The following is a 115,343-nucleotide window of genomic DNA, read 5'->3' as shown; positions in this document are numbered from 1 at the left end:
ATCTCGTGCCCGACGCTGGCCGGTGACCTGTGGGATCTCGCCGATCGCTTTCAGACCGAGCTGGACGCGCTGCTGCGGCGTTGCTGACCCGGCGGTTAGGGGGCCGCGGGATGCGGGAAACCTATCGCCCGGCAGGCGACGACGGAAGGACGGCATGTGAGCTCGACGAAGGGTGGCGCTCGGCTGGGCACCCGGTTCGGGCCCTATGAGCTGCAGTCGCTGATCGGCGTCGGGGGCATGGGCGAGGTGTACCGCGCCTACGACACCGAGCGGGAACGCATGGTCGCGATCAAGCTGCTGCGACCGGAGATGGCCGCCGACCCGAGCTTTCAGCATCGGTTCCGCCGAGAGTCCCGGGTCGCCGCGCGGCTGCAGGAACCGCACGTCATCCCGGTGCACAACTTCGGTGAGATCGACGGCGTGCTCTACATCGACATGCGGTTGGTGGAGGGCGTCAGCCTCAAGGAGGTGCTGCGCCGCGACGGTCCGCTGCCGCCGGCGCGGGCGGTGGCGATCCTGCGCCAGGTGGCCGCGGCGCTGGACGACGCGCACGCCAACGGCCTGGTGCACCGCGACATCAAACCCGAGAACGTGCTGCTGACCGCTGACGACTTCTGCTACCTGGTCGACTTCGGCATCGCGCACGGCGGCGGCGAGGCCTCGGTGACGTCGACCGGCCTGGTGGTCGGGTCCAGCGCGTACATGGCGCCGGAGCGCTTCAGCGGGGAGCGTGGCGGCCCGGCCTCGGACATCTACTCGCTGGCGTGTCTGCTCTACGAGGCGCTGACCGGCCGGGCGCCCTATGACGCCGGCGATCTGCGGCAGGTGATGAGCGCCCACATGTTCTCCCCGCCGCCGCGGCCGAGCATCATGCGCCGTGGGGTGCCCCGCACCTTCGACGACGTCGTCGCACGCGGGATGGCGAAGACCCCGGATGCCCGCTATCCGTCGGCCGGCGAGCTGGCGCGGGCGGCGTCCGCGGCGGTGTCCGCCCCGGCGGCCCCGGCTCCCGCTCCGTCACCGCCGGCTGAGCCGCCGCGGTCGACACGGCAGTTCTCCCGGGTGTATCCCAACCCGGCGGAGACCGGGTACGCGCCGTATCCGCCGGCGCCCACCCCGCCGCCGGCCCCGCGGCCGGCGCGGCGCTTCGGCCCGGGCCAGGTCGGCTTGATCGTCACCACGGTGGCCCTGCTGGCCGCGGCGTTGGTGCTGGCGCTGGTGCTGGTGTTCAGCAGCGGGGACACCGGTTCCTCGACAGCGCGATCGCCCCTGGCTCCGGCACCGACGTCGGATACGCCGACGTCCTCGTCACCGACGACCTCCCGCCCCGGTGACGGCGAGGGCATCTCCGGGGTGTCGGGCACCGATTCGCAGGGCTTCGTGGGCCACACCGCCCGCTGCGACTCCTCCAGCGAGCCGGCGGCCGCGATCCGGACATCGCTGTCGCTGGCGATCATCTGCGAGACCTCCGACGGCGACTACTACTACCGCGGCGAGCGGCTGCGCGACGGCGCCAACATTCGGCTGGAGAACGCGCGCCGCTCCGGCGACGGCTTCGTCGCCGTGAACCCCGACGACGGCGCGCGCTACGACGTACAGCCCGACCAGCTGACGATCTCGAGCCGCGGCAGCGTGGATTCCGCCGAGCCGGCGCTGGAGTACGGCCCGAGCTAGTCGGTTCTCGTTGAGTCTGCGCTGACGGTGCGGTTCGCTTCGCAAGTTGCCACCCTGGACGCAGTCTCGATCCGGCGGTCGCGATGATGCGATGATGGCTGCTGTCGAAGGCAGAGGAGTCTGAGGATGGCGTTCGAACGAATCGACGAGCTTCTCCACAACGCGACCGCCGGCGGGGCGCTGCACGGTGTCGCCGCCACGGTGGTCGACCGCGACGGCGTGCTGTACCAGGGTGCCGCGGGAGATGCCAAGCCCGACAGCATGTTCCGTAACGCGTCGATGACCAAGGCCGTCGCGACCACCGCGGCGCTGCAGCTCGTCGAACAGGGACGTATCGACCTGGATGCGCCCGTCGCGTCGATCGTGCCCGAGTTCGGGGAGCTGCAGGTGCTCGAGCGCTTCGAGGGCCGCGAGCCGGTGCTGCGGGCCCCCAGGACCCAGGCCACGGTCCGGCATCTGATGAACCACACCGCCGGCTGCGGCTACCACTTCCTCAACGAGAAGCTCTACGCCTACTGCAACGAGAAGGACTTCCCGCATCCGCTGTCGGGCGTCAAGCAGAGCCTCAGCGCGCCGCTGGTGCACGACCCCGGCACGGTGTGGGAATACGGCGTCAGCACCGACTGGCTCGGCATGGTCGTCGAGGCGGTCAGCGGCCAGACGCTGGCCGACTACCTCGCCGAGCACATTTACCGCCCACTGGGCATGACCGACTCGACGTTCGACCCGAGCGACGAGCAGCGCGCCCGCTTGCTGCCCATCCGGTTCCGGGCGCCCGACGGCAGCCTGGTGCCCACCGACCTGGACCTGCCGGCCCAGCCGGAGTGGGACGCCGCCGGCCACGGGTCCTACGGGACGGTGGCCGACTACGGCCGGTTCGTGCGGGCCTGGCTCAACGGCGGCGAGCTCGACGGGGCGCGCATCCTCAAGCAGGAGACGGTCGAGCTGGCGCTGCGTGATCACCTCGACGGGGCGCCGCTGCCGAAGGGGATGGAGCCGACCATCCCCGAGCTGGCCCGTCCGGTCGAGCTGCTCGACGTGCCGCAGGGCTGGGGCCTGGGCTTCCACCTGTACCTGGTCGACCTGCCCGGCATGCGCAGCGCCGGCTCGGCCGACTGGTCGGGACTGTTCAACAGTTTCTTCTGGATCGACCGCAAGGCGGGCATCGGCGCGGTGATCGCGACGCAGCTGCTGCCGTTCTTCGACGACAAGATGGTCGCGACGATCCTGGGCTTCGAAGCGGCGGTCTACGCCGAACTCGCCTCGGCCTGAGTCCCGGCGGCGCGCGCGGCATGACGTCGCCGTGACGCCGAGGATCTGGAAAAGAGCCGCCAGATGTCGAATCGCTACGCTGGCGTCAGTGCGCTGCGCGCCGACGTGTGCAAGAACAGCGCGAGCGATGAGTTGAGGATCGAACAGTCATGCGGGCCGACAGAGCGCAACCACAGGTCATTGCCGCGACCGCGCCGGCCGAACCCCCGAGATCCCGCCGTCGACGGCGTCTGTTGGCCGTCCTCGCCACACCGTTGGTGTTGCTGATCGGCGCCTACCTCGGTGACCTGCTGTACAGCAAAGACAGGGTGGTCCGGGGAGTGACCGCTGCAGGCGTGCCCATCGGCGGTCTGACGCTGCGCGACGCGGAGCAACGGTTGCGCGCCGAGGTCACCCCGCGAACAACCCAACCCATCCCCGTCACCGCCGGCGCCGAGCGCAGCACCATCGACCCGACGTCGGCCGGTCTGTCCGTCGACTGGCACGCCACCGTCGACGCCGCCGGCGACCAACCCCTGAACCCGTTCACCCGCCTCTCATCGTTCTTCACCTCGCGGGAGATCGGCGTCGTGTCCACCGCCGACGACGAGGCACTCACCGCCGCCCTCGGGCAACTGGGGGCCGACGTCGCCCAGGATCCGGTCGAGGGCACCGTGCGCTTCGAGGGTCGCGAACCCGTCGCGATGCCTCCGGAGGCCGGCCGCCGGCTCGACATCGACGCCGCCGCCGAACTCCTCAAGCGCGACTGGGCCACCGGCGGCACAGTGGATCTGCCCGTCGTGGAATTGGATACCCGCACAACGGCGTCCGACGTCGAGGCTGCCATCGACGACATCGCCGCGCCGGCGGTCTCTGCGCCGGTGGTCATCAACGGTGACGACGACACCCGGGCGATCATCGACGAGGACGTCATCGCTGCAGCACTGTCGTTCGACGTCGAGGACGGCGACATCGTGGCGACCGTCGACGAGACCGTCATCGCCGACGTGGCCAGGCCCCAGCTCGCCGGGTCCGAGACACCTCGGCGCGACGCGACCATCGACTTCGCGGTGTCCCCGCCGGTGAAGGTGCCGTCACAGGACGGCCGTCGCATCGACTATGACCAGACCCTCGCCGACCTGATGGACGTGCTGACCGACACCACCGATCGCGAGCTCGCGGCCGTGTATGTGGACGAGCCCGCGACGTTCACCACCGCCGACATCGAGGCGCTCGGTCCCGTCCAGGTCATCGGCGAATTCCAGACGTCGGGCTTTGCCGGTGACTCGGGTGTCAACATCAAACGCGCCGCGGGCGCCATCGACGGCCTCGTCGTCGCGCCCGGCGAGACGTTCAGCCTCAACGGCGCCACCAACCCGCGCACCGCCGCCAACGGCTATGTCGAGGCCGGCATCATCCTGAACGGCAGGCCGGACAGCGGCGTCGGGGGAGGCGTGTCCCAGGTGGCCACCACGCTGTTCAACGCGGCGTACTTCGCCGGCATGGAACTCGTCGAGCATCAGGAGCACAGCTACTACATCAGCCGCTATCCGGCGGGCCGGGAGGCCACCGTCTTCGGCGACGCCATCGACGTCAAGTTCCGCAACGACGGACCGACCCCGGTGCAGATCCGGACCACCTGGACATCGTCGTCGATCACGGTCGAGGTGGTGGGGATCAAACGCTACGAGGTGACGTCGGCGCAGAGTGCGCGGTCGGCGCCGACGAGCCCCAGGACGATCACCATCCCGGAAGGGGAGTCGTGCAGCGCCAGCAGCGGCGCACCGGGATTCACCATCACCGACACCCGCACCCTGCGCGACATCGCCACGGGCGAGACTCGCCGAGAGTCCCACACGGTGCGTTATGACCCGATTCCCAAGGTGGTGTGCGGAGGTTGACGGTCTTTTCCGCGTGTTTCGCCGCGTTCAGCCAGCGACAGGACTAGAGAAGAGCTGTGACGACCCCGAACACCCGAAGCCTGGACGAGATCCGCGGCGCGCTCGAGCACTGTTACTCCGCGATGGAGACACTGTGCGCCGACCTCAGCGACGACGAATGGCAGACGCAGTCCCTGTGCCCGGACTGGGATGTCCGCGGCGTGGTCGACCACGTCGTCAGCATCGAGGCCGTGATGGCCGGCTGGTTGCCCGAGGACGACACCACGCTGCCGCCGTTCGAGCGGGCGGCGGAGTTCTTCGCCGACACCAGCCCGTACGTGGAGAAGATGCGCGCGGTCTTCGACCGCCGCCGCCGTGACCTGGCCGCCCTGTCCAGCGAGGACCTCGACCGGCCGTCCTGGATGCCCGTCGGGCCGGGCACCTACGGCCGGTTCCTGCAGATCCGCGTCTTCGACATCTGGGTGCACGAACGCGACATCACCACCCCGCTGGGCCGCGCGACCGACGACACCGGTGTCCCGGCGGAGATGGCGCTGGCCCAGGTGGAGAACTCGATCGGCTACATCGTCGGGAAGAAGGTCGGCCTGCCCGAGGGCAAGAGCCTCACATTCGACCTCACCGGACCGATCGTCCGTCAGCTCCACGTCGCCGTCGACGGCCGGGCCAAGCGGGTCGACCACCTCGACAACCCCGACGTGACGGTGACGACCGACTCGACGACGTTCATCCAACTCGCCTGCGGGCGCATCGATCCGCAGGCGCAGATCGACTCCGGCGCGATCCGCTGGCAGGGCGACGACGAGCTGGGTGACCGCGCCGCCCGCAACCTGAGGTTCACGATGTGACCGAGCACCCGACCGCCGTCGACTTCCACTTCGACGTCATGTGCCCGTTCGCGTATCAGACGTCGCGGTGGATCCGCGCGGTGCGCGAGCGGACCGGTCTGGAGGTGAACTGGCGGTTCTTCAGCCTCGAGGAGATCAACCGGCAGGAGGGCAAGAAGCACCCGTGGGAGCGGGAGTGGTCCTACGGCTGGTCGATGATGCGCATCGGCGCGCTGCTGCGCCGGCAGTCGATGGCCGACGTCGACGCGTGGTACGAGCGCGCGGCGCGGGCGCTGCACGTCGACGGGCACAAGCCGCACGAAAAGGCCGTCGCCCGACACCTTTTGGCGGAGCTCGGCTTCGACCCGGGGCTGGTCGACGCGGCGATCGCCGACCCGACGACCGGCGACGAGGTGATGGCCGACCATCAGCGCGTCGTCGACGCCGGCGGCTACGGGGTACCGACGCTGTTCTTCCCCGACGGCCAGTGCCTGTTCGGCCCGGTGCTCATCGACCCGCCGACCGGGGACGCGGCGGTGCGGCTGTGGGACGCCGTCGTCGCGTGGACGGAGTTCCCGCATCTCTACGAGTTGCAGCGGCCCAAGATGCCCGCCGACGGGCAGGCGATCACCGAGACGTTGCGGCCGTACCTGGAGGCCAGGGACTGGGTGTCGATCAACCGGGGCAAGGTCATCAGCTTCGACCCGCCGCAGTGAGGTGACTTCGGTCCACCGTTTCGCCTGGGAGCGCTGGGGGTAGCCGTGTCCGGTGTTGCGGCAGGGCGGGCCATGAGCTTCAAGGGCGCGGTGAACCGGGCCACCGACAGCCGCACCGTGGAATGGATCGCCCGCGCCGGCTACCCCGTCAGCGGGCTGTTGCACGTGCTGATCGCCTACATCATCCTGCAGATCGCGTTCGGGTCGACGGGCGACGCCGACCAGACCGGCGCGCTGGCGACGCTGGCCGCCCAGCCCGGCGGGGAGGCCTCGCTGTGGGTCGTCGCGTTCGGACTGGTGGCGTTGGCCCTGTGGCGGCTGGCCGAGACGGTGCTGGGCCTGCACCCCGGGGAGCACAGCTTCGCGCACATGCGCGAGTCTCCACTGATCAACCGGCTCAAAGCGTTTGGCCTGGCTCTGCTCTATCTAGGGCTGGCCTTCGCCGCCGTTCAGTTCGCGCTGGGGGTGGGCCGGCAGGGCAGTGAGCGGGCCGAAGGCCTCAGCGCGCGGTTGATGCAATCCGACGGCGGGCAGGCCGTCCTGGTGGCTGTCGGCTTGGCCATCGCCGGGTTCGGCGGCTACTTCGTCTACAAGGGGGCGTCGAAGAAGTTCCTCGAGGATCTGACCGTGCCCGGTGGCCCGTTGATCACGGTGCTGGGCATGTGCGGGCATGTCGCGGAGGGTTTGGTGTTGTTCGCGGCGGGGACTTCGGTGATCGGCGCAACGTTCCTGCACGACCCGACGCGGGCGACCGGGCTCGACGCCGCGGTGGAGGCGATCGGTGACGCGCAGTTCGGGCAGACGATGCTGGTGGCCGCCGCGGCGGGGTTCGCGGCCTACGGTCTGTACAGCTTTGCGTTGACGCGTTTTTCGCGGATGTGACTCAGCACGGGGCCTTGATCTCGAACGGCATCGACCGGGAGCCGCCCGGGGTGGTGCCGTCGTTGCCGACGACGGTGCCGGTGATGGTGTAGACGTTGTGGTCGTTGACGGTGACCTCGATGTCGCCGGTGTCGCGGTCGGCGACGCCGTGGTGGCCCTCGATGCCCTGCATGCTGACGCTGGTGACGCGCGGTTGCAGACCGCCCAGCTCGACGAACGCCCGCGCTTGGCCCTCGTTGCCGGTCGCGTCGATGGTCATCAGCCACTGCGTCTGCGTGCACTGCACCGACCGGGTGGACTCCTGGCGGCCGTCGATGCGCAGGAACCCGGACTGGGCGGGCGGCTCGGTCGACGCGGTGCCGGTCAGGCCGCAGCCCGCGGTCAGGGCGGCGGCGGCGACGGTCAGCACGAGCGGTTTTCTCATAGGTGGGCCCTCAGGTAGGTGAGTACTTCGTCGGCGGTGGCGAAACCGCCGAGGTGGCTTTCGGCATGGCGCAGGACGAGTTCGGCGCTGGGCAGCCGATCGACGGCGGCCTGGGCCTCGGCCAGCGGCACGATGTTGTCGGCGTCGCCGTGCCACCAGCGCACCGGCGCGGACACGTCGGCGAGCCGGAAACCCCAGTCGCGCCCGAACAGCCGGGCGTCGTCGACGATCGCCTGGAAGCGGCCCTTGGCCACCAGCACCAGATCGTCGATGAACATCCCTTCCATCTCCGGGTCGTGCAGCACCCGGCGGTCTCCTTCGGGGACCACGCCGGCGTAGGCCCGGCAGGCGAAGTGCGCCAACGGAATCAGCGGCATGATCACGAGATTGGCGCTCTGGGCCAGGGGCTGGCGCAGCATGTGCAGCAGTGGGGCGAAACGGCGGGCCAGGTCGACCGCACCGGTGGCCAGCGCGTCGGGCCCGACCGACGGGACGACACCGCCGAGCACCGCGACAGCTTTGACCCGGGTTTTCAGTGGCGGGACCGCGGCGCAGGCCAGCGCGTAAGGCCCGCCGCCGGACAGCCCGGCCACCGCCAGCTCTTCGGCGCCGAGCGCGTCGGCGACGTGGGACACGTCGTGGGCCCAGTCGGCGATCGAGGTGTACGGGTGCGGGTCGGACAACCCGCTGCCGGGCCGCCCGACGACCACCACCCGCAGCCCGAGCTTCTCGGCCGCGCGCCGCCCGCACAGCGGGAATTGGCGCCGCCCGCCCGGGGTGCCGTGGAACCACAGCACGGCGTCACCGGCCGGGTCGCCGAATTCGGCGAAGCCCAGTCGGCGTCCAGAGGGCAGATAGAAGCGGCCCTCGGCCCGTGGCTTTTCGGTCCGGGGGACGCGAATCGGATGACGCATCGGGTTGGCCACTGCGACGAATGTAGGGCGGCGGTGGTCGGCGGCGCAGGAAATTGGTGCACGGACCGGATGAATCTCGCCGAACTCACACAGTCGGCGCAGGCCGATATCGACCGGATAGCAGCGGAACACCCGAACTGGGCTGCGGGGCCGCCCGTCTCACCGAACCCCAACCCGCCGGCCGCCTACCGGGAATGGCGTGGCCGCCTGGATGCGGCCAGGCATCAGCTCGACGGGTTGGCCACCGTGCAGGCCGAGTTGCAGTCCAACGACGGCACACCGCGCCTGCTCGGCCTGCTCGACGATCAGGGGCGCGCAGCAGTGTCGATCGGCAATCCCGATACTGCCTCCCACAGCGCCACTTTCGTTCCGGGAACGGGGCAGGACCTGGTGCGCATGCCGTACAGCACCGAGGATGCCGAGGCGATGTTTCAGGCGGCTTTGCGGGCAAACCAAGACCTCGCGCCGGAGGATCTTTCCGTCACGACCTGGATGGGCTACGACCGGCCGATGGACCTGTTCGATGCGGCCTCACCGGATTTCGCGCGGGGTGGTGGCGCCGACTTGGCGGCTTTCCAGGAGGGGATGCGCGTTACCCACGAGGGTGGACAGTCAGTCAACACGGTCATCGGTCACAGCTACGGTTCCACCTTGGTCGGGGCTGCCGCGTCCGGTGGCAACGAACTCGAGGTCGACAACGTCATCGCCGTCGGCAGCCCCGGCATGCTGGTGGACCAGGCCGCGGATCTCGGCCTCGGTGCGGGCGCCGACGTGTACGCGACCCGCGCCCGCTTCGACCCGATCAACCTGGCGACCGGCTTCACGCTCGGTTCGAGCCCCACCACGGATGGCTTCGGCGCCATCCAGCTGCAGGCAGCGGCTGGGCCGAACACCGGACCGCCCATTCTGGATCTGCCCTCCATCGCCGCGCACAGCAGCTACTGGGATCAGGGCAATCCCGCGCTGCGCAACATGGGCGCCATCATCGGCGGAATGCCGCCGCCCCACATCGTGCCTCCGGGAGGATGATCGGTTGTGATGCGAACCATCCGACGTAGACCTCGTCCGACGAATGCCCTCGTGGCGGCCGCGCTTCTCGTCGTCGTCGTGAGTGCGTGCAGTGGCGACCAGGGTGACATTGGGCCGCCGACCCCCACAGGCGCCACCGACATTGGAGGACCTTCGATGACGTCCGCTCCGCCGCCTCCTCCCGGTTGGGAACTCGAACCGCTGATCCCGACAAGTCAACAGCAAGCCCAAGATACGGTGATCGGCTACCTGACCCGGACGGTCGAGGCGTTGCCCGCGGGCACCCGGCTCGACGCCACGCGGTATCGGGTGGGCAACGGCAATCGTTCGTGCGATGACCTGCCCACCGGGTCGGACAAGCCCGAGATGATGTTCACCGATGTGCGGCAGGTGCTGCTGCCCGAGGGTGCGGACGCTGCCGGGGTCATCAGTGAGGTCGGCGATATCTGGCGGAGCTGGGGCTGGCACGTGTTCGAACGCGATGATTTTCCTCGCCCCAACCAGTTCGGCTACGGCCCCGATGGATACCGGCTGCAGATCGAATCCTCCACCCCGCCCGGTCATCCGCCGACGATCAGCGGTATCTCACCATGCTTCCCCGGAAGCGTGGCCTCCGATGACGTCGCGGTCCCGACCGTGATTCCGTCGACGTAATCCTGAGCAGCGACCCGGCACGTTCCGCGCTGGACAACCGTCACGCCGGCGGCGGTGGAGGTAATGGCGGCGGTGCAGGTGGCGGCGGCGGTGCAGGTGGCGGTGGTGGCGGGGGAGGCGGTGCCGCCCACGGCAGCACGATGGGCGGCAGACCGGGAATCTGGATGACGTTGGCCGGTGGCGGCGGGGGCGGGGGCGCGTCGGGTGGTGGCGGTGGGGGCGCCTCGCTGGGCGGCGGCGGTTGGTACACCGGCGCCGGGGCGATCCCGGTGCTGGTGAGGATCGTGACGATCGACCCGGGAATCGTGCGTCCGCGTGGCGTGGTGCCGATGACCGCGCCCCGCGGGGACCCGCTGTTCACCGCGGTCGGTTCCGGGGCGACCTGAAAACCGGCGTCGGCCAACTTCTTCCGGGCCGCGTCGAGTTTCATGCCGGCCACGCCGGGCACCTCGCTGCCGGGGCCGCCGTCGACGTAGCGCGGATCGGTCGGCGGCATGGTGATCGGGCCGAAGTCCTCGGCGATCGGGTCCATCGCCAGATACCAGGTGCGGGCGGGTTCGGTGCCGCCGTAGACGTTGCCGCTCCCGCATTTGCGCAGCGGGTAGGAGCACAGACCCGTCGGGGTCGGCGAGTCGTCGAAGACGTAGTTCGCGGCGGCGTAGCGGTTGGTGAAGCCGAGGAAGCCCGACGACCGGTGCGACTCGGTGGTGCCGGTCTTGCCCGCCATCGGCAGATCCCAGCCGACCGAGCCCGCCGCGCCGGTGGCGGTGCCACCCGTGTGGTCCTTGCCCAGCGCATTGGCCAGCGTGTTGGCCAGGCCCTCGGGCACGACCTGCTCGCAGGCCTGGGTCTGCAGCTCCACCTCGGCGCCGTGCCGGTCGAACACCGCGTCGATCGGGTTGGGCGGGCACCACATGCCGCCTGAGGCCAGCGTCGCGCCGACATTGGACAGTTCAAGCGGGTTGAGCTCGAGCGGGCCCAGCGTGAAGGACCCGAGGTTCTGCCGCTTGACGAAGTCGGCGAGGCTCTCGTTGGACTCGGGGTCGTAGTCGCGGGCGGTGCCCGGTTCGGCGTAGGACCGCAGCCCCAACCGGACCGCCATATCGACCGCGCGCGGCACCCCGATCTGGGCGATCAGCTTCGCGAACGCGGTGTTGGGCGACTTGGCCAGCGCATCGGTGACGTTCATCTGGCCGGCGAACCCGGCCACGTTGCGCACGCACCAGGTCTTGGGTGGACAGCCCGGGTCGGCGCTGTCGCCCAGCCCGGTGGCCCGGAAGGTCTGGGGCACGTCGAGGGTGGCGTTGATGCCCAGGCCCATCTCCAGCGCGGCGGCGGTGGTGAAGATCTTGAAGATGGAGCCGGCGCCGTCGCCGACGAGGGAGAACGGCTGCGGCTGCACGGTCTGGCCGGCGGCCAGGTCTAGCCCGTAGGTGCGGTTGTCGGCCATCGCGACGACGTCGTGGCGGTCCTTGCCGGGGGTGATCACGCTCATCACGCTGGCCACGCCGACGGCGGTCGGGTCGGCCAGTTCGTCGACGGCGCTCTTGACGCTGCGCTGCACCTTCGGGTCCAGGGTGGTGCGGATCAGGTAGCCGTTGCGGGCGACGTCCTGCTTGCTCAGCCCGGCGCGGGCCAGAAACTGCAGCGCGTAGTCGCAGAAGAACGCGCGGTCGCGCGCGGCGATGCAGCCCTGCGGCAGCGGGTCGGGCCGGGGCAGCACGCCCAGCGGTTTGGCCTTGGCGGCGCGCAGTTCGTCGGCCTGGGCGGGCAGGTTCGCGATCATGGTGTTCAGCACCAGGTTTCGCCGTTGCAGCGCCGCGTCGGGGTTGGTGTAGGGGTCAAGCGAGGTGGGGGAGCGCACCATGCCGGCCAGCAGGGCGGCCTGCTGCCAGTTGAGGTCGGCGGCGTTGACGCCGAAGTAGGTGCGCGCGGCGTCCTGCACTCCGTAGGCGCCGTTGCCGAACGACACCAAGTTCAGGTAACGGGCCAGGATCTCCGATTTGGGCAGCGCGGCGTTCAGCGCCAGGGCCGCCCGGATCTCACGCAGCTTGCGGGCCGGGCTGATCTCCACGGCGGCGCGGCGCTCGGCGTTGGTCTGCGCGGTGACCAGCAGGTTGAAGTTCTTGGCGTACTGCTGCTCGATGGTGGACCCGCCGCGGGTGGACAGGTCGCCGCGCAGGTATCCGGTCAGGCCGGTCAGGGTGCCCTGCCAGTCGACGCCGTTGTGTTCGGTGAAGCGTTTGTCCTCGATCGCGACGATGGCCAGCTTGATGGTGTTGGCGATCCGGTGGCTGGGGACCTCCCAGCGGCGCTGCTCGTAGAGCCACGCGATCGGGGTGCCCTCGGCGTCCACCATGGTCGAGACCAGCGGCGCTTCGCCTTCGATGAGCTGCGTGGATTCCGCGCTGGCAGAGTCGGATACGCCCATCAGCGTGGCTCCGACGCCGCCGACGAACGGGAACATCAGCGCAGCGACGAGCAGCCCGGCCAGCAGACAACACCCTGCCAGCTGGGCGACGACGACCCCTGGAGCCCGACCCCTGCCGCGCATGGCGCCAGCTTAGGGGCGGCGCGCGGGGCCGCGGGCTGGATCGGACGGAGGGCCCAAACCGATATTGACGCGCTGGTCGTAGATCCGTGAACCGCATCCGGAGGGCCGGTGCGCACGGTAAGCAGGAAGCCGTGGCTGCGGGGGACTGCGTGGGTCGGGTCGGTGGGTTGGCGGTCGCTCTGGGGATCGGGGCGGCGATTCTGGCGGGGGCCGGCGCGGCGCTCGCCGACGACGGGGGCTCGTCGGTGTCGTCGGCGAGGTCGTCGCAGACCTCGGAGTCCGGGTCGCCGCGGGCCGAGCGGGCGACCGGGGAGCGGCGGGACGCGCGGCGGGGAACCGAGCGGGAGAAGGCCGACGTCACCGAGGTCGATGTCGCGGCTGCCGAGCCTGGGGTCGTCGACGTTCTCGAGGAAGTCGTACCCGTCGCCGAGGAGGGGTCGGAGGACGAGGCCGAGCCTGTCGCGGCTCCGGTCTCGACCGTCGTGGCTGGGGATGACGTCGGCGCCGACGGCGAGGAGCCCGCGCAGGCCGCGGTGGCGCTCAGCGCGCTTGCGACGGCGCGGGTCCGAACGGATGAGGAGACGGCGGCCGGCCCGCAGGTGACGACCAGCCTAGCCGCCGATGACTATGAACTCCCGACCGACGTGCAGGTGCGCGAGATAACCGCGCCGCTGCAGTGGCTGCAGATGGTGCCGGTGGTCGGGCGATTCGTGATGACGCCGATCGTGCAGCTGCTCCACGCCACCCCGTTCCTGTCGGAGATCCTGCATCCGCTGTTCGGGTTCCCGATCGACCACGCCGCCGCGCCCGGTTCGCCCCGGGCGCGCAGTTACAAGGTGACGTCGTTCGACGGCGCCGAGATCTACGTGCACTTCATGCCGGCCAAGGGGCTGCAGGCGGGCGAGGCGGCACCGACGGTGCTCAACGGTCCCGGCGTGGGGTTGCCGGGGGCGACGTCGTTGAACAATCGGCTCGACAGTTTCCTGCCCTACGACGTGGTCGGGGTGGGGCGGCTGCGCGAAGAGGGTTACAACGTGGTGAGCTGGGATCCGCGCGGGGAGTGGAACTCCGGGGGCCGGATGCAGTTGCAGTCGCCGGACTTCGAGGGCCGCGACATCTCGCACATCATCAGCTGGCTGTCCACGCTGGACGCGGTGCAGACGGTCGACGGGGACCCCAAGATCGGGATGGTGGGGGTGTCCTACGGCGGCGGGGTGCAGTTCTCCGCCGCGATCGCCGACCGCCGCATCGGCGCAATCGTGCCGACCATCGCGTGGAACAGCCTGGTGGACGCGATTTTTCCGCGGCAGGCTGTGAGCAGCGTGTGGGGCACGTTCCTGAGCGCACTGCTCACTATCACCGGGGCGCGACCCAACGAGCGGGTGCTGCCGGCGGTGATCGGTGCGGTGCTCACCGGCGAGGCCAGCCAGTCCGACATCGACCTGTTCAACAGCCTCAACTTCGCCGACCGGCTCGACGAGATCACCGCGCCGACCCTGTTGATGCAGGGCACCGTCGACACGCTGGTGCCGCTGGCCCACGCCGACCTCAACGCCACGGCGCTGATCGCGGCGGGCACCACGACGAAGGTGGTGTGGTTCTGCGGCGGGCATGGTGCGTGCCTGAGCAGCCGCAACGACGGGCAGGTGGTGTGGCGCGAGACGATGGAGTGGCTGGACCGCTACGTCAAGGGCGACGAAAGTGTTGATCCAGGACCGCAATTCGAGTGGGTCGACCAGCGCGGTGACTGGTATTCCTCGGACACCTACCCGGTGAGCACCGGCGAATCGGTCACGGCTGTGTCGACGCGCACCCGCAGGATCGGATATATCCCGCTGCTGGGTGGCTCGGGACCGAACCCGTGGGTCATCACCCGCGGTCTGGTGCCCGCGATCATGGGGTTGGCGTCGGGTGCGCCGGCGCTGAACGCGGTGAACCTGCGCGTGCCCGACGCCACCGAGTTCACCCACCTGATCGGCGCGCCGGAGCTGACGCTGACCTACTCGGGCACCGGCAACGCCGAGCATGTCTACGCCCAGCTGGTCGACAACCGCACCGGCCTGGTGCTGGGCAACCAGGTAACGCCGATTCCCGTTGTGCTGGATGGAGAATCCCGCACGGTGACGTTCTCGATGGAGCACATCGCGCACACCCTGCGGCCCGGCGAGTCGCTGACGCTGCAGCTGGTGACCTCGGCGTTCCAATTCGTGAACTTCTACTCCTGGGGGACGGTCAGCGTGGAGGGAATGTCGCTGGAGCTGCCGACGCTGGCGGCGGCGCAGGTGGTGGGGGTAGCGGCGTGAAAAGGCTAGACCGTGCGGTTCCAGGGGCAGTAGGTCATGTGGGCAGTAGGTCATTCACGCGATCGCCACGTAGACCGCAGCGCAATCCCAATCGAACGACGGGTTGTTAGACCGAACGATTTCCCGACACAGACCATGCACATAGCGGACGGTGCTAATAGGGCTGGTGTAGACGCTCCCTACCTTTTCCAGGCGAATCGAGAGAATCTTATAAAGCGGCGCGGCACTGGGCGACGCGGTCGTCCTGACGGCAATCAACATGCCGCGAAAGACGCCTTCGAGATACCGTGACTTTGTGGGTTCACCGGGGGAGGCTCCATGCCGTCGTTGATCGCGTGGCTTGACGCGTCGAGTGAGGATCAGCGCCGGATGCGCGAGATCGTCAACTTATTCAGCGAGCGTGAAAGTCGCGACGAGCTCGGCATTGGCCAAGTTCGCGACGCCCTGAGCGACTTGCTATGGCCGGGAACGTCGACGCTGTTCACGCGCGCGCGCTACTTCCTCCTTATACCGTGGTGCTTCCGCACCGCAGCCAAAGCGCGCAACGACGTCGATAAGGCGACGGCGGCCGCTGACTACAACGAACGTCGCTTGATTCGCGGACTACTCGACGCAGGCGAGAAGGACGGAGTGATTGGCGCGAACGTTGGTTTTGCGCTGAAGAACCTGCCGTCCACTCTGTATTGGGGCGCCATGGGGACCCACGGCGTCCTCAGCGATCCCGCTCTCAGCAGGGCTGACGCAATCATGGCCGAAATCGATCGCGCACACCCGCGCCGGACGGCCGCGGACTTCGATGACGAGGTCGCTAACAGCTGGCACACCGGCGCCTTCCATGCCACGCTGCCCACTGTTCCGAGCGGGTTTCCAGCCGAGGTGCCGGGCGGGTTCGCCATGCCCCAGAGTGAAGCGGCATGGCTGCGCGACCGGATGCTCTCGAGCTCGCCTGGCACCATGCTGGAGTACGCCCTGGAGCACCGTCCCGATACCGGCAGTGAAGTGCCATGGGAGGATTCGGTGCTCACCGGTGCCTCCGGGGAGCGTGCGCAGGTGCTCGACGACGCTCGGCGCTTCTCCATCCTCATGAACAGTGCGGCACTCGTTTACAACCTACTATTGGCGGAGGCATACGAGGACGAGGGGTTCGACCGGGTCGACAATCCGGTCGACCGGTATCGCCAGCGGATCGAGGAGTGGGCTGAGCAACCGAGCCTTAGCCAAGACATCCACACCTGGAATCGAGATGCGTTCTGGCGCCGAGTCCTCGAACAGAATCCCGGCGTCAACCTCCGATCACGTCGTTTCATCGACACCTGGCTCGATCTACTCAGTACCGCGAACCTAGCTGGCCTCGCAACCAACGACAGCGTGCGGTCCTTCATCTACCGACGCGAGCGCGAGCACAAGCGAGCACAAGCAAGGCTGTCGAACAAACGGCTGCTGCAAGCGTGGCTAGGAGCATCTGGAAGTAACCGACTCGTTTACCGGTGGACACAGCTGCGCCCCGTGATACAGGACATCCACGATGGATTGGAGCGCGCGAGTGCTTGAACCAGACGGCCGCGCCGCGCTCACCGAGCAGCTACGACCACCAAGTGGATTTCAGCTTGCGCACGCGGTGGCAACCACTTTTAGCCTCGACCTGACCACCGCCTTGTCGGTGCCACTTGCCTTCGCGGCGCACCGGGTCCATGAGAGTCGCGACCCGATTGCGATTCTCGACGCAGTACGTCGCGCGGCGGACAAGATCGACGTCTTCGCCCAAGCCGGCCAGATCTTCGAACCTCGCACGCCCTCTGACCTATTTGCACTTCTCGAACCGATGATCCACCCCGCCAGCGCGCCACGCCCGACGATGCTGTTCCATCCGAAAGTCTGGATCCTTGAGTATGCCGATGGGGATGCGCGAAGCTACCGACTTCTCTGCGCCAGCCGCAATCTCACCAACGACCGTAGCTGGGACCTGGTGGTGCGGCTCGACGGCTTCGCCGGCGACGAACCCGCAGAACAGAGCACGCCGCTCGCAGCGTTCGTGCGGGCGCTTCCTGAAATGTCCGTGCAGAAACTACCCGATCACAGGGCAGCTCGAATCGATGAGCTGGCGGCCGCGGTCGCCAGGGTCGAGTGGGAACGTCCTAGCGATGTTCGATCGATGCAGTTCCACCCCTTTGGGGTTCCCGAGATTACAGCCAAGCCGCTCCGCGAGCTATTCGAGGGAACGCGCCACGGAATTATCTCACCGTTTCTCAGCGACGAAGGTATCCGCCGGATCCTTCCGCAGCGGTCAGAATCAGTGATCATTTTGGCGCTTCGCGAACAACTCGATCGGCTCGACAGCGCGACGCTAGAACGCGTCGAGGCTTTGATTCTCGACGATGCAGCCAATGACGACGCGGAAACTGAAGGGGGGCAAGCGGAGGCGGAACTGGCGACGACGCCGCGGGCCGAATCTCTGGTCGGCCTGCACGCGAAGGCGTATGTCGTTGATCGGCAGAGTGGGGCGCATCTGTTCGTCGGTTCGGCGAACGCCACTGAGGCTGCGTTCGGCGGCAACGTAGAAATGCTTGTCGAGTTCGAAGGCCCGTACACCAAGCTCGGTGTGCTCGCCCTGCTCGGCGAGGCCTCACCACTACGGGCGCTGACCATTCCATTCGAGCCGGTGGGTAGCGCCGAGGTTTCGGAAGACGAACTGGCAGACCACAAGCTCGAGCAGGCGCTACGAGTACTGGCGGCGCGCCGGTACTTCGCCCAGGTCGAGGCAGGGGAGGGCGCATCGGCCGAAACCGGCTACTTCATGAGACTTTCCGCCGAAGGCCCCTTAAGCATCCCGGAGGGTATGAGTGCCCGGGTCACTCTATTGACACGTCCGGCCAACACCGCGATGGTCCCCGGTGTGTCTGTCGTGTTCGAGCGCTTAGCGTTGACCGACATCACGCCGTTCATCGTCATCCGAGTTACCGATCCGCGCGGCACTACCGCCTCGACGGTAGTCACGGCTTTGCTTGAAGGCGACGTTCCCGGCCGCCAAGACGCGGTGATCGCCCGACAGTTGGAGGATCGGGCCGCTTTCCTGAAACTTCTAGCGCTTCTGCTGGCCCTTGAAGGGGGAGATAGACTTTTCAACTTCGATTCGGCGGGTGGGTTCGGCGTCGAGTGGACGGAGGATAGCAGTGGCATTTTTGAGACGCTCGTACGAGCTATTGGCGTCGAACACGGCGGCCTGGCCGATCTTCGGCGAATCATCCAACATGTGAAGGCCGCGGAAACCCGTCGTCCCGAGGGGGCGCCGCCGGTGCTGCCGGACGGGTTCGATGAACTGTGGGAATCCGTATGGTCTGCCTACTCGACACTGTCGGCGGCACGATGAACCGGCCCGAGGTCGAACGGATACTACGCGGACTCAAGGGGTTCCAGCGCGATGCAGTGGAGCACGTCACTGACCGGCTCTTCCGGTCGCCAGACTCCAGCGGACGCTTCCTCATCGCCGACGAGACGGGACTTGGGAAGAGTGTCATCGCCCGCGGCGTGATCGCATCTGCGATAGCTGAACTTCAGGACGCGGCGCATGTCGACCGCATCGACGTGGTGTATATCTGCTCGAGCACTGACCTTGCCAAGCAGAACCTACGCCGCCTCAACGTCACTGGCGATCCTCACATCGGTATCACCAGCAGGCTTACATTGCTTGCGCTCGAAAGTCGGCGCTTTGCCTCCGATTCAGGGATCGCGGGCAAGAAGGTGAACCTTGTGTCATTTACGCCGGGAACCTCGTTCGAGATGGGATGGCAAACCGGCTCTCAAGAGGAACGCCAGTTGTTACACATCCTGCTCAACGGGATGGACGTTCAAGACCGGGAGGCAGAGAGGGCCTCGGCGTTGTTCTTTCAAGGACAAGTGAAACGGCTGTCGGACTTCGAGGACGGAATCGCTCGCATGCGCGATGCCCTCGGCGTCGGCCCGGATGAAGTCATCCAACGCGAATTCGCCGCGGCAATCCAGGCCAGCGGCCTCCGAACGGAATTCGATTCGGTATGTGAGCGACTCGGTGGCCTGGATGTGCTGCCCGACGAGCTGAAGCCGCGGGTTAAGTCACTCATCTCCAGGCTGCGTGGAGAGCTGGCAAAGGCGAGCGTGGAGTCGCTGGAGCCAGACCTCGTCATTCTCGATGAGTTCCAGCGATTTCGACATTTAATCGACCCCAATAATGGCACCGATGCCAGCGAGCTCGCTCACCATCTGTTCAACTATCCACACGCCAAAGTCTTGCTGTTGTCGGCGACACCCTACAAGGCGTACACCACAGTCGCTGATGGCACCGAGGACGACCATTACGGCGACTTCATGACCACGCTGGAGTTCCTCGCTGACGGTGACGACGCTGCGCTCGAACGAATCCGACAGGGGTTTCGCAACTACCGAGAGACTGCAATCAGCGGTTCCAATGCGGCGAGTGAGGCAGCTGAGCTGCGTAATGCGCTGCTTCCCTTTATGTCCCGTTCAGAGCGACCCAGGATGGAAGAAGGCCGCGATCTTCACGTTCGGCGCATCGTCAGTGAGGTGCCGACACCTGAAGACTTGCGAGATTTCGCGGCCCTGCAGAACTTCGCGCGCGAGATCGACTCGCCAGTGAGCCTGGACTATTGGAAGTCTATCCCGTACTTCGCCAGTTTCATGGAGGGATATCGACCCGGGGAGCATGCTCGTCACCTGCTCAAAACAGGAACCGGGACAGCGGAGTTGACAGCAAGTGTCAGCAGGCTTCGATCGGTCGACCCGCAACTGATCAAGAAATACGAGCAAGTCGACTACGGAAATGCGCGCCTCCGCGCCTTCGCCGCCGAGACCGTCGAGAAAGATTGGTGGAGGCTGTTGTGGGTTCCGCCTTCGATGCCCTACCTCGCTCCGGGGAAGGTGTATTCACCGTTTTCGGACGGTTCTGTCACGAAGCGTTTGATTTTCTCGGCGTGGTCTGGTGTGCCGACATCGGTGGCGAGTCTGCTGAGTTATGAAGCAGAACGGCGGATGGTCGCTGGTTCCGGATTGACCGAGAATACGGCGGAGGCGAGACGCGCGGTGTCGTCGCGATTCGACTATGTGATCCGTGAAGACAGGGCGGCGAGTATGTCCACCCTTGCGCTGTTCTGGCCGCACCCGGCGCTGGCCGAAGTCGGTGATCCGCTAGACCTGCTGGAGGAAGGACGCCCGATCGAAGCCGACGTCGCGAAGACAGCGGTCGAGGAACGTATTCGGGCTCGGATTACGTCCGCTGAACACGCACATGCGGAAGCGGCGTGGGAGGCGTTCTTCGCCTGGCCGGATGGCTGGCCCAAGGGCGTACACCGTCGATCCGATGCCGCCGCATACTGGCTGGCCGGGCGCGGTGGCGGCGCCACGTCGACGGAAGACACCGGTTCAGGCCGTGCGCTGCCGGCGCACGCCAAGGTGGCGCTAGCGCAAACGGCCTCGCCACATTGGCACGACGACCTGGCATTGCTCGCGCTGCACAGCCCGGGCAACATCGCGTACCGAGCGCTGGCCAGAATCTGCGATGAGATCGATCAAGAACTTCGCAAAGACCTGTGGCGCAACGCAGCACGCCTCGCCAATGGTATCCGGACACTGTTCAACCGGATGGATGTCATGTTCCTGCTCGACCAGCTCTACGGGACCGAGCAGCCGTATTGGAGGTCGGTCCTGCAGTACTGCGCCGACGGCAATCTGCAGGCGGTGCTCGATGAATACTGCTACCAGCTCAAGCTCGAGCTCGCCGGGGTTCGGATCGACGCCGCCACTCTGAGCCAGATTGCAGATCGAGCAATCGAGGCCCTGACACTACGTACGTCGCGGTACACCGCGCGGGCCACCAACGCAGAGTTCACGAGGATTCCGATCACCGTGCGATTCGCGCTGCGCTACGGTGCCGCGGGCAAAGACACCGAGAGCGTTCGAGCGCCGGAGGTCCGCAACGCGTTTAACAGCCCGTTCTGGCCCTTCGTCTTGGCGTCGACGAGCGTCGGGCAGGAAGGGATCGACTTCCACTGGTGGAGCCATTCTGTAGTGCATTGGAACCTTCCCTCCAACCCGGTGGACTTCGAGCAGCGCGAGGGTCGCGTGAACCGTTTCGGCGGGCACGCAGTGCGCAAGAACGTTGCGTCTGCGCATGGTCAGGCGGCGCTCGCGGCGGCACGGTCCGGGCGCCACCCCTGGGAGTGCGCATTCGATGCGGCGGTCGACCACACCGAACTCGGCGAATTCTCACCGTGGTGGATCTATCCGGGCCAGGCCCGTGTTGAGCGGCTCGTCGTGCACTTCCCCCTCAGCCGAGAGGATGCTCAGTATCAGCGGCTCCGGGACTCGCTCACGCTGTACCGCATGATGCTGGGCCAGCCCCGGCAGGAGGACATGATGGAGTTGCTGCGGCAGCGCGGGGTGACCGACAGCGACGTCGCGCAGCTGGATCTACGACCGCCAGCTCGGGCTTGAGGGCGGGATGCGCGACGAGCGCAACCTGGGCAAATAATCCCGAGCGTGTCGGTATGACACGGTATCCGTAGGAACCGGCGGCGCGAAAGCAGCAACGCCACTAATGTGCGAAGGTAAGCAGGAGACGGGGGTGTTTCAGACGTTCATCCGGTGGGCGCGAAGTGCCTAGATACAGATTCCGCTGGTCAAACCTGCCATCGTCCCTATTAGACGAGTTGTGTGGGAACTTGTTCGCTGACTGCGGTGGGCTCGCTCCGCCCGAGGCCCTGCAACTTACCTACGGAGCACGTCCTCGGGAAGAGTTCGTTCAGGAGGCGTGGGAAACGCTTCGAGACGGTTGGCTACGCCGGGACAAGGAGGCGCGCGAGCGTGTCGTGCAGGCCCTCCTCGCCCGGCGAGGTGAAGACGGCCAGATCACGAATCGGCGGGCGCAGATCGAGTTCCTGCGCGGACTGCGCAACGCGAAGAACCTACGCGAAGTCGTCCTGCAGGAGTTCATCGACCTCGGCGAGGTCGAAGCCCAAGCTGCGCCGCCAACACCACAACCGCCGCCCAGCCCGAAACCACCGCCACCGCCTGTTCCAAGATCCCCTGCGCCGACCCCCGGAGAGAAGTTGACCCCTACCGTCGAGACCACAGCAACCAACGACCTCAACGTCGCACCAGGATCCATCGTGGTCGTTCGCGATGAGGAGTGGCTGGTCACCAAGGCTGAGCAGGGCAGTGACGGCTGGCTGGTCTACGTCCGCGGGCTATCCGAACTGGTCGCCGAGACGACGGCCGCGTTCTACTCCAGCCTCGACACGATCGAGCCGCAGGATCCCAAAGAGGCGAAAGTGGTCGCCGACGGTTCCTCGGGATATCGCGACTCCCGGCTGTGGCTCGAAGCACTGCTGCGTAAGACACCCGTGCCGTACGGCGACCAGGCGCTGACGGTGTCGACGCACATGCTCGCCGATTCGCTCGCCTTTCAGCAGGCCGCGGTGACCCGTGCGCTCGACCCCATGCACATCCGCCCGCGAATCCTGATCGCCGATGCGGTCGGCCTCGGCAAAACCATCGAGATCGGCATGATCCTGTCCGAGCTGGTGCGGCGCGGCCGCGGCGAACGCATCCTGATCGTCACCCCGAAACATGTGCTCGAACAGATGCAGCACGAGCTGTGGTGCCGGTTCGCGTTGCCGTTCGTGCGACTCGACTCGGCCGGGATCCAGAAGGTGCGCCAGAAGTTGCCAGCCACGCGTAACCCGTTCACCTACTTCAAGCGGTCGATCATCTCGATCGACACGCTGAAGAGCCCCCGCTACAAAGCACACCTGGAGCGCCAGCAGTGGGACGCGGTCGTCATCGACGAGTCACACAACCTCACCAACGTCGGCACCCAGAACAACGAGCTGGCCCGCGTCCTAGCGCCGAACACCGAGGCGCTCATCCTGGCCTCGGCCACCCCGCACAACGGCCGGGAAGAATCGTTCGCCGAGTTGCTGCGGCTGCTCGACCCGACCGTGGTGCAGCCCGATGGCACCTTCACCAAGCAGGACGTCGAATCCCTGCTTATCCGGCGGCACCGCCACAGCCCCGACGTCGCCGCAGAAGTGGGCGGCGACTGGGCCGAGCGCGCCGAGCCGGTGCACCGGCTGGTCAAGCCGTCTCCGGCCGAGGACGCCGTAGCCGCCGAGCTGTCGCATACCTGGTTGCACCCGGCGACGGGCAGCTCCCCATACTCCGGCGACACCAAAGCCCTGTTCCCGTGGACACTGGCGAAGGCCTTCCTCTCCTCACCTGCCGCCCTTGCCGAGTCGATCAAGCAACGACGCAACAAACTCGACAACACCGACCGCGAGCAGCGCAAAGAGCTGCAGGCGCTGCAGACCCTCGATGATCTCAACGCCAAGGCCATCAACGAACGCGCCGGGAAGTTCTCGGCGCTCGTTGCGCGCCTCAAAGAGATCGGCGTCGCGCCGGGATCGTCGATGCGCGCCGTAGTGTTCGCCGAACGGATTGCCACGCTGAGGTGGCTGCGAGAGCACCTCCCAGCCGCGACCGGGCTGAAACCCGACAACATTGCGATGCTGCACGGCGGTCTGTCGGACGTCGAGCAGCAGGAAATCGTCGACAGTTTCAAGTTGGAAACCTCGCCGATCCGTGTTCTGGTGACCGGCGACGTCGCCTCAGAGGGCGTGAACCTCCACCGACAGTGTCATCACCTCATCCACTACGACATCCCGTGGAGCCTCATACGCATCGAGCAGCGCAACGGCCGCATCGACCGGTACGGGCAGAAGTTCCCTCCAGTGATCTCCTCGCTGATCCTCGAACCATCCGATCCGGAGTTCTCCGGTGACCTACGCGTCTTGTCACGGCTACTGGAACGCGAGAACCAGGCGCACTCCATGCTCGGCGACATCGCCTCGCTGATGGGTAAGCACAGCGTGACCGAGGAGGAAAACGTCATCCGCGACGTGCTGGCGAAAGGCATGGAGCTCGACGACGCGGTCCGCACCGCCGACGAAGTGGCCGAGGGTGACGATCTGGATGCGTTCTTCGCGCAGTTCGACACGGTCGACGACGCACCCCCAGCGTTGCCGGCGTCGACGCGGCAGAGTCTGTACCCCGACGATCTCACCTTCCTCGACGAGGCGTTGCAGGCCGCATTCCACGACGTACCGCATGCCCCGCCGGCGAAGGGCGGGGTCCTCTGGACGGTCAGCAAGACGCACGGCATCGCCGAATTGAACCCGCCGAAAGACCTACAGCAGCGGTTGGGCCAACTGCCGCAGAACTATCTGCAGCACGGCCGCGTGTTGGAACGGCTCAAACTCGCCACCACACCGTCCGTCGGCGAGGAGCAGTTGCGCATCGCTCGAGAAGGCAAGGGCATAGACAACACGACGTGGCCTGAAGCGCACTTCCTCGGGCCGCTGCATCCGGTGCTGGACTGGGCCAGCGACCGCGCCCTAACGGCGCTGGGCCGCAATCAGGTCTTCGTGATACGTGGCGACGTGGACGCGCCGACCGTACTGCTGATGGGTACGTTGACCAACAAACGCGGACAACTGATTTCGCGAGTTTTCTCCACTGCCGTGTTCCCCAACCCGTCTAATCCGGAGTTCTGCATGGTCGAGGCGCTCGAAGACCTCAACTTCCTCACCGCCGACACGGGCCTCAAACCCGGATCATCGAATCCCGGGCCGGTCGCTGACGTCGAGCGCTACCGCGCGCTGATCCCGGTCGCGGTTGAGCATGCCCGCCGCGAGATGCGGTGGGTGCTCGACGCGCAAGAGAAGGCCACCACCGAACGCCTCGCGCACTGGCGGCAGCGCGCGGAACGGTGGCACACCGAAGCCGATCATTTGGATCTTCGCGGAGCCCAGAAGTCCCGCATCGGCAGGCTCGGGCAGCGCATTCACGATGAGCAACGCCTCGCCGACCTGTTGTCCCCCACCCAGCAGCTGGTGCGCCCGCTGCTGGTGATCGTGGGCACCGACACCGCCGCCGCTGGAAAGGAGCGTTGAGCCGTGCCCTCGTACGATTCCATCGTCGTCGGTGAAGACTGGATCAGCGAGCACTACTTCACCACCGACTCGCCACGAGAGTCCTTCCAAGGCAAGGTAATCGAGCTGCGCAAGCAGTGGGATGCCGAAACCGCCGAGGGTCGAGAGACCGTACGGAGCCGACTGCTCGGCGCGGCCCGCGATGTACAGACCGCGTTGTCGACGCTCGCCGAGGAGCCGAGCGGGGCGCCTGAAGCACATGCCATGATCCGTCAGGCGCTCGGCTTCACCGAAGCATTGACCGACTACGACGGTACGCGGGCGGGAACCGAACTCCGACTGCCGAAAGCACAACTCCCGGGTGTGACGAGCACCCTTGTGCTCCAGGCCAACCCGGTGGAGTCGATCGACGACCTGCTCGATCCTCAGACTGGACTGCTGCTCGAACCGGGTGATGAGGACAACAAGCCGATCGACGTGGTGTCCAAGGCGGTGTCGGCGGCGTTCCGCAGCGACGAGCCACCCGCGTTCATCGTCGTGCAAGCCGGCCAATGGCTATTGCTCGCGGAGGGCGCACGGTGGGCGGAAGGCCGCTACCTTGCCGTCGACCTGCTGGTGGTGCTCGAACGGCGCGATGAGAAGCGAGGCGGTGAGATCGACCGATTCGCCGCGATGTTCGGCCGACAGGCGCTACTACCGGACGCGGACGGAAATATTTGGTGGACCGGCGTGCTCGAAGACTCGGTCAAGCACACCGTCGGCGTATCCAAGGATCTCCGCGAAGGCATCCGGCTCTCTATCGAAATCATCGCCAACGACGTGGTACGCCGCCGCGCCGAACGTGATTTGCCGCTAACTCAGATCGACGGACAACAGCTCGCCAAGCACGCGCTGCGCTTCCTCTACCGCATTCTGTTCCTGCTCTACGCGGAAGCCTCGCCCGAATTGCGGGTCCTTCCGGCGGGCGCCCCCGAGTACGGCGAGGGCTACGGCCTGGACCGACTGCGCGAGCTAACCCTGACCGAGCTCGTCTCGCCCACCGCGAAAAACGGCACGCACCTCTACCAATCTTTAGCAACCCTGTTCCGACTCGTAGACATCGGACACACGCCCGCAGCGGTCGACAGCGACATCGCCGACGACCCGGCACCTGGGCTTGAGTTCAACGCCTTGCGGGCAGATCTGTTCCACCCCAAGGCAACCGAACTCATCGACCAAGTTGGCCTCGGCAATGAGGCGACACAGCAGGTGCTCCAACATCTGCTGCTCTCCAAGGAGTCCAAGGGGCGAAAGGGCGCCGACCGCGGCTTCATCTCCTATGCCGAACTCGGCATCAACCAACTCGGTGCGGTCTATGAGGGGCTGATGTCGTACACCGGCTTTTTCGCCGAGGAAGACCTCTACGAGGTCGCTAAGAACGGCGACCCGGAAAAGGGCTCGTGGGTGGTTCCGGTGTCGCGCGCCGATCACCTGTCTGCGTCTGATTTTGTGACGACCATCGACGAGGCGACCGGCGAGCCGATCGCGGTGATTCATCGACAGGGCACCTTTGTGTTCCGCCTCGCCGGCCGGGAACGTCAGCAGTCGGCCTCCTACTACACCCCCGAGGTGTTGACGAAGTTCGTCGTGTCCCAGGCACTTGAAGAACTCCTCGACCAGAACAGTGAACGAACAACACCCGAGCAGATCCTCCAACTGACGATCTGCGAGCCGGCTCTCGGGTCCGGAGCCTTCGCAATCGAGGCGGTACGCCAACTCGCCGCCGAATACCTCAAGCGTAAGCAGGAAGATATCGGTGAGGTCATCGACGCGGACCAATACCAAGTCGAGCTGCAGAAGGTGAAGGCGCACATCGCACTTCACCAGGTGTACGGCGTCGACCTCAACGCCACGGCGGTAGAGCTAGCCGAGATCTCGTTGTGGCTGGACACCATGGTCGCGGGTTTGCAGGCCCCATGGTTCGGGCTGCACCTGCGACGCGGCAACTCGTTGATCGGGGCTCGCCGCGCGGTATATGCGCCTGGGCTGCTAGCGAAGAAGGCGTGGCTGTCGACTGCACCGGACGATGTGCCACTCGGTGCTGAGATCGGTGCGGGTATTCACCACTTCCTGGTGCCTTCGCATGGTTGGGGCACGGTGATCGACACTCCCGAAGCCAAGACGTATGCGCCTGACAAGCGGGAAGAGCTGCGGTTGTGGCGCAACGGGATTCGCGGCAATCCGAGCGCCCCGATCAAGAAGCGGCTTACCGCTCTCGCGCAGCGGGTCGAAACACTGTGGGAGTTCACGCTGCGACGGTTGACCATCGCGGAGTCGGAGATCCGGCGCGACATCAACCTGTGGGGCCAGGAGCGGGACGATGGGTCCGCACCGGCGGTGACGCGTGAGCAGATCGAAGCGGTGCTGCACGACGAAAACGGCGCATACCGGCGGCTACGACGGGTGATGGACGCCTGGTGCGCACTGTGGTCCTGGCCGCTCACCACCGACATTGAACCACCAGATTTGGATCAGTGGGTCGGCGGTCTCGAAGCGATCCTCGGCGTGCCGCCGAAGGCTGGAAAGTTCGAAAAGTACGGGCAGACCAGCCTCGCGGTCGACATGAGCTGGGCTGAGCTGGATGTCGCTGAGGACACCGACCGTACGTTCTCCCAAGTAGTTCCAATCGATAGGGCACTCGACGGGTATCCGTGGCTGGCGGTATGCGGATCGATCGCCGAACAGCAGGGCTTCTTTCACTGGGAGTTGGACTTCGCGCCGGTGTTCGCCCGTGGTGGGTTTGATCTGCAAGTTGGAAATCCGCCGTGGGTTCGCCCTGACTGGGACGAAGCGGGAGTGTTGGCGGAGTTCGACCCGTGGTGGCAGCTGGCGGACAAACCGGCTGAGACGGTTAAGCAGCGGAAGCGGGAGGAGACGCTCGCTGAGCCGAAAGGTCTGGACGCGTACCTGACCGAGCGAGCAGAGCAGGCGGGGTTAAGTGAACATCTAGGCTCGGATGTAGATCGACCGGTCCTGTCGGGATTGCAGCCTGATCTGTACCGCTGCTTTATTGAACGGACCTGGCGATCCATGGCGCCGAATGGGATCGTGGGCCTAATCCACCCCGAAAGTCACTTCACTGAGCTCCGGGCGAGGACACTTCGTCGTGAGACATATCGACGTCTCCGCCGCCATTGGGAATTTCGGAATGAGCTAAGACTCTTTGAAATCGACCATGCGAAGCAGTACGGCGTGCATGTCTATGGCGCCGCTGTTAGGACCGATTTCTTGCAAGCGGCATCCCTCTATCACCCGCAGACCGTGACGCGGTCACTGCATCACGACGGCTCGGGTCCAATTCCGGGGATAAAGGATGAAACCGGGCACTGGGATCAACGGCCGCATGCCGAGCGCGTGATAAGGGTCACAGAAGCAGAACTGGCAAGGTGGGCAGCCCTCGTCGACGAGTCTGAGACTCCGCCCGCCGAAGCTCGCATGCTATATCCGGTGAACCGAGCCAGTGGCACAGTACTTGACAAGATTGCGGCCGCACCGCGTCTCGGAAGCAAATACTTTCAATGGACTGCGGGATGGCATGAATCTGCCGACCGCAAGGCGGGATTCTTCAAGTCCGCCTCCGCGGTGCCGGGGCGTTGGGAGGACGTCATCCTCCAGGGCCCACACCTGACGGTCGCTACTCCGCTGTCTAAGCAACCGGCCGAAACCATGCGCAACAACCTCGACACCTCGGAGATCACCCTTGAGCAAATCAACGAGAACTTTATCCCCCGAACAAGCTACCAGCGCGCTGTGCCATATCCTGAGTACATCGCGGCCTATCCCAAATGGAACGGCAAACCTACTTCGGCATATTTCCGACTAGCATGGCGGGAGATGAGCCAGCCGGTGAAGGCTGTCCGCACTCTGCAAACTGCACTTATCCCGCCAGGGCCTACTCACGTCCACGCTGTCCATTCATTTTCGTTGCCGCGGGATAATCGACGGCTCGCTCTTATGGCAGGGGTGAGCCATTCGGTTGTAGCCGATTTCATGATCAAAGTGATCGGCAGCGGTCACATCAATGCCTCAACGTGGTTGCAGATTCCTGCTCCTAATGGATCTCCGATTGAGTCCCACCTGGTTCTTCGCACCCTCCGTCTCAACTGTCTCGTCCAGCCCCACGCCCCACTGTGGGAAGAGCTATATGACAAAGCATGGCAGCAGGATTCGTGGGTTCCACACATCGGCGTGGACTACACCGGCCGTGCACCGCTAGGTGCCGTCGACCAGAAATGGCAGTGGGCGACACCGCTGCGCCGCGCTGCGGACCGTCGCCAAGCCCTCGTCGAGATCGATGTGATCGTCGCTATCATGCTCGGCATCACCGCCGAAGAACTGACCACGATTTACCGCACTCAGTTCCCGGTGCTGCAGAAGTATGAGCGCGATGCGCTCTACGACGCCAATGGTCGCCAACTACCCGGCAAGCTCGCATCTGAGTACCGCAAGAAGGGCGCTTTGAAGCCGGATGGCCTCACCGTGGACGGCACTACCTATGTGGAACCGTTCGTCGGGGTTGATCGCGAGCGCGATATGGAACTGGCGCACAAGCACTTCAGCGATATCGCGAACGGCTGATGGCAGACGAGATGGGACAAGGAAACGGCCGTTCACCCGCACACGAAACCCTGGATAGGGCGGCGCGCGACAGACTTGCCGACGCCGTTGAGGTGCTGGATCCGCAACCTCGCGAACGACGTTGGGTCAGTCTGAGCCTGTGCATCCTCGACGCAGTGTGGAGCATCGGAGCCAACTACGACAACGTCGTGGTCCCGTTGACGCGGAATCTGGCCAAGGAGTTCGGCGTCGACAGGCCCGTTGTTCCGATGACGGATGCGCTTGATGTCGACCCCTTACCCGTCACACGACTGGGAGAACTCGGTGTCGAGGAGCTGGCGCGGCGCACAAATCGGCAACGAACTTCGACACGCGGCGGAATACTCAAAGCCGATGCGGTGCTGCGCCACATCAACGAATTCGTCAAACACGATGTCACCACCCTACGCGACGGGATTGACCTGTTGGCGGACAGCGATCGGTTCGCCGCTGTCGATAAGGACCTGCGCTCGATTCCCGGTGAGGGCGCGCGCGGGGTTCGGCGGAACTATCTGTGGATGTTGATCGGGCAGGACGACCTAATCAAACCGGACCGGATGGTGCTGCGATGGTTCCGCCACCACGGGGTGATCGTCGATCCCGCTGACGCGCGCGACATCATCACCGCGTTGGTGCCCATCGTCAGCCAACGTCTTCGGCGGGACGTCACCGCATGGGAGATCGACCACGCTCTGTGGTTAGCCGGACGAGGGATGTAGGCCATGGGCACGCTGCTTCCCACCTTACAGGCCGAGCACCTGCGCGAAGGCCTCACAGACTACCTCGCAACAACATTCGCGCTGACCGACCCTGACGCGCAGTCGGCGTTGACCGACTTCATCAGCGATCCTGAAAACGGGATGTTCAAAGGGCCATATGTGCGCCTACGGCTTCCGTTCGCGCCCGCCGACGACGATTGGGTCGAGCACCTCGACTGGTGGCCAGATGGTTTCATCCCGTACGGACACCAGGCCGCCGCATTCGAACGGCTGTCGACCAAGCATCGAGACAGACCGCAACCTACCCTGGTCACCACCGGCACTGGGTCGGGAAAGACAGAAGCGTTCCTGTACCCAATCCTCGATCATGTGCTGCGCGCCAAGAAATCCGGTGTCACCGGGATGAAGGCACTGATCCTCTACCCGATGAACGCGCTGGCCAACGATCAGGCCGAGCGACTCGCCGCGGTCATCTCCGGCGACCCCGCACTGGCCGCAGTAACCGCCGGTCTCTACACCGGCGAGCAAGCAAGCGGCGGACGCACCCGAGTCTCGGCCGATGGACTTATCACCGATCGGGCGCTCATGCACGACGCACCGCCCGACATCCTGCTCACCAACTACAAAATGCTCGACCACATGCTGCTGCATCCCGGACGCGCTGACATGTGGCGGCAATCCGCAGAATCGCTGCAATTTCTGGTGCTTGACGAGTTCCACACCTACGACGGCGCTCAGGGCACCGATGTAGCCATGCTGTTGCGGCGTCTCGGCCTCACGTTGAAGAGCCACTGGACAGAGACATCGCGGGTGACCGATGACGACCGCGGGCGCCCCCTGGGCCGAATTACTCCGGTCGCCACCTCGGCCACCCTGGGTTCACGCGCTGAACCCGTCGCCATGCTCGGTTTCGCGCACACCGTGTTCGGGGAAGCGTTCGAAGCCGATGGGGTGATCAGCGAGACCAGACTCACGCCCGACGAATGGCGCAACGCGCGGCTCGGACGTCGCGACAAGGACTGGAGGCTCGTCGAACCCGCCCTCCCGGACGCCCTGGAGCGGATCACCGAGGTCGACCGCGCCACCTACGGAAACGAGGCGCTCGCCGCTGCTGTATTCGCCGAACTCTTCGAACCGCTGACCGGCACGGGTCCGTCCACCGGCGAACCGCCCCTGGATGCTGCGGACATGCTCGACCAACTCAAACGCCACCGGTTCATCCAGGCGGTGCTGGAAAGCTCTATCGACGCGGTGCCGCTTGCAGAACTAGCCAACCGGGTGTTTCCGGCGGCGCCCGTCGACCGCGACGCGGCCCGCACCCATGCCAACCGAATGCGCTTCCTGGAGTTCGTCTTCGCGATGCTCTCCCACGTCCGAGCGCAGGCTGGCCGCGCGGCACTCGGCGTCGATGTGCACCTGTGGATTCGCGAACTCAGCCGGGTCGACCGCGCCGTTCGCGCCGGCACGGAGTACCGCTGGTCCGACGACGGAGCCCTGGCCGAGGACACCGAAATGTACCTGCCCGCCGTGTACTGCCGGCACTGCGGAAGATCGGGCTGGGGTGCCCGCCTCGCACCAACCGGTGCCACCCTCGACGTGACCGACGACGCGATCCGTGCCGACCATGCCGCCGGAGCGGCACGGTTCCGCGCACTGATCTCCGCGCCGGCCGAGTCGCAGGTGGATGATCCGGTGGAAGGCCTCCGATGGTTCCACCTCGACCACCGCGAGCTCGTCGACGAGGCGCCCGACCCCGACAGCGCCGAAGCGGTCGACGGGCGAGCGCTGCCGGTGCTCACCCTGGTGGGGCCTGAGGCGGACGAGGACTCCAAGAACGACGTCTGCCCAGCCTGTGGCGCGGGCGACGGCATCCGCTTCCTGGGCAGCGCAGTGGCCACGCAGCTCTCGGTGACATTGTCGAACCTGTTCGGCGACAAGCATCTTGATGCGGCCGAGAAAAAGGCGCTGATGTTCACCGACAGCGTGCAGGACGCCGCACACCGCGCCGGATTCGTCCAAGCCCGCTCACATACCCTGAGCCTGCGCGCGGCGCTGCGGGCCGCGCTCGGGGACAGCGAACTCGACCTTACCGAGCTGACCCAGGCCGTGATCAACCGCGCGGGCGACAATCCGATCCTCCGCTACCAGCTGCTGCCGCCCGACATCGTCGACCGGGACGAATTCGTCGCATTCTGGAAAGCCAACGCGCACCCCAACAGCCGCCGTGCCGCGGAGAACAAGGCCAAGCGGCGGTTGCAGTTCGACGTCGACCTCGAGCTCGGCCTCCAGTCGCGCACCGGCCGCACGTTGGAACTCACCGGAAGCGTTGCCGCCGAGGTCTATCTGGGCGCACCCCAGCGTTCGGCGATCATCGGACGCCGGGCAGTAGAAAAGGCCGTCGAAGCCGGCTCGGGCACACAGGTTCCATTGAGCGACATCGACGACGCAGCACTGACCAGGTGGGTGCGCGGCACTGTCGAACGCATCCGCACACGCGGGGCCATCCACCACGACTGGCTGCGCCGCTACCTCGAAAAGAACGCCAACCGCTACCACATCTGGGGTGGCCGGCCACGCGGGCAAGGCATGCCCCCATTCCCGAAAGGCCGCCCAGCACCCGCGTTCCCGGCGATCAAGTCCGGAACCGGCTCTCTGCCGGAAGGATTCGACCCGATCACCTCAGCCGCGTCCTGGTACGCCCGATGGGCGTCCCGCTGCCTCGGCATCTCCCCGTACGACGGGACATTCTTCGCCAAGGCGTTGTTCACCGAACTCGCTGAACAGATGCTGTTGTCCACCGTGACCACCGAGACGGGTTCGGTCATCTACGGGTTGTCGGCGACCAACGTTCAAGTCACCGCGCCCGCGCTTGAATCACTGCTCGACTCACGGCACATGCTGACCTGTGATGTCTGCCAAACCCCCAGCCCGGGCAGCGTCACCACCATCGACGAACTCGACGGCGCGCCCTGCATGCTCATCCGCTGCCCAGGCACATTGCGCCGCGCCCCGAAAGCGGACAACTTCTACCGTCGCCTCTACAACTCGACCGAGATGAAACGCGTCGTGGCGCGCGAGCACACTGGACTGTTACCCGCCAAAGTTCGACTCGACTACGAAGCCGCCTTCAAACGCGGCGGCGACGACCCGCAGGCACCCAACGTGTTGGTCGCCACCCCGACCTTGGAGATGGGTATCGACATTGGCGACCTCTCCACCGTGATGCTCGGATCCTTGCCGCGGTCGGTGGCGTCGTATCTCCAACGTGTCGGACGCGCGGGGCGCCTCACCGGCAACTCGCTGGCGTTGGCCTACGTCCGCGGCCGCGGCGAACATCTCCCTAAGCTGTTCGAGCCGCTGTCGGTGATCCAAGGCGATGTGCGACCGCCCGCCACCTTCCTCAGCGCCGAGGAAATCCTGCAACGCCAATACGTGGCCCACATCATCGACTCGTTCGGTCGCGATCCTGAGGCGGAAGCACCAAAGGATGCGCGCACCGTGCTCGGCGACACTGACGACGGCAGCTGGCTCTCCAGACTGCTAGAGGTCGCCGCCGACGCAGAACCGCAACTCGACGGGTTCCTAGCGCAATTCGGCGACCACCTCAGTGCGGACGCAATCGATTCGCTGCGGTCATGGGCCAGCCCCCCTCCTGAAGGCGGTCCCAGCGGCCTGACCGAGCGGCTGCTGTCGGCCGCATACCAGTGGCGCGTCGATCTCGACGAACTCACCAAACGCCTAGCCACCATCGAAGCCGACCTGCCCGAGTTCGAACGCCGAGCGTCGTCACCGGCAGCGACAGATGACGACAAGCGCGCGCTTCGCATTGCCCGCGGATCACGCAAACTTCTTGGCGCGCAGATCAATTCCCTCACGCGAGACTACTGGATCTCGGTGCTCGAACGCTACGGCGTGCTACCCAACTACACACTGCTCGATGATTCGGTCACCCTCGATGTGGGAGTCACCTGGATCGACCCCGACAGCAACGACTACATGGGTGAAGAGCTCAGTTACCAGCGCGGTTCCCGCGTCGCGCTCACCGAGCTCGCCCCCGGCGCGACCTTCTACGCCCAGGGGCTGGCGGTGACCATCGACGCAGTCGACTTGGGCACCGGGGAGTCCAACATTCACTCCTGGCAGCTGTGCCCGCAATGCGGCTGGGTTCACATCAACCCGTCCGCAGTCATCACGGAGCCGGTGTCCTCGTGTCCGCGCTGCCACAACCCCGGCATCGCCGATGTAAGCCAGCACATGCAGGTCGTCGAGATGACCCGGGTGTCGGCGGAGGTGCGCCGCGACGAGGCCACCATCAACGACATCCGAGACGACCGTCGCCGCGAACCCTTCACAGTCGCGGTCGCCGCCGATATCGACCCGGCGCAGGTGGGTCGCACGTGGTTTCGACGCGACTCCGAATTCGGGGCAGAGTACCTGCGCCGCCTGGATATCCGATGGCTCAACCTCGGCCGACGCACCTCACAGGGCAAGAAGCGGAACATCGCCGGACAGGAATCGGCCAGTGGGTTGTTTCGGGTCTGCGCGTCGTGTGGGCAACTCGACAGCGCTGCCGGCCGCAACAATCGCTACGAACACCGCACCTGGTGTCGGCTGCGCGATGTCGCCACCGAGGATGTGCGTGAGATCGCGCTGGCGCGCACGCTGCGCACCCAAGGGGTGCTGCTGCATTTGCCGCCGCAGATGGAATACGACAATTTCGCCCATCCCAGCCTCGCTGCGGCCATCATGCTCGGGCTGCGGCATGTGATCGGTGGATCGCCCGAACACCTCGACGTCGCGGTCATTCGAGACGCGCTTCGCGCACCTGACCGCCGCGCCCTGCTGCTGCACGACACCGTCCCGGGTGGCACCGGCTACCTCGCCGAATTCTCCGACCATGCCAAGGTGTGGTCGGTACTGACGGCTGCTCGGCAGATCGTCCGCGAATGCCCGTGCCGCAACGAAGATCGGCTGGCCTGCCATCGCTGCCTGCTGCCGTTCGCCGCACCACACGAGATGGACCGAGTCTCTCGCACCACCGCGCTAAAGCTGCTCGATGAGATCCTCGACATCGGAGCGCACACCAACCCGGATCTCGACGACTGGAGCTCCGGAGTCACCGAGACCGCACCGCCACCCACTCCGATTAGCGACGAATCCTTCCTCGAGCGCGACTTCTACTCGTCGTTCATCGAGCGGCTCAAACTGATCGGCGCCGCCGTCGTCGAAAAGCCGGGAACCTACGGCCCGTCGGCGACCATCACGCTGCAAGGCAAGAAAGCGCGTAAATGGTCACTGCGGCCCCAAGTGTCGTTCGACTTCGTCAAGCCCGACTTCGTACTGCAGACCGCTGACCCCGACATTCCTCAGATCGCGATCTTCGCCGATGGCCGCTCCTTCCACGCAGTGTCGGGCTGCAACCGTGTCGGCGACGACGCCGACAAACGCGCCGCGCTGCGCAAGGCGGGTCACCTGGTGTGGTCTTTCAGTCACGACGACTTGCAACGCTTCAAGGCAGGCGACACTGCTGAGCCGGAGTGGTTCGACCAGAAGGCCGCCGCCATCATCACCAGTAAGTTCCATGTCCAGCCTGGGCTTGTCCGGCTGCTCGCTCGGGATCCCGTGTCACAACTGCTGGAGTTCATGCTCGAACCGGACATTGATGCGTGGCAGACATTCAGTGACTGGATGCCTTATCTGTTCGTCCGCAGTGACAACCGCGCCCACTCCGATGCGGACGCGCTCGGGCCGGCCGCGATCGCCGCGCTTGACGGTGACGCACCATTCACCGCGGCCGGCACCGCAATGTGCTGGGCCTACACCGACGGTGAGCTCACCGTCACCTCGGGGGTAGTCACCACCGCCGATCCACCCCGTGCCGTCCTAGCCGTCGACGATCGCGACGACCGTCTGGAAAACCTAGACGGCAAGGCATGGAAAGAGTGGCTGCGTCTATCGAACTGGCTTGGTATCAGCGATCGTCATCGCGTTACCACGCGCACACTCCTAGCCGCGGCGCCCGAGACTATTGCGGTTGGGTCCGACCAAGCGGCGCTGTCTTTCGAATGGCAGACGCTGCTCGATGATGCGGTGTCCGACGCCGAACGCGAACTGATTCGAGCGCTTGCTGAGGCTGGAGCAGCAGCGCCCGTGCTGGGTTACGAAACGGCTGACGGCGAGGTGCTGGATCTGGCCTGGATGAATGCGCGGGTCGCTGTGAAGTTCGACGAGGACGCGAAGGCAGATGGATGGACCATATGCCCGCCCGACCCTGCGCAGATCGTCGAAGCATTGAAACTGAACGGAGTGGCGTAGATGGCGAATCTGGTTATCGCCTCCAACAGCAAGGCGATGTCGAAGCTGGACGGTTCGGTCAAGAACAAGGTCTACGACTTCTTCGAGAAGCTGAATAAGGACGACACTTCTCCCAAACTGCACATCGAACCCTTGAAGGCAGCGGTCGATCCTCGGGTACGAACCGGCCGGGTCGACCTGTATTGGCGTGCCATCCTGTTCCGTATCGACGACAAGTCGAGCGGCACCACCTACATCTATATGGGAACGTGGCCGCACGACGATGCGATCAAGCTTGCTGAGCGGGCTACGCTGCGCGTCAACCCGATCAACGGCACCCTCGAAGGACTGATCGGCGAAGTCCCTGCCAATGAGCAGCCGGCGGTTTCGACGCCCACCAAACCGCCACCCGCGCCGGAGCTCTCTTACCTCGAGGGAGTCGGCTACACGCTGGCAGATCTGACCGAAGGTCTCGGAATCGACCCAGCGCTGGCCGATCGGGCCATGGCCGCCCCCGACGAGTCGGCGCTGCTCGAGGTGGCCGAAGCCGGGCTCGAATGGGAGGGCAGCGCCCTTCTCGATCTCGCGACCGGCATCGCGATCGAAACGATCCGAGACAAACACGGGTTCACCGACCAGCCGATCGACACCTCCGTCGACGAGGATCAGCAGATCATCGCGGCGCTCGAACGTCCAGCGTCGAAGATGCAGTTCGCGTTCATCGAAGACGACGAGGAACTGCGCCGCGTCATCGAGGGAGGGGACTTCGCCGCGTGGCGCATATTCCTGCACCCGGAGCAACGCCGCTATGTCGAATCGAATTACGGTGGTGCGTTCCGCCTCTCGGGTGGCGCCGGAACCGGCAAGACCGTCGTCGCGATTCACCGTGCACGTCGGCTCTCCCGCACCAACCCGAACGCGCGGATTATTTTGACCACCTTCAACGCCACCCTCGCACAAGGGCTAAAGGCTGATCTGGCCACCCTTGACTCCACCATTTCCATCGCCGAGAAGCCCGGCGATCGCGGCGTCTACGTCGGCGGCATCGATGCACTGGGCCGAGACGTACTGCACCGTGCCGGGGGTCTAGCAGACGCGGCAGCCGAACGCATCTTCGGGCACCGAGTCGAATTCGGTTCGCGCCGAACCGCACCCGATACCGTGTGGAGAGAAGTCGCACAAACCGTCGACTCGGGACTCGACAAGAAGTTGGCCACACCCGCGTTCTTGGAAACCGAGTACGTCGCGGTCGTCCTGGCGAATCAAATCACCACACTCGAGCAATACGCCAAGGTACCGCGTCCTGGTCGAGGCGTACGACTCAGCCGGCCACAGCGCATCGCCGTATGGAAGCTGGTCGAGGCATACCGTCGGCAGAGCCAGATGGACGAGACCATCAGCTTTCCGGAAGTTCTCGCGCTGGCCGCCGAGGCCCTGCGCATCCGGACGGAAAAGGACGGCAGTTATCTCGCCGATCATGTCATCGTGGACGAAGCGCAAGACCTGCACGCAACGCACTGGGCGTTGTTGCGATCCCTGGCGGCCGAGGGGCCGAACGATCTATTCATCGCCGAGGACTCACACCAACGGATCTACGGTAGCCCGATCGTGCTGAGTCGCTTCGGAATCAAAATCGTCGGGCGGTCGCGTCGGTTGACACTGAATTACCGAACCACCGCCCAAAACCTCCGATTCGCGGTGGGTGTGTTGTCTGGTGCCGAGTACAGCGACCTCGAACAGGAAGAAGAGACAACAACCGACTACCGTTCAGCCCGCAGCGGACCCGAGCCCGAATTGATTCCCTGCGAGAACCTTGCCGATGAGTTGAAAACCGTTGCCGCGAAGATCAAAACGTGGCTCGAAGAGGACGCCGTAGAACCTGAAAGTATCGCCGTGCTCACCCGCAGCCAGGACGAACGTGACCGGTTTGTTCGCGGCCTCGGCGAGCATGGTGTCCCGGCGCGCGCCGTCGATAAGAACGCCGCGGTACCCGGTCAACCTCTAGTCATGACCATGCACCGGGCGAAGGGGATGGAGTTCTCCCGGGTGATTCTCGCCGGTGCCGACGATAAGCACGTCCCGTCGCCTGCGACGTTGCGCTCTATCCCCGACGAGGAGCGTGACGAAGCGCTACTGCGCGAACGGTCGTTGTTATATGTCGCGAGCAGCCGCGCGCGCGACGCGTTGGTAGTGACGTGGAGCGGACGGCGCTCGGAGTTGTTGGGAGCGGGGAAGTAACACATGACCGTTGACGAGCAACCAACCCCCGGCGAACCGAAGACCGACATGGTGCCGGTGCCGCTGGCGGAGTCCGACCCAGGGCACGACCTGGCGATCTCGGTGACCAATGAGGGGATGCTGGTCGACGGGCACCCCGATGTCGTCGAGCGGTACATCAACAAGATCAAAGAGGCAGCCGGACAACTTGTCGACGTCGCGAACGTGAGCAAGGGCGCCCTCGGCAATGCCGCCGCCGCGGCTGTCGGCGCGGCGGCGATGTTTGCCCAGCACGGGCAGTTTGTCCAGTTGTCGGCAAGAAGCATGGAGGCGATCCGCGCCGGCAACCTGATGCCGGGCGATCCCGGTTTCTACCGCATGACCACCGTCGACAATGCGGGCCAATTCCTGCAGCAGTTGCAGTGGCGGCAAGTATCGCTCGGCCCGACCGAGATGGTTTCGGTACAGATGATCGCGGTCCAAATGGCCCTGAAAATGGCCATCGCCGAGGTCAATGATTCGATCAGCCGTGTTGAGGGCAAAGTCGAATCAATTCTCAAGTTGGTCGAGGCCAACCGGATTGGCGACGTAAAAGGCCACCACGCGACCGTCGAGCGAATGGCCCGCAATCTAGACAACAACGGCGCGCTGCCCGCTACCGATTGGCAGTCGATCGCGGCCCTGGGACCCGACTTAATCGTCACCGTTGAGCGCCTGCGCGCCCACGCACTACGAACGCTCGACGACTTCGACACATCCAGACCAGTGCAGGAGCGCGCCGAGATCCTGCGACAGGCAGTGGAGGAGAACCGCCTCGGAGAAACCCTGAACTTGCTCGTCGTCGCCGAAGAGTCTCTGAACAACTGGCAGCGTCTGCGCCTGGCGCGAGTCCAGGACGTCGAGCCCGAACATCGCGAACAGGTCGTTGCGGACGCATTCGATTTGCTCGCCACCCAGGTCGCCGAAGACGGCAAGCTATATGCCCGGGCCGCCGAAGTGCTGGAATCCTACCGGCGGACGAACCGCATCGACGGGTTCCGATACTGGTCGGTGCGCGATGTGGCAAAGCACAGCAAGCAGCTGCAAGACGATTTGGATGCGTTCGCCCGCGCCCGTCGCCACCAGATCGCGCAGTGGCAAGACCTCAACACCCCCTCCGTCCGGGACGCGGCCGGTCACGTGCTTGCAGTCGCAGGTGACTACGCCGGCCGCGCGCTCAACGCCGCAAGCGAAAGAATCGCCAGCGTAACCAGCCTATTGCCGGAGGAAGGCCACGCAAAGGGCAAGGAAACCGTCCGCCGGACGAAACGCTTCCCGCGCTTTCAACGTGGCGAGGACCAGTCCTAGGGACTAATTATGCGACAACTCGATGCGCGGTATGTGTGGCTCGGCGGTTGCGCACGACGGCTCGAACTCGAGCGAGTGAGCAACCACCCCTCAGAGCGGACCGCCGCTGCCGGAGCGGGGTTGGGTGCGTGTCTGTCGGTGCCTTGTCTTATGGTCGACTGCTACGTCAATAAGCGGATGTGAAGGTTTGCGGGGGACAAGTGCCATGGATGAGGAAAGCAGGTCGCTGCTCGATTGGCTGAGCGATGAGGACTACCGGCTACGTGTCGCTCTAGAACCTGTGAATCTCGTCGCAGAGTTGAACCTCAACGCCGACGAAGTGCGCACCGCTCAATCGAAGTACGGCGCCGCCGCCCGCGGCATGCTCGGCCGCGGTCACCGGTACGACGATGTAATCAAGAAGTACCCGGCGTTGACGCTCGCCATCTTGGTCGGTCACGCCGCACTCGCATACGACCAGGGCGCATATTGGGATGAGTTCTGGTCCGAGCTCGGGCTCGGGCGCGACAACTACTTCGAGAACGCAATGCGGCGACAACTGGTGCCGTTGTTGAACAAATTCAAACTTGCCCGATTCACGAAACTCGAACGTCAGAATCAGTACGTCATGATCCTGGCAATGCACGCGGGCATTCCTGCGCATTGTCTTCGGGATCTGCTGCAGATGATCGACAGTCACCTGGTACAGGGCCGGGAGGCCACGGGTGTGGCGCTATTGGAATGGCTGGAGGAACCGGGTAAGCAGTACCGCACGAATGCGCTCGACGTCCCGGTCAGAAACTTCCTCCGTTATGGCGGGGAATTCGCCGTCGACATCCTTGACCGGATCATCGAGGTCGTCGATGCTGCCGTCGTCGATCCGGGCTTGCTCGACTCAGGATTAGACACCGCAACTACTGGCCTGCCGACGGTCTTAGTCGATGAGCTCGTCCACCAACTTCGTGATCACCCAATCGAGTGGAAGGGCCGACGCGCGACAAGCAGCTCCGTCCAGCGGCGCCCCGCGCTCGCATATTCCGTGGACGACGACCAGCTTGTGGTGAGCGTGCCGTACCCGCGGTCGAGCCCGGGGCTTCCGTGGCGCGTGTCGTTCGACGGTGCAGTCCGTGAGGTGCACGCCGAACGCAGTTGGGGCGTTACAGACGGAAATCATGCGCCCACGTTGATACCGGTGCCGATGCCAATACGGGAGATTCTGCTTTGGCATGACGCCAGCGATTCAAGCTTCTCGCTGCAAGTTGTTGGCACGACGGATCCGATGCTCACGTTCGCCGCCGATGGCACGTGGATTCCTCGCCGGGACGCGCTAAAAGACGCGGTTTGGGTGATCCACCCCTCCGACGCCGAACTCTATGACCCGCAGGCCGACCGTGTTGTGGATGCGCGCACGGACTCCGGCGCGCCTGCCGGCTGGATCGGTTGGCGCAGCACGTATGTCGACCTCGCAGACGTGGAAGCGCTGCAGCTACGACGGAACGGAAGACCGATCGGGACCACGCACCCGGTCCGCAAGGACGCTGTTCCGACGTTCCATCTCAGCGAGCCGGTACCGGGCTGTCGTACGCAGGACGGCCGCCCGGTCTACGCGGAGCGTCCATGGGTAATGCTTCCGCCTTCGTCAAGCCGCGCGACTACAAAGTGGCGGGTCCGAACCCGGTTGTTCGGGCAGACCGAATGGATATCCGACGACGAATGGAATGCAGAGGAAGAGCAGACCTGTGTCGATCCTTTCGACGACGCGGAATCAGGCTTGCTTGGGCTTTTCGAGATTGTCGTGACGGGACCGCTTGGGGCAGATGTGCGAGCAGTCGTGTTTGTGGCGGAAGGTCTCGATGCTGATTTCGACAGTGAGCTGAGGATACCGGTTCCAGGGGGGCTCAGCCCGTGCACCGCAGCGTTGGGATCCTCGACATCCCTGCAGGTTTCGCCCGACCTGATCGAATTTGCTGTGGACAAGCCAGAGCGGCTCATCACGTTGAGCAGTGACGAGCGTTCCGCCGATGTCGTTGTTCGGCCAGAGCACATCACGATGCGCACCGGGCTCAGGGGAGAACCCGCAACCTGGCGCACTACCGCGGATACATGTGCACCGGGCGACCTGGCGCAGGACCGCTACGTGGCAGTACGCCTACCCAAAGGGATGGACGCATATTTCACCTTCGTCGATGGCGCCGGAGAAGTTATTCACGTTGAGCAAGCACGGCGCAAACCAGGCGGGGTATTTGAAACAGCCACAGCACGATTCGCGGATTCAGCGCGCCACGCCGAAATCGGCAAGGTCGTTGCGAACATTGCGTGTGAAACAGGGAATCTTGAGGTAGTTGTTCTCGCTGTTCGACCGCCGCAGGTGTGTTCCGGCGTCCGTCTCGTTAATGGCTCACTGGTTTTCAATGGTCTGCTCGACTCTGCGGACCTCGCCGTGCACGTCTGGCCCACCACCGCCCCATGGCTGCCCGCCCAGTCACTACCGCTGGACGGCGACACCTTGGAACTACCCGACGATTTAGTGAACGCTGGTGAGCTGTGTTGTCAGGTATTCGTCGACGACCCCTGGGTGCTCGTCGAGCCACCACAGCGACCAGATGACACGGCATTCCGAGTCGCCCAACCTGGTTGGGTAGTGTCGCAGGACACCGGTCGGACCAAGCTCTCGCAATTCTTGGCAGGTGAGGGTTCCGCACCTGAGGCAGTCGGTGCGATGCCGGAGGTGTGGTCGGCGCTGGCGATGCTCGGATTCGACTCGAGTGACACAGTGGCCAGTCGCACTAGGTCGGCGCTGATCAAGATGCTGGGCCAGGAGCCGCGCAGGGCTCTCGAAGGCCTCGGCAACAGCACTATTGCCCTGCGCGACAAAATGGGCATGCTCGTGGGTTCGGAACTGGTCAACCGAAGCTTCGCAACGACGTTCACTCTGAACGAACTTCACGCGGACCCGTGGTTCGGTTGCATGGTGGAGATCTCCGACCTGCCGTCACTGCACCGGAGGAAGGATGAGGTCCGTGAAGAACGCGCGGAAACCCTTGCGTATCTGCGTGATAAGGGTGGCGACTTACTGATTGACACGCTCGCGACCGGCAAGGCAGCTTCGTTGGCCGAGGGATGCTTCGACCGCAATGTCTTCAGGCTAGACGCCATGCCGGCCAGCCAGGTGGAGGAACTGTTAGTCGGTCTTCGTCTGGTGCCCGGGGCCCTACTCGACGCTGACACACGGGTGGCGGGCAACGTCGAAGCGTTCCACCAGCGGGCAGCCTGGATGCGTACTGGATGGTCGGATGGTTTCGCTGCTCAGACGTCGTTTGCGCTGTCGCCGATCAAGCGGGCCTGCCCCGACGCCTACGAGATCATCAGCGCACGAAGCGAAGCCTTGCGCGGCGTGCCCACGGCACAACACCCCTGGATGTTGATGTCGGTGCAGTCCTTGACGCTAGCGGTCTTAGCCCGATTGGAAGCACACGACAGGATCATGGGTCAATATCTCAACTCAGGCATGCTCAGTGCCTGGGCTGTGATGGCCCAGCTCTGTCCTCGACTAGTCGCGACGGATCTGCTTATCGCAGAAGCATTAATCGTGCACTTCTGTCGCGGTGACCTCACCCGGGAGTACTGATGACCGACCGGCTCGACCCGCTAGCGACCGCCAAGCAAATTGAGGCGACTTACAAGAGGTACTTGAAGACGCTGCTCGCGCCCGCCGACCTCGCCATGGCGGAGGCCTTCGATGAGGCCATCAATCAGACCAGGCTTCTGACCAAGGGGCCGCTTCTCGAGCTCACGCCGCCGTACGAGACGGGAGCCACGCTCCAGGAGTTGATTGGTGAAGGCGTTCTCCACCCCGACTTCACCCGGTTGAACAGCCCGGCCGTGCCTCTCACACGACCGCTCTATCGACATCAAGAGCAGGCGATCCGAAAGTTCATCGCCGGTCGAAACCTGGTCGTTAGCACCGGAACCGGATCCGGCAAGACGGAAAGCTTCCTGCTCCCGATACTTGACTCGCTGATTCGTGAGAGTGCGGCGGGCACGCTCGGCCCAGGTGTACGAGCACTTCTCCTATACCCGATGAACGCGCTGGCGAATGATCAGTTGAAGCGTCTTCGCGCAGCTCTTCGCGTCGCACCGGACATCACATTCGGACGCTACACGGGCGAAACCTTAGAGAAGGCAAGCGACGCCGAGTCCGACTTCCTCGCTACCAACGTCGGCGAGCAGCGGCTTCCAAACGAACTCTTGAGCCGGCAGGAGATGCGCAGCACGCCACCACACATCCTGTTAACCAACTACGCCATGCTCGAGTACCTGCTGTTGCGCGCCGCTGACATCGACCTGTTCGACGGACCTCACTCCGGTACGTGGCGCTTCCTGGTATTGGATGAGGCCCACGTATACGACGGTGCCCAGGGCTCCGAAGTCGCGCTGCTGTTGCGGCGGCTACGCCAACGGGTTGCGCCTGACACGAATCTGCAATGTGTGGCTACGTCGGCGTCCCTCGAAGGAAGCTCGCCGGATGCAGCTCCGGGCGAGGCTATGACGTTTGCGCGCAGTTTATTCAACGCCACGTTCGAATTCGTCAACAGCGATGTACAACGGCAGGATCTCGTCAAGCCGACCCGGCAACAGCGAAGAGCCAAACCGACGTGGCAGATGACCGATGAGCAGCTCCTGCGACTCGGTATGCCCGATGCTGATGTTACGGAACTTTCACAGTTGGGTGGGGGAGCGCCTAGCGAAGCACTCCATGCGGAGCGCACCATCGCGGATCTCAAGGGTGCGCTTGCTGCAGGGCCGGTAGCAGCAGACGTTCTCCAACGCCGGCTCTGGCCAGAAGACCCCGACTCATCCCGCAAGCTTGAATCACTGGTTGCGCTTGGCAGCCAAGTGTGCGACGAGGCGGGCAATCCAGTCCTTTCCGCCAGGTATCACATGTTTGTGCGCGCCACCGAAGGTGCCTTTGTGAGCTTCGGTTCCGATGGACCGCGGATATTTCTCGGCCGCCACGAGATTGACCCAGAGACCGGACGCGCAGTCTTCGAATTCGGGACCTGTCAACGCTGTGGTGCTGTTCACCTCGCCGGCGACGTCGAGCACCGTGACGGACGGGAGTTCTTCCTTCCAAGCACCAAGAACGACGCATCGGTCAAATGGCTGGTATTGACCGATGGCGGGGACGACACAGTCATTGACGAGGACGAGATGACTCTCGCGAACGATGACTCAAAGGCCGACCCGACGATTAGATATCTCTGCACCGGATGCGGCCTTCTCGCTGACTCCGGTGCTGCGGGATGTGCATCAGCATCGTGTCCGGGGGGTGATATGCGCCGCGTACGCGAACATCGAGCCGCGACGCGCGTGATGAGTCGCTGTACCGAATGCGGTGCTCAGGCGAGGCAGGTCATCCGTCGGCTGAGAACCGACACCAATGCTGCGCCGGCGGTGATTACTACCGCGCTCTACCAGGAGCTGCCGGTGGCAACGGACGAGGCTGCGGACGAGGTTGGCAGTGGCCGAAAACTTTTGATGTTCTCGGACTCGCGCCAGGCTGCCGCGTTCGCGGCACCGTACCTGGACCGGACCTACGGCCGTTTCCTGGAACGCCGATACATCGTTCAGGCACTGCAGGATCCGAAGTACTCGGATGAACCGCTGACGATTGAGGACATCGCGATCGTCACGCGCAAGAAGGCCAGTGGTGCCGGACACTTTCCCGACGGTATGGGCACCATCGCGAAGAACAAGGCGGTCAATGAGTGGGCGATCGGCGAGCTGATGGCTCTCGACACGCGTCAGTCGCTCGAGGGTCTCGGATTGATGCGGGTGACGTTGAGGCGACCCCGTGGCGCCGTGCTACCGCGGGCCTTCTCGACCCTCGGCCTCACGGAGGACGAGGCCTGGTCACTGCTCGATGAACTCGTGAAGACGGCACGGCTGCAAGGCGCCATGGATCTTCTCGACGACGTCGACATCCAATCGGAGCGATTCGAGCCTCGCAACGCCCGCATCCGCATGAGATCCCGCGGATCTGACCGGCAACGAAAGATCATTAGTTGGCTTCCCAGCGGGCCCGGCAGGACAAACGGACGAATCACATTCGTGCAGAAAGTTCTCAATGCGCTCGGCAGTTCCGAATCCGCCGAGAAGGTCCTGGAGGGCTGTTGGAACTACCTTGAGCAACAGAAATACTTCGTTGTGGAATCCGACCGTAACCGCGGGCCGGTATTCCAGGTCGATCACACTAAGCTGTTGGTCCAGAATGGACTCGATTGCACGTGGTATCTCTGCGACAAATGCCGAAAGCTCACTGCCTGCAGCGTTCGAGGAGTATGTCCGAACAGCAGCTGCGCGGGCAAGTTGCATAGCCACGTCGTGCCTCCCAGTGACGCGGACACCAATCACTATCGGGTGACGTATCAGACGATGGGTACCGCTCCGCTGGCGGCTAGAGAGCACACAGCACAATGGGATGCCAAGCAGGCTGCACAAATTCAGCGCGACTTCATCGATGGACGCGTCAACGTCCTGTCGTGTTCGACCACCTTTGAACTAGGTGTTGACGTGGGCGACCTTCAGTCCGTCGTCATGCGAAACATGCCGCCGAAGACGGCGAACTACGTGCAACGCGCGGGCCGTGCTGGCCGCCGTGCAGCATCAGCGGCTCTGGTACTGACCTACGCGAATCGCGCCTCGCACGATCTGGCTAAGTATCAGTATCCGGAATCGATGATCGCAGGACAGATGCGAATTCCCTGGGTCCCCGTGGACAATGCACGCATTGCACGTCGCCATGCGCATTCCGTGGCACTCGCGGCCTACTTTCGACACTGCGCCGACCAAGGGATGACTTGGCGGCATGCAGGTGAGTTCTTCTCTCCGACTTCTGACGGCCAAGACTCACCGGCGTCGCGGGTCCGGAAGTTTCTTACTCCTATTCCACCCGAACTAAAAGCGGCTGTAAGGGCGTCGATTCCGGAGCAGGTGCACGCTGAAATCGGTATCGAGGATGACTCCTGGGTGGAGCGCTTGGTGGATCTCTTGGCCAAGGTCGAGCAGGAAGTTGGCGATGATATCAAGACATTTAACGATCTCATCGATGCAGCTATTCGTGAGAAGAATCTCCGCCACGGAGACCGGCTTCAGAGGACGTTGGCAACGATTGAGAAGCGTCCGTTGATCGGTTTCTTGGCGAACAAGAACGTGTTGCCAAAGTACGGGTTCCCGGTTGACACCGTCGAACTTCGAACGTTGCATTGTGCCGAGCCGGTCGGGCGGAGCCTGGATCTCGCCCGTGACCTTAGCTTGGCTATCTACGACTATGCACCGGGAAACGAGGTGGTCGCCGGCGGAAAGGTGTGGACGTCGCGAGGGCTTCGACGGATGCCGGGCCGTGAGCTGGACGAGCGGAAATACAGAGTGTGTTTGTCCTGCAAACGGTTTCAATGCGCGCGCGAGTTGGATGCGGGCGAGTTGTGCCCGATATGTGGCGAGCCGTTCGGCAGAACTCGCCGACTGGTACTGCCCGAGTTTGGATTCGTCGCGGACCGCCAGGCGCGGGATGTCGGTACCGCGCCTCCAGAGAGGCGCTGGCACGGAGCAAGCTACGTCGAAGACGTCGGCGATGAAGTTGACACCTTCCGATGGTCAGGTGCGTCTGGCACTGCCGTGGCGGCGCGTGCGGGGACTCGTGCGACGCTGGCGGTGATCTCTGAGGGAGAAGGCAACGGCTTTCAGGTCTGCCAGTGGTGCGGATGGGCCGATGCTGCGGTCCGAGGCGCACGACGACGCGCACACCAGCGGCCAGAAAGTGGAAAGGAATGCGATGGCCCGCTCGAGGTGGTTTGCCTCGGGCATCGGTACCAATCTGACGTAGCGGAGTTCACGTTCGACGGCGTCGAGTATCAGCGGGCAGCGGAGGCTAGTTGGCTATCAGCGCTTTACGCGATGCTCGAGGGCGCTTCGGAGGCGTTAGAAATCAGTCGAGACGATATCGACGGCGCACTCTCGTGGACAAAGGACAATCGGCGAAGCATTGTGTTGTTCGACACCGTCCCAGGCGGCGCCGGCGCAGCAAGGCGAATCGCAGAGAACCTTGAACTGGTGCTCCGCTCTGCTGTCGACCGCGTGCAGCAATGCGATTGTGGTCCGGAGACATCTTGTTACGGCTGTCTACGGTCTTTTCGCAATGCGCGCGTACACGACGAACTGTCACGAGATGGAGCGCAAGCGATCTTGGGTCCGCTTGGGGTCAACGGTGTTCGGAGCGAGATGTCTGAGGAGTGGGGTGGTCAGGTCGACCTCGCGTCCGACGCGGTGAAGCTCCTTCTGGCTGAACTTGCCCGTCTTGGGGTCGACGAGCCTGAGGTCGGCATAGAAATGGGCGAGTATTACTGGCCTGTGGAAGTTGTGTGGCCGAATCAGCGGATCGTCATCGTGGACGGGTCCGATGTGGAGAGAGATCGTTCACTTGAATCCGATGGATACAGCGTCTATCACGCGCACGAGGCCGAGGTCACTGAGATCTGCAAGGCTCTGACCGGAGCCTCGATGACTTCGTGACGGGACGTAAAGGTGTGGAAATTGTTTGGATGCTGAGGCAATACTTTGTATCGGGTTTGTAAGCCTGTCGAGGTCCGGGGAGTCTTGTAGTGCTGCCTGATCCGGGTGGGTTAGGCCGTGAGTGCGGGCATGGCGTTGGTCCCTGTCATACCAGTCGTTGGTCATGGCCGTCGCTTGACCACACCAGATACATCGCCGTAGTTAGGGGGCGGACCCGAAATCTAGCCATAATTGGTCACCTGGAGCTTTGGGGACCGCGGCCGCTGGCGATGTTGAGGACCGGCCGCTGACAAGATCCGAGAGTTGAGCAACGTCGGCGAGTTGCTCTGCCCCTGCGTCGACCAAGGCTCTGTTGCTGGGTCCGCTGCCAGCACCTACCCAGGATACGATCCGTCCATATCCGCGTTCGATCGCGTCGAGTGCCCCATCCCACGTAGGCCCGCGCTCACGGGCACACGCCATCACGATGGTGCAGTCAGATATGCCGTATACAAGTCGGTCGACTCCGGGTTGACTTGGGGTGACCGGGGTCGACGGTGCGTCAGAGGTGACAAGGCAAATACGCCCACCTATCACTCCTTTGCGAATACGCGGTCGTGAAATTACCTGTTGCAAAGGCACTTCAGGCACCCCGATGACTGAACCGTCTGCTTCGAACGCGGCATTCATCGCTTGCCTTCCAACACCATCATCCACACGCGACACGACAGCGCGTGCCGATTTTGCTAACGATTCCGCTAACAGTTGTGTTACACGCACGGCATCGGTGGTGAGATGGGAATCGCCGACGATTCCGATGCATTCCATACTGAGGATTCCGGTTTCGCCTACTCCATGTAGGACGACGGGCCTGTCATCACGCAGTTGCTGACGCAGCCGCTTAGGGTAGTTCTGCCCTAGCCCAGTCATTGTCCAGATGCCCGAGTGATCAAGCGTTTCAATTGCGATCGCTAGCCCGGTGGCGTGATTAAGCAGGTGTGTGATGCGTTCGGCCATCTCAACGGTCGTGGAATACTCAGTGACTATTTCGTCGGCACTGAGACCGAGGAAGTTAGAGGGTTCATGCGCTTGGGACAGCTCCCAGAATTCCCTCGCAGACAGTGGCTCGGTTTCTTCGCCCACCAAGCGACTGGTCAACGCGATAGCCGCGAGGTCGGCGTCGTTGAGCGGCGTCATCCTTTCGTCTTGCCCACAGTGAACGGGTAGACAGGTCCTCCGCCCTCGGCTTGCAGCAGTTCCCCCACTACTGTCAGCGTCCATCGTGAGTCGACAAAATCATCGACCAACAGGATAGGGCCGTCAGGGACGTTGCCCACGACCGTGAAGGCTCCGTCGACATTCAAGAGTTGTTGAGCGCTGTTCTCCTTCGTTCCTTGTGGTGCGGTTGTCCGTGTCTTGGCGAGGCAAGCAACCGAACGGATGCCGAGGTGCCGCGCGAGGCGGGTGGCGAAATCACGAACTGGATCGCCGTCGTCTGACGACGGCACATAGGTGACAGAGCCGCAGAACTCGGGTAGCCAGTCGTTGATCAGCGCCGCAGACGCTAATACGAGCTCGTCGTCGATCGGCCCTCCAGTCGATGTCGAATCAAGCAGCTGGTCGCCCCATCCTGGGTCAGTCAGGTAGCACAGAGCTCTGCCTGTTTCGAGGGGCTTCGTTATGCGTCCACGACGATGACCAACCCACATCTTGCGCGGCTCAATCTCTATCGGACGTCGCCGAATGAACGAGAGAGCCTGCCCCACAGTGCGTTTCTTCGGGCGGCGGTTGTACCGCTTGCCAGCGCAGTTGTCGCAGCGACCGCAGGCCGTGGCGTCGGTGTCGTCCAGTGATTTGCGGAGAAATTGCATGCGGCAATCGGTTGTCGTCGCATAATCGCGCATCGCTTGATGCTCTGCTAAGCGCGCATCGCGGACGCGTTCGATCCGTTCAGTGTCGAACTTCCACGGACGGAGTGTTCGGCGAAACTTGGAGTGCTCCTTCTCAATTGCGCCTTCGACATCGAGAACCTTGAGTAGACCAGCAATTCGTGAGCTTGGCATGTTCACGGTCAGCTCGATCTCGCGCTGTCCAACCCAGTCTCCGGCAGTCTCGAGGTATTCGACGACCTGCTCGGCATGCCATTGAATCGGTAGGCTCGTCTCCAGGAAGTACCGCCAAATGTCCTCGTCGCGCTGGCTCCACAAAAGTACTACCTCAGCGCTGTCGACTGCGCGGCCGGCTCGTCCGACCTGCTGGTAGTATGCGACCGGCGAATCCGGCGATTGATAGTGGATGACAAACGATAGATCTGGTTTGTCGTAGCCCATTCCGAGGGCGGATGTCGCGGCCAGGACCTTCAGTTGGTTGGCTTTGAGTTGCCCCTCCAATTCAATACGACGTTCAGAGTCGGTGTCGCCTGAATACGAGGCTGCAGCGATACCGTTGGCGCACAACCAGTCCGCGACACGGTTGGTGTCAGAGACAGTGAGGCAATAAACAATGCCGGAACCCGGCATTGCAGGAATCCGCTCAGCGAGCCACGCGAGTCGCTCAACGATGGTCGGCATCTTCACCGCGTGAAGAGAGAGGCTCTCGCGGTTGAGGCTTCCCCGCTTGACAGTTACTTCGTCGCCAAGTTGATGACGGATATCTGTGACCACGCGGTCGTTGGCAGTTGCCGTCGTGCAAAGTACGGGCACTCGGTATGGTATGCGCTCAAGCACTGCAACAATTCGGCGATAGTCGGGTCGGAAGTCGTGGCCCCAGTCACTGATGCAGTGGGCCTCGTCGACGACAAAGAGTCCAATATTGCGAAGCAGGGGAGGGAGTAGTCGACTTCGAAAATCTGGATTGTTGAAGCGCTCGGGCGACACCAGGAGGACATCCACCTTTCCCGCTGCCAGGTCCCTCTCGATAGCTTCCCAGGCGTCCGCATTGCTGCTGTTGATGGTGACCGCATGCAAGTACTTGGATGCCGCATCTATCTGGTCGCGCATCAGAGCCAGAAGCGGGGACACGATGACCGTGGGCCCTGCGCCCTTGTCGCGAAGGATTCGGGTGGCCACAAAATAGACAGCGCTCTTCCCCCATCCGGTTCGTTGTACGACGAGAAGCCGTCCGCGCTCCTCAACCAGTGTTCTAATAGCTTCGAGTTGCCCGTCTCGAAACGCCGCGGTCGGACCTAGCCCTCGCCGGAGTACGGCGAGCGCTTCGTCGTTGATCTTCGACATAAGTTCGATACCCCCGGTGGACTGAACGAATCGAAAACCAGCTTACTTAGGACGTGGCACCCCTCGTCTTCGCTCACCACGATGGAAAGCTGACATCGAGCCGCTCGCGTCGCCTATACCCCGACCACGTCGGCACACCGGCAGGCTGACCCCGATAGATTCCGCGGGCGGCCGCGACGACGCGCTCATGTTGCGTCGGCCACTGCAGGGCAGATGCAATCTCCTCCAAAACTATTCGATCGCGCCTTAATGCCCGGTCGACCAATCCGACAGCCGGAAGCGCCCCGCTCTTGTCGCCATTGCACCGTGCGCACGCCAGCACCAGATTTGACAGCCCGTCGATACCGACCACTGACCACGGCAGAACATGATCGATCGGATTGTTTGTCGGCAGATGGGCCGCGCAGTAAAAGCAGTGCGGCCCGAAAGCATCCTTGAACGGTTCGCGCACCGCTGACAGGGCCGCCCGCTCACGGCCGAACAGGTGCCCGGCGACGTCCGGAACCTCCGCATCGAGGAACTTGTTCATCCGGCGTACGTCCTCGACCCACATGATCTCGAGGGCCGGTTTTAGGAGGCCGGCCAGTCGTGCCAGCCCTGCGGCGACTCCTGGCCTGAGCTCGATGGCATCGCCGTGCGCGCGCAGCGTCGAACGTGACACATGGTCATGGAGAAACCCGTCGTCGTAGAGGAACGGATCGCTACCGTCCGCACCGGGCAGCTTTTGCAGCCGATGCAACGGCTGCTGCGCCAGGCAAAGCGTGATGTCCTCGATTGCCTTCTGATAGGCGGTCGGCGCGCGTAGACACGCGATCTCCACCGATCCTGCCCGGCCTGCAGCGTCGCGGAGCTCGTTGGTGGCGATCAGAATCCGCGCGCGGGGTTGCGTTGACTGCCGCAGTTCGTGCCCATCGAATGGTCGCACCTGCCGCCAGTAGGTCCTCAACACCCGATGCGCCAGCTCAGGCAGCGGCACGCGGAGAGGGTCGTCGGGGTTTTCGGGCAGGTTCTCGATGCAGTGCTCGATGAGGGCCATCAGCGTGGCCAGCTTGTACGTCGCCGTCCGTAGGCCCGTCTCGAGGATGGCGACCACCCGCTGGCCGAGCAGCAGCGGATCAGGCGCCTCAGATGTCATCGACCGGCCCTCACTGTCACCCTGCCCAGGTACAACTGCACCATCGCAGTATGACGAGAACGGGGGACAACATGAGCAAACTCGTCCGAGACAAGATTCCCGACCTCATCCGGGCGGCGGGGCGAACTGCGCACGTTTCGGTGCTGCCGCCAAGCGCCTATCGCGAAGCCCTCATCGACAAGCTTCATGAGGAAGCTGAAGAGCTTCGAGCTGCGCAAACGCAGGAGGCGATCCTCGAGGAAGCCGCCGATGTGCTGGAGGTTCTCAGTGCAATCGCGGCCGAACACGACGCGACTCTCGATACCATCGGCGAAGTCGCACGAAAGAAACGGGAAAAGCGGGGAGGCTTTGCCATGCGGCTGTGGCTCGAGTTCGTCGATCCACCACAGGGGGAGCTGTGACGACCTCGTCTGCTGATGAGGCCGACGCGGGCCCGGACGCGCGGCTGAAGAACTATGTCCTAGCCCGCGCCGACGAAGATGCCGCCCTCAGCGAGGAGGCCCGACTGGTCGTGCTGGCGGCCATGGAAGGCGCCGACGACCTGGCCGAGGTCCTCGGTGAGGGCGCCACGCGAACCGAACTCGTCACAGCGCTGACCACCCCGACCAGCACTGCGGCCGAACCTGCGGGCGCCTACCTCACCTCCATTAGCGTCGCCGGATTCCGCGGGATAGGCCCGCAAGCGACACTGCCGCTGAGGCCCGGACCCGGCCTGACGGTCGTGGCCGGCCGCAACGGATCAGGCAAGTCGACACTGGCCGAGGCGTTGGAGCTCGCCCTAACCGGCACCAATTCCCGCTGGAAGAACAAGCCTGCGATCTGGTCGCAGGACTGGCGCAACCTCCATGTCGGCGACACGTCGCAGATCCGGGTCGGTCTAGCGGAGGAGGGCGCCGGGACCACGGTCATCGGCGTGGACTGGTCCGTCGGTGCTATAGCCGTCGACGAGTGCACCACCTGGGTCCAGCGCGCCGGAAAGAAGCAGGAGAACGTCGCGACGCTGGGGTGGGACAGCGCACTCGAGATGTACCGCCCCCTTCTGAGTTACGACGAGCTCAGCGGCATCCTCGAAGGCAGCCCGAGCGCCTTCTACGACCAGCTCTACAAGCTGCTCGGCCTCGAACAACTCAACGATGCGATCACCCGTCTCGATAGTGAGGTCAAGCAGCTACGTCAGCCCGCCTACGAGGCCCGTAAGGCGCGTGACGCGCTCAAGCCAAAGCTGGAGTCCCTTGCGGACCCGCGCGCCGCCACGGCGCTGTCGCAACTCAAGAAGACCAAACCTGACCTCGACGCCGTGCGGCCCCTGATCACCGACGGCACGCAGAGCGCTGTCCCGCAGGCGTGGATACGCGCCGAGCGCCTGAGCGCGCCGGAGTCCGAGGACATCGCTCTTAAATGCGAGGCGTTGCGTTCTGCCGCCGACAACCAGCGCCAGGAGATGCAGCGATCGGATGCGCTTGCGGCCGAGCGGGCCAAGCTGCTGGAGATGGGGCTCGACTTTCACGGACACTTCGGCGACCAGAAGTGCCCGGTGTGCGGGCACGGCACACTCGACGACACCTGGGCCGTCGCCGCACGCGCCGCACTTGAGCAGGATCAGGAAGCGGCGCGAGCGCTGACCGCCGCGCGGGCCGCCGTGGAGCAGGCTCGGTCATCCGTGCTCAACGTGCTGCGTGACGTCGCCGCCCCACCACCCACCGACCCAGACCTGACGACACTCGGTGTCGCCCGCGCGGCCTATGACGCCTTCATTAAGGTGCCCGACGACGGTGAGGCTGCCCTGGCAGAACACGTGTCCGAGAAGCTCGGTCCGCTACGCGAGGCGTACGCCAACCTTCGTGGAGAGGCTGCCCAATTGATCCAGGAGCGCGCCGACGCTTGGGGAGCGGTCGCAGTGGAGTTGGCCGAGTGGGTCGGCAAGGCCGAAAAAGCAGCCGAGGCGGCGCCGACGCTGAAGATGGCCGACGAGGCGATCAAGTGGCTGCAGAGGAATGCCGGGGAGCTTCGCAACGAACGGATCACCCCGTTGGCAGAGGAAGCCAAACGCATCTGGGGCGCGCTCCGGCAGGAGAGCAATGTCGAACTGGGCGAGATCCGCCTGGAGGGTCAGAAGACTTCTCGTCGAGTGGTTCTCAAAGCCGAGGTGGACGGCTCCGATACTGATGCGTTCGGTGTGATGAGTCAGGGCGAGTTGCAGGCGTTGTCCCTGGCGATCTTCATCCCGCGCGCGACCTCGTCATCAAGTCCTTTCCGGTTCCTGGTCCTCGACGACCCCATTCAGGCCATGGATCCGTCGAAGATTGACGGCTTCCTCGAGGTCCTGGTCCGGCTCGCCGAAGCCCGGCAGGTCATCGTCTTTACCCACGATGATCGGTTGCCCTCAGTGATTCGTTCCACCCGGGCCCCAGCACACATCATCGAGATTGTTCGCGGCCCGAACTCCGTTGTTTCGGTGGTTGATTCGACCCGACCAGCTGACCGACTGCTCGATGACGCCTACGCCATCGCCATCGACGACGCGGTTCCGGTCGACGTCAAGAGGAAGGCCGTTCCCATGCTGTGTAGGGAGGCATTGGAAGTTGTTGCCTGGGACGTTTTCTCGGCACGACATTTCGCCAAGGGGCATTCGCGAGTCAATACCGAGGAAGTGTGGGGGGCAGCGACCACGACGCGTCAGCGCGTCGGTCTGGCCGTGGACCCGTCCGACGACGCGGTGATCGACAGGTGGCTGTCCGGCGGTTCGGCCCGACGCGCCACGATGGCGGTGGCGACCAAAGGAGCACATGCCGGAGTGGACGACTATGTCGATGTTGTCAGGTGTGCGCGCCTGGCGACCGCGGACTTGGCGAAGCTGACGCGATGACTGGCCGTGTCTCCTTGCTCGACCATGCCGACCGATTGCTCGACGGCGCCTACGGGCTTGAAGCTCGCGGACCGCGGATTGCGGCGTTGCTGGCGCGATCCGTGCTCGAGGAATGGCTTGACGCGCAGAACGCTTCGTGGGTGCAGCATGCATCCGGCTATCCGACGACTCGGTCCAAACTCATTGCGCTGGAGCCTCTTCGTGGGCGGCAACTTGCAGTCCGTGCCAAACGCGTCTGGCACGGACTCAGCCGCGCCGTGCACCGACATGCCTACGAACTGCAACCCTCCGTTGCGGAGGTCAGGCACCTGGTCGGCGAAGTACGCAAGCTTGAACTCGACCTGGGCAGTTCCAAGTGACATGTATTCCCGAGGCGACGACGGCAACTAATCGCCGGTCCGCACCCGGCAAAGCAGAGAAACGATGACAGCGGCCGAGACGCCACCGTCGAAAAGTTCAACTCAACGACAGGAAAGAAATGGTAGGGAGCAGCATTCAACTCAGTAAACTCGTCCAGGTGCCGCTTCGCGAGGTTTGGAAGCACGAAGCGTTGGACTTCACGCAGTGGCTTGCTATCCCGGAAAATATCCAGCTCCTTAGCGAGGTAATCGGTGTCGAGATTGTCGAAACCCAGAGCGAGGTGGGCGTCGGACAGTTCTTCGTCGATATTTTGGCCACCGACGAGAATGACCGCCGCATAGTCATCGAGAATCAGCTGGCCCCGACCGACCACGATCATCTTGGGAAGATCATCACCTACGCAGCCGGCCTTCACGCCGACGTGGTTGTGTGGATCGTGGAGCGGGCTCGTGAGGAGCACGAACAGGCTGTCAACTGGCTTAATGAAAACACGACCGACCAGGCAAACTTCTTTCTTCTCCAGATAGAGGCTTGGAAGATCGGTGACTCACTGCCGGCCCCACGCTTCAATATCGTGGCCAAACCCAATGACTGGGCGAAGGCGGTAAAGCAGACTGCAGCGAGTGGGACAGTGAGCGAGTTGAAGCTCAAGCAGCAAGATTTTTTTGAGCGGGTACGCGAGTACGGCGAAGCGCACGCGAAGTACATCAAGAGCTGGGCGAAACCTGCTCCGCAGCACTGGTATGACGTGGCCATCGGCACGTCTCAGGCCTACATTGATCTGACAGTGAACTCGCTACAGAAACACGTCGGGGTCGGCCTCTACATCATCAATAACAAGGAGCTCTACGCAAAACTCAACGACGCACGCGAAGAGATAGAGAGCCAGCTCGGGCTAGTTCTGGACTGGCAGGAGCTCCCTCAGAAGAAAGCCAGTCGCATAACAATCACTCGCAATGGAGATTTCGCTGATCCCGGTCAACTTGATGAAATCATTAGTTGGATGGCGACGACCGCCGACGCGTTCGCGAAGGTTTTTCCGAAGTACTTGTAGCGATGAGATCAGCTCGTCACCCAATGAGAACCGCAGAGGTGCTCCAGCGATATGAATGTGCGTCAATTGACTGACCGTCGTGCGATCGCGACGGGTCCAAAACAGGCCTTCGGGCGGGCTTGCCCGCGGAATCAAGCACGTTGCTTATCAGGATCAGGTGACAGGTCGGTGGATCGCGTGTACGCACGTGCCGTGCCGATCGTCCCCTCGGGGCGCTGTGGTGCGGTTACGCGGCGGCAGGGACGGCGTGTCTGGAGCCCTTAAGCCAGCTCATGGGCGTTATTCGAATAGGCGGCGGCGCCGACAAGCACCCTGAATGGTGAGGCCCCATTGTCGCAGAACTCCGCGTGACGTACGGGACTGCTAGCCTGCGGAACGGGGTGTTGAATTTTGGATCGGGAACTTGGCTTCGGCGCTGACGTGTACGGCCAGCGTGTCCGGGGACTTGTCGGGCGAATCATCGAGTTGTTCGGACTGAGGCTGCCCCGATGACCGCAGTGCCCAGACCAGAACCTCTGTTGACCCCGTCCAAGGTGACGGCCTGGCTGGATTGCGCCCACTACCTGGCGCTGAGCGCGCAGGTCGAGGACGGAACACTGCCCAGGCCGCCGTCGAGCTTCGGATCCTTCGCTGAGCTGTTACTCGACAAGGGCCTCGCCCATGAACAGGATTGTCTCGCCAACTATCGGCTCGAAGGCAAAAGCATCTTGGAAGTGCCAGAGAAGGCCGACGGGCAGTCATTCTCGTCGTGGGTAGCGAGCATCGGCAATCCGCTGAGCGGCGATCACGATGTGATCTATCAGATGCCACTCATTAACAACGGAATTCGTGGCGTCGCCGACTTCGTGGTGCGAGTACAGGACCCGGATAGCGGGGCCATCAGCTACGAACCAGTCGATGCCAAGCTCACCCGAAAAGACGCCAAACCCGGCCACGTGCTGCAGCTGTGCTTCTACGCAGACGCCATCGAAGAACTGACGGGCCGACGTCCCGAGCATATGCATATCTGGCTGGGTTCTGGAGGCGTGGAGACGCTGCGGGTCAAAGACTTCCAGCCATACTGGCGTCGGCTACAGCGCCAGCTCGCGGCGGCGTTAGCTGCCGGACCGGCCGCCGGAACGGTCGCGGAACGGTGCACGCACTGTCAGTTCTGCGAGTTCGGCCCCGTCTGCGAGACTCACTGGCGCGCGACCGACTCGCTGATCTACGTGGCCAACATCCTCAAATCCGACCGAGCCGCATTGGCCGAGGCGAACATCGCTACCCTCACGGCGTTGGCGACAAGCGACGGCCCGGTCGAGCACCTCGCCCCTGAACGCCTGACCCGGCTGCGCGGACAGGCGGCCCTACAGCTGGCCGCTCAGCAGCTGGCGGGAGATACGCCGCCGTTCGAACTGATCGAACCGGGCGAGGAACCCTGGGGCCATGGCTTCGAAATGCTGCCGCATCCCGATGACGGCGACGTGTTCCTCGACTTCGAAGGCCACCCGTTCTGGCGCGCCGACACCGGGTTATTTTTCCTGTTCGGGCTCTTGGAGCAGGGGCCCAGTGACCAATGGCGGTACCGCTCCTGGTGGGCGCACGACCTCGGCCGGGAGGGTGCCGCGGTCGAAGCTCTCATCGACTACCTCGCCCGCCGACGTGGGCAGTTCCCCGGGATGCACGTCTATCACTACAACCACACCGAACGCTCGGCACTGGAAGCGATGACGAGAACCCACGGCGTTGCCGAAGTCGCGCTCGCTCAGTTGATCGACACCGGTGCGTTCATCGACCTGCTGACTGTGGTGCGCAACAGTATCCAAGTCGGCACCGAGTCCTACGGGTTGAAGCAGCTGGAGCGGCTCACTGACTTCGTCCGCAACCACGAGATCGATCAGGGTGCCGGGGCGGTTGTCCAGTATGAGCATTACATGGCCGAACCCAACCAGGCCGACCTCGATGCCATCGCTGCCTACAACGAGGACGACGTCCGAGCGACCCGTGCCCTGCGGGACTGGCTGATCGATCATCGGCCACCGGGGATGAACTGGAGGGACGCTGTTCTCGATCCCGATCCTGGAATGCCCGAGCTGTCGGAGGCTATTGCCCGCCTGCATGAGTATCCCTCCGGAACCGATGAACACAATCTCGGTGATCTGCTGTCTTATTGGCGTACCGAATGGTTCGCCTACATCGCTCCCAAGAAGGTGAAGCTGGCAGCCGACCCGGTCGACCTACTCGACGACGTCGACGTCATCGCGGACTTGAGCCAGCTTGGCGAGGTCGAACGCTTCAGCAAGAACGGACGATCGATCACGCCAGCAATGCGTTTTGAGTTCCCGCAGCAGGATATCGACGAGTTTCCGCGTGGTGGCGGGACGGTCATGTTCGCCGGCCCGGGGGAGCAACGGCTGTACGCAAGCATCGTCGGCCTAGACCGCGACACTCGGGCTCTCGACCTGCTATGGGGCAAGAAGTTGCAGGACGAGGGGGCTATCCCCCGCAGCGTGGTGTTGCACGACTGGGTCGATGCGACAACGAAATTCGAGGCTCTAGAAGCCTTTGCCGTCGAGATGCTCGACCGTAGAAGGCCTAACCCGGTCACACTGGCGCTGCTGCGCCGGGACTTGCCGCGTTTCGCTGACCGGCCCCGCGAGGTGTTCGTCGACGACCTCGACGATATGACGGCGTGGGTCACTAAACTTGACCACAGCGTCGTCGCGGTGCAGGGCCCGCCAGGTACCGGGAAGACCTACCGTGGCGCCCGACTGATCAGAGAGCTGATCCGGGACGGTCAGCGCGTCGGCATTACTGCGGTCAGCCATCATGCGATCGCCAATCTGCTCGAGGCGGTGGTGGACGCGCTGTCCGAAGATGGTGTGCTGCACCAGCTACACGCGGTTTGCAAGGACGGCGGCTCGCGGAACGCGCTGTCCGGAGTCACCTACACGGGCGACAACGCCAGGTGCGCCCGCGAAGAGTTCAATTTGGTTGCCGGCACAACGTGGCTGTTCTCCAACCCGGTGATGCGCGACGCTCCGGTCGACGTGCTGGTCATCGATGAGGCAGGCCAGCTGGCGCTCGCCGATGCGCTGGCAGCCTCGGGCGCGGCCCGTAACCTCGTACTACTCGGAGACCCGCTTCAACTGCCGCAGGTCGCCCAAGCCAACCACCCCGGCATAGCAGGGCGCAGCGTGCTGGATCACATTGTCGGCGATGACGTGCTGCTGCCCGCCAATCGAGGTGTCTTCCTGCACGAGACCCGACGGATGCACCCCGATGTCTGCGACTTCATCTCCAGCCAAATCTATGACGGATGCCTGCACAGCTTCGAGGACTGCAGGCAGCAGTCGACGGTGGCCGGCACCGGGCTGCGCTGGCTACGCGTCGACCACGAAGGCAACCGAACGTGGTCGCCACAAGAAGCCGACGCCATCGCCGAGGAACTGTCGCGGCTGATCGGCACGCCGTGGACCAATCACACAGGCGAGACAAAGCCCTTGAGCCCCGACGATTTCATGGTCGTGGCACCCTTCAACCTGCAGGTAAACACCATTCGTGCCCGACTAAGCCGGGATGCGGCACTGGCTGACGTTCCGGTCGGCACAGTGGACAAGTTCCAGGGTCGCGAAGCCGCGGTGGTGTTCTTCAGCATGGCCACCTCCACCGGTGAGGACATCACCCGCGGCCTGGACTTCCTGTTCTCGCGCAACCGGCTCAATGTCGCCGTGAGCCGCGCCCGCTGCCTGGCGTACCTGGTGTGCACCGACGCCTTGTTGGATACCCGCGCACGCTCCGTGGAGGACATGCGGCTCGTCGCGACACTGAACGCGTTCGTTGAAGTTGCGACCCACCAGACCTACCGCTCGTCGACGGAGACCGCTGCGCCGTAGTGCGCGCCCTCATCCTCTAACGTTGCGTACCTACGGTTTCGTCATACTCGTTCTCCGGCCATAGTTTCGAGAGCGCTGAACAACTTTTCACTCTGTTCAGCCGAGAGCGTGCCGGCATCCTCGGCGACGCTGATCCAGAACAGGTCGTCATCCTCGGGCACCGCCTCGCAGCGTCGGTACACCTCTACCCAGTCGGCCGCATCCGGACCGACGTTCCTGCGGGCGTGCCACCGGCCCCGCACCGCGGACACCAGGTGTTCGAACGGCAGCGTGCCCAACTCGTACATCCGAACCAGTCCACGCACGTGCGCACCCGGGGCCGGCGGCCGCGGCGCCCAGCACTCAGCCGGAGCGTCCGGACGGCACGACTCGTGCACGGATGCCGGGATATAGCGACCGCCGAGTCCGCGTCGGTTCCGGTAGTCCTCCTCGCCGCGGCGGTGTTGCTGCAACGTGCGCTCCCGCGCTTCATCTACTGGTGCGTCGGCGAATCCGCCGTACACGGCGTAGCCTGCTCCCTTCAGATCTGTGACATGTTGGGTCGCACGCTGGCTGTTCATTGGGATCTCCCACAGCACGTTGCAGTTCTCGCGGTAAGCCCTCTGCGCCAGCCGGTTCGCGAGCTCCCAGGCTTCCTCGTGGACGAGCGCGCTGGACTCCATCGGGGAGAGACCCTCGACAGCCGGGATCATTCCGCGGCGGGCCATCTCCACCTCGATGTCCTCTGCGTCGAGGATGAGGAACCTCTCCGGCGTCAGGTTGTTGTCGGGGTTGGCCCGGAGGGTCGTTTTGCCGGCCCCGGCGAGACCTCCCAGGACATACGCGACTCCAGCCCTCGGCACGTCGCGCGCGTGCTCATCCCACAGATCGTCGACCAGCGCACGCTGCAAGTTTCGCCGCTCGGTGCACCACACCGTCCAACCACGCTCGACACGTCCGCAAATCGACCGGGAATCCGTCCCGGCACTGCGTAACTGGGACAGGAGCTCCTCGACCCGGTCGGTATGTGCCCGGTAGTCCGGATCGGTGAACTGGAATGCCATGTGGCCTCCTCGTCCTATCTGGCGCTGACTGCCGGCGTCAGCCGGTCCAGTGCGGCGCGAAACGCCGGGTTCGGACGGGCGTTCGGCAGAACCTGCTGGACCGCCTCGAGTACTTGGTGCGCGTCGCACCCAGACATGCGCGACCCATATAGCGCCGCGACCGCCGGCGTCCGGCTCTGCGCTTCCACGCAGTGCAGCAGCACGGTCTTGTCCTGTTGGCGGAAGTGCTCGATCGCGCGCACCGCTTCCAGCAGGACGAAATCCAGATGCGGATTGTCGTCGGCGCCGGCCCGATCGATCAGCCGCACTTCGACGTGCGGAACACCCTGCGGGACATCGTCATCACCGACTCGGCACAATGACACCACCGCGTCGACCCCGCGGGGCAGCTCGCGCAGCGCGCCGACCCCTCCCAGCAGGACGCCCTCGTCGTACGGATGCGGCTCCAGCGCACCGATCCGATAGCCGGGATACCGGGAATCGAAGCGATCGGGCTGACCCCTCCGCGCGATCGATCCCGCCAACCTCACCAGCCCACGTGCGGGCATCTTGGGCCAGCCGTGCAGCAGGCTGCGCCACGCCAGCGGGACGGCTGACGCCCCGTGGACCGCGCCGAGCAGACCGCCGGCGATCGCCGCCACCGTGTCGGTGTCGAACCCGGCCCGTACCGCAGCATCAAGGGCTGAGCGCAGATGATCAGCGCGGAACACACCCGCGGACGGGTCGTTGTCGGGGACCGGTGTCGTGACGATCGCCGACCACGCCGCCTGCAGCGCCGCCACCACCCAGCCGTTATTCCGAAAGTCCGCCGGACGCGAACGCTCGGCCACCTCGAGGTGTTCGACCCACAGCGCACGTCGCTTGGAAGCTAGGTGCCGCAACCCGACACGCACGTCAAGCTCTCCGGTCAGCACCGCATGACGAATCGCGCTGCACCACAACACACACGCGTCGCCGGCGTCCGGGTCGAAGTGCGTCAGCTCGCTGATCGTTCGCGCCGCCTCCACCATGGCGTCCTCGTCATCGAGGTATGCCAGCGCGACCGGCGCGGTGCGCATCAGCGAGCCGTTGCCCGCGGTGCGACCCGTCCTCGCGTGCAGGTCCTCCGACACCGACCGCGCCCGCTTCGCCGTGATCGTCGAGCCGATGGCCGCGGTCCGCAGCACCGACCCCGTCTGGATCCCGATGTCCTTGGTGTGGCGAGACCACTCCAGCCAGCGCTGCACGATCTGGTCCTGCGCTGCCTCATCACGCAGGTCGGCGCCCGTCGCCGCGACTTCGGCGATGGCGATGGCCATCGCGGTGTCGTCGGTCCACTCGCCGGGCTCCCACACGCCGCCACCAGCCATTACCACCTCGAGTTCCGGCCCCCGCGGCGGCTGGAACTCGTACGGCGCCCCCAGTGCGTCGCCAGCTGCCGTCGCCAGCAGCACCCCTTCGATTCGATCGTCTCGTGCTGTCATGACGCACCCCCGGTTCCGATTTAGAGCGAATATGAGCTAATTGTAGCAGACCGGTTCGCTTCACACTGATTTGCAAATACTTGCGCTATGTGGCCGCGCTACGCTGTAGCGGCCATGGACAGCGACGAATACCGGGACAGCCGCGGCAAGACGCTGGCCGACTACCCTCGGCCGTCGGTCGCGGTGGACACCGCCGTCCTCACCCTGGACGACGAGCACGGCCTGCTCGTCCTGGAGGTCCGGCGGGCCTCAGGTCGCGGATGGGCGTTGCCCGGAACGTTCCTGCACCCGGGGGAGACCCTCGCCGACGCGGTCGACCGGTCGCTGCGGCTGAAAGCCAATGTCGGCGGCCTGCATCCCCGCCAACTGCACGTCTTCGACGACCCCCGCCGCGACGACCGGGGTTGGGTGCTCTCCGTCGCCCACCTCGACGTGGTACAGCCCGAGAGGCTGCAGTACCGCTTTCCGGAAGCCACCCGACTGATGCCGGTGTCCGCCCCGGGGCGATTGATCTATGACCATGCCGACATCGTCGCCCGCGCGGTCGAGCATCTGCGGGCGCGCTACCTCGACAAACCGGACCCGTACCGCCTGTTGGGGGAGCAGTTCACCATCCGCGAGCTGCGCTTGGCGCACGAACATGTCGCCGGGCGCCCACTGCAACGCGACTGGTTCCGCCGCACCATGGAACCTCAGCTCGTCCCCACCGGAACCATGGTGAGCCGTGGCCGGGGGCGGCCGGCCGAGCTGTTCCGCCGTCACGAAGACTGAGGCCGCGACGACCCGGCAAGCAGCCGGGCGAACGCGTCGCGTGACGCTTCGGGACTCGGCGGATGCACCTGCTGCCAAATGCGCAGCGGAACGTCCGCACCGCGATCGAAACTGGCTGCCAACCGAGGGTATTCATGCCTTTTCCAGTCACGCAACCGCTGATCACCCCGCCGGAAATCGTCCAGCCGCGCCAGCTGGCGCTCCTGAACCTCGGGGCTGGCGTTGAGGCGCACTCCGATGCCGTTCATCAGGCTGTGCCGACCGAGGTTCAACGGTTCGACCCCCCATCGCCGTCGTGCAGAGGAGTTGACCGCACGGCAGTCCGCGCACGCCAACCACGACCAGCGGGACGGCCCGCCCGCGGTCGCCCGGAAGCAGATGACGCACAGGTCGCACTCTCGGGACACGTCGGCCCACGCCCACTTCACGGGGACGTCCTCGCAGCGGCACGACTGCCAAAGCATCGCCGTCACCGACCCCGCGCGACGCACCGGGCCGCAGATTCCGCCGCACGGGATATGCACCGAAAGCTCGGTAATCCGTTGTCGCTCAGCAGTATCAGTCGACATATCATCGTTTCCGGTCATCGCAGTGCCATCTCTGGCGACGCCACCCTCGGGCGCCCACCGCTTGCACGCCTGCGGCGTACCCGCTCTTCCCCTGGGGCACCGTGCGGTGGTCGCGCGGTTGCCGGGACGACGGGCCAGGTACCCGAACAGCCGTCCGCTCGTGAGCTGACCCCAGGATAGACGATGCCACGGACATGTCAGTAGCCCTTGCTAGCGTGTAGTTGTCGGACCGGTGCGAACGTGGGAAGCGCTTCCGCCCCACGGTTGAGGTCAGGCATCCCCGCGCCGCACAGCAGATGCCCCACGCGACCAAGCCACGCCTCTGAACAAGGGGCCAATGAAAAGGGGGAACATGAGGGCACACCTCGACACCGCGGGGTACGACGTCATCGGGGACGTCCACGGCTGCGCCGACGCACTGCACGAGCTGCTCGACGCCATGGGCTACCAGCCCACCGGGCCCGGCGGCGCGTACGCGCACCCCACCCGGACGGCGATCTTCGTCGGCGACCTGATCGACCGCGGCCCCCAGCAGAAACAGGTGCTGGAGACCGTCAAAGCGATGGTCGACGCCGGCACCGCGCGAATGGTCCTGGGAAACCACGAATTCAACGCGATGGCCTACGCCACCGAGTGGCCGGACAAGCCCGGGAAATTCCTGCGGCCGCACGACGACTCGGACGACCCACGGTCGGCGAAGAACGCAGACCAGCACGCCGCGTTCCTCAAACAGCTCAGCGCCGACCAGCGCGACTTCTACCTGAAGTGGTTCTGGATTCAGCCGCTGTGGCTCGACCTAGGCGACATCCGCGTCGTGCACGCCTGCTGGCACGAGGACTCCATCGCCGTCCTGCAGCGCGAGCTGGGCGGCGACAAGTTCACCACGGTCGACCAGCTGGCGCGGGCGTCCACCGAAGGCGATCCGCTCTACGACGCCGTGGAGACCCTGCTAAAAGGCCCCGAGATCAGCCTCGCGGACCATGACCAACCCTCCTACCGCGACAAGGACGGGCACCTGCGTGACCGGGCCCGGATGTCCTGGTGGAACGGCGACGCTTCGACGTTGCGGAGTCTCGCCGAGATGGACGGCAACTTCACCACCGAAGCCGGCGAGCCATATCCCGACCTGCCAGACCTCGAGGTGGCAGCCGAGCACCGCGCCTACGTCTACACCCACGAGGTGCCGGTCTTCTACGGCCACTACTGGCGCTCCGGGCAGCCGCGCCGCCTGCACGACTGGACCGACTACACCGCGTGCGTGGACTTCAGTGCGGTGAAGGCCGGCACCCTGTTCGCCTACCGCTGGTCGGGGGAGGACCGCATCCGACCCGAGAACTACTTCCGCGTCGACCGACTCCGCGGAATCACAACGGATCCTCGACAGAAGAGAGACAGTCACGTGACTGACGGCGACAGGCCCATGCCGCCAGAATCAATCGAATCGGCCTTCGGCGCGTTGGCGTCAGCGTGGGACCCCGAAACCGCAGCGATCAACGCCGCTGTCGAACGGCTGGAGACCCTTTCCGAGGCCGAGCAATCAGAATTCTTGGCCACCGTGAGCCAGCGACTCGGCGCTGCAGTTCGCCAACTCGATGACGGATGGCTGGCGGCCACCGCGCTTTTCATGGTCGACGACCTGTACAAGAGCTGTGTCCACGGCATCCGTTGGTCAATCACCGCCGGACGTTACGTATCCGCGAGCGCAGGAGCGGTCCTACACGAGCTGACCCGTCGCGGATACGTGCTGCATGTGGTCATCGACAACACCCGGTCGGCGGTGACCCAACTCGAAACGCTGGAGGTCGTGTCGACGGTCTACCTCGCGGCGGGGTTGATGGTGACCGGACCGCAGCTGATGGCGCTGGAGCTCATGGAGCGGGACAACGAACAAGAGCGAGACGCCGCAGCGGTGGCGCGGTATCGCGAGGAAGGCCATCATGTGGCGAACATGATGATCGCGCGTTGCCATCGCGAGCGCCGGCATTCTGCCTACCTGAACTTTGACCTCGATGACGACACGACAGGATTAGCGCTCGACGTGGCGCTGTCGCAGGCTTCGGCGACAGGCGCCATCGTCGTCTTCCGTAACCAGCCGCCCATCATGGGCTCGATGGCCCAGATCGCGTTGCCGCCGGGCGTGGAAATGCCGACGGGCACAGTGTGATCGCAGCGGAAGTCACTCGGTAGTGCGGTGTTGACATCATCACCGCCTCGATCTATTCAATTGGAAAGTTCTCGTTCCTCAGCCGTTCGAGCGCCCGACCGTCGGCAAGTTCACCGCGGTTCTCCGGATGTAGCCAGTAGTGCCGGATCATCCAGTACAGCGCGGCGCCGTTGGTTGCGTACCCACTGGCGTTGCCGATTGCGAAAGGCTTGCGGACATCTCGGATGTGAATCGAGATCGCCTTACCGCCGCGAAATTGCGGTGCCGTGTCGGTGACGTCGGTGACATCATCCCAAGATGCGGTGCGGACCGCCAGGACCTCGATGTTCTCGATCTCCATAGGGGTCAAGCGCAAACGGCCCCTTCCGTGAACGAGGATGGCAGCCACACAAAGGAGCGACAGCACAAGCAACGTTGACAGGACCGCGGGCTGATTGAGTCGGTCGGCGGTCGAGAAGGGCAGGGGAGCGCCGTCGCGTCCTCGGTACACAAGGAGCAGGCCAAATGTCATGGCAGCGCCGGCGAAACTGAACCCGAGCAGCACAGTGGCCACGGTGTCTGCCCGGAAGGTAATTCCTGATTCTTCGACTTCGCCGACCAATCGGTGCGAACGGAGCCTTCCGACGACGAGACCGGCGAGGACACCCAGCGTCCAGACGGTGAAGCCGACCGCGATGAGTGTCGCGGGAGGATCTTCCCGACCGACCGCCTCGGCCGTCTGGACGATGCCGTAGATGCCCCCTGCCAGGAGCATGCACAAGCCGAGGACCAAGGGGGCCCGGCGCATGGGCCAGTTCGCGGGCTTCGGCAGTTTGCCTACCGACAAAACATTTCTCCTACCTTCGTGCCGAGCGACTCCATTCCTTCGCCGACAAGCAGAGAACCGCCTACCGCAAGGGTGGGCACCGCGACGGCCTGTACCGCCGGGTTGGGAATCATCAGACCGGCAGCGCCCCCGCCCGCGGCGCCACCAACCTCGCCGACCACCTTGAAGCCGCCGGCGAAACCGTTGACGCAGCGCTCGTAGGGCGTCTCGGCCGCGGCCATCGAATAGATCGTGCTGAGGATGCCGACGGCAGGCCCACCGAATTTCGCGCCCTTGCCGACGCTCTCGGCCGCGTCCATCGACACCATCGGCAGCCGGCCACCACGGCCGACGTGCGCGTCCAACCCGGTCAGAGCGCCGCCGACCACGGTCGGTACCGGGCCGGTGAAGAACGGGTTGTCCGGCGGCAGCACGCCGTGGCGGCCATCAGCCAGCGTGAAGCCCGCCGTGCGGACACCGTCGGGCGTCTCCGTCGCGGTGAAGATCGTGCCGTCGGGCCACTCGATCTCCGTCTTGCGGACACCGTCGATCGTCGTCCATGACATCGCACTGGAAACGACCTCTCCCTCGGGGTCGTAATGCATCTGGCTCACCGTGGGGTAATCCTCGGAGCCGTACTCCCACACCACGTGCTTGCTGCCGTCCTGCATGACGAGGGTCTTCCGGAACTCGTCGCCATTGACGATCTCCTCCTTCGTGTCGCGGACGGTGGTGGCCATGTCCTCCCCGCGCAGCATCGACTGCTGAAGGAGCCCCAGGGGCTCGCGCGGGTTGGGCACTTCATCGTCGGGCTTTCCCGCGCCTGGCAGCAGAAGACCGCCCAAGCCGTTGAGCATCGGCTCGCCGGCGCCCAACGGTTCCATTGCAGCGCAGAGTTTCTCGGCGGTGGTGTCGTCGGCGTCTCCGACAGCGTTCAGCAACTCATTGACGATGGCCTGCTCGGACGCAGCCTGCTCGAGCAGGGCCGCGACCTTCTCCGCGGACAGCGCGGCGGGGCGGATGAGCACCACCCACTGCTCGGTCACATACAGCTCGCCGAGGTCGATCTCGTCGGCCTTGTCCAACAACGCCCGCCGTGCGGGGCCCAGCGAGTCAGCCCCGTCATGAAGTATCTGACCGATTGCGGCAGTGCAGTCGGCGAAGCGGCGCGCGTCAGCGTGTGCGCGTTCGAACATCGCTTCGGCCGCGTCGTGGGCGCGTCCCCCCCAGGAGCGGGCTTCGGGCATGGCTGTGAGATTGGCACTGAGTCGGCCCACGACAGACTGCAGGCTCTGGCCGGACGAGATGACCGCAGCCCCAGTCGAATGCAGATCATCGGGAGCCCAGCTGGTCAACCGGGACCGTGACGGCAGCATCCATCCCCCTCCCCATGCCTTCGATGCCGTTATCAACCTAACGGACGACGGTGGGGGGCCCTGACGCCAATTCGTCCGGACAGCCCGCGCTACGCCGTGCGCGCCCGGGTGAACTCTCGCGCGAACGTCGCCGCCAGATCGGCGGCGCGGCGGTGGTACTCGACACTGTCAAGAGCGCTGTCGCCCAGTGCATATCGTGAGGCCAGCCGGGCCAGCGCGTCGGCGCCCTCGTTGAGCGGCTCGCCCTGGTGGCCTTTCACCCAGACCGGCGTGATCCGGTCGCGCTCCTCGAAGATCATGCGCTGCGCGCGCACCAGACTGGGCGTGCGGCCGCTCTCCCGGTAGGCGGTGTAGCCCTCGGGCAGCAGGTCCTCGCCGGCCAGCCACCGCCGCACCATCGCCACCGCGGGTTTGCAGTCGCTGAGCACGGTGATGTCGCGGCCGCGCAGCTTCTGCACGGCCGCCCCGATCGCGCGCAACTCGGCGACGAGCACCACGTGCGGACCGATCAGCTTCGTCGAGTGCCGGAAGCCCTGCAAGCCGTACTCGCCCGAGGACGCCAGCCAGCCGTAGCCGGTGAACTTGCCCCGCACCGAGCCGTCGGTGGCCACCCACACCGGTTCGGCCGCCGTTGGCGCGGGCTCCCGCAGACCCGCCCACGCCTGCCGGACCAACGCCTCGTCGGCGAGCCGGGGCCGCTCGACCCAGACACCGGGCATCAGCAGTTCGATCTCGTCGCGCAGCGCCCACAACAGGCTGCGACCCGGCATCCGGATCAGGAACCGGATCCTCTCCGCCTCCGACTCCTCGCGGATGCGCCGGATGGCGTCGAGGGACGCGGTGTCGACGCACTCGGCCTCCACGGTCCCGGCCCAGCGCTGCCCGACGGAAGCCGCCGAGTACCGGAACGCGGTCTCGCCGTGTCGCGTCACCGCGAGCGCGACCGTCGTGGCCGGGCGGGGCCGCGCCGGGACGATGTCGACCGGCATGGCGCCGGGTGCGGATTTGGGTGCCATATCCGTCTCCTCCCCGAACTGGATAGGTGTGCCGGAAATGTATGCGTAGGGTCTGACAACCCGGGCCGGCTCGACCCGCGGAGACGCGTTCACGGCCGGTCTCACCGGGACATTCGTCGCCACGCACACGGGCGCGACAGGTCGCCGAATACGCGACGAGTGTCCCCGAAATTTGCCGACCGGTCACCGCTGCGTCAGCCACTCGACTGCTCCCGCAGCCCGGAGCGCCCGTTCTGGCAGCGTGCGCCATCGGAACAAGATCGGGTGTTGCGCGGCGCGGCGCTTATTGTCGCGCTTATTATTTTTTGCCATGCCCCTCGACCAGGTGAATCTCGGATTCACCGCGGAGCGGCCAGAGATCCCGGTGGACCTGGCGCGCACCTTGCTGGGTGTCGTGCGCCAGCGGCTGGGGCTCGATATCGCGTGGCTGTCGTCGTTCCACGACGGCATGCAGGTCATCGAGGTGCTCGACGGCGCGGCCGACGCGCTGGACGTCTCGCCGGGACAGCGCTCCCGGCTGTCGGAGTCCTACTGCGTGCGGGTCATCGACGGCCGGCTGCCGGCGGTCATCCCCGACACCGCGGCCAACCAGATCACCGCGGCGCTGCCCATCACCAGCGTGGCCAACATCGGCGCCTACGTCGGGGTGCCGGTGCTCAGCCAGTCGGGGGCGATGGTCGGCATGGTCTGTGTGGCCAGCCAGCAGGCCAAGCCCTACCTCGCCGACGACGACCTGCGCGTCGTCAAACAGGTCGCCGACCTGATCGGCACGTTGGTCGACACCCCGCCGCGCGGCGCCGACCCGACCGCTGAACAGCGCAAAGCGATCCGGCGGGTGGTCTGCGACCACGACTTCGAGGTCGTGTTCCAGGCGCTCTACGACGCAGAGACCGGCAGGGTGGTCGGCGTCGAAGCGTTGTCCCGGTTCCCGTGCGAACCGTTCCAGCCCGACGCGTTCTTCACCCAGGCCGCGCTGCTGGGGCTCGACGTCGAACTGGAGACCGCGATCGTGCGCCGCGTGCTGTCGTTGATCCCGCAGCTCCCCGCCGATGTGTTCGTCTCGATGAACATCTCGCCGGCGGCCGCGCTGGCTGTGCCGTGGTCTGATCTGCTCGCCCAGATCGACCCGGCGCGCCTGGTCCTGGAGATCACCGAACATGACGCCGTCCCCGACTACGGCGCCCTCGACGAGGTGCTGGAACCGTGCCGGGCCCGGGGCATGCGGCTGGCCGTCGACGACGTCGGCGCCGGGTTCGCATCGTTTTCTCACGTGCTGGAACTGGCCCCGGAGTTCGTCAAGATCGATCAGTCGATCATCCGGCACATCGACGTCGACGATGCGCGGCGCCGCCTGGCCCGGGCCATCGCGGAATTCGCGGGGCAGATCGGCGCGGCCGTCGTCGCCGAAGGGGTGGAGACCCAGGGCGAGCTCGACGCCGTCGCCGCCGCCGGCATCCCGCTGGCCCAGGGCTACCACCTGGGCCGGCCCCAGCCGCACGGCCACGGCTTCGCGCCCGGCCCCACCGCCGTCGGCGCCGAGCCGACCCCGACCACCGTCGACCTGCTGGGGGAGCGGCCGTTCGAGCTGGCGCTGGCGCACTCGCCGATCGGCATGGCCGTCGTCGGGCTCGACGGCACATTCCTGCGCACCAACCGGGCGCTGCGCTCGATGCTCGGCTACAGCAGGCGCACCCTGGCCGGGATGACGTTTCAGGAGATCACCCACCCCGACGACCTGGACAAAGACCTGGCGCTGGTCAACGACTGCCTCACCGGGCGCCGACGGTCCTACCGCATGGACAAGCGCTACATCGCCGCCGACGGCCACGTGGTGTGGTGCGCGCTGACCGCAGTGCTGGTGCACGCCACCCGCGACCGACCATTGTGTTTCGTCTCCCAGATCGTCGACGTGACCGCCGACCGGCTGCGCGAGGCCGAACTGGCCCGCCGAGCCGCCACCGACCCGCTGACCGCGATCGCCAACCGGTCGGCCGGCTGGGGCCGGCTGGAGGACCTCGACGCCAGCGGCGCGGGCTACGGCGTGCTGTTCTGCGACATCGAACGCTTCAAGTCGGTCAACGACCGCTGCGGCCACCACGCCGGCGACCACCTGCTGGTCGAGGTCGCCGCCCGGCTGCTGGCCGCCGTCGACGACGACGATCTGGTGGCCCGGTGGGGCGGCGACGAGTTCCTGGTCATCACCGACACCGTCGACGACGCCGGCTTGGCTCGGCTGGCCGAGCGAATCACCGCGCAGTTGGAGCGGGCCCCCATCACCCTGCCCGACGGCACCGACACCCGCATCGCGCTGACGATCGGGTACGCCGCGCACCGGCCCGGCGACGGCCGCGGCATCGATGCGGTGCTCGACGACGCCGATCAAGCCATGTACGACCAACGCCGCAGCGCATCCCTGCCGACATAGCGGCGCGGTTGCGCATGTGTGGGGTGGGTACACATAGTGGCGATCATGGATGTCTACACCCTGGCTTTCGAATGGACCGAGACAAACCGGCACTGGCTGATCGAAGTTCCCATCCGGATCGCCGCCTACATCCTCGTCGTGCTCATCGCGCGATATGTGTTGCACCGGATGATCGATCGGGCTGCCACCGGCAAGAGCCGTAAGGACCGCGGTGACGACGGCGAACCGTCGAAGCGGCCGATGCTGCTGCGCCATCTGCGGGACCGCACCCCGTCGTCGGCGACCGGCGCCCGCAGCGCCGAGCGACGCCAGCAGCGTGCCCAGACCATCGCCTCGGTGATGAAGTCGACCGTGTCGATCGTGCTGCTGGTCTGGGTGGTGCTGGCGATCCTCAACGTGGTCGGCGTCAACATCGCGCCGTTCATCGCGTCGGCCGGCGTCGTCGGTTTGGCCATCGGCTTCGGCGCGCAGAACCTGGTCCGCGACTTCGTCACCGGTGTGTTCATGCTGCTCGAAGACCAGTACGGCGTCGGCGACATCGTCGACTTGGGTGAGGCGATCGGTGAGGTGGAGACTGTCGGCCTGCGCGTGACCACGGTGCGCGACATCGACGGCACCCTCTGGTACGTCCGCAATGGCGAGATCGCCCGTGTCGGCAACATGAGCCAGGACTACGCGGTGGCCCGCATCGAGGTGCCCGTGGCGCTGAGCGCCGACGTCGCCCACGCCGAGGACGTCGCCGTCGAGGCCGCCGCGCAGGCCATCGAGGCCGACGCGACGCTGGCCGCCAAGGTGCTCGGCGAACCGGAGATGCTCGGCGTGCAGGAACTGCTGGCCGACCAGGTGACGCTGCGGATGACCGTCAAGACCAAGCCCAGCGCCCAGTGGTCGGTGCAACGCCGGCTGCGCCGCGAGATCCTGAAGGCCTACGACCAGAACGGCATCGAGCTGCCCTACCCGCCCAGCCGCATCCCGACGCTGGTCGGCGGCATCGGCGAGTAGGGAGATCCCAATATTCGTCGACAAGCTCAGACTGTGCGGTGCGTCATGACAGGGTCAGATGTTGGAGGCGTCGGCAGGGAAGTCGGCGCCCAGCCGATCGAAGATCGGCACTGCCGGTAACGCTCCGCTCTTTTCACCATTGCAGCGGGCACATGCGAGTGAGCGGACGACGTCGGCGGCCGGTTCGCCTTGTACTCTGGCGCCAGTAGCGCCAAAATGGCTCCATGCCAAGTGTGCAGATCAAAGATGTTCCGGACGACACACACCGGGTCTTGCGGGAGCGGGCGGCGCGGGCGCATCAATCGCTTCAGGAGTACCTTCGCAGCCGACTGATCGCCGAGGCGAGCCAGCCCACTGCTGACGAGGTCTTCGAACGTGCTGCCGCGCGCAAAGGCGGGAAGGTGTCGTTCAGCGCGGCGGTGGGTGACATCCGGGCTGAACGTGATCGTCGTTGACGCGAGCGTCTTGGCGGTGGCGCTGGGCGACGACGGCGCAGATGGCCGTCGCGCCCGTCAGCGGTTGACCGGCGAGACGCTGGCAGCTCCTGAACTCATCGATCTCGAGGTCGCCTCTGTCTGGCGGCGTCACATCGCGGCCAAGCTGATGACCGCTCGACGCGCCGACGCTGCAATATCGGATCTTGAGGACCTGCCACTGCGGCGATGCTCGCATCGTCCGCTGCTGGAACGTATCTGGGCGCTGCGTCGCACGGTGACGCCCTATGACGCTGCGTATGCCGCGCTGGCCGAAGCCCTCGGACTGGTTTTGGTGACCGCCGATACACGACTCGCGCGAGCGCCGGGCCTCACATGTGACGTCGAGGTAATCGGAAGCTCCGGCTGAGCCGCTGCCAATCGCCCGCATCCCGACGAGACCGGACTGCCGCAGCGCGTCGTCGAGCACGTCCATGGCCCGGGAACAGCGCGCCTCGCTATCTGCGTAACCCAGGGATCCTCTACAAAGCCCCCGGCGCGCACGAATTCGGTTAGGGCGTCGGCCCCACTGGCTACCATCACCCCTGACGGAGGGGAGGACGTCTAGTGACCATCACCGTCGCCGAGACGCCCAGGCTGGCCAACGGGGCCGAACGCCGGGTATGGCAGACACTGATCGACCAACTCGAACCGGGGGACCTGGTGATCCCGGGCAAGCGGGTCACCGATCACCTCAAGGACCACGAGATCGACTTCTTCGTCGCCATCGAGGGCGCGGGCATCGTCTGCATCGAGGTCAAGGGCGGCGAGGTCTGGCACGACGGCGACAGTTGGCGCCAGCGCGGCCGCGGCACCGAACGCAAGATCGACCCGGTGCGCCAGGCCCGCGAGGCCTGCTACGCAATCCGCAGCTTCATCGAGACCGACCCCGCCTGGACGCAGGGCCGGCTGCGCTGGGACCACGTCGTGGTGCTGCCCAACACCGACCTGCCGGAGGACTTCGCGCTGCCGGACTGCCCGCGCTGGAAGGTCATCGACCGCACCGATCTGCCCGACATCGCCGCCAAGCTGCGCGACATCCTGCACAGCCAGGAACTCGACCGGCCGCTGCTGACCCGCGAAGGGCTCGCGCAACTGAACGAGGCGCTGTCCGGTCGCGGGCTGCCGCAACGCTCCGTGGTGGCCCGTGCGCTGGAGAACGAGGACGCCGCCGACATCCTCACCGAGCATCAGTCGGTGATCCTCGACGCGATCCGGCTGCTGCACCGCGTCGAAATCCGCGGCGGCGCCGGCAGCGGCAAGACCTTCCTGGCCATGGAGCAGGCCCGCCGCCTTGCGCGCGAGGGTAAACGTGTTGCGCTGGTGTGCTATTCGCATGGTCTGGCGTCCTACCTGGAACGCATCACCGACGCGTGGAACCGTCGCCAGCGCCCCGCCTACGTCGGCGAGTTCCACGACCTCGGCAAGAAATGGGGCGCCCCCGAAGGCCCGGACGAGGCGCTGCGCACCGAGGAGACGGTGCAGTTCTGGGAGCACGACCTGCCCGCGCAGATGACCCAGCTGGCAGCACAATTGGAGCCCGGCCACCGCTTCGACGCGATCGTCGTCGACGAGGCGCAGGACTTCGCCGACGCGTGGTGGGAACCGCTGCTGGCCGCACTGAAAGACGAAGACACCGGCGCGCTCTACGTGTTCACCGACGAAGGTCAGCGGGTGTTCAACCGCTACGGCTCCCCGCCGGTGCCGCTCGTGCCCTTGGTGCTCGACCACAACCTGCGCAACACCCGCCAGATCGCCAACGCGTTCCAGCCGCTGGTCGACCACCCGATGCGCTTCCTCGGCGGCGAGGGCCCGGCCGTGAAATACGTGGCGTGCTCGGCCGCCGAGGCCATGGAAGCCGGCGACGACGAAGTCGAGGCGCTGCTCGAACAAGGCTGGCGCCCCGAGGATGTCGCGCTGCTGACCACCGGAACCCGCCACCCCGAACAGCGCGAACGCCAGGCTGCCGGCAACGCCGCGTACTGGGACAGCTTCTGGGACGCCGAGCAGGTGTTCTACGGACACGTGCTCGGCTTCAAGGGTCTGGAGCGGCGCGCGGTCGTGCTGGTGGTCAACGAGGCCTCGGCGTTCGACCGGTCCCGCGAGCGGCTCTACGTCGGGCTGTCCCGGGCGCGCGATCAGCTGGTGGTGTGCGGGGATCCGGAATTCATCCGCTCCGTCGGCGGGCCGGATCTGGCCCGGCGGCTGAATATCGACGCCTAGTTCTCGGCATTGAGACCGCGGTGGCGGCGGGGGCTGCTCGCATTTTCCCGCCGTGGGGGCAGTCTCGACGCCGACTCACCCCGCCCGGGGGTGCTCGTCGCCGCCGGTCAATGCCGCCAACAGCGCGACGAACTCGTCATCGACGAAATGGGTGTGCGGCAACTGGGTCAGGCGTGCGAGCAGCAGCGGGGGCAGCGTCGGATCCTGGCTCCGTGAAACGGCTCTGAGCGCGAGCACCATGGCCTCGCCGTACTCGCCGATGCCCAGCAGCACGAACGCGGTGTTCGCCTCGGCGTCGGTCAGCGCTGCGCGGCAGTGCTCGACGAGCTCCCACGCCACGTCGCCGAGCTCGGTCCGGTCCACAGCGTCAATTCTCGGGCACACTCAGCGCCGGCGCGCGCCTAGAGGTCAGCGCACCGCCAGATAGTGATGCGACTCCGGTTCGCCGACCACGTGGGCCAGCACCGCCTGCTCGATCAGCAGGTCCTGACCGGTCAGCCGGGTGTAGTGCTGATGCAGGTGCTCGCCCCAGGAGCGCACGATGAACGTCTCCACGAACGTCGCCTCCTGCTCGATGGCGCGGTACAGCTGCCACTGCGTAGCCCCGGTGCGCTGCCGGGAGCGGCCCTGCACCGCGACCGCCGCCAGGAACCCGGGCTCGTCCTCGGGGTTGACCCGGTAGGTGATCGACACCATCACCGGCCCGTCGAGCGGCTCAGGTTCGAACACCAGCATCGGCTCGGGCCAGTGCGCCGACGGCGTCAGATCCAGGTTGCCGGTCTTGGCGTGCAGCGGCCACCACAGCGCCGACAGCGCGCACACCCCCAACAGCGCCGTGCTGACCAGCAGGCTGGTGACGCTGCTGGTGCCGCCGGCCAACAAGCCCCACGCCAGCGACCCGAGCGCCTGCCCGCCCATGAAGATCAGCTGGTACATCGACAGGCCGCGGGCGCGCACCCAGGCCGGCAGGCTCAGCTGCATCGACGCGTTGAGCGTGGACAGCGACAGCAGCCACGACGCCCCGCCGAGCACCAGCGCCGGCACCACCAGCGCGAACACCGACACCAGCGCGAGCACCGCGGTGGCGACCGCGAAGCCGACCGCGCCGAAGGTCAGCAGCGCGTTCTGGTCGAACCAGCGGCGCAACACCGACAGCGAGAACGCCCCGGCCACCGCACCCACGCCGAGCGAGCCCAGCAGCAGACCGTAGCCCGACGACGACAGCCCCAGCTGGTTGGCCGCGATCACCGGCAGCAGCCCCCACAGCGCGCTGGCCGGGGCGATGAACAGCGCCGCGCGCAGCAGGATCCGGCGCACGATCGGCGAGCGGCGGATGTAGCGGCCCCCGGCGGTCAGCGCGGCCAGCGCCCGCTCCGACGGGTACTCGTTCTCCACCGCCGGGCGCCGCCACCAGATCAGCACCAGCACGATGCCGATGAACGAGATCGCGTTGAGCCCGAACACCAGCGTCGGCCCGGCCACCGAGACCAGCACGCCGGCGATCGCCGGGCCGATCGCCCGCGCGCCGTTCATGCTCATGCTGCCCAGCGCCGCGGCCGCCGGAATCTGCTGCGACGGAACCAGATCCGGCTGGGTGGCCTGCCACGCCGGCATGGTGAGCGCCTGCCCGCACCCGATCAGGAACAGCAGCGTCAGCAGCACCGCCGGAGTGGTCAACCCGAACCCGGTCAGCGACGCGAGCAGACCGACCCCGGCGGCCATCGCACCCTGGGTGGCGATCAGCAACCGGCGCCGGTCGACCAGATCGGCCAGCACCCCCGACGGCAACGCCAGCAGCATCACCGGCAGCGTGGTGGCGGTCTGCACCAGCGGCACCAGCACCGCTGCGCCGGGGTCTTCGACCAGCATCCACTGCGCGCCCACCGTCTGCATCCAGGTGCCCAGATTGGAGACGAACTGCGCGATCCACAGCGCGCGGAACACCGGTGAGCCCAGCGGTGCCCAGGTCGACGTCGATCGCGTGGTGTCTGCCGTGGTCATCCGCCGCTCCCCGGGGCCGGTCCCTGTCGTCACAGTAGGGGTGGGTACCCGCTGCCGCGCTTAGCATGAGGTGTTTCGCATCGACGGAGGCCATCGAAGGAGGCAGGGTGTCCCTGGTCGTTGAGCGGTTCGGTGAACTCGGCATCATCCGGCTGTCCCGGTGGATCTTCAACTGCTACCTGATCCGCGGCGAGAGCTCCTGGACCGTCGTCGACGCCGGCATGCCCGGCAGCGCCGACGACGTCGCCGGCGTGCTGTCGGTGCTGGGCGGTTCCGTCGGCGCGGTGGTGGCCACCCACGGCCACAGCGACCACGTCGCCGGGGCGCCGCGGCTGGCCACCGAACACGCTGCGCCGCTCTATGTTCCGGCGGTCACCGTCGAGTACCTGGACGGGTCGCGGCAGCCGCGGACCCCGGCCCTGAGCAAGGTGGCCCAGATCTGGCCGACCCTGCTCAGCCAGCCGCTGGACCTGACCGGGCTGCGCGGCTTCGCCGACGGGGCGCGCATCGCCGGCTACGGCGGACGCCGCGGCATGATCGCCGATGGGCTCGCCGCGGCGCGGCCGTTGGCCGACGGTCAGCTGCTGCCCGGTCTGGCGGGATGGCAGGTGCTGCATGTGCCCGGCCACACCGACGACTCCACCGCGTTCTGGCACCCCGACAGCGCGACGCTGCTCTCCGGCGACGCCGTGCTGAGCGCCGACGGTCGGGCCTGGTTCACCCCGGAGACCGTCGACGCCGACGCCGCGGCCCGCAGCGAGGCGCGGATGCGGGCGCTGCCGGTCGAACATCTGCTGCCCGGCCACGGGCTCCCGGTGCACGGGCGCGACGTCTGGGCCGCGGCGCGCTGACTCACGCCCCGGCGTACCAGTGCGCGACGTCGTCGCCGCGGTCATAGCGGGTGAACCACCGTTCGGCGAACTCCGGCGTCGGTTCGTGCGCCGGGTCGTGTACCGGTGTCTGGCTCAGCAAGACCCGGGATGCTGTGTGCAGCTTGCGTTTCCAGGGGATCCGGTGAAACGCCGCTGGCACGCGGGGTTGGCGGGTCACCGTGGCGCGCAGCGCCGTCGCCAGACCGGTGAGCGGTTTGATCGTGGTGGTGTCGATGGCCCGCTCCGCCAGCGGCACATGGTCGTTGATGCCGTCCATGATCAGGGTGCTGACCAACAACAGGTGCCGGACCATCCGCGGCAAGACGAGGGTCCGGTAGGCCTTGCTGCCCACCACCGCGTCGTAGACGATCAGCGCCGAGCTGCGATGCTCGACCTCCTCGACGAAGTGCCACACGAACAGTGACGAGACCCGGTCGTCGCCGGTGCGGAACAGCGTGTCCTCGTAGTCGAGCAGCATCTTGAAGAACGGGGTGAACGTCGCCTCCAGGTCGGCGATGTAGGCCAACCGGTAACGCAGCGGTGTGGTCTCGGTCAGCTGGTCGTAGGCCGCGACCGACGCGTCGAGGGTGTGCTGCAGCCCCGGGTAGGCGCGGATCAAAGCCCGTACGTGTTGGCGGTGGGCGTTGGCGTGCTGGGCTTCCTGCCGCAGGAACGCCTCGGCTTCGTCAGCGACGTCGGGATCGGTGAGGTGCGGCATGGCTTCTCGGACCGCGGCGACGATCATCTTCTCGAAGCAGATCGCCATGATCGACACCATGTTCATGTAGGTCGAGAAGGCGGGGTTGGCCGGGTTCCAGTTGAACGGCACCGCGTCGTCGAAATCGAACCGGATGCGCCGGATCTGCAAGTCGGTCATCGATCTCCTCGGGCCACCGAAACTGCGACGATACAGTCGTAGCAGAGGTGTATCGTCGCTGTAAAGGTTAGAGTCGCTGCCGTGCGCACCCACGGCTGGCAGGGTGAGCCGCCGACCTCCGACGACGAGGCGGTGGCGCGGATCATCGCGGCCACCCACCGCTGCGTCGACGAGCGCGGTGCGCAGACGACGATCGCGCATGTGGCCGCCGCGCTCGGCGTCAGCAGAGCGACCGTCTACCGCTACTTTCCGAGCACCAGCGCGCTGCTGCACGCCGCCGCGGCGGACGGCACCCGGCGCTTCCTGGAGCGGATGGGCGAACAGCTGCGCTCGTTCGACGACGTCACCGAGGCGATCATCGACGGCGTGGTGCAGACCGTCGCCGCGGTGCCGCGCGAGCCCTACCTGCAGCTGCTGCTCGACGAACCGTCGCACACGCTGTTGCGCAGCGTCACCTCCGAGGCCGCGCTGCACATCGGCCGGGCCATGCTGCTGGAGAACACCGCCATCGACTGGACACAGGTGAACCCGGACGTCGCCGGCCTCGACGAACTGGTTGAGTGGGCGCTGCGCATCGTGCAGTCGTTCCTGACCAACCCCGGCGACCCCGCCCGCACCCCGGAGCAGCTGCGGGCGCACCTGCAGCGCTGGCTGGGCCCGGCCGTGCGGGAGTGGGCGGCCTCATCGGCGTTGTCGTCCGCGCTCAGCGCAGCTCCGTCAACCGCGTCGTGAGCCGATCCAGTACCGCGTAGTCGGTGTCGAGCTCCAACACGATCGCGCCGACGTCGATGGTTCCCTTGGCGTGTGCCAGGAGGCGGGGAAACGCGTCGACCAGTTCGACGAACTCGTCGATGAACACCCGGAACCCTTCCAACGGCTGGTGCAGCACCCGGGCGCAATCGCGCAACACGTCGGTATACGCCGCCGACGCGGAGAAGCTGCGGCCCTCCTCGGAGAGCTCGAGCAACCGCAGGTGGTAGTCCATCAGCCGATTGGCGACGTGCTCGATGGTCGCGGCATCGGGTTCGACGCCCCCTTTGTCCAACGCTCGCATGAAACTCGGCGCCGACAGGAACGCCTCGATCTGCTGCATGAGCTCGAGCAGCTGGTCGAGCACGGAGTAGATGCGCTGGGCCAGATGCGTGCCGCTGTCGATGCGCACCGCCGTCGGCGGCACGAACCCCAGCGCGCTGTCCCGGAGCCGCGAAGCCAGAGATTCCCTGCGCTGCAGCAGAATTGACGCGAACAGCGCCCAGTGCCACTGCTGCGCGCGGCCGGTGCGCAACACGGCCAGCTCGTAGGGGGAGCGGGCGATGGTCGCGATCGGGAGGTCGTCATCTTCGTCGTCGGTGCCATCGTCGGTGACCCGGCGCATCGCCGCCGCGCCGTCGGCGCCGTACACGGCACGGTCATCGCCGATCAGCTCCCAACGGTGCTGCCGGTCGGCGCGGATCTTCAGATCCTTCTCACGCTCCCGGGCCCGCTCGGCAGCCTCCTTCTGCAGCTCGTCCTGGCGTTGCAGCCACACGAACAGCGCATACAGCAGCCCGGTCGCCGCCACCGTGCCCACGATCCACCAGAAGTACTCGATCACCACCCCGAGCAGCACGATGAAGATGAACGCGGCGGCGAAACCGCCGCCGGAATTCGACCGTCGTCCCCCCATGTCGGCACGGTAAACCCGGGCACCGACATGTCCCGACGGGCCGCGGTGTCGTCGGTCACAGGATTTGGTCCGCAACCCTCCAGTGTGGGTAGAGTTCGGGGCCGCAGCGGTTCGCCCTCGCGAAAGCTGCCCCGATCCCTTGTCTTTCGCGCAACGACGCGCGCTGGATGATGCCCGCGTCGCGCGAGAGGAAGTGTGTGCCTACCGTCACCACCCCCCAACAGGAACAGTCCGTACTCGCTGCGCTGCGCTCGCCGCGGCGGCTGCGCACCGAAGCGCTCGCCGGTCTGGTGGTCGCGCTGGCGCTGATCCCCGAGGCGATCTCGTTTTCCATCATCGCCGGGGTCGACCCGCGCGTCGGTCTGTTCGCGTCGTTCACGATGGCGGTGACCATCGCGATCGTCGGCGGCCGGCCGGCGATGATCTCCGCCGCGACCGGCGCCGTCGCACTCGTCGTCGCACCGCTGGTCGCCAGCCACGGGCTGGACTACCTGATCGCCGCGGTCATCCTGGCCGGCGTGCTGCAGATGGTCCTCGGCGGCGTCGGGGTGGCCCGCCTGATGCGGTTCATCCCGCGCAGCGTGATGGTCGGCTTCGTCAACGCGCTGGCCATCCTGATCTTCCTGTCGCAGATGCCCCACCTGCTCGGGGTGCCGTGGCTGGTGTATCCGCTGGTCGCGGTCGGCATCCTGGTGATCGTCGCGCTGCCGAGGCTCACCACCGCCGTGCCGGCGCCGCTGGTCGCGATCGTGGCGCTGACCGCGGCCGTCGTCGCGTTCGGCTGGGCGGTGCCCGACGTGGGGGACGAGGGCCGGTTGCCGTCGAGCCTGCCGCAGTGGTTCATCCCCGATGTCCCGCTCACGATGGAGACGCTGGGCATCATCGGGCCCTACGCGCTGGCGATGGCTCTGGTCGGCCTGCTCGAATCGCTGATGACGGCCAAGCTCGTCGACGACATCACCGATACCCACTCCAACAAGTCCCGCGAGGCGGTCGGTCAGGGCACCGCCAACCTGGTCAGCGGATTCTTCGGCGGCATGGGCGGTTGCGCGATGATCGGCCAGACGATGATCAACGTCAAGGTTAGCGGGGCCCGCACCCGCATCTCCACCTTCCTGGCCGGCGTCTTTCTGCTCGTGTTGGTGGTCGGTCTGGGCGATGTGGTGGCCATGATCCCGATGGCCGCGCTGGTGGCCGTGATGATCATGGTGGCGGTGGCCACGCTGGACTGGCACAGCGTGCACCCGAAGACGCTGCGGCGCATGCCCAAGAGCGAGACCCTGGTGATGGTGTCGACCGTCGTCGTCACCGTCGCCACCCACAACCTCGCCTACGGCGTCGCGGTCGGCACGCTCGCCGCGATGGTGCTGTTCGCCCGCCGGGTCGCCCACCTCACCGAGGTCACCCCGGTGCCCAGCCCCGACGACACCCGCGTCTACGTCGTGACCGGCGAGCTGTTCTTCGCGTCCAGCAACGACATGGTCTACCAGTTCGACTACGTCAACGACCCGGACAATATCGTCATCGACATGAGCGACGCCCACATCTGGGACGCGTCCACCGTGGCCACACTCGACGCCATCACCACCAAGTACGCGGCGAAGGGCAAGACCGTCACGATCATCGGGATGAACGACAGCAGCGCTGAACGGCATGCGCGGCTGTCCGGACAGCTGACCGCGGCGCACTGAACCGATGGCCGAGCTGTTGCGCATCGGAGACGTCGCTGCGCGGACCGAGCTGTCCATCAAGACGATTCGGCATTACGACGACGTCGGGCTGGTCACCCCGTCGGCGCGCTCCGGCGGCGGCTTCCGGCTCTACACCGCCGAGGACGTCGACCTGCTGATCGCGATCCGCCGGATGAAACCGCTCGGGTTCACCCTCGACGAGATGCGCGAACTGCTCGCCGCGCTGGACACCCTGGCGTCGGAAGACACCGGCGACGCCGCCCGGGCGCAGGCCGCCGAATTCCTCGCGGACTGCCATGCACGCGCCGAGCAGGCGTGCGCGACGTTGACCCGCCAACTCGGTTACGCCCGCGAACTGACCGATCAGCTGGCCCGATACCGGCGCTGACCTGTAGTCCGAGCACTATCCTCGGCAGACATGGTGTGGGAACTCGACTCCTCGGACGGTCGGCTCGAGCTGACCACCGGGGTGACCGGCCCGGCGGCGCGAATGGGCCACCGGCTGACCATCGCAATGGCGTGGCGGGCCAGCGTGCAATGGAGCGGTGACGAGCCGACCGCGGTCGAGCTGACCGTCGACGTCGACAGCCTCGAGGTGGTGCGCGGTGAAGGCGGCGTCACCCCGCTGTCCGGACCGGAGAAGGCGGTGGCCCGCGCCAACGCACTGAAAGTACTTGATGGCAAGAAGTTTCCGCACATCGTGTACCGGACGTCCGCGGTGGCCGAGGCTGCCGAGGGCTATGTGTTGACGGGCACGCTGCAGATCCGTGATCGCGTGCGCGACTGCGCGATCGACTTGAGGGTGGAAGATCTCGGCGACTCTTGGCGGATGTCGTGTGACGCCGTGGTCAGTCACGCCGACTTCGGGCTCAAGCCGTATTCACTGATGATGGGCGCGATGAAGGTCGCCGACGAGGTGGCGGTGTCGTTCACCGCGGAGCGCGCGAAAACCGGGTGATCTGTCAGGAGTTCGAGATGCGTTGCGCGACCTCGCCGTAGCGTTCGAACCGGTCCATGTCCGACAGCGCGTTGTAGAGCACCAGCCGGGTGGCCGTCCCGCCGTAGCGTTCGGTCAGCGCGTCGGCCAGGCCGTCCCACGTCGACTCGGTGGCGAAGGCGGCCAGATGCTCGTCGCTGATCTGGGCGGCCATGCCCGCGAAGTCGCCGGCCTTCTGCTTTTCCCGGATCCTGGCCGTGGTTCCCTCGAAGCCGGCCTCGTCCCAGATGAACGCGTAGTTGGGGGTGCTGCCGTAGAAGCTCATGCTGGCGCGCACCAGCTCGCGCTCGCGGTGGCGCTCTTCGTCGGTGTCGCCGACAATCGTCATCACCGGCACGATGATCGCCAGCTCGTCCGCGGAGCGACCCGACTTCGCCGCCCCCTCGGCAAGACTGGGCAGCACATGGCGGGCGATGTAGCCCGGCTCGCCCAGCGGGTGCACGTGCACGCCGTCGGCCACCTCGCCGGCCATCCGCAGCATCCACGGGTTCACCGCGGCGACATCGACTTTCGGGTCCGGCGCGTCGATCGGTCCCGCGCTCCACTGCGGGGTGATGAAGTCCAGGCTGTAGAAGTCGCCGCGGTGTTCCAGCGTTCCGGTCCGGAACGCGGTGAAGCACGCCTTGACCGCACGCACGTAATCGCGCAGCCGCGGGCCCGGACGTTCGAACTCCACCCCGTAGCGGCGCACCACATGGGTGCGCACCTGCGTGCCCAGGCCCAGCCGGAAGTTGCCGCCGGTGGCCTCCTGCAACTCCCACGCCATCGCCGCGGTGACGAACGGGCTGCGCGGGAACGCCACCGCCACCCCGGTGGACAGCTCCAGTCCCGGCGCGGCCTGCGCCGCGAGCGCTGCGTTCAGATAGGGGGTGCGCCCGGTCTCGGTGAACAACATCCCGTCGAAGCCGGCGGCCTGCGTGCGCTGGGCCAGGTCACCGATGCTCTGCAGGGGCTGCGGGGTGGTCATCACGTCGACACGCACGGCCCGCACCATACGCCGGGCTCGCCAGACATCCTTTACTTTCGCCGCAAGTTGGCTAAGTTGTCCCGAAGTGCGCTGCGTATCTGGAATCCGACGTGCCGGGGGTGGCAATGACCGATCAGTTCCTGGAACCCGCTCCGACCAAAGCCGAGCTTGCCATCTCGAAGGGATGGGTTCAGGGCGTGGCCCTGGTCATGGTTTTCGGCTTCCTGGTGATGGGAATGCTGGCCGCCCGAACCTATTCCGACTCCATGCCGCTGCCGCAGCGCGTCGTCGGCCCCGATGGCCAGACGCTGTTCACCGAACAACAGATCACCGCAGGCCAGCAGATCTTCCTGCGGCGCGGACTGCAACAGTACGGCTCGGTGATGGGCCATGGCGGCTACCTCGGACCCGACTACACCGCCGAATACCTCCGGCTGTCCGCCGACCACGTCGGCCAGGAGCTGCGCGACGCCGGGGCGCAGGACCCGACCGCCGCCGTCGTCGAGATGATGCGGACCAACCGCTACGACGAGGCCACCGGCACGCTGCAGTTCACCGCCGAGCAGGTCAGCGCGTTCGAGGAGATCCGCGGCCACTACGCCGACTTCTTCGGCACCGACTCGACGGAGTACGGGCTGATCCCGCAGGTCATCACCGACCCGCAGGAGATCAACGACCTGACGGCTTTCTTCGCATGGACCGCCTGGGCCAGCGCCGCCGAACGCGAAGGCCACTCCTACTCCTACACCAACAACTGGCCCCCCGAACAACGCGTCGACAACACCCCGACCGCCGACATCCTGGTCTGGTCGGCGATGTCGCTGATCGCCCTGCTGGGCGGGCTGGGCGCGCTGTTCGCGCTTTACGGCCGCTGGAGCCGCAAGATCGGCTGGCACGCAACGGAAACCCCGTCGCTGGCGTTCCGGCAGCCCGGCAAGGTGGAGATCACCCCGTCGCAGAAGGCGACCGCCTGGTTCTTCCTCGTCGTCGCGGTGCTCTTCCTGGCTCAGGCGGTCCTGGGCGGCGCCATCGAGCATTACCGCGCCGAGCTGAGCAACTTCTTCGGGTTGGACCTGGCCCAGCTGCTGCCATTCAATCTGGCCCGGACCTGGCACGTGCAGCTGTCGTTGCTGTGGACCGCAGCATCATTCCTGGCCGCCGGAATCTTCCTGGCCCCGATCATCTCTGGCCGCGAACCACGACGACAATCCTGGCTGACCTACGGTCTCCTGGGCGCGCTGTTCGTCGTCGTCGCCGGCACGCTGATCGGTACCGCGTTGAGCACCTTCGGCGTCGACTGGGCCAAGGGCTCGATCTTCTTCGACCAGCAGTGGGAGTACCTCGACCTGCCCAGGTTCTGGCAGATCCTGCTGGTCGTCGGGCTCTTTCTGTGGATGGCGATCATCTTCCGCTCCATCCGGTCTCGGTTGAAGACCGAGAGCAAGCTGAACATGCCGTGGCTGTTCTTCTACGCCGGTCTGGCGATCCCGGCGTTCTACGCCGTCGGCATGCTCGCCGGCACCGAGACCCACCTGACCGTCGCCGAGTTCTGGCGGTTCTGGGTGGTGCACCTGTGGGTCGAGGACTTCTTGGAGCTGTTCACCACCGTGATGGTGGCCTACATCTTCGTGATGCTGGGCGTGGTGCGCCGCAAGATCGCCATCCAGCTGATCTTCCTCGACGTGATCCTCTACTCGGTGGGCGGCGTGATCGGCACGATGCACCACCTGTACTTCTCCGGCACCCCCGTCGAGCACATGGCGCTCGGCGCGTTCTTCTCCGCCCTGGAAGTGATCCCGCTGACCTTCTTGACCGTGGAGGCGTGGACGTTCCTGCAACTGGGTTCGCGACAGCAGTCCCGCAGCAGCGCCCCGTTCCCGCACCGGTGGGCGGTGATGTTCCTGGTAGCCGTCGGCTTCTGGAACTTCGTCGGCGCAGGCGTTTTCGGCTTCCTGATCAACCTGCCGATCGTGTCGTACTACCAGATCGGCACCGCTCTGACCGCCAACCACGCACACGGCGCGATGATGGGCGTCTACGGCATGCTGGCCGTCGGACTGGCGTTGTTCGCGCTGCGCTACATCATCCCGCCGCAGCGCTGGCCCGACAAGCTGGCCAAACTGTCCTTCTGGTCGCTGAACATCGGCCTGGCCTGGATGGTGTTCGCGACCCTGCTGCCCCTCGGTGTGCTGCAGCTGTGGCACTCGGTCAACGACGGCTACTACGAGGCCCGAACGCTGACCTACATCACCCAGCAGGGCAACGTTGTGCTCGAATGGTTGCGCATGCCTGGGGATTTCGTGTTCATCCTCGGCGGCGTGCTGCCGTTCCTGTGGATCGCCTGGTTGGGTGTGCGCTACGGCATCAAGGCCACGACCCACACCCTGCCCGCCGAGACCCTGTTCGTGGAGGAACACGACGAGGCGGCCGAAGACCGCACCGGGCTGGTGACACCCCAGCGCAGCCGCTACGCCTCGGACAACCGTGCGGTCACCGACGACACCGGGGCCGGGCCGTGATCGCCGGCATCGGCATCGCGGCCTGGCTGACGATCGGGTACGCCGCGGTGCTCGTCGCCATCGCCTACGGCATCGACACGTTCGCGCGCCGCGCCGCGGCCAAGGTCGAACAGCACCGCTCGGGCGCCTTCGTCTACCACGAGGACCACGACGCCTGGCAGTGCCCCCAGGATCAGTGGCTGTGGCCCACCTCGTTCGACCCGGACAACCGCGTGATGCGCTACCGCGGCCGGCCGGCGGTGTGCAACGCCTGCCCGGTCAAGCACACCTGCACCTCTTCGCACGACGGCCGGGAGATGAGCCGCGCCGTCGACAGCTGGCCGGCCTCGGAGTCGGCGCGCTTCCACCGCGGAATCGCCTGCGCGGTGGGCGTCATCGCGGTGGTCCTGCCGCTGGCCACCGCGCTGGCGGCCGGCACCGCGCCCGAGGCTCTGCTGCTGGTGGGATCGGCGGCCGTGGCCGGCGCGGCGACGTGGCCGCTGTGGTCGCACCTGCGCCGTACCCCGGCGGTGCCGGTCGGTGTGACGTTTCAGACCCTCGACGACAACCTCGAGGACCGGAAACGCATCGCCGAGAACGAGAGTCGCCGACGCACCTCCTACGCGTCGGACCGGAGGGAGGTGCGCTGATGGCTGCATGGATGGTCGTCGTCGTGTTCCTCGTGCTCGTGGTGGTGGCACTGGGCGTCGGGTCCCTGCGCGTGATCAAGGAGTACGAACGGGGGGTGGCGTTCCGGCTCGGCCGGTTGCGCGGACCGCTCGGCCCCGGCCTGGTCATCGTCCTGCCCGGTCTCGACAAACTCGTGCGGGTGGACCTCCGGACCGTGACGCTGACCATCCCGCCGCAGGAGGTGATCACCCGCGACAATGTCACCGCGCGGGTCAACGCGGTCGTGTTGTTCCGCGTCACGGAGCCGACCAAGTCCGTCATGGCCGTAGAGAACTTCGCGGTCGCGACGTCGCAGATCGCGCAGACGACGCTGCGCTCGGTGGTCGGGCGTGCAGACCTCGACACCCTGCTGGCCCACCGGGCCGACCTCAACGAGGACCTCGCCGCCTCGATCGCCCGGCAGACCGAGCCATGGGGGATCCGCGTCGAGGTCGTCGAGATCAAGGATGTCGAGATCCCCGAGATGATGCAGCGGGCCATGGCCCGCGAAGCCGAAGCGGAGCGGGAGCGGCGCGCCAAGGTGATCAGCGCGCACGGCGAGCTGCAGGCCTCGGCCGAACTGCGCGATGCGGCGATCACCCTCAGCGAGAGCCCGGCCTCGCTGCAGCTGCGCTATCTGCAGACCCTGCTCGAACTCGGCGCCGACCAGAACTCGACGGTCGTCTTCCCGATCCCGATGGACATCGTCCGCCCGTTCCTCGAGAACGGACGGACCACATCCGACCGGCCCGGTGGCGACCCCGCGGTACCCCATATCAGGAGGGTGAAAGCCGATGAGTGACAATGTAACCGACCGGGGCGACGAAGTGGCTCCCGGACGTCCCGTGGTACTCGAAGCGACCCCGCCGGGCCTGTGGCGGGCCCTGCTCGGAGGGGCGGTCGCGGTGCTCGCGCCGCTGTTCGGCTTCCTGGTCGGCGGCATGCTCGGCGCCGGCACTACCGGCGACTCCATGGACCCGATGTTCCTGGCCTTGTTCACCGGCATCGTGATCGGTGGGCTCGGCGTACTGGTCGCGCTGTCCGGCGGCGCGCGCCTGTGGCGGCACTTCCACCGCAACGCCGCGGCGGACGCCGAGACGACCCGGCGCAACGTCACACCACGTTAATCACGGTGACATAGCTCTGCCACACGGTTGTCCTTCACTGGGTTCACCCCCAGTCGCCGTCAGAAGGACTGCCCGTGACACTCGACGCGCCCAAGCAGCTGACGATCGTCCGGGGGGCCTGCCCCCATGACTGCCCGGACACCTGCGCCATGCTCTACCACGTCGAGGACGGCAAACTCGTTGACGTCACAGGGGATCCGGACCATCCGATGACCCGCGGCGGGCTGTGCGTCAAGGTCAAGAACTTCCACGAACACCACTACCAGCCCGACCGGCTGCTGTACCCGATGCGGCGGGTCGGCGCCAAAGGCGCCGGCGAGTTCGAGCGCATCACCTGGGACGAGGCGCTGGCCGAGATCAAGACGCGCTGGACGTCGATCATCGCCGAGTACGGTAGCCAGGCCATCATGCCGCACGCCTACCTCGGCCACCAGGGCGTGCTCAACGGACTCACCTCCGGCGACGCGTTCTTCAACCGGCTCGGCGCGACCGTGGCCGAGAAGACCTACTGCGAATCCGGGTCGTCGACCGCCTGGCACATGACCGTCGGCGGGTCGGGCGGACTGGACGTCGAGTCGATGGCGTACTCGAAGTACATCATCGTCTGGGGCATGAACATGACCAGCACCAACCTGCACGGCTGGCCGTTCCTGCTGGAGGCGCGCAAGAACCACGGCGCCAAGATCGTCGTCATCGACCCGGTGCGCAATCGCACGGCCCGCCAGGCGGATTGGCACATCCCGATCCGGCCCGGCACCGACGGCGCGCTCGCGATGGGCCTGATCGGTCAGATCATCGCCCAGGGCCTGGTCGACACCGACTACGTGCAGCGCTACACCGTCGGCTACGACGAACTGGCCGCCCGCGCCGCCCAGTACCCACCCGAACGGGTCGAGGAGATCACCGGTATCCCGGCCGACGACATCCGCACGCTGGCCTACGAATACGCCACCACCCAGCCGGCCGCGATCCGCCAGGGCGTCGCGCTGGAACGCAGCCGCGGCGGCGGCCAGGCGATCCGCGCCATCACCTGCCTGCCCGCTCTGGTCGGCGCGTGGCGCCACGTCGGCGGCGGCACCATGGAGATGCCGATCTGGGAGTTCCCGACCAAGTTCGACGCGATCTGCAAGCCGGAGTGGATCCCGGAGGGCACCCGGGTGGTCAACGAACTCGACCTCGGTATGGCGCTGACCGGCGAGCTGGATCTCGACCCGCCGATCAAGTCGCTGTTCGTGTACAACTCCAACCCGGTCTCGCAGGGCCCGGCTCAGGAGAAGACGATGCGCGGCCTGCTGCGCGAGGACCTGTTCACCGTCGTCAGCGAGCACTTCATCACCGACACCGCGAAATTCGCCGACCTGTTGCTGCCGGCGACCATGCAGGCCGAGCAGCTCGACATCATGGTCACCTGGGGTCACCTCTACATCTCGCTGAACCAGCCCGCGATCGAGCCGCCCGGGGAGTGCGTGCCCAACGTGGAATTGTTCCGACGGCTGGCCCGGCTCATGGAGTTCGACGACGAGTCGATGGCCTACTGGAACCGCACCGACCGGCAGATGCTCATCGACTTCCACGACTGGGATGCCCCGGCGCTGGCCGGCATCACCTACGAGAAGCTCGAAGAGGTCGGCTGGATGCGGTTGAACGTCGGCACCCCCGACGTCCGCGCCCCGCACGCCGAAGGCAACTTCCCGACCCCGTCAGGCAGGTGTGAGTTCAAGTCCAGCCTCGCCGAGGGTGGCAACTTCGTCGTTCCGGTGTGGCGGTCGATGTACGAGGCGATGCAACCCGGCGGATATGTCGACCCGGTTCCCGACTACATACCGCCGTTCGAGTCGCCGCAGTCCAATCCAGTTCTGGCGCAACGGTATCCGCTGTCGATCATCTCGCCGAAGCCGCACGCCTTCCTCAACAGCCAGTACGGCAACTCCGCGGACAAGCAGAAAGTGCAGGGCGGGCAGCGGGTGTTCATCCATCCCGCCGACGCCGCCGAACGCGGCATCGGCGAGGGCGAGCTGGTCCGGGTGTTCAACGACCGCGGCACCTTCCAGGGCCCGGCAGCGTTGGACGACGGCCTGATCCCGGGCCTGGTGATGGCCAATGTCGGGCACTGGCAGGGAAAGTCGGGACCGACCACGGTCAACGCGATCACCGCCGACCGGCACTGCGGCCTCGGCAACGCCGGGGTCTACGGCGACAACCTGGTCGAGGTCGAGAAGGTGGACGAGCGCGACGTCCGGGCCAAGGCCGCCGGCTGAGCTACGACAGCCGCGCGTCGAGGATCTTCAGCGCCTCGGACAGTTCGGACTGCGGTAGCGGGTTGTCGTCGGAGATCGCGATGAGTACGCCGACGATGGCGCCGGCGGTCACCCGCCGCTCGAACTCTTCGGTGTCCGGCCCGAGGCGCTCGGCCAGCGCGTCGGTGAGCAGACCGATCAGCCGGATGTACTCGGTGTAGATCAGGCCGCGCGCCTCCGGGACCTGATAGAGCATCTGCTGCCCGGCGATCGCGTTCACGCGTTCATCGGCCGACAGGCCGCCGAACACCTGCTCCATCGCGTGCCGGTAGGCGGCCACGACCGACAGCTCAGCCGGTGCGTCGACGAACGCGCGCACGATCGGCGAACTGTGGTCGTCCGAGATCAGCAGCGCTTCCTTGATCTTGAAGTACCGGTAGAAGGTGCGCGGCGAGACCTCGGCGGCCTCGGCGATCTGTTCCACGGTGGTGTTCGCGTACCCCTGTTCGTCGAACAGCCGAAACGCCTCGCGCCGAATCGCGAGCCGCGTCTGCGCCTTTTTTCGTTCGCGCAGACTGCTGGACTGAATCTCAGACACGAACGCCCCTCAAGTTTTCATGATCAGACAGTGTTCGCCAAGGTCGTCGGGGGATTACCGTTCCATGACCTTTTCCGTGAATCCCAGAATCGGCTCCTTCAGCGCGGTGATCGCGTCGGGATCGCCATCGGTCAGGGCCTGGGTGACCAGCATCGAAATCGCGGCTACCAGCATCTGGCAGGCGAACCGGTCGTCTTTGCTGCGGGCATCGAAAATGGTCGCGACGCCGGTTATGAACTGCTGCTGCAATTCCACCCGGCGACGGATGGCGTCGGGGCCGGCCGCGTAGACCTCGACCAGGAACAACCGTGCCGTGGGCGGGTCCAGGGACAGAAAGCCCAGGTAGCGGTCCAGCATCACCGTGAACCGCTCCATCGTTGTACCGGTCTTCGGGACGGCCTGAACAGCGGCGATGACGTGCTGCTGCATCCGGGCGTAGGCGGACATGAAGCAGTCCTGCTTGGAGGTGAAGTGCTGATAGAACGTCGCCTTGGATACCCCGGCCTCCTTGATCAGGTCGTCGACCGTGGTGCTGTGGTAGCCCTTGTTGCCCATCACCGCCGTGAGCGCCTTGAACAAACGTTGCTGCTGGTTGGCGGCGACCTGTTCCCGGGAAAGACGATGGCGACCGGATGCGAGTCGTTCGGCCATACGGTGGCCTCCTCTGACCCAACTGCCGTGCTGCCCGAAGTATAGGTGCGACAAACGCTGATACGTCGGCGCGAAGAACAGTCGAAGTGCATTTGCGCATTGGTTGCGAATTCAAAAACCGCTTCGTTTTTCGCAAACGTTGGCGTTTATGTACTATCAGTTCGGTTCGTCTCGTCCGGGCGGCCGGGGCGCGCCCAGTGAGGGGTTGAGCGGAGCCCCCTTTGACCGGGCAGGGGACTTCCGGTGTCGCCACAGCGGGGGAGTGGCGACACCTCCGCCCGGCTTCTGCGCCGGTTCTGGGCCGGTTTCGGTCTGACCGGCACCGATTCGTCACCTCCCGTTCAGGTGGTGATCGTGATGCGCTCACCTGGGCACGCCAAGCTGCCAGCCGTCCGATGAGCACAACTGAAGAGGGTGACCGATGACGGCCTCGCACCTGGTCCGCGCGACGGCGACCGCGACGATCGCGGCACTGCTGCTGGCAGGGTGCTCGCGGGACACCGACCGCGAGACGGGCGCGGAAGCGCCGTCTACCCCGGAGCGCGCGACGGCGGCCGTCGACTTCGAGCTGCCCGACGCCCAGCGCTATCACCGCATGGCCACTTACCCGGTGTATCTGAACGCGCCGGCCGACCGACGCGACGACGAGACGGTCGCCGAGATCTCCACCGTCACCCCGGATGGCAACACCGTCATCTACACCGACGCCGCCGGCAAACGCATCGGCTTCCTCGACGTTCGTGACCCCGCCAATCCCGTTGGACAGGGCACGCTTTCGCTCTCCGAACTGGGCAACGCCGACGACCAGCCCACCTCGGTGGCCGCGGTCGGCGAGTACGTGCTCGTCGTCGTCGACACCACCGGCGGCGATTTCACCAACCCGTCGGGCCGCGTCGACGTGGTCCGCGTCGCCGACCGCAGCCGGGTGCACAGCGTCGAACTCGGCGGCCAGCCCGACTCCATCGCCGTCGCCGACAACGGAGCATTCGCCGCCATCGCCATCGAGAACCAGCGCGACGAAGAGTTCACCCCGCCCGGCGGCGCCGAAGGTGGCCTCCCGCAGCCGCCCACGGGGTTCGTCGCGCTGCTCGACCTCACCGGCGCACCGCAGGCGTGGACCCCGCGGCGGGTCGACTTCGACGTCGAGACCGCGCGCGCCGCAGGGCTGGACACCCCCGAGGACCTCGAACCTGAATACGTCAGCATCAACTCCCGCAGCCAGGTCGCGGTGACGCTGCAGGAGAACAACGGCATCGCCATCATCGACGGCCGCACCGGCGTGGTCGAGCAGATCTTCAGTGCCGGAAGCCAATCCGTGTCCGGCATCGACACCGCCGAGGACGGGCGGGTCGACCAGAGCGGCGCCATCACCGACACCCCGCGCGAACCCGACGCCATCGGCTGGATCGGTGAGCGCCACGTCGCCACCGCCAACGAAGGCGACTGGAAGGGCGGCACCCGCGGCTGGACCATCTTCGACGCCGGCACCGGCGAGGTGACCTGGGACGCCGGCAACAGCATCGAACAGCTGGCCGTGCGCACCGGCCTGCACATCGAGGACCGCGCCGAATCGAAGGGGCCGGAACCGGAGGGGCTCGCGATCACCGAGATCGGCGGCCGCCCGGTCGCGTTGGTGGCCTCGGAACGCAGCAATTTCGTCGCGGTCTACGACGTCGGCGACGTCGCCGCGCCACGGTTCCGGCAGATCCTGCCCACCACCGCCGGCCCGGAGGGCATCCTGCCGGTCCCGGCCCGTGACCTGCTGGTCATCTCCACGGAGGCCGACGACGCGGAGGCCGGCGTGCGGGCCGCGGTGAACGTCTACGGTTTCGGTGAGCAATTCGCCGCCCTCGGGGGCCGCCCGCCGTTCCCGTCGATCGTGTCGGGTGACGTCGACGGCACCCCGATCCCCTGGGGTGCGTTGGGCGCTCTGACCGCGGATCCGGCCGACGAGAACCGGCTCTACACGTCCACCGACAATGCCTACGGGCCGTCCCGGATCCTGGGCATCGACCTGACCCGGACCCCGGCGCTGATCGACACCGAGCTGCCGATCACCGACGGCGGTGAACCCGTCGCGCTCGACGTCGAGGGGCTGGCAGCCCAGCCCGACGGCGGCTTCGTGCTGGCGGTCGAGGGCGAGGAGGGGCTTGGCAACCAACTGGTGTTCGTCGCCGCCGACGGCACGATCCAGACCCGGGTGTCGCTGCCGTCCGACGTCGCGGAGAATCTGGGCGGCCAGGGCTTCGAGGGTGTGGCGGTCGACGGTGACGCGGTGTGGGTCGCGGTGCAACGGGAGGTGAAGACCGACCCGAAAGGGGTGGCCCGGCTGGGCCGATACAGCCCCGCCGACGACCGCTGGGAGTGGTTCGGCTATCCGCTGGACACCACCGACGCCGAAGGCGACTGGATCGGCCTGTCCGAGATCCAGGTGCACGACGGGTCGCTGCTGATCCTGGAGCGCGACAAGCTCAATGGGCCCGACGCCCGCGTGAAGGCCATCTACCGGGTTTCGCTGCCAACCGAACAGGGAAACGTGCAGGTGCTGCCGAAGACGTTGGCCCGCAACCTGCTTCCCGACCTGCAGGCGGGCCGCGGCTACACGCAGGAGAAGGTGGAGGGCTTCGCGGTCGCCGGCAACGGCAACCTCTACGTCGTCACCGACAACGACGGCCTCGACGACGCCAACGGCGAGACCGTGTTCCTCGACCTGGGGCCGGCGCGGGAGGCGCTCGGCGGCTGACCGCGACGCACGGCTCAGACCGGCGCGGGCACCTTGGCTTCGGTGCGCATCTCCCGGCGCAGCGCGGTGAATTCCGAGATCGTGCGGGTCGCCACGGTCGCGACCGGGCGGGCGTTGCGGCCGGTGGCCTCGGTCTTGGACACCATCACCACGCTGTCGATGTAGGGCTGGATGGTCGTGGCGTTCTGCACGGTCGCGACGATCACCAGCTGGAAACCGAACTTGCGGAACGCCTGCAGCGCCTGCTGGGCGAACTGCGGATCGGACTTGGAGAACGCCTCGTCGAGCATCAGCTGCGCGAACACCGGCCTATTGTCGGTATCACCCGGCGCCGCGAGGTTGAAGCTCAGCGCACCGGCCAGGCAGAACGCCATCAGCTTCTCCTGCTCACCACCGGAGTTGTCGCCGGCGTTGGAGTGCGTGCGGATCAACTCCTCGGACGCCACATCCCATTCGGCGCAGTCGAAGGTGAACCGGTTGCGCACGTCGAGCGCGTCACGCGTCCACGCCCTGTCCTCCGGCGCCGTGGACGCCAAACGGTTGCGCAGCCGCAGGATGTCGGCGTACTGGTCCAGGATCGCCTGCTTGTCGCCGAGGCCCACCTCGGCGATGCGCCGGCTGATCGACCGCACGATCTCGGTCAGCTCCGCCACCGCCGGCAGCGAGCGCGGCGTCGCGCGCAGCGTCAGCCGGGTGCCGCGGTTGAACTCCACCGCACCCAGACCGGTGTTGACGCGCTCGATCTGCTCGGCGATGCGCCGCGCCTCCTGCTCGGCGACCCGGTGCAGCGTCAGGATCGCGTCCGGGGCCTGCTCGGTGACCAGCCGCATCATCCGCTCGTAGGCCTCGGGCAGCTCACGCTCGTCGATGTGGCGGCACAGCGCGACGTAGTCGTGCACCCGCTCGTCAAAGTTGTCGCTGTCGTTGGGAATCGCGTCGGGGAACGCGGTGTCGAAGGTGTTGAGGATGCGGGCCAACTCGTCGTAGGAGCGCCGCCGGCTCTCGCGCAGCTGCTCGCGCTCCTTCTTGATGGCGGTGACCAGCGCGTCGCGGTGCGGCTCGGGTTCGAGCAGCTCCAGCGCGACCGGCACCTGGTGGGCGTAACGCCGCAGCAACTCGGTCAGCGGCTCGGACACAAACGCGGGCTGCAGCCGCTCTTGCAGTTCGAGGAGCTGCGTGCGTCGGGAGTCGAGGTCGTCGCGGCGGGTCTGGATCGCCCCGCGGCGGGTCATGAGTTTCTGGATCTGCGACCAGCATTCGTCGGCGCGGGCGTTGAGCGCCTCGATGTCGGGGTTGTCGGCCAGCAGCAGCTCGTACTGCTCGCGCAGCCGGTCGGCGTGCCCGTCGGCGGTCTCGACGTCGATCTGGCTCCACTGCCCGAACTGCTCGCAGATCGCCTTGCAGGCCGCGGCCCGGTCGCGCCACTGCTGACGCTGCGCGGCGATCTCGTCGGCGGTGTGCCGGGCCTTCTGGTAGGCCTGCTCGGCGGCGGCCAGGTCGACGGTCAGCGCGTTGATCTTGGCGGACACGTCGCCCTGGTACAGGTATTCGGACTGCTTGAGCGGGCGCCGGTCGTCTTTGATCGCGACCCGGTCGGAGTCCTTGTACAGGCCGGTGTCGGTGACCGCGCGGCGAAAGCGGGCGAACACCTCGGGGGTGTCGACGCAGATGTGGTCACCGGCGGCGGCGACGATGTCGACGGCCTCGGCCGCGCACGGATGGTCCGGGTCGACCGCAAAAAGCTTGCCGGCCAGGGTGTTCGGCTCCGGGTCCGTCGGCGCGGTGCCGTAGGTCTTGGTGCGTACGTGATGCAGCGCCAGCCGGCCCCGCATGTTGGTCTCGTTGACGAACCGCAGCACCTTCGTCCAGTGCTGATCGGGTACCAGCAGCCGCAGCCCCGCCCCGCGCAGCACCTTCTCCACCGCGGTGCGCCAGCGGGTCTGGTCGGCACGCAGGTCCATCAGCTCCGCGACATAGGGCAGCTCGGCGGTGTCGACACCGACGGCGGCGCAGATGTGTTCGCGCATCGCCAACGCGAACTCCGGCAGCGCCGACCCGACGTGTTCGACCCGTTTGAGTTCTTTGGCGGCGTCGTCACGCGTGATCCGGGCCGCCTTCTGCGCATACTCGGCGTCGGTGGAGGCTTCGCGGTGGCGTTCGACCGTGGCCAGCAGCTCGGTGGCCTCGGCGAGCAGTTCTTCGCGCAGGTTCCAGAACTCGTCGGGGCCCGCGGGGACGTCGAGCCCCTGCGCGGCCAGCATGTCCTCATAGGCCGCGCGGCGGCGCGACACCTGCTCGGCGGCGGTCTCGGCGGCGGTGACCTGCGACTGCAGCGGACCGAGGCTGGCGCTGTTGCCGCTGATCTGCGCGTTGAGCGAATCTGCTTCGGCCTTAGCCAGATTCAGCGAGCGCGTGACGTCTTCGTACTCGTTGTCCAGCTGGTCGATGGTGGAGTCCAGCTGCGCAATCTGCTCCGGGCACTGCGCGACCCGCACATGGTCGGTGTAGGCCCGCACCATCGGCGCGTCGACCAGGTCGATGATGCCCAGATCCGAGGACTCCGACGCGTAGCGCTGCTGGATCTTCTCGATGTCGCCGAGGATCTTGCGTTTACGCTGCGCGACGGCGAGCAACTCGCGGGCCTCGACCAGCGGGTCGATCTGCTTGAGCGCCTCGGGCAACCGGGCCAGGCTGTCCGGCTCGTCCAGCATGAATTCGCGGACGAACTGCTCGAGCCCGCCGACGCTCTTGAGCGACTTGGCCTTACCGAGCAACTGCTGAGCCGCGTCGGACGCGCGGATGCCGATGGTCGCGTACAGCTGCGCCAGGTACTGTGACTCCACCTTGGTGGTGAACCGCCACCCGTTCTCCTTGAAGACGCCCGTGTCGAAACGCCCTGCGGCCCAGCGGTTACAGACGTCCTCGATGTCCAGGTCGCCGTCACCGAGGACGAACCGGCTCGACGAGTCGTTGCGGGACTCGCCGGTCAGCCATTTGAGCACCAGCCCGGTGACGGTGCGGCCGGAGTCGCTGCTGTAGGTGACCGCCACGGCCGACCAGGCGGTGCCCTCCCCGCGCAGATACATCACCCGACTGGCGGCGCCGTCGCTGCGCTGGCCCCACGCGCCGCGCACATACTTGTCGACGGTGCGCCGGCCCGCACTGGACCCAGCGGCGGTGTTGTCGCCCGAGGCGTTGAAGTTGCGCCGGTTGAACGGCAGGAAGCCCAGCGAGATCGCGTCCAGCAGCGACGATTTTCCGCTGCCCGAGGCGCCGGCGATCAGCGCACCGCCGGGGCTGAACGCAATCGAGTGGTAGCCGTCGAACACCCCCCAGTTGATGACCTGCAACCGGGACAGGTGGAACTGTTCAGTCACCGTCTTCTCCCTCGGCGGGTGCGCCACCCGTGGCCAGCTGTTCGAACTGCTGTTGCAGCTCGGTGATCACGCTGGCGGTCATCACCGCGGTGATCACCGGGCTGATGGTGTAGCTGTCCTCGTCGTCGCGGCTGCGGCGCAGAATCTCCAGACCGGCCAGCCGCGCGATCGCGCCGTCGACGCGCGCGGTGAACGTCACCGCATCGCGGTCGGTGTCGTTGAGCACCCCGGAGAACAGACCGTGCATCTCCTCGCGGCTGATCAGCACGCTCTGCCCGCCGGCGGCGCGCATCATCTGCGCCAGGTGCAGCGCCAGGATCGAGTCGTAGGTGCCCAGCGGTTCGCGGCGCAGCAGCTTGACGCCCCTGGCGGATTCGTAGCGCGCCTGCTCGACGAACGCGATGTCGGTGCCCTCGGCGACACGCAGCAGCAGATCCAGCTCGGAGAGCCGCACCGCCAGCTGGTCGCGGTACTCCAGCACCCACGCGTAGAGGTCGCTGTCGGATTCGGCGCTGATGTAGCGGCGCGTCAACAGGTGCTGCAGCGCCCAGCAGGCCCGGTCGGGCAGTTCGGAGACGTCGCCGTCGAAGCGGGGCCGGCGCTGCTGCGGCGGGCGGGCGTTCTGGTCGACCTGCGGCAGGGAGGAGAAGTCGATGTCCTCGGCGGATCGGTCCGTGGTGGTCATGTCAGCGCTCCGGCGATCGGTTCGGTGAAATGCAGTTCCGGCACGGCGATTTCGCGGTCCTTGCCGTCGAGGGAGCGGAATCGGATAGTCGTGGAGTCCGGGATGTTCTCGTGGGGTTGCTTGAGCGCCCACGACCACAGCACGATGACGTGCCCGAGGTAGGCCCCCGCACCGTCGCGGCCGACCAGGTCGACCGCCTGGGCCAGCGACACCGGGCCGCGGCGGATCGCGGCGTTGAGCATGTCGGTCATCGCGGGCGCGTCGACCTGGGTGGTCAGCGCGGCGAAGCTGGCCAGGTCGACCTCGCCGTCGGCCGACTGGGCGGGCTTCGGCGCCGACAGGTCGCCGATCCGGAAGCTCAGCGCACCGACCGAGCTGATCGCGTGGCGGGCCAGCGGCACCTCGATGTCGTCCAGCCGGGAGTCGGTCAGGCTGGTCTTCAGCAGGGCGCGCGCGGCGCCGATGGCGTCGTTGAGCTGGCGGGCCACGCCGCGGCTCTGCTCCAGCGTGCCGAACGCGGTGAACCGCTTGACCCGCTGCGCGCAGCGCTGCTGGATGCGCTCGACCTCGTCGATCTGATGGCCGACCAGCTCGAAGAAGCCGGCCATCACCTTGCGCAGCTCCGGGTTCAGCGCGGGCAGCCCCTCGGCGACCGCGGCGACGTCGGCCTCGAACTCGGCGCGCTGATCGGGGTCGTTGATCATCCGCAGGAACGCGCGGTGGCTGTCGCGGCCCTGCGATTCCCACGCGGCCTGGTAGTCGGCGTACATCTGGCGCTGCCGGTCGCGGTAGGCGACATTGCTGTCGATCGGCTCGTCCAGCGCTGCGGTGGCCTGCTCGATCATCGCGCCGTACTGGCCGATGTCGGTGATCAACCGCTCCATCTGCAGCGCGATCGCGCGGGCCTCGTCGTAGCAGTCGGTGACGTCGGGCTCCGGGCGCCGGCCGGCGTCGAGGTCGTCGAGTTCGGCTTGGAGCGCGGCGATCTCGGCCTCGATGTGCTTGCGCACCCGGGCCGGGTCGCCGTCGACGCGGACCGCGATCTGCTTGAGCCGCGACGCGATGCCGTTGATCGAGCCGCCGGTGGCGATGGTGTCGTTGCGGCGCATGCCGCGCAGGAAGTCCAGCGCGCGACGGGTGTCCTGGGTCAGGTAACAGACGTTGCGGTCGCTGCGCTCGTCGACGACGCGGTGCAGCCAGCCCTGGCTGGCCCACGACTTGATCAGCGCCAGCCCGGACTGCCCGTCGGCGGCGTCGAGCTCTGCCAGGTCGCGCTCCAGCGCCACCACCAACTCGGTCTCGCCGACCACGCCGTCGCACAGGTGGCGCTCCATCAGCGTCGCGTACAGACCCAGGTTGGTGGTGGCGAGCAGCCGCAGCGCCCGGGAGTTCTGCAGGTCGCGGTTGAGTCCGTGCAGGTCGGCGACCGACAGTGCGCCGTGGTCGTCCACCTGGCCTCCTTCGTGCGTCTCGATCGGTGCGGACGGTTCAACATAGGCCACCCCGGCGACAGCGCAGGGGACGCGGTGGTGTGGTGTCGCCGACCCGCTGTCACTCCTGGGGCGGATGTGATCGGTGAGGTTCGCTGTGGCCGCTGACCAGCGGCGATGTCGGTTCCCGCGGGTAAAATCTGTGCAGGGTTCGGAGGGGGAGGCGTGTCGTTGACCGATTGGCCGGTGTGTGGGATGTGCGGTGCGGCCGCACCGTTTGGCTGGATGGGCGGAGTGCACGACTGCGACGCGACGACGCGATCCGAGCAGCCGCTGCTGGTGTCGCTGCCGGATCCTGAGATGGCGCACGGGTTCCCGTGCGGCAACGCGGTGCGGACCCGCGTCGTGATGGAAAGTTGGGTCGAGGGCGACGAGCTGGCGCACCTGACGCGCTACATGGAACGGGTGCGCGATGACGACGACGCGACCGAGATGCGCGTCGTGGTGCGCGGCGACGGGTCGCTGCAATTCTTCGCACCGGACTGCATCTACAGCGCGCCTGTCGGCGCCGCGGAGTAAGCCGGGAAGCGGCCATGTCAGGATGACGCCATGACGGTGGTGTTCGTACACGGCAACCCGGAAACCTCAGCGATCTGGGGACCACTGGTCGACGTGCTGGGCCGCGACGACGTGGTGCTGCTGTCGCCGCCCGGTTTCGGGGCGCCGCTGCCCGCCGGGTTCGGCGCCACCTACCTGGAGTACCGGGACTGGCTCGAAGACGAGCTGTCGCGCATCGACGGCCCGATCGACCTGGTCGGCCACGACTGGGGCGGCGGGCACGTCCTCAATGTCGTGATGCACCGGCCCGAGCTCGTCCGCAGCTGGGTCAGCGACGTCGTCGGGCTGTTCGACCCGGATTACGTCTGGCACGACATGGCCCAGGTGTGGCAGACCCCGGGCGCGGGTGAGGAACTGATCGCGAACATGATGGGCGGCGGTGTGGAGGCCCGTACCGAGTTGATGCGGTCGCTGGGCATTCCTGCCGATATCGCCGCGGCGCTGGCCGAACACCAGAACGATGACATGGGCCGGGCGATCCTCGCGCTGTACCGGTCGGCCGCCCAGCCCGCGATGGCCGAGGCCGGCAAGTCGTTGGAGAACGCGGCGGCCCGCCCGGGCCTGTCGCTGCTGGCCACCGCTGACCCCTACATCGGGAAGATCGGCACCCGGCACCGGGCCGCCGAGCGGGCCGGCGCCCGGACCGAGATGCTCGACGGGTTGGGGCACTGGTGGATGGTCGAGGACCCGGCGCGCGGCGCGGCGGCGCTGACCGCGTTCTGGTCGACGCTGGACTAGGTGCCGGTCCCGGCCAGACGCGCGATGACCGCCGCGGCCGGTTCGGTCGAGGTGACCTGCCCGACGGCCTGTCCCGCGTTGATCGGCGCGACCGCATAGTCGTCGGCGGCGATCGCCGCGCGCAGGCAATCTCTGGCGGCGTCGTCTATCTCGTCTTCGCGGCCGCGCCAGCGGTCGGTGAAGGTGTTGCGCAGCACCCGTTCCGGTAGCTCGAGCGGCCACGGATAGCCCAGGGCGACGTCGAACGCCCGGGTGGTCAGGGTGTCGGCGCTGTGCGCGTCGAACATCGTCGCGCGGGCCGGGTCGGTCAGCAGCGACTCTTCACAGGCCGCCAGCGCCGTCCCGACCCAGGCGCCCGCCGCTCCGGCCGCCAGCACCGCCGAAAGCGCACGGGCCGAACCGATTCCACCGGCCGCGAGCACCGGCACCGACATCTGCTCGACGACCTCGGCGAGCAGCGGCAGCGTGCCGACGCGGGGCCGGCCGTGGCCGCCGCCCTCGGCGCCGCGGGCGACCAGCACGTCGACGCCGGCGTCCGCGGCGCGCCGCGCCTCGTCCAGGTCGGCGACCTGGGTGGCGGTGGTGGCGCCGGCGTCGTGGGCGCGGGCCACCCAGGACCAGTCGTCACCGAAGCTGACCGACAGCAGCGCCGGCCGGGCGGCCAGCGCGGCGTCCAGCAGCGCGGGCTCCCGGTCGACGACCCAGCCGATCAGGCCGATCCCTAACGGGCGGTCCAGGCCGCGGGTGTGGGCGAGTTCGTCTTCCAGCTTCGCTGTCGTTGCGCTGCTGCCCATTCCGATCATGCCCAACCCCCCGGCGCGCGACACCGCCGCGGCGAGCCGGCCACCGGCCACCCCGCCCATCGGGGCGTTGACGATCGGCACCTGCAGTGCCATCGCCGCCGACCAGGTTGTCACGTCAGATAGCGTACGTGCGCGGTGCGTGCTGCACCGACACCCAGTGATCGGTGGTGAACTCGTCGATGGCCCACTGACCGCCGAACCGCCCGATCCCGGAGTCCTTCTCGCCACCGAACGCGGTGTTGGCGTCGTCGTTGACCGGCGCGTCGTTGATGTGGGTCATGCCTGCCTCGATGCGCCGCCCGAAGCGGACCGCGCGCTCGACATCGCGGCTGAAAACCGCTGAGGACAAGCCGTATTCGGTGTCGTTGGCAATGCGCAGCGCGTCTTCTTCGCCGTCGGCGCGGATCACCGTCATCACCGGGCCGAACACCTCCTCGCGGGCGGTGGCGACGTCGTTGGTGCCGGTGAGCACGTGCGGGGGCAGACACTGGCCCGTCGGGCCGAACGGATCGCCGCCGAGCACCACCTCCGCGCCGTCGTCGCGGGCGCGCTGCAGTTTGTCCTGGATGCTCTCCACCTGCGAGGAGTTGATGATGGGGCCGAGCTGCACGTCCGGGTCGCGGGGGTCGCCGACGGTGAGCGTCTTGACCTTCGCGACGAAGCGGTCCAGGAATTCGTCATAGATGGCGGCGTCGGCGATGATCCGGTTGGCGATCATACAGATCTGGCCCTGGTGGAAGAACGAACCGAACACCCCGGCCTGCACCGCCAGCTCGAGGTCGGCGTCGTCGAGCACCACGAACGGGCCGTTGCCGCCCAGTTCGAGCGCCAGCTTTTTCAGACCCGCCTTCTCCGCGATGCCCTTGCCCACCGGGGTCGACCCGGTGAAGCTGACCACCCGCGGGGTGGGGTGGGTGACGATCGCGTCGCCGATGTCCGAGCCGGAACCCACCACCACCGACAGCAGCCCGTCGGGCAGCCCGGCTTCCTCGAAGATCCGGGCCAGCAGCAGACCACCGGTGACCGGGGTGTCACCGGCCGGCTTGAGCACCACCGCGTTGCCGACGGCCAAAGCCGGTGCGACAGAACGATTCGACAGCTGCATCGGGAAGTTCCATGGCGAGATCACCGCCACCACCCCGACCGGTTCGCGGTAGACGCGGCTCTCCTTGCCGGGGATGTCGGAGGGAATGATGCGGCCGGCGACATGGTGGGGCATGCCCGCCGCCTCCCACATCACCGAGCGCACCAGGCTCCACTCCAGCTCCGCCTTGGCCAGCGTGCCGCCGGTCTCGCGGACCAGCCAGTCGACGATCTCGTCCTTGCGGTCGGTCATCACATCCGCGGCGGCGCGGAGCACGCCGGCGCGTTCCCCCGGCGGCGCGTCGGCCCAGTCCCGTTGTGCGTCAACGGCGGACCGGTAGGCCTCATTGAGGTCGTCCTCGTCGGCCTGTGCGATCTCGGTCAGGGTGTCGCCGGTGTACGGATCGGTGCTGGCCCGCGTCTTGCCGGCCGAGCCCGCCCGCCACCGGGTGCCGATCGGCATGGTGTCGAAGGCAGGGTAGGTGCTCATCAGGGGACGACTCCGATCTTGACGTGCGGGCAGTGCGCCTGGTTCGGCCAGGCCGTGTCGGCTTCCTCGACATCGTCGACGCGGGGCGTCCCTGCGGTTGTCGCCAGTACCGCGGCGCGCATCGGGACCTCCCTGATCGTTGCGTGTCCGTCGCGGCTACCCGTCGCAGCCGCCGCGAAACACGCCTCAGGCCCGGTGGGCCGGTCCCGGCTCGGGTGGGGTCGCCGGGGTGGCGGGTGTCTCCGGGATTTCGTCGGGCGTCAGACGCTCCGGCACCTCGGTGGGGGCGAGCCGGTCTGGCGGTTCCTCGGGTGTGCTCATGTGTGCAGGCGTACCCCGATCAGGTCAGCGCGAAGCGCAGGCCCGCGACCGCGGTGCCATTCCAGATGTCGGCAGCCACCTCCTCGGAGCGCGCGGCGATGACGTTTCCGCCGCGCTCGAGTACCGTGACCGCGATCCGGGAGAGCAGGTCATAGCCGTCGTCGCGGTAGTCGAGCCGGCCGTCGGTGTCATCGAGGCGGCCGAGGATGTCGACGGTGAAGTCGTAGATCAGCGTCGAGACCGCGCCGGCCACGGCGGCCCGCGCAATGTCGGCGAGGTCGGTGGCCACCAAACCCCGGGCCACTCCGTCGCCGATGTCGTCGGCCAGTGCGGTGATCCGCGCGGCGTTGAGGGTCGCGAGCTGCGGCCGGATCGCGTCGTCGATCTGATCCGGACGCAGCGCATCCGGCGCGCCGGGCACCGGTACCACGTGCCGCTTGTGGTCCAGGCCCCGGTAGAGGTTTAACAGCGGGTCGGTCGCGAACAGGAACAGCGGCTGCGTCGCGGCCGGATCAACCAGTCCCAGTTCCGTTTCCACCGCTTCGGCCACCCGCTTGGCGTAGGTCTCCAGTAGCACCTTCTTGCCTTCGTCGCCGACCAGCCGGCCGACATGGTCACGGTCGCGGACCGTCGCACGGTGGGTCGCCTCGGCGACGTCGACGGCGTACTCACCCGTCAGCGGGAGCTCCTCGGCGCGGGTGCTGGCCGTGGCCTGCCAGAGGTTCCAGCCGCTGGCCGACAGCGTCAACGCGTACGCCTCCTGCGGGGTGGTGACCGCGCGGACCAGCTGACCGATGTCGAAGTAGATACCCACCTGGGACTGCGTGACCAGCGCGTTCGGCAGTACGTAGACCTCGTGGAAATCGTCGGCGAGGAACAGGGCCAGGGACCGCGACGGGCGCAGCCACAGCTCGGAGCCGGCGATCTGATCCCAACGGTCGCGCAGACGCTGTTCGACACCACCGCCCACACCGCGCTCCCGCATCGCACGCAGGGCCGCGTCGACGGCACTCTTGGCGGTCAACAGATTGGTGTCGCGATGATCGGGGCCGGGCTGGGTTTCGGCGTACACGGTGATGGCGATCTCGTGTGGTTCGCCGAGCCGGCGCAGATCGGCGGTATCGGGCAACTGGTAGCGCGTCACCACTCACTCCTTTGTGTCGTGTGATGGCCTCCATGGTACGGAAAGTTCCCACGACGCGACCACGACGTGATCTTGATTCAGCTGAATACGGTTGTCGTGCAGCCTCAGTCGTGAGTCAGAGCAGCCCGCGCAGGGTGTTCAGCACGTCGTCGATCTCGCCGTCGGTCGTCGACCACGCGCACACGAACCGCACCACCGGAACCTCGAGGTCGGGCTGGTGCACGGCGTAGTACTCGCCGAGCCGGCGATGGGTCTCGGCGTCGAGTTCGACGAACACCTCGTTGGCCTCGACCGGGCACGCCAGGCGCAGCCCGAGCCGTTGGAACCCGGCGCCCAACTGCGCGGCCTGCGCGTTGGCGTGCGTGGCCGTGCGCAGCCACAGGTCATCGCGCAGAAACGCCAGGAACTGCGCGGCGACGAACCGGTTCTTGCTGGCCAGGTGTCCGATCTGCTTCTGCACGAACCGGATTCCCGGGAAGTGCCGCGGGGTGCGCACCAGCAGCGCGTCGCCGAACAGCATGCCGTTCTTGGTGCCGCCGACGGTGATGATGTCGGCGTCGCCGATGGCTTCCTCTGGGGAGACGCCGAGCGCGGCAACGGCATTGGCCAGGCGGGAGCCGTCGACGTGGACGAGTAGGTCGAGGTCGTGGGCGTGGTCGACGAACTGCGTCATCGCTGGTGCCGGCCAGACACGGCCGTTCTCGGTGGATTGCGTGATGCTGACGATGCGCGGCTGGGAGTGGTGCACCGGCCCGCGCCGCGCCGCGTGCCGATCGAGTGCGGTCGGGTCGATCAGGCCGTCGCTGCTGGGCAGCCGGGTCAGCTGAGCTCCGGAGAGCCGCACCGGCCCGCCGGCCTCGTCGACGAGGATGTGGGCGATGTCGCTGCACAGGATTTCCTGCCATGGCTGCACCGCCGAGGCCAACGCGATGATGTTGGCCGCGGTGCCGGTGAAGGTGAACAGCACCTCGGCATCCGGGCAGCCGAACGTCTCGCGCAGCGCATCCGCAGCGTGCGCGGTGACCTCGTCTGCGCCGTACGCGGCGGCCGAGCCGTCGTTGACCTGCTGCAGCGCCACCAGCGCCGCCGGGTGCGCCGGGGCCGCATTGTCGGAGGCGAACGCGGTGGACACAGACACCTGCGCCATGATTCCACGCGGCGCCGAGTGAGAGCTCAGGGCTGCGGTATGGGGGTTGACCGCAGCCGGGACTGCTATTCCGCGGGGGTGGGGGCGCGGCCGGCCAGCCAGCTGAAGAAGTCCTCCGCGCAGAACACCGGCTTGCCGTACTCCACGGCTTTGCGTGCCTTGCCCGACTGCGTGCCGGCCTCGGCGGTCACCAGGACGTCGCAGCGGGTTTTGGTCACCGACTTCACCGGCGTCAGCCCGGCCGAGCGGGCCAGGTCCTCCATCTCCCAGCGTTCGACCACCCGGCCGTCGGCGTCCTGTGCGGTTCCGGTGAAGCAGATCCGCGCCTGCGGCACCAGCACCGCCGTGATGTCCTCGTCGTGCCCACACAGATCGTCGACGTCGATGTCGACGCCCAGCACCCGCGACGCCTCCCGCAGCCGCGCGGCCACCTGCGCGGGCAGCTGCACCCGCGCCGCGGCTGCGCGCAACTGGTCGGCCACCGACCGCGCCGCCGCGGTGTCCCACGACGAATCCAGGCTGCGCGCCACCTCCGCGCCGAGCAGCACCGCGCCGACGTCGCGGCTGACCCGCAGCAGCGCCGACAACCCGGGCAGGTGGTCGGCCCTCGGGGTCGCGACGTCGGGGTCGCGGCTGACGAGCAGACCCGAAACCGATTCCGCAGCCTCCGGTTCCGCGAACGCCGACGAGCCCGGCTCGGCGTCGACACCCTGGTGGGCGTCCAGCTGGGCGCGGGCCCGATCCAGGGCAGTCTGCCCGGTGACGCGGCGGCCGCGCAGCTCCACACCCAGCGGCATCGCCGTCACATACCCGAGCCGTTTGAGCTCGAAGTCGAGCAGGCCCAGCTGCTCGTCGATGCCGACGCCGACGGGGGTGCAGCCCTCCAGCATCGGCGCGATGACCGTCCAGGCCTCCCGCAGCGTCGGCGCGAGCAACACGTCGGAAACACTGATGCCGAACGCTGTTCGCGCGTCCGCCAGATCGCGCTGCGGGTTGATCAGCGTCGAGATCGCGGTGCCGTCGTCGAACGCGACCGCGAGTTCCACCGGCCGGGGCCGCGACATCCGTCCCTCGTCGCCGACGGTCAGCATCCCGATCGCGCAGTAGCGCCGTGCGTGCGCGTCGCCGGCGGCGCTGCGCAGGAACCGCGCGATGCGCCGGTCGGTCTTCAGATCCTTCGGCAGCACAGGACGTTTGAGCACCAGGCCGGACAGAGACGTGCAGCGGCTCAGCGCCACGTAGAGCTGGCCGGTCGAGAACATCCCGCCGGTCAGGTCGACGACCACCCGGTCCAGCGTCTGGCCCTGACTCTTGTGGATGGTGATCGCCCACGCCAACTTGAACGGCAGCTGCGTGTAGGTGCCGACCACCTCGCGGCCCAGCGACGACCCGGACACCACCGGGCGCGTCACCTCCCAGGTGTAGGGGGTGACGTCGGCGACCGAACCGTCGGGGAATTCGACCTCGACCACCGCGCCGTACCGGTCGTAACCCACCCCGACCACGCGGCCGATGCTGCCGTTGACCCAGCGGTCGGCCTGGTCGTTGTTGAGCATCATCACCTGCGCACCGACTTTGAAGCGCAGCGTCTCCTCGACCGGTGCCTCGAACAGCGTCAGATCACCCGATGCCCGCGCCTGGTGTGCCATCTCGTCGCCGGAAAGTCGTTGCAGCTGTTGGCGATTGCGGGCAGTGACGAGCCTGTTGGTCGGTGCCAGGGTCAACCACAGCTCATCGTCGGGCGGCACGAAGTCCTTGTCGGCCCGGGCGTTGAGCTGCTCCATGGCATGGCCGAGCAACACGCCCTCGCGGATCTCGTTGAGAATTGCGGTCATCCGGTCGTCGCCGAGCTGGCGGAACACCGTCGTCAACGACACCGTCGGGAAGTCGTCGCGGCGGAAACTGTGCGCCGAGAAGAAGTACGGCGTCTCATACGTCGACGCGAAGAAGCTCGTCTCGTGTTCGCTGACGACCGGAGGCAGCTGGTAGAGATCGCCGACCAGCACGATCTGTACGCCGCCGAACGGCGCACCGGGTTGCGGCCCGAACCGCTCCAGCGCGGCGGCCACCATGTCGAACACGTCGGCGCGCACCATCGAGGCTTCGTCGATGATCAGCGTGTCCAGCGATGCGAGGGTCTTGGTGAAGCGGCCCGGCCGGTACTCGCCGGAGCGGACATCCTCAAGCGTGGTCGTCGCGCGAAAACCGAAGAGCCGGTGGATGGTGTAGCCGTCGACGTTGAGCGCGGCGATCCCGGTCGGGGCGACCACGACGACGTTGCGGTCGGTGTCGGCGAGGTAGCGGCGGATCAGCGTCGACTTGCCGGTTCCCGCCTTTCCGGTCAGGAACAGGTGCCCTCCGCCGGCCAACAGGTTCAGCGCGTGGCGGAACTCGTCGGTGAGCACGATGGGCGTCATTGCCGGGACCGCCACCTCTGCCAGCCGCGGCGCGCGGCGAACACGCCGACCACCGCCGTCAGGCACCACACCACGATCGCCGCGGTCAACAGCGGCGCAGAGAACTCCCCGAGCGTCGAACCGAGCGCGGTGTAGACGAACGCGCGCGGCGCCGACCCGATGAACGCCCCGGCGGCCATCTGCCACAGCGGGACCCCGAACGCGCCGAACGCATAGGACGCCAACGCATCTGAGATCCCCGGCACGAAGCGCTGACCGACCACCGCCCACAACCCGCCTCTGGCGATGAGCCCGTCGATCCGGTCGGCGCGCTGCGGACCCAGCAGCGCGCGGGCACTGTCGCGGCCGGCGCGTCGCCCGGCCAGGCTGGCCATCATCGCGGTGCCCACCGTCGCGCCCAGTGTGACGAACGTGCCCAGCAGCGGACCGAACAGGAAGCCGCTGGCCGCCGCCAGCACCGGTCCGGGCACCAGCGCCGCCCCCAGCGTCGCCGACACCACCACGTAGGCCAGCGGGGCCAGCGGCCCGGTCGAGGCCACCACGGACCGTACCTGCTCGACGTCGATCACCCGCTGCACCGCGACCAGGTAGAACAGCACGCCGAGGAACACCACGAACACGGCCAACCGCGCGATGTGGCGGCGCCGCGAGATATCGGGGGCGTCGTCGACGCTGTCTGGGCTGTTCATCTCACCGGCAATCCTGCCCGACTAGCGTGGAGCGGGTGAACGAGCACGTCTTCATCAGCGCCGATGAGGTGGCGCGCCGGCTGGATGCGGGGGAGCCGCTCACGCTGCTCGATGTCCGGTGGACGCTGGCCGAACCCGACGGCACGCAGGCCTACCAACGCGGCCACCTGCCGGGCGCGGTGTACGTCTCGCTCGAGGACGAGCTCAGCGATCACGCGGTCACCGGCCGCGGCCGTCACCCACTGCCGACCGGGGCTGCGGTGCAGGCCGCCGCCCGGCGCTGGGGCGTGCGCCAGGGTGTACCGCTGGTGGTCTACGACGACTGGAACCGCGCCGGGTCGGCCCGCGCCTGGTGGGTGCTGACCGCCGCGGGCATCCCGCAGGTGCGCATCCTCGACGGTGGACTCCGCGCATGGAGCGGTGAATTGCAGACGGGCACAGTCGATCCCGATCCCGGCGATGTCGTCGTCACCCACGATGATCTGTACGCCGGCGCGTTGCGCACCGTCACCGCCGACGCGGCGGCCGGGGCCGACGTGCTCCTGGACGCGCGGGCACCCGAGCGCTACCGCGGCGAGGTCGAGCCCGTCGACCCGGTTGCCGGCCACATCCCCGGGGCGCGCAACCTGCCGAGCACCGCGCTGCTGGCTGACGGTGCGCTGCTGCCGGAGCAGGAGCTGCGGGAGGCGCTCGGCGAGACTGGCGAGGATGTCGCGGTGTACTGCGGATCCGGGGTGACCGCGTCGCTGGTGGTCGCAGCGCTGGCGTCGCTGGGTGTCGATGCGGCGCTGTTTCCGGGCTCGTGGTCGCAGTGGAGTTCCGACCCGACACGCCCGGTCGCGCGAAAGTGAATCCAGCGTTGTGATCGCTCGCCGTTGACTACCGTGAGATCACTTTCGCGGCGAGGGGGAGCGTTATGCGTGGTGCCATCGTGTCGGGGTTGGCGATCGCGCTGCTGGTGGTCGGATGCGCCGGGCAGCAGGAGACGTCGACGGAGTCTGCGGAGTCGCCCACCGCGGCGGCGCAGGCCCAGGGTCCGGAAGCCGCGACGGACGACGGCGACGGCACGATGGTCGTCACCTACCAGGACGCCTCGAGCCCCGAAGCGGTCAACGGCCGCGCGCTGCTGCAGGACAACACGGTGCTCGAGGACCTCGCCGCCGACATCAACGAATCGCTGATCCTGCCGTACGACATCGCGCTGATCGGCGCGGAATGCGGCGAGGCCAACGCGTACTGGGATCCGGCCGAGGACAGCATCACGATCTGCTACGAGGACGCCGACGGGGCGTTGGCGACCTTCACCGCCGACGGCGTGCCGGACCCGACCGCGGCGATGCTGAACTCCGAGATCGCCACCTTCTATCACGAGGTCGGGCACATGGCGATCAGCATCTACGACCTGCCGATCACCGGACGGGAAGAGGACGTCGCCGACCAGTTGGCGGCCTACGTGCTCCTGCAACCCGGGGACGACGGCAGGCCCGACCCCGAAGCCGTGCAGGCGGTCAAGGATTTCGCGCGCACGTTCCAGGAAGGGGACAGCGGCGAGCTCGGCGCGGAGGACTTCGCCGACACCCACTCCTTCGGCGAGACCCGCGCCTACAACCTGCAGTGCTGGATCTACGGCGCCGATCCCGACGCCAACGCCGACCTGGTCGGTGACGGCGGGCTGCCGCAGGACCGCGCCGACGGCTGCGAGGACGAGTACACCCAGCTCGACAATGCGTGGTCGACGCTGCTGGAGCCGCACCTGAAGTAGTCGCTCAGCCTGCGGGCGGGGCCGGAGCGGCGACTTGCGTAACCGTGTGGCGAATCTGGGGCTCCAGAGCGCCATGTGGTTGCGCAACTTTGGTGGCCGGCGGCGCCGGCTCCGTTAGCCCGCTGGTGGCGCCGGCGGCGGGAGGGGGGCTCCCGGCGGGAGCGGGGCTCCCGGGGGCAAGGGCGCTCCCGGTGGCGGCGGAGGCGGAGGCGGAGGTGGGACGAGCAGCCGGACGATGTCTGGCTTCATCGCCTGCAGCTGCGCTCCCCAGTACGCCCAGCTGTGGGTGCCGTTGGGCGGGAAATTGAACACCGCGTTGCGCCCGCCCGCGGCGAGGTACTTCTCGCGGAACTCCTTGTTGGTGCTCAGCGTGATGGTCTCCAGGTAGCCGGCGCTGAAGCTGGCGCCGAAGTCGGAGCCGGTGTCCATGTCGGAGGGGACCCCGTTGCCGCAGTAGATCCAGAGCGCGGTGCGGTTGGCCACCAGCCGGTTGATGTTGGCGGTCGGGTCGGCGCGCAGCCAGGCCTGCGAGCCCGGCTTGCCCCACATGTCGAAGGAGTCGAAGCCGCCGGCGTCCTGCATCGCGATGTCGATGAGGGTCGGCCACAGGCCTTGTGACGGGGCCAGATACCCCGACAGCGACGACGCGAACTTGAACATCTGCGGATACCAGGCCGCGAGCGTCAGCGCGGCACTGCCCGACATCGACAGCCCCACAACCGCATTGCCGAACGGGTCCTGACCTCGGTTGGCCGCCAGCCAGGTGGGCAGCTCGCGGGTCAGGAACGTCTCCCACTTGTAGGTCAGCGTGCCCGCGTGGCCCCGGGCCGGGCGGTACCAGTCGGCGTAGAAGCTGGACTGGCCGCCGACCGGCATGACGACCGAGACCCCGGACTCGTGGAACCACTCGAACGCGGCGGTGTTGATGTTCCAGCCGTTGTGGTCGTCCTGCGCGCGCAGGCCGTCGAGCAGCAACAGCGAATGCGGGCCGCCGTGCTGGTACTCGACGCGGATGGTGCGCCCCATCGACGGCGACGGGACGTCGAGCTGCTCGATCGGCAGACCCTCCCGGGAGAACGCGTGCGCGGGTGCCGGAGGCGTCACGGTCAGCAGCGCGGCAGGCAACAGCACCGCGGCGGCCAGCCGTGCGCCGACGCGACGGATCCGGTGTCGGAGAAACGCCACGCGCGTGACGGTACGTAGCCCGCTCGGCGACGCCGGGGCAGCGCGCAGGGCAGTGACCGGGTCGTTACGAACCTGCGATTTCGGCGTGCTTATCGAGGCCGGCCGACGACGAACACGCCGAAATCGCGGGGGAGGGGGGAGAGGTCAGCAGCACAGGTCCCTGCGCCATGAAGCGGGGTGTGGTGCCGCGGTGTTCGTCGGCGGCGTGCACCGTCAGTGGATGCACCAGGTACACGTCGCCCGGGTCTCCGGTGGCGTGGTGGACCGGCCGGTGCGCGCTGGCGGGCTCAACACGTTGCGCGGCCGAGACGGCATCGAGCGGCTCATCGCCCAGCACGGCAGCAGCGTCGCGGTGTGAGCCGGCCCGCAGACGGGTCGGCGCGTCGTCGATCGTCACCTCCGAGAGCAGCGTCAGAATCAGCAGCGTGTACGGGCGGCTGGTCACCGCCCAGGAGCCGTCCGGCAGTGGGGTGTTCAGGTCGATGTGCCAGCCGCGGTCGTCGGCCGGCGGCGACACCGGGAACCGGACCGGGATGTTGCCCAGCGAACCGCGCGGGAGCCAACCGCCCGGGCCGCACAGCGCGTCGAGCACCTCGGCCACCCGAGGGCTGCGGGCGATCTCACCGCACGGTCCGGCGCCGGTCAGGTCGGCCGTCCACAGCACCGGCTGCGTCCAGGTCGACGGATCGTCGGGCTCGGCGGCCAGGCCTTCCCACAACAGGGTGCGTGCCGCGTCGGCGACCTCGCGCGGGGCGGCCCCGTCGATCTTGACGAAACCGTCGGTTGCGAACCCATCGATGTCGATCACGCGGGCCAGGATCGCACGCCGCGACCGGGTGTAGCACGCGAATTTCGGCGTGGTTGTCGACGCTGAGCGACGACAAACACGCCGAAATCACTACAAGGGGACCGACATCGGGCCGACGCCCCAGATCTGCGCGCAGTACTCCTGGATCGCCCGGTCCGACGAGAAGCGTCCGCTGCGCGCGGTGTTGCGGATCGACATCCGCGACCAGGCGTCGCGGTCCAGCCACACCTTCGACACCTCGGCCTGCCGGTCCACATAGGAGCGGTAGTCGGCAAGTACCAGGAACGGGTCGTGGTGGACGAGATTGTCCACGATCGGGCGCAGCACCTCGGTGTCCCCTCGGGTGAACTCGCCG

At 66.5% G+C, this 115,343-nt stretch carries 80 protein-coding genes, 1 pseudogene and 1 riboswitch (2 of these 82 only partly in view); of the genes and pseudogenes, 48 read left to right on the top strand and 33 right to left on the bottom strand.

The window, feature by feature from the left end:
• The 7 genes from G6N31_RS17630 to G6N31_RS17600 form a co-directional block, all read left to right on the top strand.
• Nucleotides 1-87, top strand: the end of a protein-coding gene (locus G6N31_RS17630) for a WS/DGAT/MGAT family O-acyltransferase (RefSeq protein WP_098005798.1). 1,281 nt of this gene lie to the left of the window's left edge; 87 of the gene's 1,368 nt are visible here — the last part of the coding sequence; the start codon falls outside the window, past its left edge; it ends in the stop codon at nucleotides 85-87.
• 69 nt (nucleotides 88-156) lie between these two features.
• Complete coding sequence (locus tag G6N31_RS17625; RefSeq protein ID WP_098005800.1) at nucleotides 157-1,674, top strand: serine/threonine-protein kinase; 1,518 nt, start codon at nucleotides 157-159, stop codon at nucleotides 1,672-1,674.
• Nucleotides 1,675-1,800: 126 nt separating this feature from the next.
• Nucleotides 1,801-2,946 carry a serine hydrolase domain-containing protein gene (locus tag G6N31_RS17620; protein WP_098005801.1) on the top strand — a complete coding sequence of 382 codons (1,146 nt, stop codon included), beginning with the start codon at nucleotides 1,801-1,803 and terminating at the stop codon, nucleotides 2,944-2,946.
• 149 nt (nucleotides 2,947-3,095) lie between these two features.
• Nucleotides 3,096-4,826 carry a VanW family protein gene (locus G6N31_RS17615; RefSeq protein ID WP_098005802.1) on the top strand — a complete coding sequence of 577 codons (1,731 nt, stop codon included), beginning with the start codon at nucleotides 3,096-3,098 and terminating at the stop codon, nucleotides 4,824-4,826.
• 56 nt (nucleotides 4,827-4,882) lie between these two features.
• Nucleotides 4,883-5,671, top strand: coding sequence for a maleylpyruvate isomerase N-terminal domain-containing protein (locus tag G6N31_RS17610; protein WP_098005804.1), 789 nt, complete (start codon nucleotides 4,883-4,885; stop codon nucleotides 5,669-5,671).
• The gene (locus G6N31_RS17605) at nucleotides 5,668-6,366 is read left to right on the top strand and encodes a mycothiol-dependent nitroreductase Rv2466c family protein (RefSeq protein ID WP_098005806.1); all 699 of its coding nucleotides are present in this window, start codon (nucleotides 5,668-5,670) and stop codon (nucleotides 6,364-6,366) included. The genes G6N31_RS17610 and G6N31_RS17605 overlap by 4 nt, the downstream gene beginning before the upstream one ends.
• A gap of 72 nt (nucleotides 6,367-6,438) precedes the next feature.
• The gene (locus G6N31_RS17600) at nucleotides 6,439-7,248 is read left to right on the top strand and encodes a DUF1206 domain-containing protein (protein ID WP_098005808.1); all 810 of its coding nucleotides are present in this window, start codon (nucleotides 6,439-6,441) and stop codon (nucleotides 7,246-7,248) included.
• A 1-nt stretch (nucleotide 7,249) separates the two neighbouring features.
• Here the strand turns inward: G6N31_RS17600 and G6N31_RS17595 are convergent, their stop codons facing one another.
• Nucleotides 7,250-7,672: a lipoprotein LpqH gene (locus G6N31_RS17595; RefSeq protein WP_098005810.1), complete on the bottom strand. Its 423-nt coding sequence runs from the start codon at nucleotides 7,670-7,672 to the stop codon at nucleotides 7,250-7,252.
• The gene (locus G6N31_RS17590; RefSeq protein WP_165776272.1) at nucleotides 7,669-8,586 is read right to left on the bottom strand and encodes an alpha/beta fold hydrolase; all 918 of its coding nucleotides are present in this window, start codon (nucleotides 8,584-8,586) and stop codon (nucleotides 7,669-7,671) included. The genes G6N31_RS17595 and G6N31_RS17590 overlap by 4 nt, the downstream gene beginning before the upstream one ends.
• 33 nt (nucleotides 8,587-8,619) lie before the next feature.
• Between G6N31_RS17590 and G6N31_RS17585 the strand changes: the two genes are divergently transcribed.
• Together G6N31_RS17585 and G6N31_RS17580 are read left to right on the top strand one after the other, a co-directional pair.
• The gene (locus G6N31_RS17585) at nucleotides 8,620-9,615 is read left to right on the top strand and encodes an alpha/beta hydrolase (RefSeq protein WP_163722238.1); all 996 of its coding nucleotides are present in this window, start codon (nucleotides 8,620-8,622) and stop codon (nucleotides 9,613-9,615) included.
• Nucleotides 9,616-9,771: 156 nt separating this feature from the next.
• The gene (locus tag G6N31_RS17580) at nucleotides 9,772-10,269 is read left to right on the top strand and encodes a hypothetical protein (RefSeq protein WP_234815470.1); all 498 of its coding nucleotides are present in this window, start codon (nucleotides 9,772-9,774) and stop codon (nucleotides 10,267-10,269) included.
• Between the two features lie 40 nt (nucleotides 10,270-10,309).
• Here G6N31_RS17580 and ponA2 read toward each other — a convergent pair whose 3' ends face one another.
• On the bottom strand, nucleotides 10,310-12,823 hold the full coding sequence (ponA2, locus tag G6N31_RS17575) for a transglycosylase/D,D-transpeptidase PonA2 (protein ID WP_163722236.1): 2,514 nt from the start codon (nucleotides 12,821-12,823) through the stop codon (nucleotides 10,310-10,312).
• Between the two features lie 131 nt (nucleotides 12,824-12,954).
• Between ponA2 and G6N31_RS17570 the strand changes: the two genes are divergently transcribed.
• The 12 genes from G6N31_RS17570 to G6N31_RS17515 all read left to right on the top strand — a co-directional run bounded on the left by G6N31_RS17570 (nucleotide 12,955) and on the right by G6N31_RS17515 (nucleotide 48,865).
• Entirely contained in the window at nucleotides 12,955-15,126 is a 2,172-nt protein-coding gene (locus tag G6N31_RS17570) for a S15 peptidase family protein (RefSeq protein ID WP_234815357.1), read from the top strand.
• 318 nt (nucleotides 15,127-15,444) lie between these two features.
• A complete protein-coding gene (locus G6N31_RS17565; RefSeq protein WP_098004023.1) occupies nucleotides 15,445-16,677 on the top strand; it encodes a DUF6361 family protein in 1,233 nt (410 codons plus the stop codon).
• Nucleotides 16,652-18,493 (top strand): phospholipase D family protein, encoded by a 1,842-nt coding sequence (locus G6N31_RS17560; protein ID WP_234815356.1) that lies wholly within the window; start codon nucleotides 16,652-16,654, stop codon nucleotides 18,491-18,493. The genes G6N31_RS17565 and G6N31_RS17560 overlap by 26 nt, the downstream gene beginning before the upstream one ends.
• Entirely contained in the window at nucleotides 18,490-21,609 is a 3,120-nt protein-coding gene (locus G6N31_RS17555; RefSeq protein ID WP_098004039.1) for a helicase-related protein, read from the top strand. Before G6N31_RS17560 ends, G6N31_RS17555 begins: the two co-directional genes overlap by 4 nt.
• 674 nt (nucleotides 21,610-22,283) lie before the next feature.
• Nucleotides 22,284-25,124, top strand: coding sequence for a helicase-related protein (locus G6N31_RS17550; protein WP_234815358.1), 2,841 nt, complete (start codon nucleotides 22,284-22,286; stop codon nucleotides 25,122-25,124).
• A gap of 3 nt (nucleotides 25,125-25,127) precedes the next feature.
• Nucleotides 25,128-29,720 (top strand): DNA methyltransferase, encoded by a 4,593-nt coding sequence (locus tag G6N31_RS17545; protein ID WP_098004021.1) that lies wholly within the window; start codon nucleotides 25,128-25,130, stop codon nucleotides 29,718-29,720.
• On the top strand, nucleotides 29,720-30,457 hold the full coding sequence (locus G6N31_RS17540) for a DUF8548 family protein (protein WP_234815355.1): 738 nt from the start codon (nucleotides 29,720-29,722) through the stop codon (nucleotides 30,455-30,457). Before G6N31_RS17545 ends, G6N31_RS17540 begins: the two co-directional genes overlap by 1 nt.
• Nucleotides 30,458-30,460: 3 nt before the next feature.
• Nucleotides 30,461-36,772, top strand: coding sequence for a DEAD/DEAH box helicase (locus tag G6N31_RS17535; RefSeq protein WP_098004020.1), 6,312 nt, complete (start codon nucleotides 30,461-30,463; stop codon nucleotides 36,770-36,772).
• Nucleotides 36,773-38,989 carry a 3'-5' exonuclease gene (locus tag G6N31_RS17530; protein ID WP_098004019.1) on the top strand — a complete coding sequence of 739 codons (2,217 nt, stop codon included), beginning with the start codon at nucleotides 36,773-36,775 and terminating at the stop codon, nucleotides 38,987-38,989.
• A 3-nt stretch (nucleotides 38,990-38,992) separates the two neighbouring features.
• The gene (locus tag G6N31_RS17525) at nucleotides 38,993-40,315 is read left to right on the top strand and encodes a hypothetical protein (RefSeq protein ID WP_098004018.1); all 1,323 of its coding nucleotides are present in this window, start codon (nucleotides 38,993-38,995) and stop codon (nucleotides 40,313-40,315) included.
• Nucleotides 40,316-40,520: 205 nt separating this feature from the next.
• Nucleotides 40,521-43,922 (top strand): hypothetical protein, encoded by a 3,402-nt coding sequence (locus G6N31_RS17520; protein ID WP_098004017.1) that lies wholly within the window; start codon nucleotides 40,521-40,523, stop codon nucleotides 43,920-43,922.
• Nucleotides 43,922-48,865 (top strand): DEAD/DEAH box helicase, encoded by a 4,944-nt coding sequence (locus tag G6N31_RS17515; protein WP_098004016.1) that lies wholly within the window; start codon nucleotides 43,922-43,924, stop codon nucleotides 48,863-48,865. The genes G6N31_RS17520 and G6N31_RS17515 overlap by 1 nt, the downstream gene beginning before the upstream one ends.
• 201 nt (nucleotides 48,866-49,066) lie before the next feature.
• Here the strand turns inward: G6N31_RS17515 and G6N31_RS17510 are convergent, their stop codons facing one another.
• From G6N31_RS17510 to G6N31_RS17500, 3 genes are all read right to left on the bottom strand, one after another.
• Nucleotides 49,067-50,041: a DNA-processing protein DprA gene (locus G6N31_RS17510; protein WP_163722233.1), complete on the bottom strand. Its 975-nt coding sequence runs from the start codon at nucleotides 50,039-50,041 to the stop codon at nucleotides 49,067-49,069.
• Nucleotides 50,038-52,077, bottom strand: a complete 2,040-nt coding sequence (locus G6N31_RS17505) for a RecQ family ATP-dependent DNA helicase (RefSeq protein ID WP_098004015.1) — start codon at nucleotides 52,075-52,077, stop codon at nucleotides 50,038-50,040. Before G6N31_RS17505 ends, G6N31_RS17510 begins: the two co-directional genes overlap by 4 nt.
• A 73-nt stretch (nucleotides 52,078-52,150) precedes the next feature.
• On the bottom strand, nucleotides 52,151-53,212 hold the full coding sequence (locus G6N31_RS17500) for an HNH endonuclease (RefSeq protein WP_098004014.1): 1,062 nt from the start codon (nucleotides 53,210-53,212) through the stop codon (nucleotides 52,151-52,153).
• Nucleotides 53,213-53,283: 71 nt separating this feature from the next.
• Here G6N31_RS17500 and G6N31_RS17495 point away from each other — a divergent pair, with 71 nt between their 5' ends.
• The 5 genes from G6N31_RS17495 to G6N31_RS17475 all read left to right on the top strand — a co-directional run bounded on the left by G6N31_RS17495 (nucleotide 53,284) and on the right by G6N31_RS17475 (nucleotide 61,367).
• On the top strand, nucleotides 53,284-53,613 hold the full coding sequence (locus G6N31_RS17495; RefSeq protein ID WP_098004035.1) for a nucleoside triphosphate pyrophosphohydrolase: 330 nt from the start codon (nucleotides 53,284-53,286) through the stop codon (nucleotides 53,611-53,613).
• Nucleotides 53,610-56,078, top strand: a complete 2,469-nt coding sequence (locus G6N31_RS17490) for an AAA family ATPase (RefSeq protein WP_234815354.1) — start codon at nucleotides 53,610-53,612, stop codon at nucleotides 56,076-56,078. Before G6N31_RS17495 ends, G6N31_RS17490 begins: the two co-directional genes overlap by 4 nt.
• Nucleotides 56,075-56,437: a hypothetical protein gene (locus G6N31_RS17485; RefSeq protein WP_098004013.1), complete on the top strand. Its 363-nt coding sequence runs from the start codon at nucleotides 56,075-56,077 to the stop codon at nucleotides 56,435-56,437. Before G6N31_RS17490 ends, G6N31_RS17485 begins: the two co-directional genes overlap by 4 nt.
• 158 nt (nucleotides 56,438-56,595) lie before the next feature.
• A complete protein-coding gene (locus G6N31_RS17480) occupies nucleotides 56,596-57,492 on the top strand; it encodes a DUF4268 domain-containing protein (protein WP_163722231.1) in 897 nt (298 codons plus the stop codon).
• Between the two features lie 488 nt (nucleotides 57,493-57,980).
• Nucleotides 57,981-61,367, top strand: a complete 3,387-nt coding sequence (locus tag G6N31_RS17475) for a TM0106 family RecB-like putative nuclease (RefSeq protein ID WP_098004011.1) — start codon at nucleotides 57,981-57,983, stop codon at nucleotides 61,365-61,367.
• A 41-nt stretch (nucleotides 61,368-61,408) separates the two neighbouring features.
• Here the strand turns inward: G6N31_RS17475 and G6N31_RS17470 are convergent, their stop codons facing one another.
• Both G6N31_RS17470 and G6N31_RS17465 read right to left on the bottom strand, forming a co-directional pair.
• The gene (locus G6N31_RS17470) at nucleotides 61,409-62,410 is read right to left on the bottom strand and encodes a zeta toxin family protein (protein ID WP_098004010.1); all 1,002 of its coding nucleotides are present in this window, start codon (nucleotides 62,408-62,410) and stop codon (nucleotides 61,409-61,411) included.
• 14 nt (nucleotides 62,411-62,424) lie between these two features.
• Nucleotides 62,425-63,873, bottom strand: a complete 1,449-nt coding sequence (locus G6N31_RS17465) for an ADP-ribosylglycohydrolase family protein (protein WP_098004009.1) — start codon at nucleotides 63,871-63,873, stop codon at nucleotides 62,425-62,427.
• Nucleotides 63,874-63,987: 114 nt separating this feature from the next.
• On the opposite strand from G6N31_RS17465, the gene G6N31_RS17460 reads away from it, so the two are divergent.
• Nucleotides 63,988-64,644, top strand: a complete 657-nt coding sequence (locus tag G6N31_RS17460) for an NUDIX hydrolase (protein WP_098004033.1) — start codon at nucleotides 63,988-63,990, stop codon at nucleotides 64,642-64,644.
• Here the strand turns inward: G6N31_RS17460 and G6N31_RS27515 are convergent.
• The gene (locus G6N31_RS27515; protein WP_234815353.1) at nucleotides 64,632-64,892 is read right to left on the bottom strand and encodes a hypothetical protein; all 261 of its coding nucleotides are present in this window, start codon (nucleotides 64,890-64,892) and stop codon (nucleotides 64,632-64,634) included. The genes G6N31_RS17460 and G6N31_RS27515 overlap by 13 nt on opposite strands.
• 373 nt (nucleotides 64,893-65,265) lie before the next feature.
• Nucleotides 65,266-65,379, bottom strand: a riboswitch (SAM riboswitch).
• Between the two features lie 186 nt (nucleotides 65,380-65,565).
• On the opposite strand from G6N31_RS27515, the pseudogene G6N31_RS17450 reads away from it, so the two are divergent.
• Nucleotides 65,566-66,561 (top strand): annotated as a pseudogene (locus tag G6N31_RS17450) (metallophosphoesterase); the annotation flags it as partial.
• Between the two features lie 868 nt (nucleotides 66,562-67,429).
• On the opposite strand, the gene G6N31_RS17440 reads toward G6N31_RS17450, so the two are convergent.
• The 3 genes from G6N31_RS17440 to G6N31_RS17430 form a co-directional block, all read right to left on the bottom strand.
• Nucleotides 67,430-68,131 carry a hypothetical protein gene (locus G6N31_RS17440; RefSeq protein ID WP_133117699.1) on the bottom strand — a complete coding sequence of 234 codons (702 nt, stop codon included), beginning with the start codon at nucleotides 68,129-68,131 and terminating at the stop codon, nucleotides 67,430-67,432.
• Between the two features lie 62 nt (nucleotides 68,132-68,193).
• Nucleotides 68,194-69,558, bottom strand: coding sequence for a WXG100 family type VII secretion target (locus G6N31_RS17435; RefSeq protein ID WP_098004006.1), 1,365 nt, complete (start codon nucleotides 69,556-69,558; stop codon nucleotides 68,194-68,196).
• Between the two features lie 89 nt (nucleotides 69,559-69,647).
• On the bottom strand, nucleotides 69,648-70,574 hold the full coding sequence (locus G6N31_RS17430; protein ID WP_098004005.1) for an RNase H family protein: 927 nt from the start codon (nucleotides 70,572-70,574) through the stop codon (nucleotides 69,648-69,650).
• Nucleotides 70,575-70,884: 310 nt separating this feature from the next.
• Here G6N31_RS17430 and G6N31_RS17425 point away from each other — a divergent pair, with 310 nt between their 5' ends.
• The 5 genes from G6N31_RS17425 (at nucleotide 70,885) to G6N31_RS17405 (ending at nucleotide 76,697) form a co-directional block, all read left to right on the top strand.
• Nucleotides 70,885-72,999 (top strand): EAL domain-containing protein, encoded by a 2,115-nt coding sequence (locus G6N31_RS17425; RefSeq protein ID WP_098004004.1) that lies wholly within the window; start codon nucleotides 70,885-70,887, stop codon nucleotides 72,997-72,999.
• 45 nt (nucleotides 73,000-73,044) lie between these two features.
• Nucleotides 73,045-74,001: a mechanosensitive ion channel family protein gene (locus G6N31_RS17420; protein ID WP_098004031.1), complete on the top strand. Its 957-nt coding sequence runs from the start codon at nucleotides 73,045-73,047 to the stop codon at nucleotides 73,999-74,001.
• A 224-nt stretch (nucleotides 74,002-74,225) separates the two neighbouring features.
• Entirely contained in the window at nucleotides 74,226-74,456 is a 231-nt protein-coding gene (locus G6N31_RS17415; RefSeq protein WP_098004003.1) for a FitA-like ribbon-helix-helix domain-containing protein, read from the top strand.
• A gap of 16 nt (nucleotides 74,457-74,472) precedes the next feature.
• Nucleotides 74,473-74,844 carry a type II toxin-antitoxin system VapC family toxin gene (locus G6N31_RS17410; RefSeq protein ID WP_234815352.1) on the top strand — a complete coding sequence of 124 codons (372 nt, stop codon included), beginning with the start codon at nucleotides 74,473-74,475 and terminating at the stop codon, nucleotides 74,842-74,844.
• Between the two features lie 197 nt (nucleotides 74,845-75,041).
• Nucleotides 75,042-76,697 (top strand): NERD domain-containing protein, encoded by a 1,656-nt coding sequence (locus G6N31_RS17405; protein ID WP_098004001.1) that lies wholly within the window; start codon nucleotides 75,042-75,044, stop codon nucleotides 76,695-76,697.
• 75 nt (nucleotides 76,698-76,772) lie between these two features.
• Here G6N31_RS17405 and G6N31_RS17400 read toward each other — a convergent pair whose 3' ends face one another.
• Both G6N31_RS17400 and G6N31_RS17395 read right to left on the bottom strand, forming a co-directional pair.
• The gene (locus G6N31_RS17400; RefSeq protein WP_098004000.1) at nucleotides 76,773-77,060 is read right to left on the bottom strand and encodes a hypothetical protein; all 288 of its coding nucleotides are present in this window, start codon (nucleotides 77,058-77,060) and stop codon (nucleotides 76,773-76,775) included.
• 45 nt (nucleotides 77,061-77,105) lie between these two features.
• Entirely contained in the window at nucleotides 77,106-78,698 is a 1,593-nt protein-coding gene (locus G6N31_RS17395; RefSeq protein WP_098003999.1) for an MFS transporter, read from the bottom strand.
• Between the two features lie 107 nt (nucleotides 78,699-78,805).
• Between G6N31_RS17395 and G6N31_RS17390 the strand changes: the two genes are divergently transcribed.
• A complete protein-coding gene (locus G6N31_RS17390) occupies nucleotides 78,806-79,549 on the top strand; it encodes an MBL fold metallo-hydrolase (RefSeq protein WP_234815351.1) in 744 nt (247 codons plus the stop codon).
• Between the two features lies 1 nt (nucleotide 79,550).
• Here G6N31_RS17390 and G6N31_RS17385 read toward each other — a convergent pair whose 3' ends face one another.
• Nucleotides 79,551-80,447, bottom strand: a complete 897-nt coding sequence (locus G6N31_RS17385; protein ID WP_098003997.1) for a metal-dependent hydrolase — start codon at nucleotides 80,445-80,447, stop codon at nucleotides 79,551-79,553.
• Nucleotides 80,448-80,528: 81 nt separating this feature from the next.
• Here G6N31_RS17385 and G6N31_RS17380 point away from each other — a divergent pair, with 81 nt between their 5' ends.
• Nucleotides 80,529-81,179: a TetR/AcrR family transcriptional regulator gene (locus tag G6N31_RS17380; RefSeq protein WP_098003996.1), complete on the top strand. Its 651-nt coding sequence runs from the start codon at nucleotides 80,529-80,531 to the stop codon at nucleotides 81,177-81,179.
• Here G6N31_RS17380 and G6N31_RS27160 read toward each other — a convergent pair.
• Entirely contained in the window at nucleotides 81,151-82,113 is a 963-nt protein-coding gene (locus G6N31_RS27160) for a hypothetical protein (protein ID WP_179964197.1), read from the bottom strand. The two genes, G6N31_RS17380 and G6N31_RS27160, sit on opposite strands and share 29 nt — an antisense overlap.
• Before the next feature lie 197 nt (nucleotides 82,114-82,310).
• Between G6N31_RS27160 and G6N31_RS17370 the strand changes: the two genes are divergently transcribed.
• From G6N31_RS17370 to G6N31_RS17360, 3 genes are read left to right on the top strand one after another with little or no spacing between them, the layout of a single operon-like run.
• Nucleotides 82,311-83,804, top strand: a complete 1,494-nt coding sequence (locus tag G6N31_RS17370) for a SulP family inorganic anion transporter (protein WP_234815350.1) — start codon at nucleotides 82,311-82,313, stop codon at nucleotides 83,802-83,804.
• A 4-nt stretch (nucleotides 83,805-83,808) separates the two neighbouring features.
• Nucleotides 83,809-84,192: a MerR family transcriptional regulator gene (locus G6N31_RS17365; protein ID WP_098003995.1), complete on the top strand. Its 384-nt coding sequence runs from the start codon at nucleotides 83,809-83,811 to the stop codon at nucleotides 84,190-84,192.
• Nucleotides 84,193-84,222: 30 nt separating this feature from the next.
• Nucleotides 84,223-84,762, top strand: a complete 540-nt coding sequence (locus G6N31_RS17360; RefSeq protein ID WP_098003994.1) for a YceI family protein — start codon at nucleotides 84,223-84,225, stop codon at nucleotides 84,760-84,762.
• Between the two features lie 4 nt (nucleotides 84,763-84,766).
• Here the strand turns inward: G6N31_RS17360 and G6N31_RS17355 are convergent, their stop codons facing one another.
• On the bottom strand, nucleotides 84,767-85,783 hold the full coding sequence (locus G6N31_RS17355) for a TIGR03617 family F420-dependent LLM class oxidoreductase (protein ID WP_098004029.1): 1,017 nt from the start codon (nucleotides 85,781-85,783) through the stop codon (nucleotides 84,767-84,769).
• A gap of 110 nt (nucleotides 85,784-85,893) precedes the next feature.
• Here G6N31_RS17355 and G6N31_RS17350 point away from each other — a divergent pair, with 110 nt between their 5' ends.
• From G6N31_RS17350 to G6N31_RS17330, 5 genes are all read left to right on the top strand, one after another.
• Entirely contained in the window at nucleotides 85,894-88,287 is a 2,394-nt protein-coding gene (locus tag G6N31_RS17350) for a nitric-oxide reductase large subunit (RefSeq protein ID WP_098003993.1), read from the top strand.
• Entirely contained in the window at nucleotides 88,284-88,916 is a 633-nt protein-coding gene (locus tag G6N31_RS17345; RefSeq protein ID WP_098003992.1) for a hypothetical protein, read from the top strand. Before G6N31_RS17350 ends, G6N31_RS17345 begins: the two co-directional genes overlap by 4 nt.
• Entirely contained in the window at nucleotides 88,916-89,737 is an 822-nt protein-coding gene (locus tag G6N31_RS17340) for an SPFH domain-containing protein (RefSeq protein WP_098003991.1), read from the top strand. The genes G6N31_RS17345 and G6N31_RS17340 overlap by 1 nt, the downstream gene beginning before the upstream one ends.
• Nucleotides 89,730-90,062 carry a hypothetical protein gene (locus G6N31_RS17335; protein WP_165776248.1) on the top strand — a complete coding sequence of 111 codons (333 nt, stop codon included), beginning with the start codon at nucleotides 89,730-89,732 and terminating at the stop codon, nucleotides 90,060-90,062. Before G6N31_RS17340 ends, G6N31_RS17335 begins: the two co-directional genes overlap by 8 nt.
• A 149-nt stretch (nucleotides 90,063-90,211) precedes the next feature.
• The gene (locus G6N31_RS17330) at nucleotides 90,212-92,320 is read left to right on the top strand and encodes a molybdopterin-containing oxidoreductase family protein (RefSeq protein ID WP_435404854.1); all 2,109 of its coding nucleotides are present in this window, start codon (nucleotides 90,212-90,214) and stop codon (nucleotides 92,318-92,320) included.
• Between the two features lies 1 nt (nucleotide 92,321).
• On the opposite strand, the gene G6N31_RS17325 is transcribed toward G6N31_RS17330, so the two are convergent.
• Entirely contained in the window at nucleotides 92,322-92,897 is a 576-nt protein-coding gene (locus G6N31_RS17325; protein ID WP_234815349.1) for a TetR/AcrR family transcriptional regulator, read from the bottom strand.
• Between the two features lie 54 nt (nucleotides 92,898-92,951).
• Nucleotides 92,952-93,548, bottom strand: coding sequence for a TetR/AcrR family transcriptional regulator (locus G6N31_RS17320; protein WP_098003988.1), 597 nt, complete (start codon nucleotides 93,546-93,548; stop codon nucleotides 92,952-92,954).
• A gap of 421 nt (nucleotides 93,549-93,969) precedes the next feature.
• Between G6N31_RS17320 and G6N31_RS17315 the strand changes: the two genes are divergently transcribed.
• Nucleotides 93,970-96,291 (top strand): esterase-like activity of phytase family protein, encoded by a 2,322-nt coding sequence (locus G6N31_RS17315; protein WP_098003987.1) that lies wholly within the window; start codon nucleotides 93,970-93,972, stop codon nucleotides 96,289-96,291.
• Between the two features lie 14 nt (nucleotides 96,292-96,305).
• Here the strand turns inward: G6N31_RS17315 and G6N31_RS17310 are convergent, their stop codons facing one another.
• From G6N31_RS17310 to G6N31_RS17300, 3 genes are read right to left on the bottom strand one after another with little or no spacing between them, the layout of a single operon-like run.
• Nucleotides 96,306-99,668 carry an ATP-binding protein gene (locus tag G6N31_RS17310; RefSeq protein ID WP_098003986.1) on the bottom strand — a complete coding sequence of 1,121 codons (3,363 nt, stop codon included), beginning with the start codon at nucleotides 99,666-99,668 and terminating at the stop codon, nucleotides 96,306-96,308.
• A complete protein-coding gene (locus G6N31_RS17305) occupies nucleotides 99,661-100,353 on the bottom strand; it encodes a DUF4194 domain-containing protein (RefSeq protein ID WP_098003985.1) in 693 nt (230 codons plus the stop codon). The genes G6N31_RS17310 and G6N31_RS17305 overlap by 8 nt, the downstream gene beginning before the upstream one ends.
• On the bottom strand, nucleotides 100,350-101,804 hold the full coding sequence (locus G6N31_RS17300) for a DUF3375 domain-containing protein (RefSeq protein WP_098004027.1): 1,455 nt from the start codon (nucleotides 101,802-101,804) through the stop codon (nucleotides 100,350-100,352). The genes G6N31_RS17305 and G6N31_RS17300 overlap by 4 nt, the downstream gene beginning before the upstream one ends.
• A gap of 204 nt (nucleotides 101,805-102,008) precedes the next feature.
• Here G6N31_RS17300 and G6N31_RS17295 point away from each other — a divergent pair, with 204 nt between their 5' ends.
• Nucleotides 102,009-102,362: a hypothetical protein gene (locus tag G6N31_RS17295; protein WP_133117697.1), complete on the top strand. Its 354-nt coding sequence runs from the start codon at nucleotides 102,009-102,011 to the stop codon at nucleotides 102,360-102,362.
• A gap of 30 nt (nucleotides 102,363-102,392) precedes the next feature.
• The gene (locus G6N31_RS17290; protein WP_098003983.1) at nucleotides 102,393-103,139 is read left to right on the top strand and encodes an alpha/beta fold hydrolase; all 747 of its coding nucleotides are present in this window, start codon (nucleotides 102,393-102,395) and stop codon (nucleotides 103,137-103,139) included.
• On the opposite strand, the gene G6N31_RS17285 is transcribed toward G6N31_RS17290, so the two are convergent.
• The 8 genes from G6N31_RS17285 to G6N31_RS17260 form a co-directional block, all read right to left on the bottom strand.
• On the bottom strand, nucleotides 103,136-104,035 hold the full coding sequence (locus G6N31_RS17285; RefSeq protein WP_098004026.1) for an NAD(P)H-dependent flavin oxidoreductase: 900 nt from the start codon (nucleotides 104,033-104,035) through the stop codon (nucleotides 103,136-103,138). The genes G6N31_RS17290 and G6N31_RS17285 overlap by 4 nt on opposite strands.
• A 22-nt stretch (nucleotides 104,036-104,057) precedes the next feature.
• On the bottom strand, nucleotides 104,058-105,515 hold the full coding sequence (locus G6N31_RS17280; protein ID WP_098003982.1) for an aldehyde dehydrogenase family protein: 1,458 nt from the start codon (nucleotides 105,513-105,515) through the stop codon (nucleotides 104,058-104,060).
• Nucleotides 105,515-105,637 (bottom strand): hypothetical protein, encoded by a 123-nt coding sequence (locus G6N31_RS27665; protein WP_264033513.1) that lies wholly within the window; start codon nucleotides 105,635-105,637, stop codon nucleotides 105,515-105,517. The genes G6N31_RS17280 and G6N31_RS27665 overlap by 1 nt, the downstream gene beginning before the upstream one ends.
• Nucleotides 105,638-105,701: 64 nt before the next feature.
• Nucleotides 105,702-105,836 (bottom strand): hypothetical protein, encoded by a 135-nt coding sequence (locus tag G6N31_RS27660; protein ID WP_264033514.1) that lies wholly within the window; start codon nucleotides 105,834-105,836, stop codon nucleotides 105,702-105,704.
• Nucleotides 105,837-105,855: 19 nt separating this feature from the next.
• Nucleotides 105,856-106,980 (bottom strand): baeRF11 domain-containing protein, encoded by a 1,125-nt coding sequence (locus tag G6N31_RS17275; RefSeq protein WP_098004025.1) that lies wholly within the window; start codon nucleotides 106,978-106,980, stop codon nucleotides 105,856-105,858.
• A gap of 115 nt (nucleotides 106,981-107,095) precedes the next feature.
• Nucleotides 107,096-108,127, bottom strand: coding sequence for a threonine aldolase family protein (locus G6N31_RS17270; protein WP_098003981.1), 1,032 nt, complete (start codon nucleotides 108,125-108,127; stop codon nucleotides 107,096-107,098).
• 65 nt (nucleotides 108,128-108,192) lie between these two features.
• The gene (locus G6N31_RS17265) at nucleotides 108,193-110,544 is read right to left on the bottom strand and encodes an AAA family ATPase (RefSeq protein ID WP_098004024.1); all 2,352 of its coding nucleotides are present in this window, start codon (nucleotides 110,542-110,544) and stop codon (nucleotides 108,193-108,195) included.
• A complete protein-coding gene (locus G6N31_RS17260; RefSeq protein WP_098003980.1) occupies nucleotides 110,541-111,233 on the bottom strand; it encodes a TVP38/TMEM64 family protein in 693 nt (230 codons plus the stop codon). The genes G6N31_RS17265 and G6N31_RS17260 overlap by 4 nt, the downstream gene beginning before the upstream one ends.
• 26 nt (nucleotides 111,234-111,259) lie before the next feature.
• Here G6N31_RS17260 and G6N31_RS17255 point away from each other — a divergent pair, with 26 nt between their 5' ends.
• Entirely contained in the window at nucleotides 111,260-112,084 is an 825-nt protein-coding gene (locus G6N31_RS17255) for a sulfurtransferase (RefSeq protein ID WP_098003979.1), read from the top strand.
• 65 nt (nucleotides 112,085-112,149) lie between these two features.
• On the top strand, nucleotides 112,150-112,995 hold the full coding sequence (locus G6N31_RS17250) for a DUF4344 domain-containing metallopeptidase (RefSeq protein WP_098003978.1): 846 nt from the start codon (nucleotides 112,150-112,152) through the stop codon (nucleotides 112,993-112,995).
• Nucleotides 112,996-113,109: 114 nt separating this feature from the next.
• Here the strand turns inward: G6N31_RS17250 and G6N31_RS17245 are convergent, their stop codons facing one another.
• The 3 genes from G6N31_RS17245 to G6N31_RS17235 all read right to left on the bottom strand — a co-directional run.
• Nucleotides 113,110-114,180, bottom strand: a complete 1,071-nt coding sequence (locus tag G6N31_RS17245) for an esterase family protein (protein WP_179964195.1) — start codon at nucleotides 114,178-114,180, stop codon at nucleotides 113,110-113,112.
• A 64-nt stretch (nucleotides 114,181-114,244) separates the two neighbouring features.
• Nucleotides 114,245-114,988 carry a phytanoyl-CoA dioxygenase family protein gene (locus G6N31_RS17240; RefSeq protein ID WP_098002392.1) on the bottom strand — a complete coding sequence of 248 codons (744 nt, stop codon included), beginning with the start codon at nucleotides 114,986-114,988 and terminating at the stop codon, nucleotides 114,245-114,247.
• A gap of 90 nt (nucleotides 114,989-115,078) precedes the next feature.
• Nucleotides 115,079-115,343 carry the final stretch of a glycogen/starch/alpha-glucan phosphorylase gene (locus tag G6N31_RS17235; RefSeq protein WP_098002393.1) on the bottom strand. 2,246 nt of this gene lie beyond the right edge of the window, so the window shows 265 of its 2,511 coding nt (coding positions 2,247-2,511); the start codon falls outside the window, past its right edge; it ends in the stop codon at nucleotides 115,079-115,081.

The organism is Mycolicibacterium duvalii (assembly GCF_010726645.1).
GTDB lineage: Bacteria > Actinomycetota > Actinomycetes > Mycobacteriales > Mycobacteriaceae > Mycobacterium > Mycobacterium duvalii.
Note: the sequence above shows the minus strand (reverse complement) of the source record. Positions and strands in the feature narration are given on the sequence as shown.

Coding starts and splice junctions, on each gene's coding strand:
- G6N31_RS27515 (WP_234815353.1), bottom strand. CDS start 64,892: ATGAACGGCATCGGAGTGCGCCTCAACGCCAGCCCCGAGGTTCAGGAG.
- G6N31_RS17430 (WP_098004005.1), bottom strand. CDS start 70,574: ATGGCACCCAAATCCGCACCCGGCGCCATGCCGGTCGACATCGTCCCG.
- G6N31_RS17470 (WP_098004010.1), bottom strand. CDS start 62,410: ATGGCATTCCAGTTCACCGATCCGGACTACCGGGCACATACCGACCGG.
- G6N31_RS17460 (WP_098004033.1), top strand. CDS start 63,988: ATGGACAGCGACGAATACCGGGACAGCCGCGGCAAGACGCTGGCCGAC.
- G6N31_RS17600 (WP_098005808.1), top strand. CDS start 6,439: ATGAGCTTCAAGGGCGCGGTGAACCGGGCCACCGACAGCCGCACCGTG.
- G6N31_RS17505 (WP_098004015.1), bottom strand. CDS start 52,077: ATGTCGAAGATCAACGACGAAGCGCTCGCCGTACTCCGGCGAGGGCTA.
- G6N31_RS17350 (WP_098003993.1), top strand. CDS start 85,894: ATGACCGATCAGTTCCTGGAACCCGCTCCGACCAAAGCCGAGCTTGCC.
- G6N31_RS17435 (WP_098004006.1), bottom strand. CDS start 69,558: ATGCTGCCGTCACGGTCCCGGTTGACCAGCTGGGCTCCCGATGATCTG.
- G6N31_RS17535 (WP_098004020.1), top strand. CDS start 30,461: ATGGGCACGCTGCTTCCCACCTTACAGGCCGAGCACCTGCGCGAAGGC.
- G6N31_RS17285 (WP_098004026.1), bottom strand. CDS start 104,035: ATGGCACTGCAGGTGCCGATCGTCAACGCCCCGATGGGCGGGGTGGCC.
- G6N31_RS17475 (WP_098004011.1), top strand. CDS start 57,981: ATGACCGCAGTGCCCAGACCAGAACCTCTGTTGACCCCGTCCAAGGTG.
- G6N31_RS17265 (WP_098004024.1), bottom strand. CDS start 110,544: ATGACGCCCATCGTGCTCACCGACGAGTTCCGCCACGCGCTGAACCTG.
- G6N31_RS17525 (WP_098004018.1), top strand. CDS start 38,993: ATGACCGTTGACGAGCAACCAACCCCCGGCGAACCGAAGACCGACATG.
- G6N31_RS17565 (WP_098004023.1), top strand. CDS start 15,445: ATGCCGTCGTTGATCGCGTGGCTTGACGCGTCGAGTGAGGATCAGCGC.
- G6N31_RS17515 (WP_098004016.1), top strand. CDS start 43,922: ATGACCGACCGGCTCGACCCGCTAGCGACCGCCAAGCAAATTGAGGCG.
- G6N31_RS27660 (WP_264033514.1), bottom strand. CDS start 105,836: ATGAGCACACCCGAGGAACCGCCAGACCGGCTCGCCCCCACCGAGGTG.
- G6N31_RS17500 (WP_098004014.1), bottom strand. CDS start 53,212: ATGACATCTGAGGCGCCTGATCCGCTGCTGCTCGGCCAGCGGGTGGTC.
- G6N31_RS17530 (WP_098004019.1), top strand. CDS start 36,773: ATGGCGAATCTGGTTATCGCCTCCAACAGCAAGGCGATGTCGAAGCTG.
- G6N31_RS17425 (WP_098004004.1), top strand. CDS start 70,885: ATGCCCCTCGACCAGGTGAATCTCGGATTCACCGCGGAGCGGCCAGAG.
- G6N31_RS17270 (WP_098003981.1), bottom strand. CDS start 108,127: ATGGCGCAGGTGTCTGTGTCCACCGCGTTCGCCTCCGACAATGCGGCC.
- G6N31_RS17315 (WP_098003987.1), top strand. CDS start 93,970: ATGACGGCCTCGCACCTGGTCCGCGCGACGGCGACCGCGACGATCGCG.
- G6N31_RS17365 (WP_098003995.1), top strand. CDS start 83,809: ATGGCCGAGCTGTTGCGCATCGGAGACGTCGCTGCGCGGACCGAGCTG.
- G6N31_RS17395 (WP_098003999.1), bottom strand. CDS start 78,698: ATGACCACGGCAGACACCACGCGATCGACGTCGACCTGGGCACCGCTG.
- G6N31_RS17415 (WP_098004003.1), top strand. CDS start 74,226: ATGCCAAGTGTGCAGATCAAAGATGTTCCGGACGACACACACCGGGTC.
- G6N31_RS17520 (WP_098004017.1), top strand. CDS start 40,521: ATGGATGAGGAAAGCAGGTCGCTGCTCGATTGGCTGAGCGATGAGGAC.
- G6N31_RS17385 (WP_098003997.1), bottom strand. CDS start 80,447: ATGACCGACTTGCAGATCCGGCGCATCCGGTTCGATTTCGACGACGCG.
- G6N31_RS17595 (WP_098005810.1), bottom strand. CDS start 7,672: ATGAGAAAACCGCTCGTGCTGACCGTCGCCGCCGCCGCCCTGACCGCG.
- G6N31_RS27665 (WP_264033513.1), bottom strand. CDS start 105,637: ATGCGCGCCGCGGTACTGGCGACAACCGCAGGGACGCCCCGCGTCGAC.
- G6N31_RS17580 (WP_234815470.1), top strand. CDS start 9,772: ATGACGTCCGCTCCGCCGCCTCCTCCCGGTTGGGAACTCGAACCGCTG.
- G6N31_RS17330 (WP_435404854.1), top strand. CDS start 90,212: ATGCTCTACCACGTCGAGGACGGCAAACTCGTTGACGTCACAGGGGAT.
- G6N31_RS17590 (WP_165776272.1), bottom strand. CDS start 8,586: ATGCGTCATCCGATTCGCGTCCCCCGGACCGAAAAGCCACGGGCCGAG.
- G6N31_RS17305 (WP_098003985.1), bottom strand. CDS start 100,353: ATGACCACCACGGACCGATCCGCCGAGGACATCGACTTCTCCTCCCTG.
- G6N31_RS17495 (WP_098004035.1), top strand. CDS start 53,284: ATGAGCAAACTCGTCCGAGACAAGATTCCCGACCTCATCCGGGCGGCG.
- G6N31_RS17555 (WP_098004039.1), top strand. CDS start 18,490: ATGAACCGGCCCGAGGTCGAACGGATACTACGCGGACTCAAGGGGTTC.
- G6N31_RS17360 (WP_098003994.1), top strand. CDS start 84,223: ATGGTGTGGGAACTCGACTCCTCGGACGGTCGGCTCGAGCTGACCACC.
- G6N31_RS17250 (WP_098003978.1), top strand. CDS start 112,150: ATGCGTGGTGCCATCGTGTCGGGGTTGGCGATCGCGCTGCTGGTGGTC.
- G6N31_RS17290 (WP_098003983.1), top strand. CDS start 102,393: ATGACGGTGGTGTTCGTACACGGCAACCCGGAAACCTCAGCGATCTGG.
- G6N31_RS17280 (WP_098003982.1), bottom strand. CDS start 105,515: ATGAGCACCTACCCTGCCTTCGACACCATGCCGATCGGCACCCGGTGG.
- G6N31_RS17260 (WP_098003980.1), bottom strand. CDS start 111,233: ATGAACAGCCCAGACAGCGTCGACGACGCCCCCGATATCTCGCGGCGC.
- G6N31_RS17540 (WP_234815355.1), top strand. CDS start 29,720: ATGGCAGACGAGATGGGACAAGGAAACGGCCGTTCACCCGCACACGAA.
- G6N31_RS27160 (WP_179964197.1), bottom strand. CDS start 82,113: ATGGGGGGACGACGGTCGAATTCCGGCGGCGGTTTCGCCGCCGCGTTC.
- G6N31_RS17440 (WP_133117699.1), bottom strand. CDS start 68,131: ATGCTCCTGGCAGGGGGCATCTACGGCATCGTCCAGACGGCCGAGGCG.
- G6N31_RS17620 (WP_098005801.1), top strand. CDS start 1,801: ATGGCGTTCGAACGAATCGACGAGCTTCTCCACAACGCGACCGCCGGC.
- G6N31_RS17320 (WP_098003988.1), bottom strand. CDS start 93,548: ATGGCCGAACGACTCGCATCCGGTCGCCATCGTCTTTCCCGGGAACAG.
- G6N31_RS17335 (WP_165776248.1), top strand. CDS start 89,730: ATGAGTGACAATGTAACCGACCGGGGCGACGAAGTGGCTCCCGGACGT.
- G6N31_RS17560 (WP_234815356.1), top strand. CDS start 16,652: ATGGATTGGAGCGCGCGAGTGCTTGAACCAGACGGCCGCGCCGCGCTC.
- G6N31_RS17340 (WP_098003991.1), top strand. CDS start 88,916: ATGGCTGCATGGATGGTCGTCGTCGTGTTCCTCGTGCTCGTGGTGGTG.
- G6N31_RS17485 (WP_098004013.1), top strand. CDS start 56,075: ATGACTGGCCGTGTCTCCTTGCTCGACCATGCCGACCGATTGCTCGAC.
- G6N31_RS17420 (WP_098004031.1), top strand. CDS start 73,045: ATGGATGTCTACACCCTGGCTTTCGAATGGACCGAGACAAACCGGCAC.
- G6N31_RS17510 (WP_163722233.1), bottom strand. CDS start 50,041: ATGACGCCGCTCAACGACGCCGACCTCGCGGCTATCGCGTTGACCAGT.
- G6N31_RS17615 (WP_098005802.1), top strand. CDS start 3,096: ATGCGGGCCGACAGAGCGCAACCACAGGTCATTGCCGCGACCGCGCCG.
- ponA2 (WP_163722236.1), bottom strand. CDS start 12,823: ATGCGCGGCAGGGGTCGGGCTCCAGGGGTCGTCGTCGCCCAGCTGGCA.
- G6N31_RS17465 (WP_098004009.1), bottom strand. CDS start 63,873: ATGACAGCACGAGACGATCGAATCGAAGGGGTGCTGCTGGCGACGGCA.